108 protein-coding genes and 6 tRNA genes (1 of these 114 running past the window's edge) are annotated in these 108,932 nt (G+C 71.1%); 66 read left to right on the top strand and 48 right to left on the bottom strand.

Annotated features, from left to right (window positions below):
* The 4 genes from pdhA to ACFQMF_RS14585 form a co-directional block, all read right to left on the bottom strand.
* Positions 1-651, bottom strand: the 5' portion of a protein-coding gene (gene pdhA, locus ACFQMF_RS14600) for a pyruvate dehydrogenase (acetyl-transferring) E1 component subunit alpha (RefSeq protein ID WP_256409909.1). 453 nt of this gene lie to the left of the window's left edge; 651 of the gene's 1,104 nt are visible here — the first part of the coding sequence; it begins with the start codon at positions 649-651; its stop codon lies beyond the left edge, outside the window.
* Between the two features lie 312 nt (positions 652-963).
* Positions 964-1,386 carry a DUF8146 domain-containing protein gene (locus ACFQMF_RS14595; protein WP_256409910.1) on the bottom strand — a complete coding sequence of 141 codons (423 nt, stop codon included), beginning with the start codon at positions 1,384-1,386 and terminating at the stop codon, positions 964-966.
* A gap of 125 nt (positions 1,387-1,511) precedes the next feature.
* Positions 1,512-2,162: an RPA family protein gene (locus tag ACFQMF_RS14590; protein ID WP_256409911.1), complete on the bottom strand. Its 651-nt coding sequence runs from the start codon at positions 2,160-2,162 to the stop codon at positions 1,512-1,514.
* 1 nt (position 2,163) lies between these two features.
* Positions 2,164-3,090, bottom strand: a complete 927-nt coding sequence (locus ACFQMF_RS14585; RefSeq protein ID WP_256409912.1) for a replication factor A — start codon at positions 3,088-3,090, stop codon at positions 2,164-2,166.
* Between the two features lie 766 nt (positions 3,091-3,856).
* On the opposite strand from ACFQMF_RS14585, the gene ACFQMF_RS14580 reads away from it, so the two are divergent.
* From ACFQMF_RS14580 to ACFQMF_RS14565, 4 genes are all read left to right on the top strand, one after another.
* Positions 3,857-4,159 carry a DUF7091 family protein gene (locus tag ACFQMF_RS14580; protein ID WP_256409913.1) on the top strand — a complete coding sequence of 101 codons (303 nt, stop codon included), beginning with the start codon at positions 3,857-3,859 and terminating at the stop codon, positions 4,157-4,159.
* An 86-nt stretch (positions 4,160-4,245) separates the two neighbouring features.
* A complete protein-coding gene (locus ACFQMF_RS14575) occupies positions 4,246-5,463 on the top strand; it encodes a hypothetical protein (RefSeq protein ID WP_256409914.1) in 1,218 nt (405 codons plus the stop codon).
* A gap of 126 nt (positions 5,464-5,589) precedes the next feature.
* Entirely contained in the window at positions 5,590-7,524 is a 1,935-nt protein-coding gene (locus ACFQMF_RS14570; RefSeq protein ID WP_256409915.1) for an ABC transporter substrate-binding protein, read from the top strand.
* Entirely contained in the window at positions 7,521-8,372 is an 852-nt protein-coding gene (locus tag ACFQMF_RS14565; RefSeq protein WP_256409916.1) for a phosphatase PAP2 family protein, read from the top strand. The genes ACFQMF_RS14570 and ACFQMF_RS14565 overlap by 4 nt, the downstream gene beginning before the upstream one ends.
* 1 nt (position 8,373) lies before the next feature.
* On the opposite strand, the gene ACFQMF_RS14560 is transcribed toward ACFQMF_RS14565, so the two are convergent.
* Complete coding sequence (locus ACFQMF_RS14560; RefSeq protein ID WP_256409917.1) at positions 8,374-9,045, bottom strand: DsbA family oxidoreductase; 672 nt, start codon at positions 9,043-9,045, stop codon at positions 8,374-8,376.
* Positions 9,046-9,130: 85 nt separating this feature from the next.
* Between ACFQMF_RS14560 and ACFQMF_RS14555 the strand changes: the two genes are divergently transcribed.
* A complete protein-coding gene (locus tag ACFQMF_RS14555) occupies positions 9,131-10,015 on the top strand; it encodes a hydroxymethylpyrimidine/phosphomethylpyrimidine kinase family protein (protein WP_256409918.1) in 885 nt (294 codons plus the stop codon).
* Positions 10,016-10,034: 19 nt separating this feature from the next.
* Here ACFQMF_RS14555 and ACFQMF_RS14550 read toward each other — a convergent pair whose 3' ends face one another.
* The 8 genes from ACFQMF_RS14550 to ACFQMF_RS14515 all read right to left on the bottom strand — a co-directional run bounded on the left by ACFQMF_RS14550 (position 10,035) and on the right by ACFQMF_RS14515 (position 17,955).
* Positions 10,035-10,847 carry a ZIP family metal transporter gene (locus ACFQMF_RS14550; RefSeq protein WP_256409919.1) on the bottom strand — a complete coding sequence of 271 codons (813 nt, stop codon included), beginning with the start codon at positions 10,845-10,847 and terminating at the stop codon, positions 10,035-10,037.
* A gap of 74 nt (positions 10,848-10,921) precedes the next feature.
* Positions 10,922-11,068 (bottom strand): hypothetical protein, encoded by a 147-nt coding sequence (locus ACFQMF_RS14545; RefSeq protein ID WP_256409920.1) that lies wholly within the window; start codon positions 11,066-11,068, stop codon positions 10,922-10,924.
* Positions 11,065-11,871 carry a hypothetical protein gene (locus ACFQMF_RS14540; RefSeq protein ID WP_256409921.1) on the bottom strand — a complete coding sequence of 269 codons (807 nt, stop codon included), beginning with the start codon at positions 11,869-11,871 and terminating at the stop codon, positions 11,065-11,067. Before ACFQMF_RS14540 ends, ACFQMF_RS14545 begins: the two co-directional genes overlap by 4 nt.
* Positions 11,871-12,896 carry a signal peptidase I gene (locus ACFQMF_RS14535; RefSeq protein ID WP_256409922.1) on the bottom strand — a complete coding sequence of 342 codons (1,026 nt, stop codon included), beginning with the start codon at positions 12,894-12,896 and terminating at the stop codon, positions 11,871-11,873. Before ACFQMF_RS14535 ends, ACFQMF_RS14540 begins: the two co-directional genes overlap by 1 nt.
* Positions 12,896-14,341: a DUF7467 domain-containing protein gene (locus ACFQMF_RS14530; protein WP_321169234.1), complete on the bottom strand. Its 1,446-nt coding sequence runs from the start codon at positions 14,339-14,341 to the stop codon at positions 12,896-12,898. Before ACFQMF_RS14530 ends, ACFQMF_RS14535 begins: the two co-directional genes overlap by 1 nt.
* A complete protein-coding gene (locus ACFQMF_RS14525; protein WP_256409923.1) occupies positions 14,338-15,087 on the bottom strand; it encodes a hypothetical protein in 750 nt (249 codons plus the stop codon). The genes ACFQMF_RS14530 and ACFQMF_RS14525 overlap by 4 nt, the downstream gene beginning before the upstream one ends.
* A gap of 259 nt (positions 15,088-15,346) precedes the next feature.
* Positions 15,347-16,141, bottom strand: coding sequence for a SipW-dependent-type signal peptide-containing protein (locus ACFQMF_RS14520; protein ID WP_256409924.1), 795 nt, complete (start codon positions 16,139-16,141; stop codon positions 15,347-15,349).
* Positions 16,142-16,305: 164 nt separating this feature from the next.
* Entirely contained in the window at positions 16,306-17,955 is a 1,650-nt protein-coding gene (locus ACFQMF_RS14515; RefSeq protein ID WP_256409925.1) for a SipW-dependent-type signal peptide and vWA domain-containing protein, read from the bottom strand.
* Positions 17,956-18,397: 442 nt separating this feature from the next.
* Between ACFQMF_RS14515 and ACFQMF_RS14510 the strand changes: the two genes are divergently transcribed.
* Positions 18,398-18,958, top strand: a complete 561-nt coding sequence (locus ACFQMF_RS14510; RefSeq protein WP_256409926.1) for a DUF7344 domain-containing protein — start codon at positions 18,398-18,400, stop codon at positions 18,956-18,958.
* A 95-nt stretch (positions 18,959-19,053) separates the two neighbouring features.
* On the opposite strand, the gene ACFQMF_RS14505 is transcribed toward ACFQMF_RS14510, so the two are convergent.
* Positions 19,054-19,917 (bottom strand): DUF3615 domain-containing protein, encoded by an 864-nt coding sequence (locus tag ACFQMF_RS14505; protein ID WP_256409927.1) that lies wholly within the window; start codon positions 19,915-19,917, stop codon positions 19,054-19,056.
* A gap of 390 nt (positions 19,918-20,307) precedes the next feature.
* On the opposite strand from ACFQMF_RS14505, the gene ACFQMF_RS14500 reads away from it, so the two are divergent.
* The 4 genes from ACFQMF_RS14500 to azf all read left to right on the top strand — a co-directional run bounded on the left by ACFQMF_RS14500 (position 20,308) and on the right by azf (position 25,126).
* On the top strand, positions 20,308-20,781 hold the full coding sequence (locus ACFQMF_RS14500) for a DUF7344 domain-containing protein (RefSeq protein WP_256409928.1): 474 nt from the start codon (positions 20,308-20,310) through the stop codon (positions 20,779-20,781).
* 57 nt (positions 20,782-20,838) lie between these two features.
* The gene (mutS, locus tag ACFQMF_RS14495; RefSeq protein ID WP_256409929.1) at positions 20,839-23,628 is read left to right on the top strand and encodes a DNA mismatch repair protein MutS; all 2,790 of its coding nucleotides are present in this window, start codon (positions 20,839-20,841) and stop codon (positions 23,626-23,628) included.
* Positions 23,629-23,714: 86 nt separating this feature from the next.
* Entirely contained in the window at positions 23,715-24,065 is a 351-nt protein-coding gene (locus ACFQMF_RS14490; protein WP_092567268.1) for a cell division protein SepF, read from the top strand.
* Between the two features lie 170 nt (positions 24,066-24,235).
* Complete coding sequence (gene azf, locus ACFQMF_RS14485) at positions 24,236-25,126, top strand: NAD-dependent glucose-6-phosphate dehydrogenase Azf (RefSeq protein ID WP_256409930.1); 891 nt, start codon at positions 24,236-24,238, stop codon at positions 25,124-25,126.
* A gap of 7 nt (positions 25,127-25,133) precedes the next feature.
* Here the strand turns inward: azf and ACFQMF_RS14480 are convergent, their stop codons facing one another.
* Together ACFQMF_RS14480 and ACFQMF_RS14475 are read right to left on the bottom strand one after the other, a co-directional pair.
* Positions 25,134-25,835: a DUF309 domain-containing protein gene (locus tag ACFQMF_RS14480; RefSeq protein ID WP_256409931.1), complete on the bottom strand. Its 702-nt coding sequence runs from the start codon at positions 25,833-25,835 to the stop codon at positions 25,134-25,136.
* A 55-nt stretch (positions 25,836-25,890) separates the two neighbouring features.
* Positions 25,891-26,172, bottom strand: a complete 282-nt coding sequence (locus ACFQMF_RS14475) for a hypothetical protein (RefSeq protein WP_256409932.1) — start codon at positions 26,170-26,172, stop codon at positions 25,891-25,893.
* Positions 26,173-26,504: 332 nt separating this feature from the next.
* Between ACFQMF_RS14475 and ACFQMF_RS14470 the strand changes: the two genes are divergently transcribed.
* A complete protein-coding gene (locus tag ACFQMF_RS14470; protein ID WP_256410011.1) occupies positions 26,505-28,346 on the top strand; it encodes a cation:proton antiporter in 1,842 nt (613 codons plus the stop codon).
* Positions 28,347-28,555: 209 nt separating this feature from the next.
* Here ACFQMF_RS14470 and ACFQMF_RS14465 read toward each other — a convergent pair.
* Positions 28,556-28,628 (bottom strand) — tRNA-Arg (locus tag ACFQMF_RS14465).
* A 290-nt stretch (positions 28,629-28,918) separates the two neighbouring features.
* Here ACFQMF_RS14465 and ACFQMF_RS14460 point away from each other — a divergent pair.
* The 3 genes from ACFQMF_RS14460 (at position 28,919) to ACFQMF_RS14450 (ending at position 32,000) form a co-directional block, all read left to right on the top strand.
* Positions 28,919-30,421, top strand: a complete 1,503-nt coding sequence (locus tag ACFQMF_RS14460) for a single-stranded DNA binding protein (protein WP_256409933.1) — start codon at positions 28,919-28,921, stop codon at positions 30,419-30,421.
* 142 nt (positions 30,422-30,563) lie between these two features.
* Positions 30,564-30,995 (top strand): histone, encoded by a 432-nt coding sequence (locus ACFQMF_RS14455; RefSeq protein ID WP_094522281.1) that lies wholly within the window; start codon positions 30,564-30,566, stop codon positions 30,993-30,995.
* Positions 30,996-32,000 (top strand): histone deacetylase family protein, encoded by a 1,005-nt coding sequence (locus ACFQMF_RS14450; protein WP_256409934.1) that lies wholly within the window; start codon positions 30,996-30,998, stop codon positions 31,998-32,000.
* A gap of 321 nt (positions 32,001-32,321) precedes the next feature.
* On the opposite strand, the gene ACFQMF_RS14445 is transcribed toward ACFQMF_RS14450, so the two are convergent.
* Positions 32,322-32,394 (bottom strand) — tRNA-Asp (locus tag ACFQMF_RS14445).
* Between the two features lie 30 nt (positions 32,395-32,424).
* Positions 32,425-32,497: transfer RNA gene (locus ACFQMF_RS14440), tRNA-Asp, on the bottom strand.
* 260 nt (positions 32,498-32,757) lie between these two features.
* Between ACFQMF_RS14440 and ACFQMF_RS14435 the strand changes: the two genes are divergently transcribed.
* The 8 genes from ACFQMF_RS14435 (at position 32,758) to ACFQMF_RS14400 (ending at position 42,202) form a co-directional block, all read left to right on the top strand.
* A complete protein-coding gene (locus ACFQMF_RS14435) occupies positions 32,758-32,985 on the top strand; it encodes a DNA-directed RNA polymerase subunit H (protein WP_092567274.1) in 228 nt (75 codons plus the stop codon).
* Complete coding sequence (locus ACFQMF_RS14430; protein ID WP_256409935.1) at positions 32,982-34,547, top strand: DNA-directed RNA polymerase subunit B''; 1,566 nt, start codon at positions 32,982-32,984, stop codon at positions 34,545-34,547. Before ACFQMF_RS14435 ends, ACFQMF_RS14430 begins: the two co-directional genes overlap by 4 nt.
* A gap of 2 nt (positions 34,548-34,549) precedes the next feature.
* The gene (rpoB, locus tag ACFQMF_RS14425) at positions 34,550-36,379 is read left to right on the top strand and encodes a DNA-directed RNA polymerase subunit B (protein ID WP_256409936.1); all 1,830 of its coding nucleotides are present in this window, start codon (positions 34,550-34,552) and stop codon (positions 36,377-36,379) included.
* Positions 36,380-36,385: 6 nt separating this feature from the next.
* Positions 36,386-39,307 carry a DNA-directed RNA polymerase subunit A' gene (locus tag ACFQMF_RS14420; protein WP_256409937.1) on the top strand — a complete coding sequence of 974 codons (2,922 nt, stop codon included), beginning with the start codon at positions 36,386-36,388 and terminating at the stop codon, positions 39,305-39,307.
* A complete protein-coding gene (gene rpoA2 / locus ACFQMF_RS14415; RefSeq protein ID WP_256409938.1) occupies positions 39,300-40,514 on the top strand; it encodes a DNA-directed RNA polymerase subunit A'' in 1,215 nt (404 codons plus the stop codon). Before ACFQMF_RS14420 ends, rpoA2 begins: the two co-directional genes overlap by 8 nt.
* A complete protein-coding gene (locus ACFQMF_RS14410; RefSeq protein WP_256409939.1) occupies positions 40,514-40,933 on the top strand; it encodes a NusA-like transcription termination signal-binding factor in 420 nt (139 codons plus the stop codon). Before rpoA2 ends, ACFQMF_RS14410 begins: the two co-directional genes overlap by 1 nt.
* A gap of 190 nt (positions 40,934-41,123) precedes the next feature.
* The gene (locus ACFQMF_RS14405; protein WP_004048726.1) at positions 41,124-41,552 is read left to right on the top strand and encodes a 30S ribosomal protein S12; all 429 of its coding nucleotides are present in this window, start codon (positions 41,124-41,126) and stop codon (positions 41,550-41,552) included.
* The gene (locus ACFQMF_RS14400) at positions 41,549-42,202 is read left to right on the top strand and encodes a 30S ribosomal protein S7 (protein ID WP_256409940.1); all 654 of its coding nucleotides are present in this window, start codon (positions 41,549-41,551) and stop codon (positions 42,200-42,202) included. The genes ACFQMF_RS14405 and ACFQMF_RS14400 overlap by 4 nt, the downstream gene beginning before the upstream one ends.
* A 683-nt stretch (positions 42,203-42,885) precedes the next feature.
* On the opposite strand, the gene ACFQMF_RS14395 is transcribed toward ACFQMF_RS14400, so the two are convergent.
* Complete coding sequence (locus ACFQMF_RS14395; protein ID WP_256409941.1) at positions 42,886-44,871, bottom strand: aconitate hydratase; 1,986 nt, start codon at positions 44,869-44,871, stop codon at positions 42,886-42,888.
* Between the two features lie 266 nt (positions 44,872-45,137).
* Between ACFQMF_RS14395 and ACFQMF_RS14390 the strand changes: the two genes are divergently transcribed.
* The gene (locus ACFQMF_RS14390) at positions 45,138-45,611 is read left to right on the top strand and encodes a deoxyuridine 5'-triphosphate nucleotidohydrolase (protein ID WP_256409942.1); all 474 of its coding nucleotides are present in this window, start codon (positions 45,138-45,140) and stop codon (positions 45,609-45,611) included.
* A 217-nt stretch (positions 45,612-45,828) separates the two neighbouring features.
* Here the strand turns inward: ACFQMF_RS14390 and ACFQMF_RS14385 are convergent, their stop codons facing one another.
* The 3 genes from ACFQMF_RS14385 to ACFQMF_RS14375 all read right to left on the bottom strand — a co-directional run bounded on the left by ACFQMF_RS14385 (position 45,829) and on the right by ACFQMF_RS14375 (position 48,747).
* The gene (locus tag ACFQMF_RS14385) at positions 45,829-47,205 is read right to left on the bottom strand and encodes an LLM class flavin-dependent oxidoreductase (protein WP_256409943.1); all 1,377 of its coding nucleotides are present in this window, start codon (positions 47,203-47,205) and stop codon (positions 45,829-45,831) included.
* A 100-nt stretch (positions 47,206-47,305) separates the two neighbouring features.
* Complete coding sequence (locus ACFQMF_RS14380; protein WP_256409944.1) at positions 47,306-47,713, bottom strand: CBS domain-containing protein; 408 nt, start codon at positions 47,711-47,713, stop codon at positions 47,306-47,308.
* A 77-nt stretch (positions 47,714-47,790) separates the two neighbouring features.
* Positions 47,791-48,747, bottom strand: coding sequence for a DUF5787 family protein (locus ACFQMF_RS14375; protein WP_256409945.1), 957 nt, complete (start codon positions 48,745-48,747; stop codon positions 47,791-47,793).
* Between the two features lie 164 nt (positions 48,748-48,911).
* Here ACFQMF_RS14375 and ACFQMF_RS14370 point away from each other — a divergent pair, with 164 nt between their 5' ends.
* The 3 genes from ACFQMF_RS14370 to ACFQMF_RS14360 all read left to right on the top strand — a co-directional run bounded on the left by ACFQMF_RS14370 (position 48,912) and on the right by ACFQMF_RS14360 (position 50,879).
* The gene (locus tag ACFQMF_RS14370) at positions 48,912-49,295 is read left to right on the top strand and encodes a hypothetical protein (protein ID WP_256409946.1); all 384 of its coding nucleotides are present in this window, start codon (positions 48,912-48,914) and stop codon (positions 49,293-49,295) included.
* Positions 49,292-49,942, top strand: coding sequence for an NUDIX hydrolase (locus ACFQMF_RS14365; RefSeq protein WP_379792147.1), 651 nt, complete (start codon positions 49,292-49,294; stop codon positions 49,940-49,942). Before ACFQMF_RS14370 ends, ACFQMF_RS14365 begins: the two co-directional genes overlap by 4 nt.
* 103 nt (positions 49,943-50,045) lie before the next feature.
* Positions 50,046-50,879, top strand: coding sequence for an NAD+ synthase (locus ACFQMF_RS14360; protein ID WP_256409947.1), 834 nt, complete (start codon positions 50,046-50,048; stop codon positions 50,877-50,879).
* Positions 50,880-50,925: 46 nt separating this feature from the next.
* On the opposite strand, the gene ACFQMF_RS14355 is transcribed toward ACFQMF_RS14360, so the two are convergent.
* A complete protein-coding gene (locus tag ACFQMF_RS14355; protein WP_170938266.1) occupies positions 50,926-51,075 on the bottom strand; it encodes a DUF7563 family protein in 150 nt (49 codons plus the stop codon).
* A gap of 198 nt (positions 51,076-51,273) precedes the next feature.
* Complete coding sequence (locus ACFQMF_RS14350; RefSeq protein WP_256409948.1) at positions 51,274-52,395, bottom strand: anthranilate phosphoribosyltransferase; 1,122 nt, start codon at positions 52,393-52,395, stop codon at positions 51,274-51,276.
* A gap of 288 nt (positions 52,396-52,683) precedes the next feature.
* Here ACFQMF_RS14350 and ACFQMF_RS14345 point away from each other — a divergent pair, with 288 nt between their 5' ends.
* On the top strand, positions 52,684-52,842 hold the full coding sequence (locus tag ACFQMF_RS14345) for a DUF7317 family protein (RefSeq protein WP_256409949.1): 159 nt from the start codon (positions 52,684-52,686) through the stop codon (positions 52,840-52,842).
* 47 nt (positions 52,843-52,889) lie between these two features.
* Here ACFQMF_RS14345 and ACFQMF_RS14340 read toward each other — a convergent pair whose 3' ends face one another.
* Together ACFQMF_RS14340 and ACFQMF_RS14335 are read right to left on the bottom strand one after the other, a co-directional pair.
* Positions 52,890-54,026, bottom strand: coding sequence for a GldG family protein (locus ACFQMF_RS14340; RefSeq protein ID WP_256409950.1), 1,137 nt, complete (start codon positions 54,024-54,026; stop codon positions 52,890-52,892).
* On the bottom strand, positions 54,023-55,105 hold the full coding sequence (locus ACFQMF_RS14335) for a S49 family peptidase (RefSeq protein WP_256409951.1): 1,083 nt from the start codon (positions 55,103-55,105) through the stop codon (positions 54,023-54,025). The genes ACFQMF_RS14340 and ACFQMF_RS14335 overlap by 4 nt, the downstream gene beginning before the upstream one ends.
* Before the next feature lie 85 nt (positions 55,106-55,190).
* Between ACFQMF_RS14335 and ahbB the strand changes: the two genes are divergently transcribed.
* From ahbB to ACFQMF_RS14310, 5 genes are all read left to right on the top strand, one after another.
* The gene (gene ahbB / locus ACFQMF_RS14330; RefSeq protein WP_256409952.1) at positions 55,191-56,309 is read left to right on the top strand and encodes a siroheme decarboxylase subunit beta; all 1,119 of its coding nucleotides are present in this window, start codon (positions 55,191-55,193) and stop codon (positions 56,307-56,309) included.
* Between the two features lie 81 nt (positions 56,310-56,390).
* Entirely contained in the window at positions 56,391-57,197 is an 807-nt protein-coding gene (locus ACFQMF_RS14325; protein WP_256409953.1) for an aldo/keto reductase, read from the top strand.
* Between the two features lie 102 nt (positions 57,198-57,299).
* Entirely contained in the window at positions 57,300-57,458 is a 159-nt protein-coding gene (locus ACFQMF_RS14320; RefSeq protein ID WP_256409954.1) for a hypothetical protein, read from the top strand.
* Between the two features lie 172 nt (positions 57,459-57,630).
* Entirely contained in the window at positions 57,631-58,038 is a 408-nt protein-coding gene (locus ACFQMF_RS14315; protein WP_256409955.1) for a DUF5790 family protein, read from the top strand.
* A 119-nt stretch (positions 58,039-58,157) separates the two neighbouring features.
* Positions 58,158-58,367 (top strand): hypothetical protein, encoded by a 210-nt coding sequence (locus ACFQMF_RS14310; RefSeq protein ID WP_256409956.1) that lies wholly within the window; start codon positions 58,158-58,160, stop codon positions 58,365-58,367.
* Between the two features lie 17 nt (positions 58,368-58,384).
* On the opposite strand, the gene ACFQMF_RS14305 is transcribed toward ACFQMF_RS14310, so the two are convergent.
* On the bottom strand, positions 58,385-59,158 hold the full coding sequence (locus ACFQMF_RS14305) for a creatininase family protein (protein ID WP_256409957.1): 774 nt from the start codon (positions 59,156-59,158) through the stop codon (positions 58,385-58,387).
* Between the two features lie 146 nt (positions 59,159-59,304).
* Between ACFQMF_RS14305 and ACFQMF_RS14300 the strand changes: the two genes are divergently transcribed.
* Positions 59,305-59,637 carry a DUF5789 family protein gene (locus tag ACFQMF_RS14300; protein ID WP_256409958.1) on the top strand — a complete coding sequence of 111 codons (333 nt, stop codon included), beginning with the start codon at positions 59,305-59,307 and terminating at the stop codon, positions 59,635-59,637.
* A gap of 37 nt (positions 59,638-59,674) precedes the next feature.
* On the opposite strand, the gene ACFQMF_RS14295 is transcribed toward ACFQMF_RS14300, so the two are convergent.
* Positions 59,675-61,621 (bottom strand): ABC transporter ATP-binding protein, encoded by a 1,947-nt coding sequence (locus ACFQMF_RS14295; protein ID WP_256409959.1) that lies wholly within the window; start codon positions 61,619-61,621, stop codon positions 59,675-59,677.
* 109 nt (positions 61,622-61,730) lie between these two features.
* Positions 61,731-62,108 carry a DUF7538 family protein gene (locus ACFQMF_RS14290; RefSeq protein ID WP_256409960.1) on the bottom strand — a complete coding sequence of 126 codons (378 nt, stop codon included), beginning with the start codon at positions 62,106-62,108 and terminating at the stop codon, positions 61,731-61,733.
* A 172-nt stretch (positions 62,109-62,280) separates the two neighbouring features.
* Here ACFQMF_RS14290 and rnz point away from each other — a divergent pair, with 172 nt between their 5' ends.
* The 3 genes from rnz to ACFQMF_RS14275 all read left to right on the top strand — a co-directional run bounded on the left by rnz (position 62,281) and on the right by ACFQMF_RS14275 (position 64,580).
* Positions 62,281-63,213 carry a ribonuclease Z gene (rnz, locus tag ACFQMF_RS14285; protein WP_256409961.1) on the top strand — a complete coding sequence of 311 codons (933 nt, stop codon included), beginning with the start codon at positions 62,281-62,283 and terminating at the stop codon, positions 63,211-63,213.
* A 72-nt stretch (positions 63,214-63,285) separates the two neighbouring features.
* Positions 63,286-63,705 (top strand): HIT family protein, encoded by a 420-nt coding sequence (locus tag ACFQMF_RS14280; RefSeq protein WP_256409962.1) that lies wholly within the window; start codon positions 63,286-63,288, stop codon positions 63,703-63,705.
* A 50-nt stretch (positions 63,706-63,755) separates the two neighbouring features.
* Positions 63,756-64,580, top strand: a complete 825-nt coding sequence (locus ACFQMF_RS14275; protein ID WP_256409963.1) for a P-loop NTPase family protein — start codon at positions 63,756-63,758, stop codon at positions 64,578-64,580.
* Positions 64,581-64,621: 41 nt separating this feature from the next.
* On the opposite strand, the gene ACFQMF_RS14270 is transcribed toward ACFQMF_RS14275, so the two are convergent.
* Positions 64,622-65,146, bottom strand: a complete 525-nt coding sequence (locus ACFQMF_RS14270) for a DUF7858 family protein (RefSeq protein ID WP_256409964.1) — start codon at positions 65,144-65,146, stop codon at positions 64,622-64,624.
* A 163-nt stretch (positions 65,147-65,309) separates the two neighbouring features.
* Between ACFQMF_RS14270 and ACFQMF_RS14265 the strand changes: the two genes are divergently transcribed.
* The gene (locus ACFQMF_RS14265) at positions 65,310-66,290 is read left to right on the top strand and encodes a transcription initiation factor IIB (RefSeq protein WP_256409965.1); all 981 of its coding nucleotides are present in this window, start codon (positions 65,310-65,312) and stop codon (positions 66,288-66,290) included.
* 51 nt (positions 66,291-66,341) lie between these two features.
* On the opposite strand, the gene ACFQMF_RS14260 is transcribed toward ACFQMF_RS14265, so the two are convergent.
* Both ACFQMF_RS14260 and ACFQMF_RS14255 read right to left on the bottom strand, forming a co-directional pair.
* The gene (locus ACFQMF_RS14260) at positions 66,342-67,331 is read right to left on the bottom strand and encodes an arsenic resistance protein (protein ID WP_256409966.1); all 990 of its coding nucleotides are present in this window, start codon (positions 67,329-67,331) and stop codon (positions 66,342-66,344) included.
* Between the two features lie 349 nt (positions 67,332-67,680).
* Positions 67,681-68,523 carry an HFX_2341 family transcriptional regulator domain-containing protein gene (locus ACFQMF_RS14255; protein ID WP_256409967.1) on the bottom strand — a complete coding sequence of 281 codons (843 nt, stop codon included), beginning with the start codon at positions 68,521-68,523 and terminating at the stop codon, positions 67,681-67,683.
* A gap of 133 nt (positions 68,524-68,656) precedes the next feature.
* On the opposite strand from ACFQMF_RS14255, the gene ACFQMF_RS14250 reads away from it, so the two are divergent.
* On the top strand, positions 68,657-70,288 hold the full coding sequence (locus tag ACFQMF_RS14250; RefSeq protein WP_256409968.1) for a GTPBP1 family GTP-binding protein: 1,632 nt from the start codon (positions 68,657-68,659) through the stop codon (positions 70,286-70,288).
* 35 nt (positions 70,289-70,323) lie between these two features.
* Here the strand turns inward: ACFQMF_RS14250 and ACFQMF_RS14245 are convergent, their stop codons facing one another.
* Both ACFQMF_RS14245 and ACFQMF_RS14240 read right to left on the bottom strand, forming a co-directional pair.
* Complete coding sequence (locus ACFQMF_RS14245; RefSeq protein ID WP_256409969.1) at positions 70,324-70,668, bottom strand: dihydroneopterin aldolase family protein; 345 nt, start codon at positions 70,666-70,668, stop codon at positions 70,324-70,326.
* Between the two features lie 77 nt (positions 70,669-70,745).
* Positions 70,746-71,549: a PHP domain-containing protein gene (locus ACFQMF_RS14240; protein WP_256409970.1), complete on the bottom strand. Its 804-nt coding sequence runs from the start codon at positions 71,547-71,549 to the stop codon at positions 70,746-70,748.
* Between the two features lie 105 nt (positions 71,550-71,654).
* On the opposite strand from ACFQMF_RS14240, the gene ACFQMF_RS14235 reads away from it, so the two are divergent.
* The 11 genes from ACFQMF_RS14235 (at position 71,655) to ACFQMF_RS14185 (ending at position 81,934) form a co-directional block, all read left to right on the top strand.
* On the top strand, positions 71,655-72,986 hold the full coding sequence (locus tag ACFQMF_RS14235; RefSeq protein ID WP_256409971.1) for an amidohydrolase: 1,332 nt from the start codon (positions 71,655-71,657) through the stop codon (positions 72,984-72,986).
* Between the two features lie 95 nt (positions 72,987-73,081).
* Positions 73,082-73,717, top strand: a complete 636-nt coding sequence (locus tag ACFQMF_RS14230; RefSeq protein ID WP_256409972.1) for a LysE family translocator — start codon at positions 73,082-73,084, stop codon at positions 73,715-73,717.
* Positions 73,718-74,009: 292 nt separating this feature from the next.
* Positions 74,010-75,410 carry a DNA primase gene (locus ACFQMF_RS14225; protein WP_256409973.1) on the top strand — a complete coding sequence of 467 codons (1,401 nt, stop codon included), beginning with the start codon at positions 74,010-74,012 and terminating at the stop codon, positions 75,408-75,410.
* Between the two features lie 116 nt (positions 75,411-75,526).
* Complete coding sequence (locus ACFQMF_RS14220) at positions 75,527-76,816, top strand: adenosylhomocysteinase (RefSeq protein WP_256409974.1); 1,290 nt, start codon at positions 75,527-75,529, stop codon at positions 76,814-76,816.
* Positions 76,817-76,912: 96 nt separating this feature from the next.
* Positions 76,913-77,062: a hypothetical protein gene (locus ACFQMF_RS14215; protein WP_256409975.1), complete on the top strand. Its 150-nt coding sequence runs from the start codon at positions 76,913-76,915 to the stop codon at positions 77,060-77,062.
* A gap of 50 nt (positions 77,063-77,112) precedes the next feature.
* Positions 77,113-77,892, top strand: coding sequence for an endonuclease NucS (nucS, locus tag ACFQMF_RS14210; protein WP_256409976.1), 780 nt, complete (start codon positions 77,113-77,115; stop codon positions 77,890-77,892).
* A gap of 120 nt (positions 77,893-78,012) precedes the next feature.
* A complete protein-coding gene (locus tag ACFQMF_RS14205; RefSeq protein WP_256409977.1) occupies positions 78,013-78,543 on the top strand; it encodes a 50S ribosomal protein L16 in 531 nt (176 codons plus the stop codon).
* A gap of 112 nt (positions 78,544-78,655) precedes the next feature.
* The gene (locus ACFQMF_RS14200; protein WP_256409979.1) at positions 78,656-80,710 is read left to right on the top strand and encodes a DEAD/DEAH box helicase; all 2,055 of its coding nucleotides are present in this window, start codon (positions 78,656-78,658) and stop codon (positions 80,708-80,710) included.
* Between the two features lie 89 nt (positions 80,711-80,799).
* Positions 80,800-80,870 (top strand) — tRNA-Pro (locus ACFQMF_RS14195).
* Positions 80,871-80,999: 129 nt separating this feature from the next.
* Positions 81,000-81,073, top strand: a tRNA-Phe gene (locus ACFQMF_RS14190).
* A 330-nt stretch (positions 81,074-81,403) separates the two neighbouring features.
* Positions 81,404-81,934 carry a DoxX family protein gene (locus ACFQMF_RS14185; protein ID WP_256409980.1) on the top strand — a complete coding sequence of 177 codons (531 nt, stop codon included), beginning with the start codon at positions 81,404-81,406 and terminating at the stop codon, positions 81,932-81,934.
* Here the strand turns inward: ACFQMF_RS14185 and ACFQMF_RS14180 are convergent.
* On the bottom strand, positions 81,931-82,266 hold the full coding sequence (locus ACFQMF_RS14180; protein WP_256409981.1) for a zinc ribbon domain-containing protein: 336 nt from the start codon (positions 82,264-82,266) through the stop codon (positions 81,931-81,933). The genes ACFQMF_RS14185 and ACFQMF_RS14180 overlap by 4 nt on opposite strands.
* 91 nt (positions 82,267-82,357) lie before the next feature.
* Here ACFQMF_RS14180 and ACFQMF_RS14175 point away from each other — a divergent pair, with 91 nt between their 5' ends.
* Positions 82,358-82,897 carry a hypothetical protein gene (locus ACFQMF_RS14175; protein ID WP_256409982.1) on the top strand — a complete coding sequence of 180 codons (540 nt, stop codon included), beginning with the start codon at positions 82,358-82,360 and terminating at the stop codon, positions 82,895-82,897.
* A gap of 176 nt (positions 82,898-83,073) precedes the next feature.
* Positions 83,074-83,268: a cold-shock protein gene (locus tag ACFQMF_RS14170; protein ID WP_004048101.1), complete on the top strand. Its 195-nt coding sequence runs from the start codon at positions 83,074-83,076 to the stop codon at positions 83,266-83,268.
* A 273-nt stretch (positions 83,269-83,541) separates the two neighbouring features.
* Here the strand turns inward: ACFQMF_RS14170 and ACFQMF_RS14165 are convergent, their stop codons facing one another.
* Entirely contained in the window at positions 83,542-83,856 is a 315-nt protein-coding gene (locus tag ACFQMF_RS14165) for a 2Fe-2S iron-sulfur cluster-binding protein (RefSeq protein ID WP_256409983.1), read from the bottom strand.
* A gap of 198 nt (positions 83,857-84,054) precedes the next feature.
* On the opposite strand from ACFQMF_RS14165, the gene ACFQMF_RS14160 reads away from it, so the two are divergent.
* Positions 84,055-85,224 (top strand): DUF7093 family protein, encoded by a 1,170-nt coding sequence (locus ACFQMF_RS14160; RefSeq protein ID WP_256409985.1) that lies wholly within the window; start codon positions 84,055-84,057, stop codon positions 85,222-85,224.
* A gap of 78 nt (positions 85,225-85,302) precedes the next feature.
* On the top strand, positions 85,303-85,686 hold the full coding sequence (locus ACFQMF_RS14155) for a DUF5611 family protein (RefSeq protein WP_256409986.1): 384 nt from the start codon (positions 85,303-85,305) through the stop codon (positions 85,684-85,686).
* 58 nt (positions 85,687-85,744) lie between these two features.
* Here the strand turns inward: ACFQMF_RS14155 and ACFQMF_RS14150 are convergent, their stop codons facing one another.
* The gene (locus ACFQMF_RS14150) at positions 85,745-86,338 is read right to left on the bottom strand and encodes a histidine phosphatase family protein (RefSeq protein ID WP_256409987.1); all 594 of its coding nucleotides are present in this window, start codon (positions 86,336-86,338) and stop codon (positions 85,745-85,747) included.
* Positions 86,339-86,453: 115 nt separating this feature from the next.
* Between ACFQMF_RS14150 and ACFQMF_RS14145 the strand changes: the two genes are divergently transcribed.
* The 3 genes from ACFQMF_RS14145 (at position 86,454) to ACFQMF_RS14135 (ending at position 88,876) form a co-directional block, all read left to right on the top strand.
* Positions 86,454-87,305, top strand: coding sequence for a hypothetical protein (locus ACFQMF_RS14145; RefSeq protein WP_256409988.1), 852 nt, complete (start codon positions 86,454-86,456; stop codon positions 87,303-87,305).
* A 57-nt stretch (positions 87,306-87,362) separates the two neighbouring features.
* A complete protein-coding gene (locus ACFQMF_RS14140) occupies positions 87,363-87,821 on the top strand; it encodes a universal stress protein (protein WP_256409989.1) in 459 nt (152 codons plus the stop codon).
* A 74-nt stretch (positions 87,822-87,895) separates the two neighbouring features.
* Positions 87,896-88,876, top strand: coding sequence for an ROK family protein (locus tag ACFQMF_RS14135; RefSeq protein WP_256409991.1), 981 nt, complete (start codon positions 87,896-87,898; stop codon positions 88,874-88,876).
* Between the two features lie 22 nt (positions 88,877-88,898).
* Here the strand turns inward: ACFQMF_RS14135 and ACFQMF_RS14130 are convergent, their stop codons facing one another.
* A complete protein-coding gene (locus tag ACFQMF_RS14130) occupies positions 88,899-89,909 on the bottom strand; it encodes a PrsW family intramembrane metalloprotease (protein WP_256409993.1) in 1,011 nt (336 codons plus the stop codon).
* Positions 89,910-90,045: 136 nt separating this feature from the next.
* Here ACFQMF_RS14130 and ACFQMF_RS14125 point away from each other — a divergent pair, with 136 nt between their 5' ends.
* From ACFQMF_RS14125 to ACFQMF_RS14115, 3 genes are all read left to right on the top strand, one after another.
* The gene (locus ACFQMF_RS14125) at positions 90,046-90,222 is read left to right on the top strand and encodes a hypothetical protein (RefSeq protein ID WP_256409994.1); all 177 of its coding nucleotides are present in this window, start codon (positions 90,046-90,048) and stop codon (positions 90,220-90,222) included.
* Positions 90,219-91,703, top strand: a complete 1,485-nt coding sequence (locus ACFQMF_RS14120) for a DUF402 domain-containing protein (protein ID WP_256409995.1) — start codon at positions 90,219-90,221, stop codon at positions 91,701-91,703. Before ACFQMF_RS14125 ends, ACFQMF_RS14120 begins: the two co-directional genes overlap by 4 nt.
* A 280-nt stretch (positions 91,704-91,983) precedes the next feature.
* A complete protein-coding gene (locus ACFQMF_RS14115; RefSeq protein WP_303654825.1) occupies positions 91,984-93,072 on the top strand; it encodes a glutamate-cysteine ligase family protein in 1,089 nt (362 codons plus the stop codon).
* Between the two features lie 27 nt (positions 93,073-93,099).
* Here the strand turns inward: ACFQMF_RS14115 and ACFQMF_RS14110 are convergent, their stop codons facing one another.
* The 3 genes from ACFQMF_RS14110 to ACFQMF_RS14100 form a co-directional block, all read right to left on the bottom strand.
* Positions 93,100-93,426, bottom strand: coding sequence for a NifU family protein (locus ACFQMF_RS14110; protein ID WP_099255346.1), 327 nt, complete (start codon positions 93,424-93,426; stop codon positions 93,100-93,102).
* 129 nt (positions 93,427-93,555) lie between these two features.
* Complete coding sequence (locus tag ACFQMF_RS14105; RefSeq protein ID WP_256409997.1) at positions 93,556-93,879, bottom strand: hypothetical protein; 324 nt, start codon at positions 93,877-93,879, stop codon at positions 93,556-93,558.
* A gap of 61 nt (positions 93,880-93,940) precedes the next feature.
* On the bottom strand, positions 93,941-94,540 hold the full coding sequence (locus tag ACFQMF_RS14100; protein WP_256409998.1) for a 2Fe-2S iron-sulfur cluster-binding protein: 600 nt from the start codon (positions 94,538-94,540) through the stop codon (positions 93,941-93,943).
* A 135-nt stretch (positions 94,541-94,675) separates the two neighbouring features.
* Between ACFQMF_RS14100 and ACFQMF_RS14095 the strand changes: the two genes are divergently transcribed.
* Positions 94,676-95,158 carry an RNA-binding protein gene (locus tag ACFQMF_RS14095; protein WP_256409999.1) on the top strand — a complete coding sequence of 161 codons (483 nt, stop codon included), beginning with the start codon at positions 94,676-94,678 and terminating at the stop codon, positions 95,156-95,158.
* Between the two features lie 455 nt (positions 95,159-95,613).
* Entirely contained in the window at positions 95,614-96,471 is an 858-nt protein-coding gene (locus tag ACFQMF_RS14090) for an endonuclease/exonuclease/phosphatase family protein (RefSeq protein ID WP_256410000.1), read from the top strand.
* Between the two features lie 29 nt (positions 96,472-96,500).
* Here ACFQMF_RS14090 and ACFQMF_RS14085 read toward each other — a convergent pair whose 3' ends face one another.
* Entirely contained in the window at positions 96,501-97,199 is a 699-nt protein-coding gene (locus tag ACFQMF_RS14085) for a DUF1028 domain-containing protein (RefSeq protein WP_256410001.1), read from the bottom strand.
* A 411-nt stretch (positions 97,200-97,610) separates the two neighbouring features.
* On the opposite strand from ACFQMF_RS14085, the gene ACFQMF_RS14080 reads away from it, so the two are divergent.
* From ACFQMF_RS14080 to ACFQMF_RS14065, 4 genes are read left to right on the top strand one after another with little or no spacing between them, the layout of a single operon-like run.
* Positions 97,611-99,686 (top strand): PrkA family serine protein kinase, encoded by a 2,076-nt coding sequence (locus tag ACFQMF_RS14080; protein ID WP_256410002.1) that lies wholly within the window; start codon positions 97,611-97,613, stop codon positions 99,684-99,686.
* Position 99,687: 1 nt separating this feature from the next.
* On the top strand, positions 99,688-102,111 hold the full coding sequence (locus ACFQMF_RS14075; protein WP_256410003.1) for a PrkA family serine protein kinase: 2,424 nt from the start codon (positions 99,688-99,690) through the stop codon (positions 102,109-102,111).
* Positions 102,102-103,487 (top strand): DUF444 family protein, encoded by a 1,386-nt coding sequence (locus ACFQMF_RS14070; RefSeq protein ID WP_256410004.1) that lies wholly within the window; start codon positions 102,102-102,104, stop codon positions 103,485-103,487. The genes ACFQMF_RS14075 and ACFQMF_RS14070 overlap by 10 nt, the downstream gene beginning before the upstream one ends.
* Positions 103,484-105,562: a SpoVR family protein gene (locus ACFQMF_RS14065; RefSeq protein WP_256410005.1), complete on the top strand. Its 2,079-nt coding sequence runs from the start codon at positions 103,484-103,486 to the stop codon at positions 105,560-105,562. Before ACFQMF_RS14070 ends, ACFQMF_RS14065 begins: the two co-directional genes overlap by 4 nt.
* A gap of 39 nt (positions 105,563-105,601) precedes the next feature.
* Here ACFQMF_RS14065 and ACFQMF_RS14060 read toward each other — a convergent pair whose 3' ends face one another.
* Together ACFQMF_RS14060 and ACFQMF_RS14055 are read right to left on the bottom strand one after the other, a co-directional pair.
* Complete coding sequence (locus tag ACFQMF_RS14060) at positions 105,602-106,300, bottom strand: alpha/beta hydrolase (RefSeq protein ID WP_256410006.1); 699 nt, start codon at positions 106,298-106,300, stop codon at positions 105,602-105,604.
* Entirely contained in the window at positions 106,297-106,911 is a 615-nt protein-coding gene (locus ACFQMF_RS14055; protein ID WP_256410007.1) for a VOC family protein, read from the bottom strand. The genes ACFQMF_RS14060 and ACFQMF_RS14055 overlap by 4 nt, the downstream gene beginning before the upstream one ends.
* A 147-nt stretch (positions 106,912-107,058) precedes the next feature.
* On the opposite strand from ACFQMF_RS14055, the gene ACFQMF_RS14050 reads away from it, so the two are divergent.
* The gene (locus ACFQMF_RS14050) at positions 107,059-107,205 is read left to right on the top strand and encodes a hypothetical protein (RefSeq protein WP_256410008.1); all 147 of its coding nucleotides are present in this window, start codon (positions 107,059-107,061) and stop codon (positions 107,203-107,205) included.
* A 22-nt stretch (positions 107,206-107,227) separates the two neighbouring features.
* Here ACFQMF_RS14050 and ACFQMF_RS14045 read toward each other — a convergent pair whose 3' ends face one another.
* From ACFQMF_RS14045 to ACFQMF_RS14035, 3 genes are all read right to left on the bottom strand, one after another.
* Positions 107,228-107,437 carry a hypothetical protein gene (locus ACFQMF_RS14045; protein WP_256410009.1) on the bottom strand — a complete coding sequence of 70 codons (210 nt, stop codon included), beginning with the start codon at positions 107,435-107,437 and terminating at the stop codon, positions 107,228-107,230.
* Between the two features lie 157 nt (positions 107,438-107,594).
* The gene (locus ACFQMF_RS14040; protein WP_256410013.1) at positions 107,595-108,440 is read right to left on the bottom strand and encodes a hypothetical protein; all 846 of its coding nucleotides are present in this window, start codon (positions 108,438-108,440) and stop codon (positions 107,595-107,597) included.
* A 241-nt stretch (positions 108,441-108,681) separates the two neighbouring features.
* Positions 108,682-108,757: transfer RNA gene (locus ACFQMF_RS14035), tRNA-Cys, on the bottom strand.
* Positions 108,758-108,932: the final 175 nt, after the last annotated feature.

The raw sequence follows: 108,932 nt of genomic DNA, 5'->3' as shown, positions 1-108,932 counted from the left end.
GCCGTCGATCCCGTACGCCTCCGCCTTCTGTGCCAGCGTCGCGCTCCGCGTCTGCCGCTCGCGGGGCACGGAGATGGCCCACTGGTTGTTGTTACAGAAGAAGACGGTCGGCGTGTCGAAGACGCCGGCGAAGTTGACGCCCTCGTGGAAGTCGCCCTCGCTGGTCGCGCCGTCGCCGAAGTAGCAGAGGAACACCTCGTCGGTGCCGCGGAGCTTCGACGCCCACGACGCGCCCGTGGCGTGGGGCACCTGCGAGGCGATGGGGACGGCGACCGGGAAGACGTTGACGCCCTCGGGCGCCTCGTTGCCCGCCTCGTGGCCCATCCAGTAGAGGAGGGTCTGTTTCAGCGGGAGCCCGCGGACCAGCGCCGCGCCGTGCTCGCGGTAGGAGGGGACCATCCAGTCGCCCTCGGCGAGCGCGGTCGCGGAGCCGATCTGCGCGCCCTCCTGTCCCGACAGCGGCGGGTACGTCCCCATCCGCCCCTGTCGCTGGAGGCTCACCGCCCGGCCGTCGAAGTGGCGGGCGAGCCGCATGTGACGGTAGATGTCGACGAGCGCCTCGTCGTCGAGGTCGGGGACGTCGCCGACGACCTCGCCGTCCTCGTCGAGCACGCGAACCGGATCGTCGTACGCCCTGTCGAACACGCTCACGGTCGGACCCACCTGTTCATGTTCGAACAGTCCGCCGCCCGGGTAATATCGTTTTCGTAGGTAGTTTACGATGCTCAGAAATCGGTCGGCGCGCTGAGAATCCGTCCATCAGACCCCGGGAGAATCGGACGTCTCTGAATAACCCGCGCCGAGCCCGGCAATATTTTCGGCGACTCGGCGGTTTCCTCGAACAGTACCGGACAAACCGGACGGTTTCCCGAGGGATCGAAACCGCGGCGGGAGGCGGCACCGCGACTCGACGGGGTCGATCGGAGCGCGGGGAACGGCGGGCGGGACGCGGCCGGACGCCGGTCACCCGAGCCGGAAGGAGGGTTCGTCGGGCTCGCCGCGATCGTCGCGGTCGCCGTCGAGGTCCTCCAAGTGGATCACGTCCTCGTCCTCGTCGTCCAGCTGCTCGCGGAGGTGGTTGATGTACCGCTTGTGCTCCTCGAGCTGCTCGCGGAGGTGGTCCGCTTCGAGCTCCAGTCGCTCGTGCTCGCGGACGAAGCTCTTGGGGACCTCGACGCGCGGGGGGAACACCTCCCCGGTCTCGGTCTCGCTCTGGAGCTCCGCCTCGGGGACGGCGCGGACCTGTCCGTCGTGGGCAACGAGCGTGTCCACGTAGTCCCGGAACACCGCTGACAGCGAGATGTCCCGCTCCTCCGCGATGTCGCGGAGCGCCTCGAACGCGTCCTCGTTGACGCGGAACGAGATCGTCTTGTTCTTGTTGCCCATCACCGATCGGCTCCTCGCGCGAGCCACTTAAGCGTTCGTCAGACGGTGGCACGGAACGAGTGAATACCGGGGATTACGGGCGTGAGACGCCCGAGGAACGCCGCGATCCGAGAGACCGGGGCCCGTCAGGGCTCCGGCGTTCCGGCCGGGTCCGCGGCGTCGCCGAGGTCCTCGTCCGCGGCGTCGCCGGCGAGCTCGTCGCCGTCGCCCTCGTCGAGGTCCTCCAGCGCCGACAGCGCGGCGGCCTTGTACGTCTCGGGGTCGAGGTCGTACTCCTCGCGGGCCATCCGCGCGTACTCGTTCCCCTCGTCGTCGAACGCGGCGACGCGCTCGATCGTCCGCGTGGCCGTCTCGGCGACCCAGCGGTCGCGGGTGGCGGCGTCGACCTCGGTGATCGACTCGGGGCGGACGGAGACCCGGACGGTGCCGTCGTCGGTCTCGTACGTCCGGGGCTTCCCCACGACTGCGACGTACGCCGGGGGCTCCGTGTCCCGGAGCTTGGAAGCGGCTTCCGGCTGGTACTGGCCGGCGTACACGAAGAACGTGCCCGTCGGGTCGACGATGCGGCCGCGCCAGTACTCGCTGTCCTCGCCGACGTCCTCCTTCTCCGTGAGCGTCCCCACGAAGAAGACGCGGTTCGCGGACTCGCCCGTCGGCAGCAGCGCGTAGACGGGGGCGCGCTCGTCGTCGGACTCGGTGAACGTGTAGCCGGCGTCGTTGAACTCGCTCGCGAACGCGCGCCGGGCGACCTCTCGGGTGGGTGCGGATTGACTCATATCAGATCGACCTCGCTTCGATCAGCGCGCTTTCCACGTCGACTTCGCCGGGGTTCTCCATCTCGTCGGCCAGGACGTACCGGCCGAAGGTGGGGCCGGTGACGCGGTAGTACCGCCCGAGCACGTCGTCGGCCATCTCCTCGGCGACGACGGTGGTGTCGAGCGCGTCCATCGCCATGTCCTTGGCCTCCTCTAAGCCCATCCCGGTGAGCTCCTCGGTGGCCTCGCGGTCGAAGATGACCTCGGTGACGGTCTCGCCGTCGTCGAGGACGCCCTTGATCCGCAGGTCGAACTCGCCCTCGACCTGCCCGTGCTCGGAGCAGCGGCCGTTCTGGAGGACGCGCGTGCAGTCGTCCTCGGGGCAGCGCTTGATCAGCCCGGAGCCGGACTGGATGTCCACGAGGGCGCCCTCGACGGTGTCGGCGTTGTCGCCGACCTCGATCTCCTCGTCGACCTCGGTGATACCGGTGGTCCGGTTGAGCTTCACCGAGTAGCTGCCCTCGTACTCGTCGGTGACGACGTTCGAGAGCTCGTACGCCTTCCCCTCCTCCAGCTCGGGGAGGTCGGAGGTCTCGAAGGCGACGAACTTGATCGTCCCCGACTCGTCGCCGAGGAGCCCGACCTGCGAGATCGAGTCGCTGCGGGGCTCCCAGAGGTCGACCAGCTTCACGCGTAGGTCGACCCACTGTTCGTCCTCGTCGATCTCGTCGACCAAGACGGACTCGCTGCCGCCGCGGCCGAGCTCGTCGCGCTCCATCCCGGCGTCTTCGAGGTAGCCGTTGGTGACGCTCCGGCGCGCCTCGTCGAGGGGCACGCGGTACTCGTTGACGAGGTTCTCCAGTCGCTCCTCGACCTCGTCGGCGTTCACGTCGAGGTGGTCCGAGAACTGTTCCGCTATCGCTTCCGCTTCCTGTCGCAGTTCGCTCATGGGGTGTCTCCGCCTCCGGTCGTGTTTCAATGGGAGGCGTACGACGGTTGGTTCCTCACGGTATTAAAAATCCCGTAACCGCGGTGAAAGTGGTCCGTTCGCCGCCCTCACGGACGCTTCCGGCGGTTCTCGGTATTCGACGGCCGGCCGCGTCAGACGCCCGTATGCCACGCGCGGGCGCCGTTTCAAGTGGAACCGTACCACGCGAGTCGTCCGCACGCAACGTTCAGATGTAAATAGAGTCCGGTGGCGTGCGCCTGCGAGCGGCCGGCGGGCCGCGAGCAGACCGCACGAGGGAGTCAGTCGTCCGGAGCGAAGCGAAGGACGACTGACGAGGCTGGGGAGGTATGAGGTGCGGTTGCGTTGCGGGGTGGGACTCAAAGGGGCAGCCGCGAGGCGGGCGCAGGTGACGCAAGTAGCGTGGCGCTGCGCGCCACGGAAAGCCGCCGGACGCGCCGCCGGCGACACCGCAGGGAGCGAACGAAGTGAGCGACCGAGGCGCGCAGCGAGCGTGCGCCCGCCTCGCGGCTGGGGCTTTGGCGGTGTTCACCGCAAGGCGATCGATCGCGTACCGCCGAGCGGCTGGGGCTTTGGCGGTGTTCACCGTCCGTCCGAAATCAACCATTATAAACAATCGACCGGAGATTCGGAGAGATCCACCGCGACGGCGACGGTATATAAATCACTCACGCCGGGCCCGTCAACAGCGAACCGATCATCCGCATATCGCCAACGGACCTATATCCCGCGCGCCGGTACGACTCCCATGGACGACCGACTCGAACGCGTCATCCGCCAAAAGCTCCGCGAGGCGGGCAAGCAGTTCGAGGAGGCGAAGCGGGCGTACGCCGAGGCGAGGGACGACCCCGACGGCGACGCCGCGGGGGCGGACCGGTACGACCTCCCGACCGACGACGACGGGCGCGCCCGGATCGTCTGCCGGCGGCACGCGGAACGGCGGGCGGTCGCCGTCGACGCCGAGGGGCGCCCCTCCTGTTTCGACGCCGGCCACCCCGACTGCGAGGGCTGCGCCGAGGACGTCCGCGACGGGGTCGTCGAGACCTGGTGAGGGCGGATTCGGCGGGCCCCCGTCGAGGAGGGCGGTCCCCCCGGCCACCCGGAAGGCGTTTTTAGACGGGCGTCCTCGGAGCGGTCATGAGGCGAGCGACGGTCGTCGGGCTCCTCCTCGTCGTCGGGGTCGGCCTGGCCCTCTCCGGCGCCCTCGCCGGGCCGCCAGGAGGGCCGCCGGGAGGGCCGTCGCCCGCGGAGGAGCCGGAGGCGGCGACGGTCTCCGAGGGGTCGCTCATCGCGGTCGACGGCGACTACCGGCTGTGGCCGTACACGAGCCGGAGCCGGTCGGTCGAGGGGCGGACGCTCGCGATCAACGTCGTGGTGCACGCCGACGCGGCGGCGACCCGGACGGCGATCGAGCGCGGGACGGCGGCCGACTGGGAGGAGACCGACCGGGCGGAGTCGGCGGCGACCGCCGACGCCGAGCGGGTGCGGGCGCTCGTCGAGCGCGACTGGGCCGACGCCCGCAGCTCGACGCGGTACGGCTACGTCGAGGGGCCCGGGGGCGGGACGTGGCTGACGGAGACGTTCGAGCTCCACGACGGGACGTACCTCGGGGTTCGCGACCACCTCCGGGCGTACGAGTCGCCCGACGGGGCGTACACCGCGATCCAGGCCCACGAGGAGTACTACGACTGGTTCCGGCTGCGTCACACGGTGCCCGGGATCGACGACCCGGCGGTCCGGCTGGAGGACGAGTTCATCCGCGGGGCGGTGGACGCCGAGGTCCGCCGCGAGTACCGCGGGATCGAGGGCGGCTGGAGCGACGGCTGGCTCTCGGTGATCGAGCTGGCGTCGCTCGCGACCGTCGCCGGCGCCCTGCTCCGGCGCCGGACCCGGGCGGCCGCCGTCGACCTCGCGGGACGGAGCCGTCGGGAGGCGGCGCGGCACGCGGGCGCGGCGCTGCTCGGGGCCGCGCTCGGCGCCGTCGTCGTCGGCGTGCGGGCGGCCGGGGTCGGGCTCGAACTCGCGTACCCGGCCCTGCCGCCGAAGGCGATCGCCGGGCCGCTGTACCTCGTCCTCGCGGTCGGGCTGCCGGCGCTCGTCGTCGCCCGGTCGCGCGAGTGCGACCCGACCGCGGTCGCCCTCGCGGTCGTCGTCGGGGTCGGCGCGGGGTTCGTCCTCGACTTCGCCGCGCTCGGGGTCGCGGTGCCGCCCGCGCTCGTCGTCCACCGAGCCGCGCTGCTCGCGGCGCTCGGCGCGGTCGCCGCCGGACGCGCCGCCGGCGACCGCCCCGTCCTCGGCGCGGGGCTCGCCGCGTGGGCGGTCGGGCTGGCGCTCCCGCTCGCGGGCGTGATCTGAGGCGGTCGGTGCCCGAATCGCGGTGATCGCCGCCCGAATCGCGGCCGAGTCCCCCGGTCGCCCGGGCGGCGCGGCGCGAGGACACCACAGAAGGGATATACCTCGGCGCCGAAACGGTACGGAGGAATGAACGGGTGCGTCAGCCGGCGGACGGCGCTCGCGGGGATCGGTCTGGGGGCCCTCAGCGCCGGCTGTCTGGGCCGAACCCGCAACATCGCGGGGCGCGACGGGGCGTCCCAGCTCACGCTGCGGATCGACGCGGCGCCGGCCGACAGCGACCCGAACGCGATCCGGATCGCCAGACACCTCGCCGAGAACCTGAACGCGGTGGGAATCGACGCCCGGATCAACACCCTCGGACGGACGGACCTCTGGCGGAAAGTGTTGATCAACCGGGACTTCGACGTGTACGTCGGTCAGTTCCTGGAACACGAGCCGTTCGACCCGGACGCGATGTACGCGTTCACCCACTCGCGGTTCGTCGCCGAGTCGGGCCGGCAGAACCCGTTCGGGTTCGCCGACCTCAACGGCGTGGACGAGCGGCTCGAACGCCAGCGGCGGGCTGAGGGCGACGCGCGGGCCGACGCCGTGGCCGCCCTCCAGCGCTCGCTGTGCGAGCTCCAGCCGTTCACGGTCGTCGCGTTCCCGGACCCGCTCACCGCGGTCCGCGGGGACCGGTTCGCGGGGTGGACGAACCGGCGGCCGGTCTCCGTGGCCGGACTGCTCGGGCTAGAGCGTGAGGAGGCGGTCGACGGCGCGGAGTCCGGGGACGCGACCGACGACGGCACCGGCGAGAACACGACCGACGACGGTGCGATCATCAGCGACGCGACCGGAGATGACACGGAGGCCGAGATCGCGCTCGGCGGCGACGCAGCGCGCGGAGACGACGGCGCCGTCCTCCGGCTGGTGACGACCGACGCCAACGTCACGGAGAACTGGAACCCGATCGCGGCCGAGTACCGGCGGGAGGGGACGTTCACCGCGCTGCTGTACGACCGACTCGCGCTGGCGGACGGCGACGAGGTCGTCCCGTGGCTCTGCTCGGGGTGGGAGCGCGACGACGGGACCGTGACCGTCAGGCTGCGCGACGCGCGGTGGCACGACGGCGAGCCGGTGACCGCCGGGGACGTGGCGTTCACCTACGAGTTCCTCCGGGACACCTCGATGGGGGCGCTGGAGACGGCGGTGCCGACGCCCCGGTTCCGCGGCCGGAGCTCGGTCGTCCGGGCCGCGAGGGCGGTCGACGACAAGACGGTGGAGCTCTCGGTCGGCGACGTCAACGACGCGGTCGCGGCGCGCGCGCTCCGGGTGCCGATCCTGCCGGAGCACGTCTGGGCGGACCGGACCGACCCCGCGACGATCGCCGGCTTCGAGTTCGACGTGGCGACCACCGAGGCGGTGGTGACGAACAACGAGGACCCGGTCGGCAGCGGGCCGATGCGCTTCGTCGAGGCGACGCCCGAGGAGTCAGTCGCCTTCGAGCGGAACCCGGACCACTTCCTCGCCCGCGCGGGCGACGGGGAGTCGGGGGCGGATCCGGCCGCCGGGATCCCGGAGCGGTTCCGCGGGAAGCCGGCGTTCGACCGGCTGGAGGTCGCGGTGATATCGTCCGACATCGCCGCGGTGCAGGCCGTCGGCGACGGCCTCGCGGACGCGACCGTGTCGAACCTCGGCCCGGACGCCGTGCCGCGGATCGGGCGGGAGGCCGACGCGCGGCTCGTGACCGGACGGGCGGGCGGCTTCTACCACGTCGGGTACAACGCCCGGCGTGCGCCGCTGTCGAACCCGCGGTTCAGGGCCGTCCTCGCGTCGCTGATCGACAAGCGCGCCCTCGTCGACGACGCGTTCGACGGGTACGCGCGGCCGGCGGCGTCGCCGCTGGCGACCTCGCCCGAGTGGGTGCCGAGCGACCTCTCGTGGGACGGTCGGGAGGCGGACCCGGTGTACCCGTTCGTCGGCGACGACGGGTCGCTCGACGTCGAGGCGGCCAGGGAGCGGTTCCGCGACGCGGGGTATCGGTTCGACGGCGAGGGCCGGCTCCTCTCGAGGGGCAAATGAGCTGGCTGCCGTCGGTGATCGGGTCCGTCGCGCTGTGGACCGGCGGGGCGCTGCTCCTCGCGGCCGCGACGGTCATCGGTCCGGACCGACTGCGCGGCCTCCGGGGCGACCTCGGCCGGCGGCTGTGGCGCTCGCGCCGCGCGCTCGCCGCGCTGGGAGTCGTGCTGGTCGCGAGCGCGGTCGGCCGGAGCTCGCTCCACGTCGTCTCGCGGCTGTGGGGGCTCCAGCTGACGGGCCTGATCTACGCGATCGAGGGCGAGTTCGTCGGCCGGCTGCAGGCGACGCTCGTCGCCCCCGAGCTGACGGCGTACTTCTCCGCGATATACGTGTACGGCTACGCGTTCCTGCTGTCGTTCCCGTTCCTCGCGTACCTCGCGCTCCCGCGGACGGTGGCGCTGCGGCGGCTGCTCGTCGCGTACACGTTCAACTACGCGATCGGGCTCGCGATCTACACGGTCGTGTTCGCGCACGGGCCGCGGAACCTGAACGTCGCGACGTCGCTGCTGTTCACCCACAACCCCGAATTCACCGCGCTCACGAGCGAGATAAACAAGCCGACGAACGTCTTCCCCTCGCTTCACACGTCGCTGTCGGTGACCGTCGCGGCGTTCGCCCTCCTGACGCGCGAGGAGTACCCGCGGTGGACGCCGCTCGCCCTGTGGATCTCGACGTCGGTGGTGATCGCGACGATGTACCTCGGGATCCACTGGCTCATCGACGTGATCGGCGGAATCGCCCTCGCGCTCGGCGCCGTTTCCCTCTCGTACCGGATCGTCGAGCCGGACGACGAGGCGGGGGACGGCCCGGGCGATAAAACCGACGGCGACGAGGTCGCCGGCGACGCCTAGCTCAGGCCCCCTCGACGAGGCGTTCGAGCTGCTCCGGCGGCACCGCGCCGCGGGCCGCGTGGCCGTCGTACGCGAACGTCGGGACCCCGGTGATACCGCGCTGCCGCGCCGCGTCGAACATCGCCGTCACGCGCTCGCGGAGGTCGTCGTCGCCGAGCGCGGCGTCGACGACGTCGGCGTCGAGCCCCTCGACGTCCCCCGCGACGTCGACGAGCACCTCGCGGTCGCCGATGTCGCGCCCCTCCCGCCACAGCGCCGCGAACACCGCGTCGTCGAAGGCGGGCCACGCCTCGGGCGCGGTCTCTTTCACGTGCACGGAGACGAGCTGGGCGGGCAGCGAGTCGACGTCCGTCGCGATCTCCTGGGCCATCTCGACATCGTACTGCTCCTGGAGCCGGCGGACGTTCTCCTTGGCCTGCGCGTAGTACTCCTCCCCCTTCCCGTCGTCGGCCTCGTGGTCGATGCTGCCGTCGGGGTTGCGCTTGCCCGCCCGGAGGTCGAACGGGTGCCAGTCGACCGCGAGCGGCTCGTCGCGCGTCGCCTGGTACTCGGCGAGCGACCGCCGGCCGAGGTAGCAGAACGGGCAGACGTAGTCGGAGTAGACGGTGATCGATTCCGTCGCGTCGCCGGCCGACTCGCCGCCGGCAGCGTCGTCGGAGTGAGCGTTCGACATACCTCCGGTTCGACGGCGAGCGGCAAAGGCCGTTCGGCGGCGGCGATCGCCACGACTTAGTACAACCGAGTGGTATTACCAGAGTATGACACGCGAGCGCGAGCCCGTCTCTCCGCCCGTCGCACTGACGATCGCCGGCAGCGACAGCGGCGGCGGGGCGGGGGTCCAGGCGGACCTGAAGGCGATGACGGCCCACGGCGTCTTCGGGACCGCGGTCGTGACGGCGACGACGGCGCAGAACACCCGCGGCGTCGAGGACGTCCACGCCGTCCCGGCCGATCACGTGGCGAGCCAGTACGACGCCGTGATCGAGGACTTCGACGTCGGCGCGGTCAAGACCGGAATGCTCGCCACGGCGCCGATCGTCGAGACCGCGGCCGGGCTGCTCGCCCGCTGTCCGGCCCCCGTCGTCGTCGACCCGGTGATGGTCGCCGCGAGCGGCGACCGGCTGCTCTCGCCCGCGGCCGAGGACGCCTACGAGGGGCTGATCGAGCGCGCGACGCTCGTCACCCCCAACGCCGACGAGGCGGCGGTCCTCGTCGACGACCCGGTCGAGACGCCCGCGGACGCCGCGGCGGCGGGCCGGGAGCTCGTCGCCCGCGGCGCCGGCGCGGCCCTCGTGAAGGGCGGTCACCTCGACGAGGACGGCGAGACCGTCGTCGACACGCTCGTGATCGGAGACGCGGGCGGAGACGAGCGCGGCGACGCCGACGCGGCCGAGGCCGACGCCGCGGGAGGGACCGAACCGACCGTCGTCCGCTTCGAGAATCCCCGCGTGGCGACCGACGCGACGCACGGCTCCGGCTGCGCGCTGTCGAGCGCGATCGCGGCGCGGCTGGCGCGGGGCGAACCCCTGCGCGAGGCGGTCGGGAGCGCTGTCGGCGAGATGGGGTCCGCGATCCGCCGCGGCTACGACGTCGGCGAGGGACCCGGGGCGGTGAACCCGACCGCGTTCGACGGCGGGATGTGAGGGGGGAACCGAGACGCGGTCAGACGAACGCGAGCGGCGTCATCAGCGCGGCGCCGGCCGCGATCCCGGCCGCGAGCACGGGCTTCCCGCCGCGGGGGAGGTCGGCGCCGGCCGCCAGCGCCTCCGGGACGAACTCGGTCGCGACGAGGTAGATCATCGCGCCGGCCGCGAACCCGAAGCCGTACGGGAGGAACTCGCGGGCGTACCGGACGAACGCGAAGGCGATCACCGCGCCAACCGGCTGCGGGAGGCTGGAGAACACCGCCCACCAGACCATCTTCCACCGGGAGACGCCCATCGTCCGCAGCGGGATCGAGATGGCCGTTCCCTCGGGGACGTTGTGGATCGAGATCGCGACCGTCATGAACGCGGCGAGCAGCGGGACGGTGAACCCGAACAGCTCGGTCCCGCCCGCCAGCCCGAGGTCGGCGAAGGAGACGCCGACGGCGACGCCCTCGGGGAAGCTGTGAACGGTCAGCACGCCGAGGATCAGGACGAGCTTCCTGAAGTCCGCCTCCTCGTACTCCCGCGGGTCGATGTCGGCGTCCAACAGCACGTCGTGCGCGACGACGACGAGGACGACGCCCGCCGCCAGGCCGACCCCGATCTCGACGGGCGTCCCCTCGGCGAGCCCCTCCCCAACGAGTCCGAACAGCGACGCCGAGAGCATGATCCCGGAGGAGAACCCCCACAGCGCCACGTTCCCGCGGTCACTGATCGTGTCGAAGAGGAAGAACGGGAGCGCTCCCACGCCGGTCGCGAGCGCCGTGATCAGCCCGGCGACGAAGACGAAGGCGAACGCGTCGAGGGCGACGGCGTCGAGGCCGAGCATACATTCGTCGTTCGCGGAGCGCGGCGATAAACACGACGGGCGGAACCACCGATCGGGAACGGGAAGCGGCCGCCCTAACTGAGTCCGCGGACGAGACCGAAGAGGACCCCGAGGAGGAACAGCGCGAAAAGCAGCAGGAGGACCGTGAGCTTCGTCCCGGGAGACAGCGAGCGGTCGTTGGCCTGCTCCGGAGGGGACGGCGGTCGAATGGACAGCGTCACGGGATCGTCACCGCGGCGAGCGAATCCGTCGACTCGCCCGGCTGGGCAGCGGGGGCGTCCGACCGATCGTCGTCGTCGGGCCCGTCAGAGGAGGGGTCGTCCTCGACGTCACCGCCGTCGGCGGGAGCGGTGTCGCCGACCGCACTGTCGTCGCCGTCGGCGTCATCGCCGTCAGGGGAATCGTCGTCGGGAGCGTCCGACGGCGAGGGCGCGGGTTCCGGGGTCGGCGCCGACTCCGGCTCCGAATCGGGGTCGGTCGGTTCCGGACTGGAGTCGGTCGGCTCCGAATCGGTATCGGTGGATTCGCCGTCCGATGATTCCGAGTCCGACGATCCCGCGTCTGCCGGGTCCAAACCTGTCGGTTCCGGCTCGGAGTCGGGCGATCCGGAGTCGTTCCCGTCGGCGTTTTTGCCGGGCGAGTCGGACTCGGGGTCTGCCGAGTCGGGGTCGTCGCCGGGGGACTTCGATTCGGTACCGACGGCCGTCTCGTCGCCGACCGGGTCCGAGCCGTTCGGGCCCGGATCCGACCCGTTCGCCGACGGGTCGGCGGTGGGCGATTGCACCGCGTCCGGACCGAATCCGTCGGTTTCCGGCGGGATCCCGGTGAGACCGATCTCTCCGAGTTCCCCGGTCGTCGAGTTCTCCGGTTCGAACTCCTGCGCCTCAAACTCCTGCGCCTCGAACGTCACCGTCACGTCGGCCTCGGACGAGAGCACCGCGAGGGTGTACCCGCCGCCGAACGCGACGCTCCACACCAGCAGCGCGGCGACGAGCGCGACGGCGACGCCGCGGGGGGCCGCCATCACTCCGCCTCCCCGGCGCCGTCGGTCTGCGCCGGGCCGACCGCCGAGCCGTTCGGCGCCGGCGAGGGCGACCCCTCCGCGGGATCGTCGGCCGCCACCGTCTCGCCGTCGGGTGACGCGGGGGCCGTCGGCGGTTCCGCGGTCGCGCGGTCGAGCACGCCGCTCGCCGGGACCCAGGTCGCGAGTCCGCCGAGCAGGACCGTCGTCGCGGCGACCGCGACGGCGATCGTCGCGGCCGTCCGGAGCTCGATCGCGACGTAGATCGCGTAGGGCGCGAAGACGGCGAGCACCCCGACGGCGCCGCCGACCGCGTCGACCGACACGCCGCCGGCGTCGGTCGCCGACGTCGCCTCGGCCTGTGCCGGCGGTTCGGTCGCTGTCTCGGGGGGGATCGCCGGCTCCCACTCGGCGGTCGGCGTCGCATCGGCGGACGAGTCCAAGTCGACGGACGCGTCCGTCTCCGCGACCGAATCCGCGTCGGCGACGGTCGCCGCGTCCGGGGCGCCGCCGTTTCGCGAGCGGGCGACCGACAGCAGCTCGGACGCCGCGAGCAGCCCGAACGGGAGCACGACGAGGGCGACGAACCCCGCCGGCGTGCCGGCGAACTGGATCACGTACCCGATGTACGGGATCGTGAGGACCACGACGCCGACGAGGTTCGACCCGGGAACGAGCCCGGGGTCGGGCCCCTCGTTGGCGTCGCCCATCGTCTCGAAGGCGAGGGCGCCGCCCTCGTCGACGACGTCGATCACGCGGTGCGTCACGGGCACCTCGCTCGTGCCGCGCACGAACGTGATCACGTCGCCGGCGGCGACCGCGGCCGGGTCGCGCTCGGCGACGATGACCACGTCGCCCGGCGCGATGGCGGGCGTCATGCTCGCGGTGAGCACGACGAAGCTCTCGTCGGCGCCGACGGCCTCGGGGGCCGCGAACACCGCGAACGGGGCCACGAGGGCGATCAGCAGGACGATCCCGAGTACGTTCGCCGCGCGTTTCGCCCGTGGTGATGTGAGTATGGTTGTCATCAGTTCGCCTCCGAGCCGCACAGCGGCTCGCCGTCCGTCGTCGTTCCGGCGACGATCTCGAAGTCGCCGTACGCGTCGCCGACCGCGAGCGGCTGCGAGCAGCTCACGTGGATCGCGACGGTCTCGCCGCCGACGCCGATCTCGACCTCCGGGCCGAGCCTGTCGGCCCCCCGACCGGGGCGGTCGACGTCCTTCCCGTCGAGGGTGAAGACGTCCCCCTGTGAGACGGTCCCGGCGAACAGCTCGCCGCTCGTGTTCCCCTTCGTCGAGACGACCGAGACGGTCGCGTCGTCGGCGCCGAGGTAGCGGACGTCGAGGGTCGCGAGGGAGACGCCGGTCCCCTGGTCACAGACGGCGCACTCGGGGCCGGGCTCGGGCTCGTCGTCCGGCGTGTCGCCGCCGTCACCGCCGGTGCCGGTCCCGCAGACCTTCTCGTCGTCTGTCGTCGTCACCTCGACGACCTCGAAGTCGCCGTAGACGTCGCCGGGACCGAGAGGCACCGAACAGCTGGTGTGGATATTGGTCTCGGTACGCTCGTTCCGCGACGCGCCGCCGCCGGAGTCGAGGTAGATGTTCGGCCCGATCCAGCCTGGCGTGTTCGTCCTGGAATCCGCACCGTCGAGGGCGAACTCCTCGTTCGGCCGGACCGTGGCGTCGAATATCGTCGTCGGGGGGTTGTTGCCGTTCCCCCGTCCGTTCCCGCCTCCGCCGCCGCCGGCGGCCCGGACGACGAGCGGGTCGATGGTCTCGTCGCCGAGGTATTTGAGCCTGAGCCCGCCGATTTTGACCTCGTTTTCGTCCGCGCAGGGGACACACCGATTCTCGTCGCAGACGCGGGCGGCGAAGGGGTTCGCCGCCTCCGCGTCCGCTTCGGTGGTGTGGCGGCACTGCTCGGCGTACAGCCGGAACGTCAGATCGGCGGTCTGGCCGCCGACGTCCGTCGCGCCGGCCGGGAGCCGCCAGTAGACCGCCACGCGGATCGCGTCCTCGGGGTCGAGACAGCCGTCGTCGATCCGCTCGCCGTCGAACAGGTCGTCCCGAACGGCGGCGAGAGGTCTGTACCTCCCGGTCACCGACGTTCCGTCGACGCGAACGTCGACTTCGAGCTCGCGCGCGAGACCGTTGTTCGCCACGCACTCCGTCGCGAGCCAGACCCGAACCGGGTTCGTCCGAGCGCCGATTTCGAACGTCTCGTCGCCCGAGTCGCCGCGGTCGATGTCCGACACGTCGACGGCGACGGTGCCGTTCGTGAGCTCGCCGTTCACCAGGAGCTCGACCGTGCCGGCGCCGAGGCCGTTGTTCGGGAAGGTCTCGCGGTCTGAGAGATACGCTCCGGTACCGAGGCCGCTCGCCATCCCGACCGCGCCGACGCCGCCGATACCGGCGAGCAGGCGGCGGCGGCTCAGGCCGCTCGGACGCCCCGCTCCGTCGTCTCCGTGAGTCATGCGGACCCCCCGGCGTTCATTTCGAACGGATTCCCCTCAGAACCGCACTCGTCCGCGATGAACTCCACGAGAAAGTCCACCGTGCCGCCCTGGCCGGCGTTGCCGCCCTCGGCGGTAAACTCCCACTCGAAGGTCAGACAGCGTTGCTCGCCGGGGCCGAGGCATCCGTCGCCGAGGAGCCCCGGTCGTAGCTCGACGCCGTCGGCGAGGGCGGACCCGTCGATGTCCGCGAGCGTCCCGTCGGCGATCGTCGGTCCGACGCCCGCGAACTCGCCCTCGGCGCCGCCGCAGCTACCGATCCCGAAGATCCCCGTGTCTTGCCGGACCGTGAGTGAGATGCGCTCCGCGAGCGCAACGCTCGCGGGGTCAGAAGTACTGAGATCGGGCTTGATCCGCAACCACACGCGGGCGGTGTCATCTGGATCTTCGAGCCGGAGGCCGACGCTCGCGGTCCCGTAATCGTGCGGCAGCGCGTTGGCGACATCAATGAGCCGGATTCCGGCAATTTCGACATCGTCCACCGCACCGACCGGGGTCGAGTCGACTGCGGTCCCGTTCTCCGTGCGCCGCCAGCCGACAAGCAGATTCAGCGGCGTGTCCGTCTGGGCGTACGTGTACGCCGAATACTCGTCCCAGTTGCCAGTCCCCGTCCGCCGTCCGGAGGCGGCCCCGAGGGCGGCGAAGCCGACGGCTCCGGCGCCCGCGAGTGCCTCCCGCCGCGTAAGTCCTGATTCCTTCTGTGTCATTGTCTGTCGTCGCGGCTCCGAACGGCCGTGTCGTCGATGACTGTCTAACGCTGCTCCCCGACCTATATATGCGCTCCCTACCGGCAGTAACAATCGCCGTCGCCATCCGGTATGTGTCCCGTACCGAGCGGTACGACACCCCTCCGGTACGACATCCCCCTCGGGGTGAAGGCCCGCCCTACCGACCGGGAGAGACCCCCTTTCGGGGTCTCATGATCTTATGACTGCCGGTCGTCGACCTCCGCCTCACATCACCGCCTCACTGAGCCGTGCTGTTGCCCTCGGGGACGGTCAGGAAGGGGCTGTCCGGTGACTCGTTGTGTCGCTCCTGTTCCGCGTGGAACGAGAAGTCGAACGTCACGGCGTCGGTCTGGATCTCGTTTTCGACCGACGTCGGAACGTTCCAGTCGATACAGAGGCACGGCCCGGCCTGTTCGCCGAACTCGGAGCTGGCTGGGTACGCCCCCGAGTCCGTCCCGGCGTCCAGCAGGAAGCCGGACTCCAGCTCGGCTGCGAGGTCGCCGAGGGTGTAGTCCTCGGGGTTGTTGAGCGTCCGAATCGTCTCGAAGGACTCTGTTTCGTCATCGAACTCGCAGTAAGACACGGTGACAAGGATCGCCTCACTGAGGTCGCCCTCGCCCGCGCCGTCGTTCGGCGAGCCGACGGTTCCCGCGTCCGCGGGATCCGTGTCGTCGACTTCCGCTTCGGGTTCTGTCAGCCCGTTCTCGTAGTCGGTGAGGCCGTTCTCGGTGCCAACCCACAGCCACGCCGGGTTGTCGACGATCTGCGGACAGAACACCAGCCGCCCGGAGTCGCCGGGCTTGACATCGTCGATGACGTACTCGTACCCGGTGGGGTTCCCGTTGATCGTCCCGGAATCGCCGCCGGACCCCGCGCTGCCCTGCTCGTAGCTCGTCTGGTATTCGACCGCGAGGTCAAGTTGCCCGGCGGTGAGTGTGTTGTTCTCGAACGTTTCGCTGTCGTTGAAGTACGCCGTGGTGCCCAAGCCCGCGCCCGCCGAGGCCACGCCGACTGCGCCGAGTCCGACCAGCATCTTACGCCGCGATAGTCCGATTGTGTCGTCGTTCATGGTTGTGTATCCCTTATTGGGAACTCCCGGCGGGGGTCGCGAACCGCCCTGTTGGCCGCCCGAGGGCGCCGAAACGGGATGGACGAGCGAACGGCTCGTCTGGGTCGTTCAGTGGGCTATTCGAGCACCTACTCGGCGACCTCACAGACGCCGAACGGGTTCTCGTTGTGGCGGGCCTGCTCGGCGCCGAATCCGATATCGAACACGATCGAGTCGGTCTGGATCTCGTTGCCCACCTCCTCGGGGTCGATCGACCACTTGAAGCCGAAGTAGTACGTGGAGCACGCGCTGAACGGCGTCGCGTTCACGTCGGGACAGCTGACCGTCGGTCGGGTCTTGTCCGTGTCGTTCCCTCCCTGTCCCGCGGCGTCTGGCTCGTTGAGCGTCAGGAGCGGCTCGGCGTCGAGCAGCAGTCCGTCGCCCCCGAGGAACTCGCTGAGCTTCCCCTCGAACAGGCAGACCTCGCCCGCCTTGTGGAGAGCAATATGCTGGAACGTGCCGGCCACGTTGTTCGGTACCGTGCCGAAGCTGAGCTTCTCGCGCGGGCCCGCGGTGCCGTTCGCGTCGGAGGCCATCTCGCGGAGCAGCTCCCGCGCTTCGAGGATCGTGTCCTCGCTCGTGGCGTCGCCCGGAATCGGAACGAGGTCGTACTGGACGGTGTACACCGTCACGCCATCGTCTTTCGCCGCTTGTGCCTCGTCTTCGGCTGCTTGGACAGGGTCAGACCCTCCGCTCGTCGCAACGCCGTCACCGAGGATCACCATACACTTGCCCTCGGCGTCGCCGCCGTCGAGAACGTCGCGAGCCTCGCTAATGCCGTCGGCCATGTTCGTCCCCTCCCGATTCGAGGAGTCCTCGTCGAAATTCGGGCTGTCCGGGAGTCCTTCGAGGTAGTCCCGAGCCCCGTCGTAGTCAGTCCCGAGCGGGACATCGACCCGGCCGTTGTTGCCGAACGTGACTACGGAGATGTTGATCGGTTCCGGCGCGTTCTCGCTGGCCGCTTCCAGTTGGTCCACGAGACTGACGGCCCCGTCGACCGCGTCCTGGAGCTTCTGCGGGTCGTACTGATCCGTCGAGCCCTGGAGCGACGGGTCGGTCTCAACCATCGAGTACGAGCGGTCGAAGACGATGACTGTGTCGTGGTCGCCCATCAGCCCCTCGAAGGCGTTGTCGCCGTCGTCGTACCAGAACTTCACGTCAATGGAGTCGGCGAGCTCGCCCTGGTCTTCCCCCGCGGTACCGTCGATCTCCATCTCGGGCTCAGTCCGGCCGTTCTCCTTGTTCTCGATCAGATCGCCGCCGACCCGCAGGTAACCGGGGTTGTCAAACAGGTGCGCGCTGAACGTCACTTCGCCGTGGTCGCCGGGCTTGACGTCGTCGAGCTCGATCAGCGGGCCCGCGAAGTCGTCCGGCAGGTCCGCGAAGTACTCGCCCTTGTACTCGTCCGTGGCCGCGCGGATGTCGTACTCGTCGTTGTCGATGACCCAGTCCGAGAGGTACTCGCCGAAGTCCGGGATTATATCTTGGTCGTTGTCACCGTTCGAGTCCGGGTACGCGCTGATCTGTTCGAGGCCGTTCGGGCCCGTGTATGTCTGTTGCCAGTCGAGCAGGAGGTCGAACTGCCCGGCGGTGAGCGTGTTGTCCTCAAACGTTTCGCTGTCGTTGAAGTACGCCGTGGTACCGAGTCCCGCGCCCGCGGACGCGACGCCGACCGCGCCGAGGCCGGCGAGGACCTTGCGCCGCGAGAGTCCGATTGTGTCGTCTGTGTCTTGGCTCATGCTTTCTCTCCCGACCCGCCCCCGTCCGCTGCGGTCAGCCGAATCGGTTACTCCCCTCTCCGTGAGGTACCCACCTAGTTACGCGCAGCCACGTCACCGTCGAACGAGGGGTTCGATTCGGTGGAACGATCGGTTCACGCGGTCAAACGCCGCGTTCGACCGGCGGTCCGGGGCCCCTACTTCGGGCAAAAACGGCGGCAAGAACGCCGTACTTCGGTCGAAGTGACCGGTATGGTTCCCGTGTCGCCTCCGGGACGGCGACGGTCGCGGGCGAGGCGGGACCGAGCCGCTCGTCCCGGTGCGGGCTATCGGTTTCCCGACCTCGAATCCGGGGCGGCGAGCTCGTCGAACGCGAGGGTAGCCGGCGCATACATATGCCCCGAGCGGAAGATGTAGCGTCAACGACCGGTCTCCGTGCCGTGCGGAGTTCGGATCCGCGATCATGAAACTCAGAACAGACGTCCTCCCGGCGGAACAGGTGTATTCCATCCTCGCGAACGAGCGTCGTCGGCGCGCCATCCAGCAGATCAGAGACGTCGGCGGGACGGTGACCGTCCACGAGCTGTCGGCGCTGGTGGCGAGTCACGAGAGCGGCGAGAGCCCGCCGCCGAAGCGGTGCCGCGAGAGCGTGTACACGTCGCTCGTGCAGACGCACCTCCCGAAGCTGGAGGAGCTCGGCGTCGTCGAGTACGACCGGGGGACGCAGACGATCGAGCTGTCGCGGCACGCGCGAGACGTCTCGCTGTACACCGAGATCGTCGCCACGGGCGGGGTGACGTGGTCGGAGCTGTACCGCGCGCTCGGCGTCGTCTCGCTAACCGTCCTCCTCGCGGCGCTGCTCGGTGCCCCGCTCGTCTCCGCGGCCGATCCGGTCCTGTTGACGAGCCTCGCGCTCGGGCTGTTCGCCGCCGCGAGCGCCTACCAGCTCTGGCTCAACCGCTTCTCCGTGCTCCGGCAGTTCCGGATCGGACGCGACGGCCTGCTCTCGCGGCGGCGGAGCTGAGACGAACGCCGACGTCTGCGATCCGTCGGGTTAGTTGATAAACAAGCCACCAGTGATTCGGAGGGCTTCACCACGAAACGACCGGTCGCGGCGTGTTATTCGGCCGCGAGCGACGGCGGCAGGTCCATCTCGAACAGTCGGGCGTCGCAGGCGGTACAGCGGCCGGCGATCACGTCGCGGGTCGTACAGCAGGACTCGACGACGCGCTCTTCGAGCCGCACGGCCCCCTCGCAGACGGGACACGCCTCGGCGAACAGCCGAAGCGCGCCGAGCACGCCGCTCCGCGCCGCGAGGGGGAGCGACGGCCAGTCGTCGAGCCGCTCGGTCAGCGCGCGGTCGGCGGCGACGTCGGCGAGGAACGCCGCGCGCGACTCCCAGTGGCCGATGCGTTCGTCGTCGGCGAACGCGAACCCGGTCCCGCCGCGCCAGTCGAGCGAGAGCGACTCGGCGTCGACGCCGGTGAGCGACGCGAGCGCCGCCAGTTCGGCGTCGCCGCCGGCGTCGATGCGCGTCTCGCGGAGGGCGGCGTCCCACGCGGCCGCGAACCACGGGGCGAACTCGAGGTCGGCGCCGTCGGGCGTCTCGACGAGCACGTCCGCCGACAGCAGGTACGACTCCGCGTCGACCTCGGCCGGCGGCGCGGGCTCGGTCCCCTTCCCGAACAGCCGGAGGACGCGCTCGGGGAGGTAGCGCTTCGTGAGTTCGGGCGTCCCCGGGACGAGGTAGCCGCGGAGCCAGATCGCGGCGAGCGCGGCCCCGAACCCGGCAGCGCCGAGGGCCGGGCCGGCGACGGCGGCCGCCGCCGTCGCTCCGGCCGCCGCGATCGCGACGTTGACTCCGGTACACGGGAGACAGCGGTTCTCGCCGGTGTACTCCGGACGGCGGAAGCGGTCGAGGGGGCGGCGGTCGGCCTGCCCCGCGTCCGGGTCCGAGACGGTCGTGTCGTGTGTGATCGTCATGACGCGGTCTTGGCGCGGAGCGGTCGTATGTATGCAGCGCCTACCGGCCGCGTTCCGGCCCGAGACGAGCGCTCGCCGCGAGTTCGCGGGCGGTGCCACGCGGACGGGGAGACGGGGCGCTTCGGTCCGCCTCGTTTCGCGATGAAATTAACTATATCTGGTAATTGTACCGAGACGTCCTCTATCAAAGCACGATAATAGACGCCTCAGACGATCAAATACGTTTTGTATGAAATAATAGACATACTTAAAGTGACAAGTTATATGTGCTTCGGTGTCAATTGGCAATCGGAGCGGATCCGCGGCAGAGAGCCATGACACCCCAACTTGCCGGCACGACGGAGAGAGAGCGACGACGGGGACGGACCAACGCGGGACGAGATATTCACGATGCTGAGCAACCAGCGGCGACGGAACGTGATAACCTACCTGAAAGAGCGCGGGGACGACGCCCGCGTGAGGGACATCGCCGAACAGCTGGCGGCGTGGGAGAACGACCGCGAGATCAACGAGGTCACGTACAAACAGCGGAAGCGCGTCTACACCGCGCTCCACCAGTCGCACCTGCCGAAGCTGGCGGAGGGCGGGTTCATCGACTACGAGCCGAACAGGGGGATCGTCTCGCTGACCGAGGAGAGCCGAGAGCTGGAGGTGTACCTCGAAGTCGTCTCCGAAAACGAGATCCTGTGGAGCGAGTACTACCTCGGCCTCGCCGTCGTCTGCGGGCTGCTCGGCGGCGCGGCGTGGATCGGGACGGTCCCGTTCGCGGGCGTCTCCGGCTACGCGTACGCGGTCCTCTTCGCGGTGCTGTTCGGCGTCTCCGGGGCGGTGCACCGCACGGTGACGCGCCGGAACCGGGTGTAGGCGCTCGGGACGCGACACCCGCAGGGTTTTAGCCGCCCACGGCGGGAGTACGGACATATGCCAACGGGGATCGTCGGGGAGTTCCTCGATCTCAAGGCGGAGACGGACGCGGACGTCCTCGCGATGCAGTGCGGCGACTTCTACGAGTTCTTCGCGGACGACGCGGAGCTGGTCGCCGACGAGCTCGACCTCTCGATCTCGCAGAAGTCCTCGCACGGCTCGTCGCACCCGATGGCGGGCGTCCCGCTCTCGGAGCTGACCCCCTACGTGAAGGCGCTCGTCGAGCGCGGCTACCGGGTCGCCGTCGCGGACCAGTACGAGACCGACGACGGCCACGCCCGCGAGATCACCCGCGTCGTTACGCCCGGGACCCTCCTCGAAACCGCCGACGACGACGCGCGGTACCTCGCGGCGGTGGTTCGCGAGGAGGACGAGACAGACGGCCCCTACGGCCTGGCGCTCGCGGACGTCACCACGGGCCGGTTCCTCGTCACCGAGGTCGACGACGAGAGCGACCTCCGGGCGGAGCTGTACCGGTTCGACCCCGCGGAGGTGCTCCCGGGGCCCCGCGTCCGCAACGACGACCGGCTGCTCGGCGCGGTCCGCGAGGACCTCTCCGGGTCGGTCTCGCTGTTCGACGCGGAGGCGTTCGCGCCGGGGCGGGCGAGACACGCCGTTCGGGAACAGTTCGGGCGGGAGACCGCCGACAGCGTCGGGATCGACTCCGACCTCGCGCTGCGCGCGGCCGGCGCGGTCCTCGGCTACGTCGAGGAGACGGGCGCGGGCGTGCTCGCGTCGATGACCCGGCTCACGGCGTACGGCGACGGCGACCACGTCGACGTCGACGCGACGACCCAGCGCAACCTCGAGCTCACGGAGACGATGCGCGGCGAGGGGGAGGGGTCGCTGTTCGAGACGGTCGACCACACCGTCACCGCGGCCGGCGGCCGGCTGCTCCGCGAGTGGCTCACGCGGCCGCGACGGGACCGGGCGCGGCTCGACCGCCGGCTCGACGCCGTGGAGGCGCTGGCGTCGGCGGCGCTCGCGCGCGACCGCCTCCGAGAGACGCTCGGAGCGGCGTACGACCTCGAACGGCTCGCCTCGCGGGCGACGAGCGGGAGCGCTGGCGCACGCGAACTCCTCTCGGTGCGCGACACCCTCGCGCTGGTGCCGGAACTCGTCGACGCCGTCGAGGGGACCCCGCTCGCGGACTCGCCGGTCGCCGAGGTGCTGGACGGCCTCGACCGGGAGCGCGCGAGCGCGCTCCGGGGCGAGCTCGCCGACGCGCTCGCCGAGGACCCGCCGAAGGCGAAGACGCAGGGGGGGTTGCTGAAGCCGGGGTACGACGACGAGCTCGACGAGCTGATCGAGAGCCACGAGGAGGCGGCCGAGTGGCTCGACACGCTCGCGGAGCGGGAGAAGCGGCGCCACGGGCTCAGCCACGTCACGGTCGACCGCAACAAGACGGACGGCTACTACATCCAGGTCGGAAAGTCGGTCGCCGACCGGGTGCCGGACCACTACCGCGAGATCAAGACGCTGAAGAACTCGAAGCGGTTCGTCACCGACGAGCTCGAAGAGCGCGAGCGGGAGGTCCTCCGGCTGGAGGAGGCCCGCGGCGAGCTGGAGTACGAGCTGTTCGAGGAACTCCGCGAGCGGGTCGCCGACGACGCCGCGCTGCTCCAGGACGTGGGGCGGGCGGTCGCCGAGGTCGACGCGCTCGCGTCGCTCGCGACTCACGCCGCCGGCAACGACTGGACGCGCCCGGAGCTGACCGACGAGCGCAGACTCGACGTCGAGGCCGGTCGCCACCCCGTCGTCGAGCGGACGACCGACTTCGTGCCGAACGACCTCCGGCTCGACGGGGAGCGCGGCTTCCTCATCGTCACCGGCCCGAACATGAGCGGGAAGTCGACGTACATGCGGCAGGCCGCCCTGATCCAACTGCTCGCGCAGGCGGGGTCGTTCGTGCCCGCCCGGGCCGCCGAGGTCGGGCTCGTCGACGGGATCTACACCCGCGTCGGCGCGCTCGACGAGCTGGCGCAGGGCCGGTCGACGTTCATGGTCGAGATGCAGGAGCTGTCGAACATCCTCCACTCGGCGACCGCGGACTCGCTCGTCATCCTCGACGAGGTCGGCCGCGGCACCGCGACCTACGACGGGATCTCCATCGCGTGGGCCGCGACCGAGTACCTCCACAACGAGGTGCGCGCCCGCACCCTCTTCGCGACGCACTACCACGAGCTGACGGCGCTGGCGGACCACCTCCCGCGCGTGGCGAACGTCCACGTCGCCGTCGACGAGCGCGACGGCGAGGTGACGTTCCTCCGGACCGTCCGCGACGGCCCGACGAACCGGTCGTACGGGGTCCACGTCGCCGACCTCGCGGGCGTCCCCGACCCGGTCGTCTCCCGCGCCGACGCGGTGCTCGACCGGCTCCGCGAGGAGAAGGCGATCGAGGCGAAGGGGTCCCGGACCGGGAGCGAGAGGGCCGGAAGCGGGGGCCCGGGAGACGGGAGCGGCGGTCCGGGAGACGGCGGCACGAAACAGGTCGTCTTCGACCTCTCGTCCGGGTCGTTCGCGGGCGAGGGTGACGCCGGGCCGGCCGGGGCGTCTGGGTCCGCCGAAGCGGGCGCCGACGGCTCCCCCCCTGAAGAGGGTCGAAACGGGGCGGTTCGGGAGTCGGCGTCGGGCGGCGCGGCGGAGGCCGCCGAGGCCGACCGCCTCGATCCGGAGACCCGCGCCGTGATCGACGAGCTGAGCGACGTCGACGTCGCGGAGACCGCGCCGGTGGAGCTGCTCGCGCGAGTGCAGGAGTGGCAGGATCGGCTCGACGACGGGGACTGAGACGCGGGACGCGGGGCGCGGGACACGGAGCGCGCCCGGGTGCGTCTGACGTAAGAACTAATGTCCGACCTCGACGTGTGGTGTGTATGGGCATCATGAGCAAGATCCTCGGCGGGGGCGGCAACCGCTCCGTCGACGACTACGTCGAGCTCGACATCGACGACTTCGCCGAGGCGCACGCCGAGACGGGGATGCAGGTACACATCGCGGAGATCGGCGACCAGAGCGACGTCATCCCGATCAAAGACGCCGTCTACGACGGCGACTTCGTCATCGCCGACATCACCCGGCACTCCACGTCGGACCGGACGATCGAACACATCATCGACGAGCTGCGACAGGTCGCCCAGGAGGTCGACGGCGACATCGTCCAGAAGGGCGACGACCAGATCGTCGTGACGCCGACGGGCGTCTCGGTCTCGCGGGAAAAGCTGTAGCCGGGACCCGTCCCGTCCTCGGGGTCACCGTGTTCTCGGGCTCACCGTGTCCTCGGGACCCCCTCGCCTGCGCGCCGATTGTACGACGTTCGCCCGTCCGTCCGCCGTGACCGTCGGGTACGGGGTCGAACCGTGTGTTATATGCCCGTCTCCCGCCCACGTACGACCGAATGGACGAGCCGGTCCTGCTGACGGGCGCCGGCGGACGGGTGGGCCAGGCCATCCTCCGGGGCATCGGCGACGACTACGACTGGCGGCTCCTCGACAGGGAGCCGCTCCCGGCCGCGAAGGTGCCCGACGGGGTCACCGACGCCGACCGGTACGTCGCGGACATCACCGACGAGCGGGCGGTCCGGGAGGCGATGCGGGACGTCGGCGCCGTGATCCACCTCGCCGGCGACCCGCGGAAGACGGCGCCGTGGGACTCCGTGCTCCGCAACAACATCGACGGGACGCAGGTGGTGATGCGCGCGGCCGCCGAGGCCGGCGTCGAGCGGTTCGCGTTCGCCTCCTCGAACCACGCGGTCGGCGGCTACGAGACCGACGACCGGACCCCCGACCTGTACCGCCCGGACGACGGCTACCGCCTGGACGGCACCGAGCTCCCCCGGCCCGGGAACCTCTACGGCGTCTCGAAGGCGGCCGGCGAGGCGCTCGGCCGGCTGTACCACGACGAGCACGGGATGAGCGTCGTCTGCGTCCGCATCGGGAACCTCACGAAGGACCACCCGCCCCGCGAGTACGAGCGCGGGCAGGCGATGTGGCTCTCGCACCGCGACTGCGCGCACCTGTTCGACCGGTGTCTCCGGGCCGACTACGGCTACGAGATCGTCTACGGCATCTCCGACAACGACCGGCGCTACTACTCCCTCGAACGCGCCCGCGAGGCGCTCGGCTACGACCCCGCCGACAACTCCGCCGACTACACCTTCGAGGGCGAGCCGAAGGAGGGGGCCGCGACGGGCGGCGGGGAGGGGGATTCCGACCGGACCGCCGCCGACGAACCCCCCGCGGAGCCGAACTTCCCCTCGGACCCCGACACCCCGACCGACGGCGCCTGACGGGGGGTTAGAAGAGGTCGTCGACGTCGCGCCGCTTTCGCTCCGCCAGTTCCACGTGGTCCGCGAGCCGCGCGGCCACCTGCGGGCGGGCGTCGGGCTCGCGGAGGAACGCGAAGAGGAGCTCCGCGAACCGCGTCCGGCCGGTGCCGCGCTCCTCGCGCGCCAGCGCCGCCGCCGCCTCGAACGTCGCCGGGTCGCCGCGGTCGACCGCCTCGGCGAGCGCGGGCGCCGCGAGCAGCGCGGCCGAGAGCGTCAGGTCGTCGAACCCCGGCGCCGCGCCGCCGATCCGGATCGGCGGGGGGGCGACGCGTTCGACCGTTTCGGGGTCGGCCGCGAGCCGTCGGCACCACTCCCGGACGGTCGCGACGTCGACGCCGTGGGCCCCGCCGTCGGCGTCAGAAGGCGTCTCCTCGGCGAATCCGGACAGGTACCGCGCGCCGTTTCCGGCGCAGCCGGCCGCGCCGGACCAGTTGCCCTCGGTCGCGTGGCGGGTGGCCGCCGCGGCCGCGATCAGCCCGTGGAGCAGGCGCTCGTCGTCGCCCTCGTCGAGCGGGAGCCACGCCGCCTCCCACGGGTCGTGGGCCGCGAGGACGTGCCCCTCGTTGAACAGGGCGGCGCCGGCGGCGAGGGCGGCCGAGACGGAGGGGGGGCCATCGGCGTCCTCCGCGTCGTCGGCGGCGTCGCGGACGCCCGAGTCGCGGTCGGTCATGCGCGGGTGTCGACGACGGCGACGTAAAAAGGGCGAGACACGCGTCCGGGTCGGCTCACCGCTCCCCGGGACCTACCGCCGAGTCGCCGCCGGGAACCGGCAGCGCCCGGTCGACGACGGCCGGGTAGCGGCGCCAGAGGGTCGCGCCGGCGACGACGCCGACGGAGAGGGCCAGTACGAACGCGGCCGCGACCGGGAGAGAAGCGGCCGCGACGGTCGCGACCGGCAGCGTCGCGAGGACGGCCAGCGCGCGCGGCGACGGCGGCGCGGCGGGGCGGGGACCCGCGTACGGGTCGAGGTGTGCGGTGCGTCCGTGGCGGGGTCGGTCTCGTGTCATCGTTGGAGGGGAAGCGGCGCGAGGCCCTCGCGCCGCGGTCGGCGGCCGTGCGGCGGGGACCGTGTCGGGTCCGAAAGGCGTCATCGGCCGTGAGAGCGTCTGAGGACGGGAGGGGACGCCCGATACGGGGGTTCGCTCGGGCGCGTCCTCACGCAGGGGAGGAACCGAGGTAATAGTTTCCCGAGTGTGCGGATCAATGGCGTGATTCGGCGCTCCGAGGGGATGTCCGCGGATCACCGCCGGCGGAGCGGCGCGGCCGGGCGGCCCGGTCTCGCGCCACCAGTACACTAAGGAGGGCGGCGCGCGTACGAACCGTAGACGTGTCCAGCCTGTTGCCGGTCATCGCGGCGATCCTCGTGTCGGGGCTCGTCGTCCAGCTGGTCGCTCACCGGCTGAAGGTGCCGAGCGTCATCTTCTACCTCCTCATCGGCGTCGCGCTGGGACCGGAGGCGTTGGGGCTCGTGACGCTCGAAACGTTCGGGAGCGGGCTCGAAATCGTCGTCGGGATCAGCGTCGCCATCATCGTCTTCGAGGGGGCGTTCGCCCTGCGGGTCGACCGGATCCGCGGCGCCTCCACGGTGTCGCTGCGGCTGGTGACGGTCAGCGCGCTCGTGATGTTCCTCGGGACGGCGGCCGCGGTCAGGCTCTTCGAGGGCGCCAGCTGGGAGATCGCGCTGCTCATCGGCGCGCTGCTCGTGGCGACCGGGCCGACCGTCATCACGCCGATACTCAACGTCGTCCGGGTCCGGGACCACGTCGCCACCGCGTTGGAGACCGAGGGGATCGTCAACGACGTGACGGCCGCGATCGTCGCCGTGGTGATCTTCGAGACGCTGCTGCTCGACGACCTCGGGGTCCCCGCGACCGTGTTCTCGTTCGTCGAGCGGCTCGGCGTCGGCGTGCTCGCGGGCGTGCTCGCGACGGTGGTGATCTACTACCTGCTGGAGAGCGACCTGGTCCCCGAGCGCGACGTGCAGGCGTCGCAGTTCCTCGTGTTGGCGGCGGCGGTCGGGGCGTTCGCGGCCGCCGAGGCCGTCGCCGCCGAGGCGGGCATCGCGGCGGCGGCGACGAGCGGGATCCTGCTCGGCAACCTCGACATCGAGAACAGGGAGGAGATCGAGCGGTTCGCGGAGAACACGACGCTGGTCGTCCTCTCGTTCGTGTTCATCTCGCTGGCCGCGCTGATCGACGTCGAGGCGGTCCTGCAGCTCGGCCTCGGCGCCGTCGCGCTCGTCCTCGTGATCATGCTCGTGCTCCGCCCGCTCGGGGCCCTGATCGCCACCGCCGGCGTCGAGCGGTTCACGCGCCCGGAGCGGCTGTTCATCGCGAGCGTGGGGCCGCGCGGGATCATCCCGGCGAGCGTGGCCACGCTGTTCGCCATCGAGCTGGAGCTCGCGGGGAACGTGGCGGCGGGCGAACTGCTGGTCGGGACGGTGTTCGCCGTCATCTTCGCGACGGTCGCGATCGAGGCGGGGCTGGCGCGGCAGATCGGCGACGCCCTCGGAGTGTCACCAATGCGCACGATAATCATCGGCGGCGGCCGGGTCGGCCGGGCGCTCGCCACACGACTGGAGCGGCGGGGCGAGTACGTCGTCGTCGTCGAGACCGACGACGAAGCGATCGAGCGGGCGCGCTCGGAGGGGTTCACCGTCCACGACGGCGACGGCAGCGACACCGAGACGCTGCGCGACGCGGGCGTCGAGGACGCGAAGCGCGTGATCGCGGTGACGGGCGACGACGACATCAACCTCCTCGCGTGCCAGCTCGCGATCACGAAGTTCGACGTCGATGCCGTGTACGCGCGGGTGAACGAGTCGGACAACCTCGACGCCTTCGAGAGCATCGGCGTGAAGGGGATCGACTCGCCGACGGCGACGGCGGTGGCCATCGACGACGAGATCGAGCGGCCGGCGATCACCCACTGGATGAACGAGCTCGGCGACAGCCACGACGTGCAGGAGGTGGAGGTGACCGCGGAGGAGCTCGCCGGGAAGACGATCCGCGACCTCAACGCGCAGATCCCCGACGGCACCTTCGTCGCCGTCGTCAGCCGGGACGGGGAGAACCACGTCCCGTCGGCGGACAGCGTGCTGGAGTACGGCGACCACGTCACCTTCATCGGCGACTCGGACGCGGTCAGGCGCGCGATGGAGCGGTTCCACCCGCACGACTGAGCGCGGTCGCTCACAGCCGTCGGCGTATGCACGACTCGCGGTGCTCACCGTGTTCGCCACGTGGTGCGTCTGAAAGCGTCCCGATCGTCACGTGTTGTGTCCGAAAACGTCCTGACGGAGTCCTGCGCGAGCGAAGCGAGCGCAGGGCACGTCAGGACGCGAACGCCGAAGCAGGCGCTCCGCGACGCGGAGCGCCTGCGAGAAGTGAGCGTCCTGACGGAGATTTGAACTCCGGTCCCTGGCTCCGCAAGCCAAGAGGATAGTCCACTACCCTACCAGGACTCAAGCAGACGTACCGCGGTGGAACTTAAGACGGTTACGGTCCGGAGGCCGCGTGGCGGAGGGTCGCACGCGACGCGGCGGGCGAGAGGCGACCGCGCGCGAATTGCACACCTTTTGTATCGAGGGGACCGATGAACGGATATGACTGAACCTCGATCCGCGGCGTCGCCGCCGCGGAGCCGACGAGCGACCGCGCCTCGGGCCGGCCCAGCGGCGGGCGCGCGTTCGGCCGCGGAACCCCGGCAAGGACAACGCTTATCCGCGGACTCGACAACCGAGGAGGTACGCGTATGGGAGCCATAGAGGACGTCTACGAGGACCTCGACACCGACGTCGAGTTCGAGGAGTTCGAGGCGGCGGTCGAGGACAAGGTCGAGCAGATGGGCGGGCTCGCCGACGAGGAGACGGCCGCGATGCTGATCGCCCACGAGCTGCGCGACGAGGAGGCCGACACGATCGCCGACATCGAGCCGGGGATGAACGAGGTGAAGTTCCTCGGGAAGGTGACCTCCATCGGCGAGGTCAAGACGTTCGAGCGCGACGACGAGGAGGCCGAGGAGGGGCGCGTCTGCAACGTCGACGTCGCGGACGCGTCCGGCTCGGTGCGCGTCGCGCTCTGGGACGACATGGCCGCGGCGGCCGACGAGGAGCTGGAGGTCGGCCAGGTGCTCCGCGTCATGGGCCGCCCGAAGGAGGGGTACAGCGGGCTGGAGGTGAGCGCCGACAAGGTCGAGCCGGACGAGGACGCCGAGGTCGACGTGCAGGTGCTCGACACCTACCGCGTCGAGGACCTCTCGCTCGGCGCCGCCGACGTCGACCTCGTCGGCCAGGTGCTCGACACCGACTCGATCCGGACGTTCGACCGCGACGACGGCAGCGAGGGGCGCGTGGCCAACCTCACCGTCGGCGACGAGACCGGTCGCGTGCGCGTCACCCTCTGGGACGACAAGGCCGACCTCACCGAGGAGTTCGAGCCCGGCGAGGTCGTCGAGGTCGGGGACGGCTACGTCCGCGAGCGCGACGGCGACCTGGAGCTCCACGTCGGCGACCGCGGCACCGTCGAGCGCGTCGACGAGGACGTGGAGTACGTCCCGGAGACGACCGACATCGCCGACCTGGAGATCGGGGAGACGGTCGACATCGGCGGGGGCGTCATCGAGACGGACCCGAAGCGCACCTTCGACCGCGACGACGGCAGCGGGGGACAGGTCCGGAACGTCCGCGTCAAGGACGACACCGGCGAGATCCGCGTCGCGCTGTGGGGCGACAAGGCGGACCGCGAGATCGAGCTGGCCGACCGCGTCGTCTTCACCGACGTCGAGATCCAGGACGGGTGGCAGGACGACCTGGAGGCGTCCGCGAACTGGCGCTCGACGGTCACCGTCCTCGACGAGGGCGCGGAGACGGCGAGCGGGGCCGCCGGCGGCGCGGCGGGAGCGAGCGGCGGGAGCGGCGACGGGGGCGACGAGCGCGGCGGGGAGAACGCCGGGCTCGGAGCCTTCGCGGAGGACGGACAGAAGGCGGCCGCCGAGGCCGTCGCGGGCGAGACCGGCGACGGCGGAAGCGGCGGCGAGAGCGCCGGATCCGGCGGGGCCGCGGCCGCGACGGCGGAACGGTCGGCCGAGGACGTCGAGTTCACGGGCACCGTCGTGCAGACCGGCGACCCCGTCGTGTTGGACGACGGCCAGCGGACGAAGAGCGTCGAGACCGACGCCGGCCTCCGGCTCGGCGAGGAGGTGACCGTGCGGGGCGCGGAACGCGACGGGACGATCCACGCGGACGACGTGTTCTGATCGCCGAGAGGCGGCTCCGGACTCCCGCTCGTCGGGTCCGGGATGCGGGAAGCGACGCGTCGAGTCGCCGCGACGCCAGCGCTCGGGCGCGGAGACGGCGGTAACGGAAAGCGTTATACCGTGCACGGACGCGACTGTGTGTATGAGTGTCGAGTTGCCGTTCGCGCCGGTGGACGGGATCATCCGGCGGAACGCCGGGGAGCTCCGCGTCAGCGCCGACGCCGCCGAGGAGCTGGCGCGCCGCATCCAGTCGCACGGCGCGGAGCTGGCGATCGACGCTGCCGAGCGGGCGACCGAGGACGGGCGAAAGACGCTGATGGCGTCGGACTTCGGCGTCGAACAGGTGATCGCTCGCGAGGACCTCACCCTCCCGGTCGCGCCCATCGACCGGATCGCGCGGCTCCGGATCGACGACCGCTACCGGGTCGGCGTCGACGCGCGGATCGCGCTGGCCGACATCTTGGAGGACTACGCCGACAACGTCGCGAGCGCGGCCGCGACGCTCGCGCGACACGCCGACCGACGGACCGTACAGGCCGAGGACATCGAGACGTACTTCGCGCTGTTCGAGTAGATGCGGTTCGGCTACAGCGAGCGGTGTCTCGCGCACGACACGGGGGAACGACACCCGGAGAACCCGGACCGACTGCGCGCGATCCGCCGCGGGCTCACCAAGCGCCACGGCGTCGAGTACGTCGAGGCGGACCCGGCGGCCCGCGAGGAGGTCGTCGCCGTCCACGACGCGGCGTACGTGGACGAGCTCGAGGCGTTCGTCGACGACGGCGGCGGGAGCTGGGACCCCGACACCGTCGCGAGCGAGGGGACCTGGGACGCCGCGCTCACGGCCGCCGGCCTCGCGCAGTGGGCGGCCCGATCGGCGCTCGACGGGGCCGACGGCCGGAACACGCCGTTCGCGCTCGGCCGCCCGCCCGGACACCACGCGGTGCCCGACGACGCGATGGGGTTCTGCTTCTTCAACAACGCCGCCGTCGCGGCCCAGACCGCCCTCGACGAGGGCGCCGCGGATCGGGTCGCGATCTTCGACTGGGACGTGCACCACGGGAACGGCACCCAGGACGTGTTCTACGACCGCGGCGACGTGCTCTACTCGTCGATCCACGAGGACGGGCTCTACCCGGACACCGGCGACCTCGAAGAGATCGGCCGCGACGACGGCGAGGGGACCACGGTGAACCTCCCGCTCGGCGCCGGCGCCGGGGACGCCGACTACCGCTACGCCATCGACGAGGCGATCGGACCGGCGATCGACCGGTTCGACCCCGATCTGCTGATCGTCTCGGCGGGGTTCGACGCCCACCGCCACGACCCGATCTCGCGGATGCGCGTCTCGTCGGAGGGGTACGCGATGATGACCGATCGGATCCGGTCGGTCGCCGACGACGCCGGCGCGGTCGAGGCCTACGTGCTGGAGGGCGGCTACGGGCTCGACACCCTCGCCGAGGGCGTCTCGATGGTCCACGAGACGTACGACGGCCGAACCCCGGTCACGGACGACGAGGAGCCGGACGCGAAGACGGAGTCGCTGGTGGCGGAGCTGCGGGAGCTGCTCGACCTGTAGGCGGCCGGTCGCCCGACGAACGGCTCGCTTCGCTCGCCGTGTCGTTCGTCGGAAACGCCCGGAGCGGGATGTGAACCACGGTCGTTCCGCTCGTGTCACTCGCTTCACTCCCTGATTCAAATCCCTTCGTCTGCGTTCGTCGACGCCGGACTCGCTCGTCGCTCCGCTCCTCGCTCGTAATCGGCGTCGACAGAAGCGCCCGGAGCGGGATTTGAACCCGGAGGACTTCGCTCACTGCGTTCGCTCGTCCTCAGATTCAAATCCTTTTGCGACCGTTTTCGACGAACGGCTCGCTCCGCTCGCCGTGTTGTTCGTCGAAAACGCCCGGAGCGGGATTTGAACCCGCGTCACGACCGTGACAGGGTCGTATGATGGGCCACTACACCATCCGGGCAAACAGCGACAGAAGCCCCGAAACGGGGGACGCCCGGAGCGGGATTTGAACCCGCGTCACGACCGTGACAGGGTCGTATGATGGGCCACTACACCATCCGGGCTTGTCGCACTCGTTCGTACCCCTGTCTGGCAAATAAGGCTTGTCATCGCCGGCGACGGTGGGGACGGATACCAGGGACGAGACGGCCGGCGACGGGCCGATCGCGGCGGTAGCCTTTTGTATGATAACCGCGTGAGTGAGAGTATCGTACGCCCGTCGTCGTGAGCCGCGCGCGGCGGCGCCGGTTGGCAAGTCTTATGCCGCTGGCCCATATAGCGATCTGTAGTATCTCGTGATAGCTTCTCTCAATAACCACCACCCATGGTAGACGTAAGCCAACACGAACTCGTTCCGGACCACGTCCTCCTCGACGACGACGAGGTCGACGAGGTCCTGGCCGAGTACGACGTGAAGCGGACGAACCTACCGAAGATCAAACGCACGGATCCCGCGCTCCCCGACGAGGCCGAGGTCGGCGACGTGGTGAAGATCGTTCGAAACTCTCGCACGACGGAGGAGGCCGTCGTGTACCGACTAGTCGTCTCATGAACAGGCAAGACCGACGCGTGGTCTCACGCGAGTACTTCTCGGACGAACGGCTCGCCGAACACCACTTCCGCTCGTTCAACAACTTCCTGGACCGCGGCATGCAGGAGGTCGTCGACGAGAAGGAGACGATCGAGACCGACATCGGCGACAAGGAGGGCCAAGAGCCCGTCTACGTCGAACTCGGCGACGTGCGGATGGTCACCCCCCGCGTCCGCGAGGCCGACGGCTCCGAGGAGCTGCTGTATCCCCAAGAGGCGCGGCTCCGGAACATCACCTACTCGGCGCCCGTCTTCATGGAGATGTCAATCGTGCGCGGCGGCGAGGACGAGCCCGAGCAGGTCGTCGACACGACCGAGACGAAGGTCGGTCGGATGCCGATCATGGTCGGCTCGGACAAGTGCAACATGGCCGGCTTCTCCGACGAGGAACTCATCGACATCGGCGAGGACCCCGTCGACCCCGGCGGCTACTTCATCGTCAACGGCTCCGAGCGCGTGCTGATGACCTCGGAGGACCTGGCGCCGAACAAGATCCTCGCGGAGTACGACTCGAAGTACGGCGACGAGATCCAGGTCGCCAAGACGTTCTCCCAGCGCCGCGGCTACCGCGCGCTGGTCCTCTGTGAGCGCAACCGCGAGGGGCTCCTCGAAGTGTCGTTCCCGTCCGTCTCGGGCTCGATCGACTTCGTGACCCTCGTCCGCGCGCTCGGGCTGGAGTCGGACGAGGAGATCGTCCACCGCGTCTCGGACGACCCCGAGATCGTGAAGTTCATGCTGGAGAATCTGGAGGAGGCCGACGTGCAGACGACCGAGGAGGCCATCGAGACCCTCGGCGAGCGCGTCGCCTCCGGCCAGGGGAAGAACTACCAGCTCAAGCGGGCGAACTACGTCATCGACCGCTACCTCCTCCCGCACCTCCACGAGGAGGGCGTCGAGGAGGAGGACGTGCGGATCAACAAGGCGTACTACCTCTGCCGGATGGCCGAGGCGTGCTTCGAGCTCGCCTTGGACCGCCGCGAGTCCGACGACAAGGACCACTACGCCAACAAGCGCCTGAAGGTCTCCGGCGACCTGATGCGCGACCTGTTCCGGACCGCCCTGAACAAGCTGGCGCGCGACGTGAAGTACCAGCTGGAGCGCGCGAACATGCGGAACCGGCAGCTCACCGTCAACACGGTCGTCCGCTCGGACGTGCTGACCGAGCGGCTCGAACACCCGATCGCGACGGGCAACTGGGTGGGCGGCCGCTCGGGCGTCTCCCAGCTCGTCGACCGGACGGACTACATGGGCGTGCTCTCGCACCTGCGGCGCCTGCGCTCGCCGCTGTCGCGGTCGCAGCCGCACTTCGAGGCGCGGGACCTCCACGCGACCCAGTGGGGTCGCATCTGTCCCTCCGAGACGCCGGAGGGGCCGAACTGCGGGCTCGTGAAGAACTTCGCGCAGTCGATGGAGCTGTCGCAGACGGTCGAGGACGAACAGGGGCTGAAACGAGAACTGGCGTCGATGGGTGTCGAGGGGATCCCCGGCATCGAGGGCGTCGAACGACAGACGGCGGACGACTGATCATGGCACAGGCAGAACGCGAAGCGAAGGTGTACGTCAACGGGAGCCTCGTCGGGACCCATCCGGACCCCGAGGCGCTCGCCGAACAGATCCGCGAGGCGCGCCGCCGGGGCGACGTCTCGGACATGGTGAACGTCTCGGTCAAAGACCGGACCCAAGAAGTGATCGTCAACGCGGACGCGGGGCGCGCCCGCCGGCCGCTGATCGTCGTCGAGAACGGCGAGCCCCTGCTGGGCGACGAGGAGGTCGAGGCGCTCGAACGCGGCGACATCGAGTTCGAGGACCTCATCGACCGCGGCTACGTCGAGTTCATCGACGCCGAGGAGGAGGAGGACATCCTCGTCGCCGTCGACGAGGAGGACGTGACCGAGGACCACACGCACCTCGAGATCGACCCGCAGCTCGTGTTCGGTATCGGCGCGGGGATGATCCCGTACCCCGAGCACAACGCGAGCCCCCGGATCACGATGGGCGCGGGGATGATGAAGCAGTCGCTCGGACTCCCCTCGGCCAACTACCGGATCCGGCCGGACACGCGTCAGCACCTGCTGCACTACCCGCAGCTGGCGATGGTGAAGACGCAGACCTCCGACCAGATCAGCTTCGACAAGCGGCCGGCGGCGCAGAACTTCGTCGTCGCCGTGATGTCCTACGAGGGGTTCAACATCGAGGACGCGCTGGTGATGAACCAGGGCTCCGTCGACCGCGCGCTCACCCGCTCGCACTTCTTCCGGACGTACGAGGGCGAGGAGCGCCGGTACCCCGGCGGCCAGGAGGACCGCTTCGAGATCCCCGAACAGGACGTGCGCGGCGCGCGCGGTGAAGACGCGTACACGCACCTCGACGAGGACGGCCTCGTCAACCCCGAGACGAAGGTGGACGAGTCCTCGGTCCTGCTCGGCAAGACCAGTCCGCCGCGCTTCCTCGAAGAGCCCGACGACATGGGCGGGCTCTCCCCGCAGAAGCGCCGCGAGACCTCGGTGACGATGCGCTCGGGCGAGTCGGGCGTCGTCGACACGGTGACGCTGATGGAGGGCGAGGACGGCTCCAAGCTCTCGAAGGTGAAGGTGCGCGACCAGCGCGTCCCCGAGCTGGGCGACAAGTTCGCGTCCCGACACGGCCAGAAGGGCGTCGTCGGCCACCTCGCCCCGCAGGAGGACATGCCGTTTACCGAGGAGGGGGTCGTCCCCGACCTCGTGATGAACCCGCACGCGCTCCCGTCCCGGATGACGGTCGGCCACGTGCTGGAGATGCTCGGCGGCAAGGTCGGCTCGCTGCGCGGCTCCCGGGTCGACGGGACGCCGTTCCAGGGCGAGGACGAGGAGGAGCTCCGCGAGGGGCTCGAAGAGCACGGGTTCAAGTCCTCCGGCAAGGAGGTCATGTACTCCGGCGTCACCGGCGAGAAGATCGACGCCGAGATCTTCGTCGGGACGATCTTCTACCACAAGCTGTACCACATGGTGTCGAACAAGCTCCACGCCCGCTCGCGCGGGCCGGTCCAGGTGCTCACGCGCCAGCCGACCGAGGGGCGCGCCCGCGAGGGCGGCCTGCGCGTCGGGGAGATGGAGCGCGACACGATCATCGGCCACGGCGCGTCGATGGTGCTCAACGAGCGGCTGCTGGAGTCCTCGGACGCCGAGACGGTCCACGTCTCCGCGGAGACCGGGCTCGTTGCCGTCGAGGACCGCGAGCAGCGCCGCGTGTACGACCCGGTGACGGGCGACGAGGACGACATCCACGAGCTGGAGGTCAGCTACGCGTTCAAGCTGCTGCTCGACGAGATGATCGCCCTGGGAATCCGACCGAAACTCGAACTGGAGGACGCGATTTAGATGTCAATGCAAACACCGAAAGTGCTCGGCGGGATCGACTTCGGCCTCATGGACCCGGAGACGTACCGGGACATGTCGGCGACGAAGGTGATCACGGCCGACACGTACGACGACGACGGCTACCCGATCGATATGGGGCTGATGGACCCGCGGCTGGGCGTCATCGACCCCGGGCTTGAGTGTCGGACCTGCGGCTCGCACTCCGGCTCCTGTAACGGCCACTTCGGCCACATCGAGCTGGCCGCGCCGGTCATCCACGTGGGCTTCACCAAGCTCATCCGGCGGCTGCTGCGCTCGACGTGCCGCGAGTGCGGCCGGCTCGCCCTGGACGACGCGCAGCGCGACGAGTTCCGCGACCGATACGAGCGCGCGAAGGAGCTCGGCGACGACGAGCACGACGTGCTGAAGGCCGCCGTCCGGCAGGCCCGGAAGGCGTCGACCTGCCCGTTCTGCGGCGAGCCGCAGGCGGACATCAAACACGAGAAGCCGACCACCTACTACGAGGTCCAGGACGTGCTCTCGGGCGACTACTCCGAGCGCATCGCGGCCGCGATGCAGCCCGACGAGGAGGCGGACGATCCGGGCACGTCGCCCCAGGAGCTCGCCGAGAAGACCGACATCGCCCTCGACCGGGTCAACGAGATCATGGCCGGCGAGTTCCGCCCGCGCAAGGAGGACCGCCGCGCCATCGAGACGGCGCTCGACGTCGACCTCACGGAGGAGGACATGAACAAGCTGATGCCCTCGGACATCCGCGACTGGTTCGAGGACATCCCGGACGAGGACCTGGAGGTCCTCGGCATCGACGCGGAGGACTCCCGACCGGAGTGGATGATCCTGACGGTCCTCCCCGTTCCGCCGGTCACCACCCGCCCGTCGATCACGCTCGACAACGGCCAGCGCTCCGAGGACGACCTCACGCACAAGCTGGTCGACATCATCCGGATCAACCAGCGGTTCATGGAGAACCGCGAGGCGGGCGCCCCGCAGCTGATCATCGAGGACCTCTGGGAGCTGCTCCAGTACCACGTCACCACGTTCGTCGACAACGAGATCAGCGGGACGCCGCCGGCGCGCCACCGCTCCGGCCGCCCCCTCAAGACCCTCAGCCAGCGGCTGAAGGGCAAGGAGGGTCGCTTCCGCGGCTCGCTGTCCGGGAAGCGGGTGAACTTCTCCGCCCGGACCGTCATCTCGCCCGACCCGACGCTCTCGCTGAACGAGGTCGGCGTGCCGGACCGCGTCGCCAAGGAGATGACCCAGACGCTCAACGTCACCGAGCGCAACGTCGAGGAGGCGCGGCAGTACGTCCGGAACGGCCCCGAAGCCCACCCCGGCGCCAACTACGTGCGCCGCCCCGACGGTCGCCGGCTGAAGGTGACCGAGAAGAACTGCGAGGAGCTGGCCGAGAAGGTCGAGGCCGAGTGGGAGGTGAACCGCCACCTCGTCGACGGCGACATCGTGATCTTCAACCGGCAGCCCTCGCTCCACCGGATGTCCATCATGGCCCACGAGGTCGTGGTGATGCCGTACAAGACGTTCCGGCTCAACACCGTCGTCTGTCCGCCGTACAACGCCGACTTCGACGGCGACGAGATGAACATGCACGCGCTCCAGAACGAGGAGGCCCGCGCCGAGGCGCGCGTCCTCATGCGCGTCCAGGAGCAGATCCTCTCGCCGCGGTTCGGCGGGAACATCATCGGCGCGATCCAGGACCACATCTCCGGCACCTACCTGCTCACGCACTCGAACCCCGAGTTCACCGAGACGCAGGCGCTCGACCTGCTCCGGGCGACCCGGGTGGACGAGCTGCCCGAGCCCGACGGGGTCGACGACGACGGCCGCGACTACTGGACCGGCCGGACGCTGTTCTCCGAGCTGCTGCCCGACGACCTCACGCTGCACTTCTCGTCGTCGACCGGCGACGACGTCGTCATCGAGAACGGCCAGCTGGTCGAGGGGACGATCGACGAGGACGCCGTCGGGGCGTTCGGCGGCGAGGTCGTCGACACCCTCACCAAGGAGTACGGCGAGACGCGCTCGCGCGTGTTCATCAACGAGATCGCGGCGCTGGCGATGCGCGCGATCATGCACTTCGGCTTCTCGATCGGGATCGACGACGAGTCGATCCCGCCGGAGGCCGAAGAGCAGGTCGACGACGCCATCGAGAGCGCCTACGACCGCGTCCAGGAGCTCATCTCGACGTACGAGGCCGGCGAGCTGGAATCGCTGCCGGGCCGCGGCGTCGACGAGACGCTGGAGATGAAGATCATGCAGACGCTCGGGAAGGCCCGCGACTCGGCCGGGGAGATCGCCGACCAGCACTTCGGCGACGACAACCCGGCGGTCGTGATGGCCCGCTCTGGCGCGCGTGGCTCGATGCTGAACCTCACGCAGATGGCCGGCTCCGTCGGCCAGCAGGCGGTCCGCGGCGAGCGGATCAACCGCGGCTACGAGGACCGGACGCTCTCGCACTACAAGGAGAACGACCTCTCCGCGGAGGCGCACGGCTTCGTGGAGAACTCCTACCGCGGCGGACTCACGCCCGAGGAGTTCTTCTTCCACGCGATGGGCGGCCGCGAGGGGCTCGTCGACACGGCGGTCCGGACCTCGAAGTCCGGCTACCTCCAGCGCCGCCTCATCAACGCGCTCTCCGAGCTGGAGGCGCAGTACGACGGCACGGTCCGGGACACCTCGGGTCGGATCGTCCAGTTCGAGTTCGGCGAGGACGGCACCTCGCCGGTGAAGGTCTCGTCCGGGGAGGGCGACGGGATCGACGTCGACGACATCGTCGACCGCGTCGTCGACTCGGAGTTCGAGTCCGACGACGAGAAGGAGCGGTTCCTCGGCGAGCGCACGCCGCCGACGAACCTCTCGGAGCACTCCGGACCGGGGCTGAACAAGGCCGCGGGGGTGGAGTCGGATGACTGAGTACGACCACGTCACCGACGACATGGAGGCGGTCGTGGAGGCGACCGAACTCCCCGCCCGCCTCAAGGAGGAGGTGTACGAGGCGCTCGAACGGAAGGCCGAGGAGACCGGTGAGATCACGGTCGAGCAGGCCACCGAGGTCGCGACGGGCGTCGAGAATCGATACGTCGAGACGCGGGTGGACCCCTTGGACCCCGTGGGGACCGTTTCTGCACAATCGATCGGTGAGCCCGGTACGCAGATGACAATGAACACCTTCCATTACGCCGGGGTTGCGGAAATTGACGTCACCCAGGGGCTCCCCAGGCTCATCGAGCTGGTGGACGCCCGGAAGACGCCGGACACGCCGATGATGACCGTCCACCTGGAGGGCGAGTACGCGACGGACCGCGAGAAGGCCCACGAGGTCGTCTGGTCCATCGAGGCGACGCGCATCCTCGCGCTCGGCGACGTGTCGACGAACGTCGCCGACATGCTGGTGCGGATCGACCTGAACGACGACACCCTCCTCGAACGGTGGCCGACCCACTCGGACCCCTCGGAAGTGGCCGGTATCATCGCCGAGACCATCGAGGACTCGCTGGGCGTCGACGCCCGGCAGTCGGGGACCGTCGTCGAGTTCGGCCCGAGCGAGCCGAGCTACCGCGAGCTGCTCCAGCTCGTCGAGCGGCTCCGCGACATCGTCTTCAAGGGGATCGAGGAGATCGAGCGCGTCGTCATCCGGAAGGAGGAGATCGACGGCGAGGAGGAGTTCGTCCTCTACACCGAGGGGTCGGCGTTCGGCGACACCCTCGACATCGAGGGCGTCGACGCCTCGCGGACGACGTGTAACAACATCCACGAGATCTACCGCAACCTCGGGGTCGAGGCGGCCCGCGAGACGATCATCGACGAGACGAAGAACACGCTCGAAGAGCAGGGGCTCGACGACGTGAACGTCCGCCACCTCATGCTGGTGGCCGACATCATGACGAACAACGGCGAGATCGACTCGATCGGTCGCCACGGTATCTCCGGGAACAAGGACTCCGTGCTCGCGCGCGCGGCGTTCGAGGTGACCGTCAACCACCTGCTCGACGCCGCGATCCACGGCGAGTACGACGAGCTCGACGGCGTCATCGAGAACGTCATCGCCGGGAAGCCGATCTCGCTCGGCACCGGCGACGTCGACCTCCGGATGGGGTCGCGGGTCGTGGGCGACGACTGATGCACGTCGAGCTCTCCGACGAGGCGCGGCGCTACATCGGTCGCTTCGACGAGCTGACTGGGGTCGCGCCGAAGGACTGCCTCGTGGAGGGCGACCGGCTCGTGTTCCTCGTCCCGGCCGGCGAGATGGCCGCCGCGATCGGGCAGGCCGGCGAGACCGTCGAGGAGGCGGAGCGGCGGCTCGGGAAGTCCGTCGAGCTGGTCGAGGACGCGGACACGCCGGAGGCGTTCGTCGCGAGCGCGCTCGCGCCCGCGGCGGTCAACGCCGTGACGATCTCCGAGCAGAACGACCGGGTGGCGTACGTCGAGGTGCCGGAGCCGGACCGCGGCGTCGCCATCGGCGCCGACGGCGCCAACATCGAGACCGCACGGATCCTGGCGAAGCGGCACCACGACATCGACGACGTACAGCTGACCTGAGCGTCGGCGACGAACGACGGACGCTCGCCACCGTTGAGCCGATAAGCCGTCGCGAGCGCCCGTCGTTTCGGCACCCTGATTTCGCAAAACTCCCTCAGATCGTTCGAGCGGTGCCTCTCGGCCGTTCTGAGGGCGTTTCTCCGCGTCGAAAGACGACGCTTAAGTAGCTCCGTTGGGAAGTGGGAGTACGATGGCGAACGGCAAATACGCGGCCCGTAAGCTCAAACAGGACCGGCAGAAGCGCCGCTGGTCCGACTCCGAGTACGCTCGGCGAGAGCGCGGGCTCAAGAAGAAGTCCGACCCCCTCGAGGGCGCCCCGCAGGCCCGCGGGATCGTCTTGGAGAAGGTCGGGATCGAAGCAAAGCAGCCGAACTCGGCGATCCGAAAGTGCGTCCGCGTCCAGCTCATCAAGAACGGGAAGCAGGTCACCGCGTTCTGTCCCGGTGACGGCGCCATCTCGTTCATCGACGAGCACGACGAGGTCACGATCGCCGGGATCGGCGGGGCCAAGGGTCGCGCGATGGGCGACCTCTCCGGCGTCAACTACAAGGTCGAGAAGGTCAACGGCGTCTCCATGATCGAACTCGTTCGCGGCAACGCGGAGAAGCCCGTCAGATGAGCGGCGAGGAGACCGAGGCGCCGTCCGACGGGGACGTCGCCGCCGACGAGCCGGAGCCGGACGCGCCCGCGAGCAGCGAGGCCGCCAACGAGAACGCCAAGCTGTTCGGCGTCTGGGACGTCACCGAGATCGCCTACGAGGACCCCTCGACGAAGCGCTACATGACCGTGACGCCCATCGCGCACACGATGGGCCGTCACGCGTCCAAGCAGTTCAAGAAGAGCGAGATCTCGCTGGTCGAGCGGCTGATCAACCGCCTGATGCAGACCGACGAGAACACGGGGAAGAAACAGCAGGCGACGCGGATCGTCCGCGACGCCTTCGACATCGTCCACGAGCGGACCGAGGAGAACCCGGTCCAGGTCCTCGTCCGGGCGGTCGAGAACGCCGCGCCCCGCGAGGAGACCGTCCGCCTGAAGTACGGCGGCATCTCCGTCCCGAAGGCGGTCGACGTCGCGCCCCAGCGCCGCGTCGACCAGGCGCTGCTGTTCATCTCCGACGGCGTCGCCAACGCGACGTACAAGTCGACGACCTCCGCCGCCGAGGCGCTCGCCAACGAGCTCGTCACGGCCGCGGACTACGACGCCGACCGCTCCTACTCCATCGCGCAGAAGGAGGAGCGCGAGCGCGTCGCCGCCGCGGCCCGCTAACGCCGGTTCGGAGTTCGGACCGACGGGACGCGTTTCGCGGATTTTCCGTTTCGATCCGACGCGGAGAGCGGCGGCGCTATATCGGCACGGGCGCGTGTCGTGACCGGAAAAGTCGCGATCGACAGCGGGAGTGGGTATAGTACGTTGTGAGAGAGATCGTTTATAAGTCAGAACGTGGTGTTGCTGTTGGTGGTTTATACGTGATCGACGCTGCTGCGGAGAAGACCCCCAAAGCCCCAGCCGCGCTCGGCGAACCCCAGCGACGAAAGGACCGCAAGGAGGGAGCGTTAGCGACCGACTGAGGACCGCAGCGAGCTGTGGGAGTCGAGCGCGGCTGCCCCTTTGAATCCCACCCCCCGCAACCGCACGGCAGCCTCACGCCTCCCCAGCCTCGCGGTTCGCGCTCTGTGAGCGCTCACCGCGTCCCTCGCACCGTCGGCTCGCGGCCCTTCGGGCCGCTCGCCGGGGCGCGCCACCGCCACGTCTATTTATAAGTGATCGTCGCCGTCGCTCACGGCTATTTAAATACCGAACCGGCACCGCCGATCTGCAACACTCACTCCCGCCATCGCCCACGGCCGACAGCATCAACGTTGCATCGATCGGATGGCCGCCGCTACGAGGGCGACCACGTCGAAAAATGTGAATTCGGATGTCCGAACCGCGGGTCTTCAAGGGCGCGCTCAGTCGTCGGCCGGCGCCGCGCCGGAGCCGCCGTCCGAGTGCTGCTGTTTGACCCACGAGAGCTTGCCGCCGGCCGCGAGGATGTCGCGCTCGCGCTCGGAGGCGTCGAGGTCGGCGGTGAACTCCCACTCGCCGTTAACGCTCACGGTGAACTCTTCCTGCCCGGAGCGGACGCCCGCGGGCACGTCGTCGACGATCGCGAGGTCGTCGCCCTGCTCGATCTTCTCGTACGTCTCCGCGTCGATCGCGAGCGGGACGATCCCGAAGTTGAAGAGGTTCGCCTTGTGGATGCGGGCGAAGCTCTGCGCGAAGACGGCCTCGATGCCGAGGTACATCGGACAGAGGGCGGCGTGCTCGCGCGAGGAGCCCTGCCCGTAGTTCTCGCCGGCCACGAGGACGCCGCCGTCGGCGTCGAGGGCGCGCTGCGCGAACGTGTCGTCGACGCGAGAGAGCGTGAACTCGGAGAGCTTCTCGATGTTCGAGCGGAACTTCAGGATGTCCGCCGTCGCCGGGATGATGTGGTCGGTGGTGATGTTGTCCTCCATCTTGAGGAGGGCCTCGCCGCCGTCCACGTCGATGTCGTCTTTCAGCGGCACGTCGCCGATGTTCGGCCCCTTGACGAGGCCGTCGTCGATCGCCTCGTCGGGCGAGATGATGTCGGAGTCGTCGCGACCCATCCCGGGGCCGTACTTGTCGCCCATCTCCAGCCCGGGCGCCTCGAGGTCGCCGAGGTCGTCCGCGAGGTCGCGGGGGTCGACGATCTCGCCGGTGATGGCCGCCGCGGTGGCGACCTCGGGCGAGCAGAGGAAGACGGAGTCGTCCTCAATGCCGGAGCGACCCTCGAAGTTGCGGTTGAAGGTGCGCAGGGAGACGGAGTCGGAGGCGGGCACGTGGCCGATACCGATGCACGCGCCGCAGGTCGCCTCGGAGAAGTTGACGCCGGCCGCCATCATCTCCGCGGTCCAGCCCTCGCGGGCCAGCATCTCGGAGGCCTGCTTAGAGCCGGGCGCGACGATCATCTCGGTGCTCTTGGCGACCTCGCGGCCCTCCAGCATCTTCGCGCTGGGGAGGATGTCCTCGTAGGCGCCGTTGGTACAGGAGCCGATGATGACCTGCTCGACGTCGGTGCCCTCGTACTCGCTGACGGGGGCGACGTTGTCGGGCATCGAGGGCGCGGCCACGAGCGGTTCGAGGTCGGAGAGGTCGACCTCGATCGTCTCGGCGTACTCCGCGTCGTCGTCGGGCTGGAGGTCGACGTACTCCTCCTCGCGGTCCTGGCGCGCGAGCCAGTCCTTCGTCTTCTCGTCGGTCGCGAAGATCGAGGAGGTGGCGCCGAGCTCGGTGCCGAGGTTCGTGATCGTCGTCCGCTCGGGGATCGAGAGGTTCTCGGCGCCGGGACCGGTGTACTCGAAGATCTTGCCGACGCCGCCCTTGACGGTCAGCTCGCCGAGGAGGTGGAGCGCGACGTCCTTCGCGGTCGCCCACTCGGGGAGCTCGCCCTCGAGGTGAACGTTGACGACTTCCGGCATCTCGACGTAGTAGGGGCCGCCGCCCATCGCGACGGCGATGTCGAGGCCGCCCGCGCCGATCGCGAGCTGGCCGAGCCCGCCGGGGGTCGGCGTGTGCGAGTCGGAGCCGAGGAGGGTCTTCCCCGGCGCGGCGAAGTTCTCCTTGTGGACCTGGTGGCAGATACCGTTGCCGGGACGAGAGAAGTAGGCGCCGTACGTGCCGGCCGCGGAGCGGAGGAAGCGGTGGTCGTCGGTGTTCTTGAAGTCGAACTGGTACGTCTGGTGGTCGCAGTACTGCGCGGCGAGCTCCGTCTGGACCTCGTCGAGGTCCAGCGCCTCGAACTGGAGCCACACCATCGTCCCCGTGGTGTCCTGCGTCAGCACTTGGTCGATCTCGATGCCGATCTCCTCGCCGGGCGTCAGCTCGCCCTCGACGAGATGGTCATCGAGGATCTTCTCCGTAATCGTTTGTCCCATATCATCCGCACGTGGCCCTCCCGTGGATATAAAACCCGCGAGTTTCCCGAAAGATCGACCGTGTTAGACCCGCCGAACCGGCAGTTCTTGGGGGATTGTCGGCGGGGTACCGCCCCTCGTGTGAGGGGTAGACGTAACGAGAGTATAAGGCTCATAAAGGCCGTTACCGGCCGAATTGACCGGATTCACGACGCGAAGGCGAACGGGCCGCTCGCCCCCCGGCGGCGTGCGACACCGTTTAGGCTCGCCCGCGGGTTCGGTCGAGCATGTTCGACTCGGGAGCGACGGTCGCGGCGGCGCTCGAAGCCGGCGACGCCGACCTCGACGGCGCGCAGCGACAGCCGAACGGCGTCGACCTGACGGTCGGCGAGGTCTTCGAGCAGACGACTCCCGGGCGGATCGGCCGGGACGGCAAGCGCGTCGGCGAGCGCGAGCCGGTACCGACCGAGGACGGCGCGTACCGGCTGGAGCCCGGGACGTACGTGGTCCGGTACGGCGAACCGGTGCGGATCCCGGACGGGCGGATCGGGTTCGTGCTCCCGCGGTCGACGCTGTTGCGGAACTCCTGTACCCTCGACACCGCGGTCTGGGACGCCGGCTACGAGGGCGTCGGCGAGGGGCGCCTCGACGCCGGCCACGCGATCGAGATCGAGCCGGGAGCGCGGATCGCGCAGCTGGTGCTCGCCGAGGCCGACCACGACGGGACGTACGAGGGCGCGTACCAAGAGGAGAACCTCTGAGCGCGTCGCTCGTCGGCGTGAAAGGAACGAACGCCGCGCCCGTGCCGGAAAAAGTGGCGCGGGCGCGGCGTTCAGTAGGTCCCCGCTGACGCTTCGGCCCTCCAAGCGAAGCGTCACGTGATGGAAGCGGTGGAACGCACTTAAGCGTAGCGGGGGCGGCAGCGCTGTCGGATTCAGAGTCGATGAAGTCGGGTCGAGATCAACCGACGCGACCGCGCTACTGCTTCGCCGGGTGGTCCTCGCGGAGCCGGGACTGCCCCGGACCGAGCAGTCGCTCGCGGAGGGTGCCGTCGCCGCGAGGGGCGTCGCCGGCGTCGGCTGGATCGGGAACGAGCCCGCGCTCGCGCAGCTCCGGCACCACGAGGTCGACGAAGTCCGTCAGCGAGTCGGGGCGGACGACCTCCTTCACGTTGAACCCGTGGACGCCGACCTCCTCGTGCCAGTACGCCAGCTCGTCGGCGATCAGTTCGGGGGTTCCGACGACCTTCGGCGAGGTGGTGCCGAGCCCGCAGAACTCCGCGACCTCGCGGACGGTCCACTCGCGGTCCGGCTGCGCCTTCGTGAACGCGTTCATCGTCCCCTGGATCGCGTCCGTCTCGATGTGCTCGACCTTCTGGTCGGGATCGAGCGCCGAGAGGTCCATGTCGAGGAAGCCGGAGAGGAGCGCGAGCGTCGCCTCGACGTCGACGTGACGCTTGTACTCCTCGTACTTCGCCTCCGCGAGCGCCTGGGTCTCGCCGACGACGGGGACGAAGCCGATGAAGAACTTCAGGCTCTCGGGGTCGCGACCGTGGTCCGCGGCGCGCGACTTCACGTCGGTCATGTACTCGCGCACGCCCTCCTCGGTCGGCTGGCTGGCGAAGACGGCCTCGGCGTTCGCGGCCGCGAACTCCCGCCCGCGGTCGGAGGAGCCGGCCTGGTAGACGACGGGGGTCCGCTGCGGCGAGGGCTCGCAGCCGTGGGGGCCGGGCACCGAGAAGTGCTCGCCCTCGTGGTCGATCGCCGACACCTTCTCGGGGTCGGTGTACCGGCCCGCCTCGCGGTCGATCTCGACCGCGTCGTCGTCCCACGACTCCTCCCACAGCTCGTAGCAGACGTCGAGGAACTCGTCGGCGCGGTCGTAGCGCGTCTCCTTGTCCATCCGCTCGTCGAGCCCGAGGTTCTCGGCCGCCGACTGCAGGTAGGAGGTGACGACGTTGATCGCGACCCGGCCGTCGGTGAGGTGGTCGAGCGTGGAGAACTCCCGCGCGAGCTGGTACGGGTGGGTGTACGTCGTCGAGCGCGTCACGGCGAATCCGAGGTCGTCGGTCACCTCCGCCATCGCCGGGACGACGAGCTGCGGGTCGCTCGCGGGCGTCTGGACCGCCTTCTCCACCGCGGTGTGGCGGTCGTCGCCGTAGACGTCGTAGATCCCGCGCACGTCGGCGAAGAACACCGCGTCGAAGCCGCCGCGCTCGGCGGTCCGCGCGACCTCGGTCCAGTACTCCCGGTCGGTGTACTCCGGCGAGCGGTCGCCGGGATAGGTCCACGACCCCGGCGAGACGTGCTCGACGGAGGCCATGGTGAAGAGGTTGAGATGCAGGCGGTCGGACATGGGGCCACGTACGCGGGGGCCGCGTAATACCCCACAGAAAGGGGCGTCACTTGTCGGGGTCGGGGACGCGCCCGGCGGCGACGGGGATTCCGGCGAACGCCTACGGCGACGTCGTCTCCGGCGATGAGACGTACGCGGCGAAGTCGGAGGTCGTGATGATGCCGATCGGCGTGTCGCCGTCGACGACGGGCACGTGGTGGAAGCCGTGTTCGACCATGAGCGCGGCGACCGCGGAGACGGAGTCCTGCGCGCCGGCCGTGATCGGGTCGCGCGTCATGTACCGCTCGACGGTCGTCTCCGCCTTGGGCTGGCTCTTCGCGACGATGTCGACGAAGTCGGTCGTGGTGAGGATGCCGACCAGGGCGCCGTCGTCGTCGACGACCAGCGCCGAGCTGACGTCGTTGTCCAGCAGCACGGCGGCCGCGTCCTCGACCAGCGTGTCGGGCGTTACCGTGTGGAGATCGCTCGTCATCAGGCGCGCGACGAACACGTCGTCGATGTCGTCCATGGCCGAGAATCCGTCGCTCGGGGTATAAGGATTCCCACGCGGCGCGGCGGCGGACCCGGGTCGACGCGGGGGGAGCCTCACAGGAACCGCGAGAGCCCCGACTGCCGGCGCGGGCCGTCGCCGTCGGGGTCGGCCGTCCACGCGGTCCGCTCGTCGCGGAGCCCGTCGCGGTCGACCGCCGGCGGGTCGGCGGGGTCGTACGCCTCACACCCCGCGCCGCAGTCGCGCCCCGGGTCCACCACGCGGTCGAAGCGCTCGCAGTACGGCCGGCCGTCCGCGGTGCCGGCGGCGTGGGCGCACTCCGGCGGGGCGGGGCGCCATCCCTTCCCGTAGGCGCGCTCCGCGATCCGGCGCCGCTTGCGGGCCAGCGCGTCCGGCCCGACGAGGGACACGTCGGTGCGGAGCGACCGCTCCTCGCGGATCTCGACCCCGGGGGCGTCGGGGTCGAGCGGGGAGGGCTCCCGGACCACCTCGCGCTCGCCCGTCTCGGGGTCGAACCGCCAGACGCCGACCGGATCGGGAATCCGGTTGAGGTGCGCGCGGGTGACGTACGAGGCGGTAGCGAGAACCGCCTCGTCGAACAGCCCGAGGGCGGCGTCGTACCGCAGCTGGGCCGCCAGGTCGCCCGGCGTCCCGAGGTCGGGCTTGTTCTCGACCGCGGTCAGCGAGCCGACCCAGTCGTCCGGGTAACGGGCGGTCGCGCGCACGACCGGGCGCCCGTCGCGGCGCTCGCGTTCGAGGTAGCCGACCTCGACCGCGCGCTCGACGACCGCGGCCGCCCGGTCGGGCGGGAGGTCGAACGCCTCGGCGACGGGGACCGCCTCGCCGGGACCGACCGCCGCCTCGATCGCGGGGTCCGGGATCCGCTCGGGCGCGATCGCCGCCCGGCGGTCGAACCCCGGCCCGGGCTCCAGCACGCAGACGTCGACGATCCGGCCGCCGGGGTTCGTGACCCCCGCGCCGAGCTGGCGGGCGACGACCCGGTCGGGCGATTCGAGCGCGGCGCACAGGGCCAGCTCGAACCGGAACTCCATGTGGGCGGGGAGGGGCGCCGACGAGTAAAGCGCGTCGGCGCGGTGGGGCGTCTCGGCGCGAGGGCGCGACGGCGTCGGCGGGGAGAGCGGCGGCGCCGCCGGGGGGAGCGCGACCGCGCCGCCGCGGTCGAAACCGGTATTCCCCGCCGGCGTCAACGCCGACCATGCGCCGGGTCACCCGGAACCTCCTCGTCGCCATCGCCCTGGTCGCCGTCGCCCTGCTCGCGCTGGGCGCCCTCCCGAGCTACCTCGGGAGCGGCGACCCCTACTACCTGACCGCCGAGCCGATCGAGACGGACGAGTCGGCGATAGACGTGAACAACGTCTCCGAGCGTCGGTACCCGTTCCTGACGAGCGCGCTCGCGAGCGACGACGGCCGATCGGACCCGTACCTGGCCGACTCGTACGGGATCAAGGAGTGGTTCACCCACACGCCGTTCGACGAGGTGGACGCGCTGACGCGACAGCTTCCCGAGGCCGCGACCGACGACGGGGTCCGCGTGCGGTACGAGGGCGCCGTGTACCGCGTGGAGGTGGTCCAGCCGTGAGCGACGACGACGGGCGATCGAGCGGCGAGGGCGACGCGGCCCGTCGCGACGACGCCCCGGCCGCCGACCTGCGCGACCTCCCGGCCTTTTCCGACGGGCGCAACCACTCGCTGCCGGGCGAGCCGGAGTGGCCGGTCAGGGAGGTCGCCGTCGAGTACGACCCCGGCTGGTTCGTCGGGGGGTACGACCGCGTCGAGCAGCCGGACGGGTCCGAGAAGAACTACTACTGGGCGGAGCTGCCGCCCGCGACGGTCGTGATCGCGGTCGCCGACGACCGGGTGCTGTTCGTCGAGCAGTACCGGCCGACGGTCCGGAACACCCAGCTGGAGCTGCCCGCCGGGATCGTCGAGCGCGGCGAGTCGTACACCGCGGCGGGGGCGCGAGAGCTCGCCGAGGAGACCGGCTTCGCGCCCTCGTCGACGTCGCTGCTCCAGGAGGTGTGGTGCTCGACGGGCGTGCTCCGGCACAGGCGCGGCTACGTGTTCGCCGAGGGGCTCGACCCGGTCGACGTCGACCACGACAGCAACGAGTTCCTCGTCCCGCGGACGGTCCCGGTCGACGAGGCGCTCTCGGTCGCCCGCGAGCCGCCGACGAACGACGCGACGCTGGAGGGGCTGCTGCTCGCCGAACACGAGGGGGTACTGTAGGCGGGCGACCCCGGCGGCCGGGCCGGCGACGCGAAATCCGACGAACGTCCAGTTCGCCCGGACGAAGCGGAGGTATTAGTCGTCTCGGCCCCTGTCTCCGTTCATGAGCCAGACCTCGGAGCAGTCGGTGTTGCTGTCGGACGACCCGCCCCTCGACCTCCGGCTCTCGGAGTCGGAGCTGGAGGCGACCCGCGAGCGCATCGTCTCGTTCATCGCGGACGTCGTGGACGACGCGGGCGCGGAGGGCGCCGTGCTCGGCCTCTCGGGCGGGATCGACTCGACGCTGACCGCGCACCTCGCCGTGGAGGCGCTCGGCGAGGACGGCCTGCACGGGCTCACGATGCCCTCGGCGGTCAACGACGCGGACGTGATGAGCGACGCCGAGCGCGTCGCCCGCGACCTCGGGATCGAATACGACGTGATCGAGATCCAGCCGATCGCGGAGTCGTTCTTCGACGCCGTCCCCGAGGCCGCCGAGGACCGGACGGCCGCGGGCAACGTCTACGTCCGGACCCGCGCCGTGCTGAACTACTTCGTCGCCAACGCGGAGAATCGGGTCGTCCTCGGGACAGGGAACCGCGCCGAGGCGATGACCGGCTACTACACGAAGTACGGCGACCAGGCGGTCGACTGCAACCCGATCGGCAACCTCTACAAACAGCAGGTGCGCCAGCTGGCCGCGCACGTCGGCGTCCCGCGGGACCTCGTGATGCAGGAGCCGACCGCGGGGATGTGGGAGGGCCAGACCGACGCCGAGGAGCTGGGCCTCGACTACGACGTCGTCGACGCGATCGTAGCGGTCCACGTCGACGGCGGCCTCTCCCGGGCGGCGACGGTCCGCGAGCTCGACGTGCCCGCGGAGGCGGTCGACCGCGTCGTCGACCTCCACGAGCGCAGCGCCCACAAGCGGTCGATGCCGCCGGCCCCGGAGCCGTAGGAGCGTCAGCGGGGATGAGGAGAGTTTCGAGGACGGAGCCGACCGGTCAGGCGTCGTGCGCGCGCTGTTTCGTGACCTCCGCGATACCGGCGTTGGCCGAGCAGTTCGGGCACGCGTGGATCCGGCCGCGCGCGTCCGAGAACACGCGGGCGAACCGGTCCGAGACGTGCGCGTCGCAGTGTTCACACGTGGGCATGGCAGGGGCTCCCCTCGTGTGAGGTGGCGTCGTGTATCATGGTTCTCGTGCGCGTGAGAGTTGGTCACGAACGCCTAAGTGAGCTTTCCGAACTCCGTCCGAAATTACCCCAAAATCCAGGGGACCCAGAAAACGGTCGCCGCGCGTCGGGACCGAGGCGCACGGCCCCGGTCGCGCTCCCGGTCCACGCCGAACCCGTCAGAACGCCCGCAGCGCTTCGAGCACGTCCAGCGCGGAGCCGTCGTCGATGGCCTCGCGGGCCGCCGTCAGCCCGTCCTCGATCGAGTCGGCGTCCTCGCGGGCGTAGATCCGGAGGGCGGCGTTGACCGCGACCGCGTCGGCGAAGGCGCCGTCGCGCTCGCCGGCCAGGACCGCCTCGGTGATGGCGGCCGACTCCGCGGCCACGTCGTCGACCGCGAGGTCCGCCTCCTCCAAGTCCATCCCGTAGTCGGCGGTCTCGATCTCGAAGTCGTCGAAGGACGCGCCGTCGCTGCCGGCCTCGGCGTCGCCCTCGCCGTCTCCGGCGCCGTCGCTCCCGCCGGCCGCGTCCCACTCGGCGACCTTGGTGTAGCCGGGACGCACGTCGTCGTACCCCTCCATGCCCTGGAACATCAGGACGCGGTCGAGGTCGTGGAACTCGCTCGCGACGAACGTGTCGACCACCTTCTTCGCGAACGCGAGGTGGTAGAAGGAGCCGAGGTGCGTCGAGGCGCCGGCGGGGTTCGCCAGCGTCTCGATCGTGTTGACGAACGTCCGGACGCCCATCATGTCGCGGCGGTCGAACAGGTCGTCGATCGCGGGGTTGAACGCGGGTTGGTAGTAGAAGCCGAAGCCCGTCTCGTCGACCATGTCGGCCGAGTCGGCGGGCGTCAGTTCGGTGCGGACGCCGAGCTCGTCGAGGACGTGCTTGTACGCGTCCTGCTTCTGGGTCGGGACCCGGTCGCCGGAGTGGACGACGACCGGGGTGCCCGCGGCGGCCGCGACCGCGCCCGCCGCGACGCCGAGGATCGCGGACCGTCCCTTCCCGTCGTAGTTGGCACCGCAGTCGACGGGGTCGGCGTCGGGCTCGGCGTACTCGACGCGCTCGCACATCACGTCGACGTACGCGCCGAGCTCCTCGGCCGTGTTCCGCTTCCAGCGGTTCGCGAGCCAGAACGCCCCGAGCGTCGTCGGGTCGGGCTCGCCCGCGAGGATCCGCTTGAACGCCTCGGTCGCCTGCGCGCGCGTCAGGTCGTCGGCCGACTTGTGGCCGGAGCCGCAGACCTCGGTCATCAGCCGCTTGAGGGGCCAGTCGCCGAACTCCTGGGTCGCCTGAGCCATACGCCCCGTTCGGGTCCTCGAACGAAAAGTCCCTCGCTCGGCTCCCGTGCGGTGGGAACGACCCGGGCGGACCGGCGCCGATCGGAACGCGCGCGAGCCGCGGGACCCGTCGACCGGACGCCTCGTGCCGGCTCCGTGCCATTCGTTCGCACACAAAAACAGATCGGTCGCGTAGTTTCTGACGTGTTTAATTCAGTTTTGTCCAGTATTTGTTCTCAGAAGAACTGTGTTAGAGTGCAAAAAGCGTTAGAACTATATGTGCGTCCATCTATTGGAGAATCGTACCCGATGACGTCCAAATCCGTCGCGACCGCGCTCACGCTGTATCGCTCCCGCACCCTGACGCTCGAACAGGCCGCCACCGTCGGCGGCTGCTCGGCGGCGCAGTTGGAGGAGAGCGCCCGGGCGTTCGCGCCCGCCTCGGGCCGGGCCCCCGCGGACGACTGACGGCGGTCGGCGGTCGTCACGACGCGCTCGCCTCGACGGGCCGGACGCTACGTCGCGAGGCGAGCGTCCGTCGCCGTCTCGTTTCCGCCGCTCGTCGCGTTGCCGCCCGCGGAACCGCCGTTCCCCGCCCCGGCGTCGTCGGTCGCGTCGTTCCGGTCCCCGGTCACGAGGAACTCCACCACGCCGGCGAGGAACTCGTCGTTGTCGCCGACGTTGTAGCGGTCCGCGGCGATGAACCGAGCGTCGCCGACCGCGAGGACGTTCCCGTCCCGCAGCGCGACCGTGTGCTCGCGCTGCGCGTCGCTGTCGGCCGTCCGGGCGGTCGGGCTCGTCACCAGTATCGGTTCGGCGTCGTCGGTCGAACGCACCTCGGTCGGGGTGTACAGGACGACGTCCTCGGCGTCGGCGATCGACCCGTTCCCGTCGGTCAGCGAGGCGCCCTCCGGCGGGCGCACGAGCACGTGGCGGTAGTTCCCGTCGTTGCGCTCCTGGTCGTACACGTACCGCGTGTCGAAGTAGAGGTCGAAGCGCCCGCCGAGCTCGCTCAGCTCGCTCTCCTGCTCGGAGAGGGACGAACCGAGCACGCCCGCGGAGACCTCGAATCGGTTCGGGTTGCCGAATATCACGACGCGTCCCCCCTCGTCGGCGAACGTCTCGATCGCGTCGAGCTCGCGCTCCGAGTAGGCGGTCTCCGGGTCGACGATCACGAGTCCGTCGGCCCCGTCGAGCGAGTCCGCGAGGCCCTCGGACGGGTACTCCACGTCGTGGTTGGCCGCCGATATCGCCTCCGCCAACGGTCCCAGTCGGCTTCGACTGTCGGGCCCGGCGTCGACCACGACCGTCCCGCCGGCCGGGACGACGGGGGGTTCGGGCTCGATCGACCCCGTGGACGGCAGCCCCGTGGTGACCGTCCGATCGGGGTCTAACGCCCGGAACTCCGGCTCCGGCGCCGTATCGACGAACAGCGTCGGGACGACGGCGGCCGCGACCGCGATCGCGGCGGCGACGGCGACGGTGACGAGCAGCCCCCTCGCGACGGTGCCGCGCCGCCCCGCGAGGAGGCCGCCGTCGCCGGACGCCGCCTCGGACCCGTCGCCGGAGGTTCCGGGGTCGTCGCCTCCGGACGTTCCGGGATCGCCCGCCTCGGGCCCCTCCGAGTCGTTCTCGTCCGGCGTTTCGGTCACGGGCTCACCTCCGGGACGCCGCCGAGGCGCTCGGCGTCGGGGAAGTCCTCATTGGTCGCGTTTCCGGCGTCGACGGCGGCGCCGAGGTCAGTCCGGTCGGTCCGTCGCTCGGCTCCGCCGGGAGGCACCGCGGCGGAACCCCGCGAGTCGAGCCGCACCAGCGTCTCGTCGCGCGCCTCGACGGCGCCGGGGTGAGCCATCAGGACCGTCGGGAACGACCCCCGACGCGTCGCGTCCGCGGTTCGGATCGGTTCGAACCGCTTCTCGTCCGCGTTCCCGGCGTGGTACGTGGCCCTGAGCGCGTAGGTGGCGGTCCACTCACCCTCGCCGACGTCGGTCGGCGTGATGACCTCGACCGCGGGGCGGTCGAGCCCGGCGCGGTCGGCCGCCGCCGCGACCGCGGTCCGCCGGTCGCCTATCGCGTCCGCCATGCCGTTGTCGACGGCGGTCGACCCGCCGAAGATCGTCGCCGCGGCGACCTCGTTCTCCGTGAGTTCGAGCCGGTCGCCGCGGTGCTCCGCGACCGACCCGACGAAGGCGTTCCGCGACGTTTCGAGGGTGGTGAAGAACTCGCGCTCCCCGAACCCCTCGACCTTGTCTGGGCCGGTCGCCCCGAGCACGGCGTTGGGCTCGACGTCGGGCGGGACGGTCCCGAGCACGCCGACGCTCCCCACGAACGAGCTCGGCTTCACGTACACCTCGTCGGCGGGAGCGATCGCGAAGTAGGCCCCGGAGGCCGCGACGCCGTCGACCGTCGCGACCACCGGCACGGACTCGCGTAACCGCAGCGTCTGCATGTACATCGACTCGCTGGCCGCGGCCGACCCGCCGCCGCTGTTGGCGACGATCACGACCGCGTCGGCCTCGGCGCGGGCCTCGGCGAGCATGGCCCGGTACTCGGTCGCCTGTTCCCCGTCGATCGTCCCCTGGATCGGAACGACCGCGACCGTCCCGTCCGGACCCGTCGCCGTGTCCACGGCCGCGGGCGCGAGCGCCGCCCCGAGCAGCACGCCGAGGACCACGAACAGGACGTAGCTGTCGACGGCCCACGAGAGCGCGGACCGCGTACGCTCGAACATCGTGTGATATGCACACGCACAGCATGATAAGTGCCGCGCCGGGCGTCCCGAAACGCGTAGGTACGCGCGTCACGTAGCGGTCTCAATGAGTCTGGACGCCGACTGGCGGGCCGACCTCGACGCGGTCGACGCGGCCCTCATCGACGAGTACCAGAGCGGCTTCCCCGTCGCGGAGCGCCCCTTCGAGCGGGTCGCCCGCGAGGTCGCGGCCGAGACGGGGAGCGAGGTCGACGCCGAGGAGGTCCTCGACCGCGTCCGCGGGCTCCGCGAGCGCGGGGTGTTCCGGCGGTTCGGGGCCGTCCTCAACCCCCCGGTCATCGGCTCGTCGACGCTTGCGGCCGTGCGCGCGCCGGAGGACCGGTTCGACGAGGTCGCCGAGGTGATCAACGGCTACCGGCAGGTGAACCACAACTACCGGCGCGACCACGAGTGGAACCAGTGGTTCGTCGTCACCGCGGGCTCCCGCGAGACGCGCGACGCGATCCTCGCGGAGATCGAGGAGCGCACCGGCTGCGAGGTGCTCGCGCTCCCGATGCTCACGGACTACTACATCGACCTGGAGTTCCCCGTGGTCAACGGCGACCGATTCGCGCGGGAGTCGGGCGAGGCGCGAAGCGCCTCGAACTCCGCGAGCGGGGAGCGGAGCGACCCGCGAGCCCCCGACCACACCGCGGTCTCCGCCACCCGCATCTCGGAGAGCGCCCGCGGCGACCTCGCCGCGCTGGAGGCCGACCTCCTCCTGGCGATCCAAGACGGCTTCCCGCTGTCTTCGACCCCCTACGCCGACGTGGCGAGCGAGGTCGGGGCGCCCGTCGACGACGTCCTCGCGGCGGTCGAGCGCCTGCTCGCCGACGGCTGTATCAAGCGGATCGGCTGCGTCGTCAACCACGTCGTCACGGGGTTCACGAACAACTGCATGGTGGTCTGGGACGTGCCCGACGACGAGCTCGACGCGCGCGGCGAGGCGGTCGGGAGCCTCCCGTACGTCACCCTCTGTTACCACCGGCCGCGCCGGCCCGATCAGGGGTGGGAGTACAACCTGTTCACCATGATCCACGGGCGGGAGGCCGAGGCGGTCGACGCGAAGATCGACGAGCTGGCGGCCGAGCACCTCCCCTTCGCCCACGAGCGGCTCTACTCGACGGAGACGCTGAAACAGACCGGCGCGCGCTACGAGGACCTCGTCGCCGACGGCGACGGCTGAGGGGACCGGAAGAAGTGGGAGAGCGTCGGAGGAAGCCGAAGAGACCGGTACGTTCACGGGGGTCGCGACCCCCGGATCGGTATGTCCGACGCGTTCGACCGGCTCGGGTACGGGACGTACGAGCTGCGGCACGGCGAGGAGTGCGTCTCGGGGGTCAGACGCGCGATCGAGACGGGGTACCGGCACATCGACACCGCGCAGGGGTACGACAACGAGGCGTCGGTGTCGGCGGCGATCGACGCGACCGACGTCGACCGCGAGGAGCTGTTCGTCGCGACGAAGCTCTCGACGGACAACCTCTCGTACGACGACGCGGTCGCGACCGCGCGGGTGAGCCGCGACCGCCTCGGCGTCGACTCGATCGACCTCCTCTACGTCCACTGGCCGATACACACCTACGACCCCGCGGAGACGCTGCCCGCCCTCGACGCCCTCGTCGACGAGGGCGTCGCCGACCGGATCGGGCTCTCGAACTTCCGGCCCGACCAGCTGGCGGAGGCCGTCGACCGCCTCGACCACGACGTGTTCGCCCATCAGGTCGAGTGTCACCCGCTGCTCGGACAGGAGGAGTTACGCGAGCTCGCGGTCGAGCGCGGCCACTGGCTCGTCGCGTACTCGCCGATCGCGCGCAACCGCGTCGCCGACGTGGACGTCCTGCGGGAGGTCGCCGCGAAACACGACGCGAGCCCGGCGCAGGTGAGCCTGGCGTGGCTGCTCTCGAAGGAGCGCGTCGCGCCGATCCCGAAGGCCGCGAGCGTCGGTCACATCGAGGAGAACTGGGCCGCGCGCGACCTCGACCTCGACCCCGAGGACGTCGAGCGGATCGACGCGATCGACCGGCGCGAGCGCGTCGTCGACGTCGAGGGGGCGTCGTGGAACCGGGCGTGACCGGGGCCCGGTCCGGGCGGATATATAGCCGTTCGGAACCGAACCGGCCGGTACGTCCGCCTCATAGTCGGTTTTAGGGGGCGTCCCGCCGATCTCCCGAGCGTGATCGATCCCGACGATCCGTCGCGACGGCCGGCGCTGATCGCCGCCACGCCCAGCGCCGAGCGGGTCGCCGAGTGGGTCCGGACGCTCGCGCTGCTGGCCGGCGTGCTCGGGGCGCTGATCGCGCTGTTGACGCTGGAGTCCCTCGTCCGGCTGTGAGCGAGGCCGCGGTCGGCCTCCGCGTCGCCGCCGGCGAGCCCGGGGCGCGACCGGCGCCGGGCGAAACTGAACGCCGTTGGGCGCCGGACCGGAGGCGTGACGTCCCGTCCGGCGCGGTTTCACTTCCGCTTTCGGGCGCGTTTTTAAACCCCGTCGGGACGAGATGTCGGATATGAGCCAGTCCACGTTCGACGACGACGACCTGTTCGGGGAGGCGGCCGCGGAGACGCGCGCGGAGGTCGAAGAGCACCTCGCGGCCGCCCGGGCCGAGCTCCCCGACCCGGACGACGTGTGGGAGACGGACGCGGACAACGTGCTCGGCGCCCTCAACGGGCTGAAGTCGGCCCTCGACGTCGGCGACGCGGTCGACTCCGTCCGGTCGGCGAAGAAGGCGTACGTGCTCGGCGAGCGCGCCGACGCCTTCGAGGACGCCGACGACCTGAAGGCGGAGATCGAGGAGCTGGAGTCGCTCGTCGGCGACATCGAGAGCGCCGCCGAGGCGGTCGGCTCGCTCACCGGCACGGTCCCCGCGATCCGCGGGGCCCTGCAGGACGCGGCCGAGGCGGGCGACGACGAGTAGTCGGCGTCTCGGTCGCGACGGAGGGAGCGACGTTCCGACGGGTGATCCGAGCGGCGCGCCGAGCGCGGGGGCTGCCGGGGTACCAACGTCGCTTTAGTCGTAGGGGGATTACTCGCCGTATGGACTGTCCCGTCTGCGGAACCGCGGTCGTGGCGTTCAGCGAACTGCCGGACGAGCTGCGGGAGCGCCTGGAGGCGGACCCGGGGCGACAGCGGCAGTCGGTCGAGCACCGGCGGGAGAAACACACCGCGTGTCCCGACTGCGCGTTGGAGATACACGGGTGCGGCCAGCCCTACGCGATCCCCGAGGACGCGACGCCGGCGCGCTGAGGGTTCCCGATGGCTTTTTAAGTAGACTCCCGGTCGACGACCGCCCTCGCGAGCTCCGCGAGCGCGTCGCTCGCGAGCCCCAAGAGCGCCTCGCCGCGCGCCGCGTCGCCGGCGGCCGGATCGCCGACGGCGCCGTTCTCGGTGAACTCGTCCGAGTCGTGCGCGAGGTTGACGCCCGAGACCCACTCGCCCCACCGGTCGGCGGCCCCCTCGCTCGCGGCCGCGACGCGGTCCTCGCGGACGAGGTCGGGGTTGGTCGCGCGTAACAGCGCCGTCTCCAGCGGACCGGCGTGGCCCATGTCGCCCGCGTGCTCGCCGACCGCCTCGAACCAGGTGAACGCGACCGCGTAGCCGTCGTGGGCGTCGTCGCGGGAGAACCGGCGGGCGACCTCCGCGAGCGCCTCGACGTTGCCGCCGTGCCCGTTGACGAACACGACCCGGTCGATCCCGTGGCGCGTCAGCGACGCGGCCGCCTCGCGGACGTACGCCCGGAAGGCGTCGGGCGAGACCCACATCGTCCCGTCGAAGGCGCGGTGCTCCTCGGCGACGCCGACCGGGATCGGCGGGGCGACCGCGACCGCGCTCGGGGTCTCTTCGGCCCCGTTGCCGTCGGCGGTCGCATCCCCCTCCTCATACGCCGCCGCGCCCGCTTCCGCGACCGCGACGGCGTTGAGCGTGTCGGTCCCGAGGGGCGCGTGGGGGCCGTGCTGTTCGGTGCTGCCGACGGGGACGAACGCGACGTCGACATCGGCGTCGCGCACGTCGGTCCAGGTGGCGTCCGCGAGTCGCATACCGACCCCACGGTGGGGCGGGCCGTATAGCCGACGGTCTCCGGGCGGGAGCGGGGCGGTCAGCCCGCCAGACTCGGTCCCGACCGAACCGAAGGGGGAGCGGATCGGCCCGGGGAGTTATTCCGCTCGCCGACGACGCGCCACGCATGAGCAACGAGAACGAGGATCACGGTCGAACGGCGGGGGTGACGTTCGGGCCGCTGAAGCGGGCGCTCCGCGAGCACCGGTACCCGGTGTCGGTCGGGGAGCTGGTGGAGCAGTACGGCGGCTTCGAGCTGGAGACCGACGGCGGGGGCGAGCGGCTCGAAACGGTGCTGGAGCGGTGCGAGCGGACGCGGTTCCACGAGCCGCGGCAGGTGCGCGACGCGGTCCTCGACGCGCTGGGCGAGGAGACCGGAGACGGCGCGGCGACAGAGGGAGCCGGAGGGGAGGAGCGCGGGGACGGCGCCGCGGACGGCTGGAGCCGGCTGTCGACGTGAGCGGTCCGGGGAACCCGAACGGACCGGCCCGCGCGCCTCAGTCGTCGTCTGACTCCGCGTCCTCGATCAGGCGCGCGGTGCGCTCCTGGGCGCGGTCGATGAACTCCTGCGGGAGCTCGTCGATCTCGCCGGCCTGGACGCCCCAGAGGTGGGCGTACAGCCCGCCGTTCTCCAGCAGTTCGGCGTGGGTCCCGCGCTCGACGACCTCGCCGCCCTCCAACACGAGGATCGCGTCGGCGTCCTTAATCGTGGAGAGCCGGTGGGCGATCGCGAACGTCGTCCGGTCGGCCGTGAGCCGGTCGAGCGAGCGCTGGATCAGCATCTCCGTCTCGGTGTCGACGTCGGAGGTCGCCTCGTCGAGGACGAGGATGTCGGGGTCTTTCAGCACCGCGCGCGCGATGGTGACCCGCTGGCGCTGGCCGCCGGAGAGCTTCACGCCGCGCTCGCCGACCATCGTGTCGTAGCCGTCCGGGAGGTTCTCGATGAACTCGTGGGCCTCGGCGGCCCTGGCGGCCTCGCGGACCTCCTCGTCGGTCGCGTCGAAGGTGCCGTACGTGATGTTCTCGCGGACGGTGCCGTAGAACAGGTACGACGACTGGCCGACGTAGCCGATCGACCGGCGGAGCGACTTCAGGGTCACGTCGCGCACGTCCTGCCCGTCGATCTCGATCGACCCCTCGTCGACGTCGTACATCCGGAGCAGCAGCTTGAGGACGGTCGACTTCCCGGCGCCGGTCGGGCCGACGAGGGCGAGCGTCTCGCCGCCCTCGACCGCGAAGTCGACGTCGGAGACGATCGTCTCCTCGTCGTAGCCGAAGCTCACGTCGTCGTAGACGACTTCGCCCTCGTCGACGACGAGGTCCTCGGCGTCGGGCTCCTCGGCGAGCCGGGAGGGCTCATCCATCAGCCCGAAGATCCGCGCGGAGGAGGCGCGGGCGCGCTGGTACATGTTGATTATCTGTCCGAACTGCGCCATCGGCCAGATGAACCGCTGGGTGTAGAGGATGAAGACGACGAAGTTCCCGACGGTGAGCGTCCCGGTGAACGGGCCCGGCGGCGTCTCCCGGAACACCCAGAGCCCGCCGACGACGAACGTGAGCACGAAGCCGATGCCGGCGAGCACGCGGAGCGCCGGGAAGAACTTGATCCGGGTCCGGATCGCGTCCCAGTTGGCGTCGAAGTAGTCCATCGAGACGTCGTCGACGCGGTCGGACTCGTACGGCTCCGTGTTCGACGACTTGATCACCTGGATGCCGCCGAGGTTGTTCTCCAGCCGCGAGTTCATCTTCCCGACCGACGAGCGCACCTCGGCGTACTTCGGCTGGATGGTCCTGATGAACAGGTAGGTGAACCCGGCGATGATCGGGACGGGGAGGAGCGCGACGAGGGCGAGCTGCCAGTTGATCCACACGAGCAGGAACCCGATCCCGAGCACCATCACCGACAGGCGAAACAGGGAGTTCATCCCGTCGTTGAGGAACCGTTCGAGCCGGTTCACGTCGTTCGAGAGGATCGACATCATCTCGCCCGTCTGCTTGTCGGAGAAGAACTCCATGTTCAGCCGCTGCATCTTGTCGTAGGTGTCGGTCCGGACGTCGTGCTGGATGTTCTGCGCGAAGCCGTTGAACCCCCAGTTGCGGACCCAGTGGAACGCGGCCCCGAGCCCGAACGCGCCGCCGATGACGGCGACGGTGAACCAGAACTGCGCCGCCTGGCCGGTCGGGAGCCACGCCTCGGGGAGGAGGACGAGCGGGATCTGCTCGCTGAAGACCGCGTCCTCGTAGAACACGGCGTCGATGGCGATCCCTAACATTAGCGGCGGGAGCAGGTCGAGGAGGCGCGCGAAGACGCTGGCGACGACCCCGACCGACACGTGCGGGAGGTAGTCGCGACCGTACGCGAGGAACAGGCGTTTCATCGGGTTCTCGATCTTGTCCCGCTGTTCCTCGAAGGGGTCGTCCTCCTCCCACTCGGCGCTACTCATTACCGGATCCTATCGGACCGGGCGGCAAATGGGTTTCCTTCGGCCCGGAATACACCGGCGGAAATCGCCGGTATCGGGCGTCGAAACCGGCGATCGGGCGAGATCGGGGTCAGACCGTGCGGCGCTCCGCGTCGGGGTCGACCCCGGCGGCGTCGAGGTCCTCGCGGATGCGTCGTCGGAGGGGATCGGGGATCTCCTCGCGGGGGACGGGGGCGGCCGTGGCGGCGGTCGCGTCCGAGTCGCCGTCGGTGGTCGCCTCTCCGTCGTCGGGGGAGGCGTCCGGATCGTCCCCGGCGGTCCCGTCTGGGTCGGCCCCGGCTGTCGCGTCCGGGTCGCCGGCGGGGACCGTCCAGTAGAGGACGCGCTCCGGCCCCGCGTAGAACTCCACCGCGAACCGGTCGCCCCCGCCGTCGTAGTGGACGCGCGCCGCGTCGCCCTCGGCGCGCCACCCCTCTCGTCCGACCAGCGCGGCGATCGAGTCGTGCACGGTCGGTTCTGGGCCGGCGGACACATGTCGGTGTCGCCGGCGGACCGCGGCGGCCGGGGGTCGCTAGTCGCGGGCGCGCTCCGTCGCCCCGTCGCCGCGGCCGGCCCGTCAGGACCGCCGACTCCCCACCGTCATCGACACCGGTTTACAACCGCCGCACCGACGAACGGGCATGTCCCTTCGCGTCACGTTCCTCGGCACGGGCGGCGCCGTCCCGACCACCGAGCGCGCGCCGAGCGCGCTGTTCGTCAACCGCGAGGGCGATCGCCTCCTCTTCGACTGCGGCGAGGGGACGCAGCGCGGCATGATGCGGCACGGCACCGGGTTCGGGATCGACCGGCTGTTCGTCTCGCACCTCCACGGCGACCACGTCCTCGGGATCCCCGGACTGGTCCAGACGCTCGGCTTCAACGACCGGACCGAGCCCCTGACGGTCCACTGCCCGCCGGGGACCGAGGGCGACCTCCGCGACCTCGTGCACGCGGTCGGCCACGACCCCGCGTTCGAGGTCCGGATCGAGCCCGTCGCCCCGGGCGAGGTCGCGCTCGACGCCGACGGCTACGAGGTCCGCGCGTTCGAGACGGAGCACCGGACGGTCTCGCAGGGGTACGTCCTCGACGAGGACGACCGGCCCGGGCGGTTCGACCGCCCGAAGGCGGAGGAGCTCGGCGTCCCCGTCGGCCCGAAGTTCGGCCGGCTCCACGAGGGCGAGCCGGTCGAGGCCGAGGACGGGACGGTCGTCGAGCCGGACCAGGTCGTCGGCCCGCCGCGGCCCGGGCGGACGCTCGTCTACACCGCCGACACGCGCCCCCGAGAGCGGACCGTCGAGGTCGCCGAGGCGGCCGACCTGCTCGTCCACGACGCGACCTTCGCCGACGACATGGCCGACCGCGCCCGCGACACGGCCCACTCGACCGGCCGCGAGGCCGGGGAGGTCGCCGCGCGGGCGAACGCGAAGCGGCTGGCCTTGGTGCACGTCTCCTCGCGGTACGCGGCCGACGCCTCGCCGATCCGCCGGGAGGCGCGGGAGGCGTTCGGCGGCGAGGTGCTGCTCCCGGACGACGGCGACCGCGTCGACGTGCCGTTCCCCGACGCGGACGGGTAGGGCGAGGCGGGGCTCGGACCGACCGCTCCCCTCCGGGAAACCTTGATGCGTCGCGCCGCCGATCCCTCGCGTATGTCCGACGACTGTATCTTCTGTTCGATCGTCGCCGGGGACATCCCGGCGCGGACCGTCCACGAGACCGACGACGTGCTGGCGTTCCTCGACGCCAACCCGCTCGCGCGCGGCCACACCCTCGTCATCCCGAAGTCGCACGCGCAGCACCTCGGCGACCTCGACGAGGACCTCGCGAGCGACCTGTTCGCGGCCGTGGCGGAGCTCACCCCCCGTATCCGGTCGACCGTCGGCGCCGACGGCGCCAACGTCGGGATCAACGACGGCGAAGCGGCCGGCCAGGAGGTCCCGCACGTCCACGTCCACGTCATTCCGCGGTTCGAGGGCGACGGCGGCGCCCCCCTCCACGCGGTCGGCGGCGAGCAGCCCGACCTCACCGACGACGAGCTGGACGCGGTGGCCGAGGCGATCGCGGAGTAGGCGGGCGGCGTGCAACAGCGTTAACAGCGGACCGCCGAGTAGCCGAGCGCATGCAGGCGAGGACCCTCGCGCTCGTCGGGGCGACCGGCGGCGCGGGAACGACGCGAACCGCGGTCGAACTGGCGGCGCTCGGCGCGCGCGACGGCCGCGACGTGGCCGTGGTCGACGCAGCGTTCACGACGCAGGGGCTCTCCGAGTACGTCTCGGGGCGGATCGGCACCGACCTCACGGCGCTGCTCACCGACGAGACCGACGCGTCGCTGTCGGCGGCGACGTACCCGATCGATGTCGGCGGCGGCGCCGGAGGCGATCGGGGGGACGAGAGCGGGAGCGGCGACGGAAGCGCTCCCGAGGACGCGACCGGGCTCCCGGGGCGCGCCGACGCGGTGCCGGCCCGGGCGCCGTTCGAGCGCGTGGCGCGCGCCGAGACGGCAGAGGCCGGGCGGAAGCTGGAGCGGCGGATCGACGAGGCGGCGACCGCCTACGACGCCGTCGTCGTCGACACCGCCCCCGTCGGGTCGAACGCGGCGGTCGCGGCGGTCGCGGCGGCCGACCGCGTCGAGGCGGTGACGCCCGCGACGGCGCACGGGCGGGACGCGCTCCAGCGGCTCCGCGGCCGCGTGGCCGACGTCGGCGGGAGCGTCGACGGGACGGTCGCGGTGGCCCGCGCGGGGGAGAACGACGCCGAGCGCGACGGCGGCGGCGCCGACAGTCGGCTCCCCGCGGTCGACCCCGGGGTCGGCGACGCCCCCGCGGCGGCGAGCGGGACCGGGGCGTACGTCGAGGCGCTGGCGGGGACGTACGAGCGCGCCTTCGACGCGGCGCTCGGGATCGAGTTCGAGGAGTCGGGGCTAGTCGATCGGATCCGCTCTTGAGGGGCAAGACGGGGTCGGAGAGGGAACGATCGGGTCGCGACTCAGCGCAGTCCGTCGGGCGAGCCCAGCGCGCCGCCGGGGGTGTCGCCGTCGCCGCGGAGCCCGTCGCCGAGCGGGGCCGCGCCCGCGACGTGGGCGTCGACGGCGTCGGCGACCGCGGGGACCGGGTCGTGGGTCTCGACGTACGTCGCCAGCGCGAAGTCCGCCTCGTCGCCCCCGGCGAGCGCGACCGCCTCGCTCCGGGCGGTCCGGCCGTCGAGCCAGTCGCGGACGACGCTCCGGCGGCTCGGGGCGAGCGGGCAGACCCCCTCGACGCCGCAGCGGTGGAGCGCCTTCGCGCCCGTCATCGGCGTCACGCCGGCCTCGCGGGCGGCGTCGCCGACGCTCCGCCCGGCCGTGTACGCGTCGACCAGCGTCGCGGTCGCGGCCGGGGTACACGGCAGGTCGTCGGCGTGGTCCGCGAGGCGGTCGACGAGCGGCGTCTCCGTGTCGTCGGCGACGGCGACGCCGCGCTCGCGCTGGCTCGCGGTCACCTCCAGCCCGTCCGCGATCTCCGACAGCGTCATGCGAACGCATGGCTCGCTCATCGGGTTAAAACCACGGTACCCCAGCGCGACGAGAGCCGAAATCACCGACCGGTTACCGGTCGGTTTGGACGCCGCGATCCGGGCGGTCGCCGCCGAATTCTCCCGGGTTTAAGTAAGGGATCGGGCCCGAGTTCGACGTGTGATGAGCCGAGCACGCTCGACCCGCGCCCGTTCGCACCGCACCGAGACGACCGACCGCGCCGAGGAGGCGACCGCGACCGCAGACGAGGAGTCGACGAGCGCTGCGACCGCCGAGGAGGCGACGACGGCCGTCGACGAGTGCCCGGAGTGCGGCGGCCGGACGCGGGTCGATTCGGCCGAGCGCGTCTGCGACGACTGCGGGCTCGTCGTCGAGGCCGACCGGATCGACCACGGCCCGGAGTGGCGCTCGTTCGACGACGACGACTCCGATCCCAAGCGCACCGGCGCCCCGCTGACGCGCTCCCGGCACGACCGCGGGCTCTCGACGGAGATCGGTCGGTCGACCCGCGTGAAGGGGCGCAAGCGCCGGCGGCTGGCCCGGATGCGGACCCAGCACAACCGCGCGCAGATCTCGACCAAGCGCGACCGCAACAAGGTGTACGCGTACACCGAGATCCGGCGGCTGACGGGCGTGCTGGAACTCCCCGACAGCGTCCGGGACACGGCCTGCGCGCTGTTCGACTCCGCGCAGGGGGAGAGCCTGCTGCGCGGCCGCTCGCTGGAGGGGTTCGCGGTCGCCTGCGTCTACGTCGCCTGCCGCACCGCGGACGTGGCCCGAACCGTCGGCGAGGTCTGCGCCGAGGCGAAGGCGACCGAGGACGAGCACCGGGCCGCGTTCGACGCGATGAACCGCGAGCTCGGGCTCCCGATCGGACCGACCGGCCCGGCGGAGTACCTCCCGCGGTTCGCGAGCGACCTCGGCTGCGCGGCCGAGGTGGAGCGCCGCGCCGGCGAGCTCGCGGAGCGCGCCGTGAGCGAGGGGATCGCGAACGGCCGCAACCCGGTCGGCGTCGCCGCCGCCTGCCTGTACACGGCGGCGCGCGAGCTCGGGACCGACTGCACGCAGCAGGAGGCGGCCGACGTCGCCGACGTGACGCCCGTGACGGTGCGGCGGACGTACGTGGACCTGACCGGGGAGTGAAGCGGGAGCGCGGGGCGGACGGGTGGGGCGGCCCGCCGCGCGGTAGCGTCGCTATCGACCGTTCGAGGACGCATCGAGGCGAGCCGTCCACCGCTCCCGCACCGCGAGGTGCGCCTGCGCGATGACCCCGAGGAGCGGGAGCTCCAGCAGCGGCCCGATGACGAGCGCGAGCGGGATCAGCGGATCGTTCGGGAAGGCGACGACCGCGATGGCGAGCGCGGTCGGGGAGTTCCGCGAGAGGATGGTGTTGTTGAAACAGACCATCTCGGCGTACGAGAAGGAGAGCAGGCGGCCGGCGAGAAGCCCGACGACGAGGTTGACCGCGTAGAACAGCGCGACCGGAATCGCCATCAGCGCCAGCAGCCGCGGGTTCTCGACGATCGCGTCCCCCTGCGACGCGAACATCGCCCCGATGGCCAGTGCGAGGAAGCCGATCTGTATCGGACTCAGGCGGGGCAGGAACCGCTCGCGAAACCACGCCGTCCCCTTCGTTCGGGTGAGGGCCCACCGGGCGGCGGCGCCGACCGAGAGCGGGCCGACGAGGACGAGGAGGACGCTCTCGGCCAGCAGCGCGAGCGGCAGGTCGACGAGCGTCCCCGCGAACGCGTAGAGGTACACCGGGAGCAACACGAGCTGGAGGACGAGGTTGTACGGCAGCACGGAGGCCGCGAGCGGCACGTCGCCGTCGGCGACGTCGGTGAACACGAGGTACCAGTCCGTACACGGCGTCACCAGGAGCATGACGAGCCCGATCCAGAGCGCGGGCTGGGTACGGAGGAAGAGGGCGCCGAGCCCGACCGCGAGCAGGGGGCTCCAGACGAAGTTGACCAGCAGGCTCGACCCGACCACGCGGCGGTTGCCGAACGCCTCCCGCAGGCGGGAGAGCGGAATCCCGACGAACGCGGCGAACAGCATGACCATCAGGAACGGGACGATGAGCCGGTCCGCGACGGGAGCGACCCCGTCGACCTGCCCGGCGGCGAGGCCGAGCGCGACGGCCGCGAAGACGAGCGCCGACTGGTACTTCTCGACGAGGTCCATCGTCCCGATGCATCGCCCGAGCCGTGCTAAGGCTGTGGGTCGGCCTCGGAGAGAAGGGAGAGGCGACGGCGGGGCCGTCGCTTCGTGACGACCCGTCCGGCGGACGGGGCGGCGTCAGCGGGGAGTCACCGCCGGCCGGGAGACGGCGACGGCCGGTCGCCGCGACCGGCCGACGGCGACCGACAGCGGACAGGCGGTGTGGAGGGCAGGGAGGGCGCCCCGACCGCCCGGCGGGCGCCACGCATCTAGGTCGAAGAGCGAGAGGTGATTCTACGTTAGCCGTTAACAGTACGGATAAACCGAACAGCACGTTCGAATCGGACAGGTTGCGCCATGCGTGTCGACTAGGTTACCCGCCGAGCTTGTGCTGGAACGCGAAGAAGACGCGGCGGCCGGTGTCGGTGAGCCGGACCGTGTCCGAGCGCCCGACGTCCTCCAGCTCGACGTAGCCGCGGTCGCGCAGCGGCGCGAGCACGTGCGTCTCCAGCGCGCGGTACTTCGCGGTCCGGCTCTCGCCGGCCTCGCGGAGGAACGACAGGCCGCGCTCGCGGGCCCACTCGATCAGGTTCCACTTGTCCGTCGTCAGGTGGTCGTCGTCGCGCTCGTGGAGCCACCCGAGGATCGCGACCTGATCGGTCGTCGGGGCGTCCATGGGGTAGAGCGGGAGGTCGACCGTCGCCGCGACGCCCGCCGTGAGCGGCTCCTCGCGCACGTCGTGACGGTGGGTTTCGGGCTCGACGCTGTAGGGGCGCGCGCCGACGATCATACAGGCGATGGCGACGCCGACCGCAGCGACCCGCGGCCCGGTCGAGACGTTGGCGAACAGCCGGTCGCCGTCGGGCTCGCCGGCCCCGTGCCTCGCGGCGATCGTGGTCGTGACGCCGAGCACGTCGTACACGTCCGCGAGCGCGACCGGAACCGCTCGCACCGAGGCGAACTCGGCGGCCTCCGCCCACGCGTCCCGCTGGTAGTCGGTGAGCCCGTCGACGTCGACCCGGCCGCCGTCCGGGCCCGCGGCCGCCGCCTCGAAGTCGACGGTACCGCGGGCGGCGTCGCGGTCGGGCGCGTCGGCCAGCAGGTAGACGACGTCGGCGCCGTGGTCGCGGAGGGGCTCGACGATGCGGTCGCGCTCGTGGCCGAGCGGCGCGACGTGAACGCGGCGTTCGGAGACGCGGGGGACCGTCGTGTCCATATCACCGTTGTCCGCGGCGGTCGATTAAAACGTGCGCCGCTCGGGAGCGCTCCCGGGCGGTCGGTACCGATCGCGTGACGTGGGGACTCACGGCACGAAAACCGTTAAGCCCGGCTGTCGCCTACGAGGACGCATGAGCGCTGACCGGTCCGCCCTCCGGCGGGCCATCGAGCGCGGCGAGCGCGACGGGGGCGCGATCGAGTTCAAGGAGCGACTGACACGCGAGGTCCACCTGGCGGAGGGGCGGATGGAGTCGCTCGTGGCGCAGCTCCGGCACCGCGTGCTCTCCGGCGACGGCGAGGCGACGTACGTCCTCGGCGTCACCGACGACGGCGGTCTGGCCGGGATCGCCCCCGACGCCTTCTCCGAGACGATGGACGTCCTCTCGCTGCTGGCCGACGAGGCCGACGCTCACATCGCCGACGTGGAGACCTGGAGCGCCGGCGTCGGCGACGACGCGACCGACGCCGGGCTCGTCGGGCTCGCCACCCTGCGCGACGGCGGGATGTTCGAGACGGACGACGACCACCTCGTGGTCGGGACGGCGGGCCACGTCGACCACGGGAAGTCGACGCTCGTCGGCACGCTCGTCACCGGCCGGGCCGACGACGGGCAGGGCGGCACCCGGGGCTTCCTCGACGTCCAGCCCCACGAGGTCGAGCGGGGGCTCTCCGCCGACCTCTCGTACGCCGTCTACGGCTTCGAGGAGGGAGGCGACGAGCCGGTCCGGATGGACAACCCGCACCGCAAGTCCGACCGCGCGCGGATCGTCGAGGAGGCCGACCGGCTGGTCTCGTTCGTCGACACGGTCGGCCACGAGCCCTGGCTCCGGACGACGATCCGGGGGCTCGTCGGCCAGAAGCTCGACTACGGGCTCCTCGTCGTCGCCGCCGACGACGGGCCGACGAAGACGACGCGCGAGCACCTCGGCATCCTGCTGGCGACCGAGCTGCCAACGGTCGTCGCGATCACGAAGGCGGACGCCGTGAGCGACGAGCGGCTGGCCGCGGTCGAGCGGGAGACCGAGTCGATGCTGCGCGACGCCGGGCAGACCCCGCTGCTCGTCGACCGCCATGGGATCGACGCGGCGGTCGCGGAGGTCGGCGACGGCGTCGTCCCGCTCCTCCGGACCAGCGCGGTGACGAAGGAGGGGCTCGGGACGCTCGACCGGCTGTTCGAGACGCTCCCCAAGCGCGCGACCCCGGAGCGCGAGGAGTTCCGGCTGTACGTCGACCGGAGCTACAAGGTGACCGGCGTCGGCGCGGTCGCGTCCGGCACGGTCAACTCCGGCACCGTGGAGGCCGGCGACGAGCTCCTGCTCGGCCCGATGGCCGACGACTCCTTCCGCGAGGTGGAGGCCCGGTCGATCGAGATGCACTACCACCGGGTCGACAAGGCGACCGCCGGCCGGATCGTCGGGATCGCGCTGAAGGGCGTCGACGAGGAGGAGATCGAGCGCGGGATGGCCCTCGTGCCCCGCGAGAGCGACCCGGAACCGGTCCGCGAGTTCGAGGCCGAGGTGATGGTGCTGAACCACCCGACCAGGATCCAGGAGGGGTACGAGCCGGTCGTCCACGTGGAGACCGTCTCCGAGGCGGCCGTCTTCGCGCCCGAGGGCGGGCGGCTCCTCCCCGGCGACACCGGACGGACGCGGATCCGGTTCAAGTTCCGGCCGTACCTGATCGAGGAGGGCCAGCGGTTCGTCTTCCGCGAGGGGTCGAGCAAGGGCGTCGGGACGATCCGGGACGTCGACCCGGCGGAGTGAGTCGGTCGGCGAGGAGCGGGTGACGACCGGGCGGTTCAGTCGTCGGCCACGGAGACGACCTCCATCAGCGGGTAGCCGTCGCGCATCGCCATCCGGGTGCGGACGGCGACGCCCTCGCGTTCGATCCGCATCTCGACGTCCATCAGCGAGCCGGTGAGCTCGGTGTAGCCGTTCTCGTGGTCGATCGCGTCGGCGACGCGGTCGTCGCGGATCTCGACGGTCACCGACTCGCAGAACGGCTGGTTCTCGATCGACTCGGCCATCGCGGCCTCCAGGCTCCGCGCGCTCGACGGGCTGACGGGCGTCCCGGCGAACTGGTGATACAGGGAGCCGAACTTGATCCCGGCCTCGAAACACGCCTCCTGGGCGTCGGTTGCCATGCGCGCACTCGGGCGGGAGCGACCTAAGGGGCTTCGGAGGGGGCCGACGCTACCGGCGGCGCGAGGGGAGGACCGAGCTACTCGGCGGCGCGGGGAGATCCCCCGAGGAGCGCCTCGGCGGGGAGCGGCTCGATCCCCGTCTCGTCGAGGTACCGCTCCAGCCGCGGGACCCGGTCGGCGAAGTCCTCGGGGTCGTGCGAGTCGGTGCCGACGACGAACCGGACGCCGCGGTCGCGGAAGGCGTCGACGAGCGGGTCGGTCGGGTGGAACAGGTCGAACTCGCCGCGGTCGCCGGCGCGGCCGGCGTTGACCTCCGGGACGGTTCGGGAATCCGCGCAGGCGGCCGCGACCCGCTCCCGGTGGGCGGCGGTCGTGAGCCCGCGGAGCGCCGGGTGGTTCTCGACGAGGTCGGCGTGCGCGAGCACGTCGAACAGCTCCGACTCGACGAGCGAGACGACCGCGTCGTAGTAGTCGTCGACGAACGCCCGGCGCTCGGCGTCGCTCGCGTCGTCGAACGACTCGAACGGGAACACCTGCCTGCCGGCGACGTAGTGGACGCTGCCGACCGCGTAGTCGAAGTCGGCGTCGGCGAGGAACGCCGCGATCGCCGGCTCCAGCTCCGGCTCGTAGTCCATCTCCACCGCGTCGTAGAGGGTCAGGTCGGTGCGGTCGGCGGCGATCGCGAGCGCCTCGCGGCGGCGCTCGTACGTGCGGTCGAAGTTGCGGTTCCACAGCAGGCGCTCGTCGCGCCACGCCTCGCTCAGGCTGCAGTGGTCGGCGAACCCGACCGCGTCGAGCCCCGCCGCCTCGGCCGCGTCGACCATGAGCGGGATCCCCGACCCGTCGGAGTAGGACGTGTGCGCGTGGACGTCGACGGTCACTCGTGAACGGAGGGGCCGGAGCGGCCTAAGCCCGTCGCGAGGGGCGGCGGAGGGCCGGGGAGCCGGAACCGAAGCCGTTTGGTTCGGGGGGCGGAATCCCTCCGTATGAACGCGCTACGCGTCGCCGGGGGGCGCGTCCTCCGCCCGGACGGCTCCGTGACCGACGCCGACGTGACGATCGACCGCGACGCGGGGCGGATCCTCGCGGTAGGGGAGGCGACCGCCGACGGCGAAGCGGGGGGACGCGTCGAGGACGTCCCCGACGCCGACGAGACGCTCGACGCCGCGGGGTCGCTCGTGATCCCCGGCCTCGTCAACGCGCACACCCACGTCGCCATGACGCTGCTCCGCGGGTACGCCGACGACAAGCCGCTGGACGCGTGGCTGCGAGAGGACATCTGGCCGGCCGAGGCCGAACTGACGCCCGACGACGTCGAGGCCGGCGCCGCGCTCGGCGCGCTGGAGATGGTCCGATCCGGGACGACCGCGTTCGCGGACATGTACTTCGCGATGGACCGGGTCGCCGACGTCGTCGACCGCGCCGGCCTGCGCGTGCGGCTCGGCCACGGCGTCGTGACGGTCGGGAAAGGGGAGGCCGACGCCCGCGCCGACGTCGAGGAGAGCCTCGCGGTCGCCCGCGAGCTCGACGGCGCCGCCGACGGCCGGATCCGGACCGCCTTCATGCCGCACTCGCTGACGACCGTCGGCGAGGAGCTCCTGCGCGAGGGGGTCGCCGCGGCCCGCGAGGCGGGCGTGCCGGTGCACCTCCACGCGAACGAGACGGTCGACGAGGTCGAGCCGATCGTCGACGAGCGCGGCGAGCGACCGATCGCGTACGCCGCCGACCTCGACGCGCTCGGCCCGGACGACTTCTTCGCGCACGGCGTCCACGTCGACGGCTCCGAGATTGAGCGCCTCGCGGCCGCCGGGACCGCGGTCGTCCACTGCCCGGCCTCGAACATGAAGCTCGCCAGCGGGATGGCGCCGGTCCAGCGCCTCCGCGAGGCGGGGGTCACGGTCGCGCTCGGCACCGACGGGGCGGCCTCGAATAACGACCTGGACGTCTTCGACGAGATGCGTGACGCCGCGATGATCGGGAAGCTCGCCGCGGACGACGCCGCGGCGGTCCCGGCCGAGGCGGTCGTCGAGATGGCGACCGCGGCGGGCGCGGACGCCCTCGGCCTCCCCGGCGGCCGGATCGAGCCGGGCGCGGCCGCGGACCTGGCCGTCGTCGACCTCGACGCCCCGCACCTCACGCCGGTCCACGACCCAGTCTCCCACCTCGCGTACGCGGCGCGCGGGAGCGACGTGCGGCACACGGTCTGTGACGGAGAGGTACTCATGCACGACCGCGAGGTGCTGACGCTCGACGCCGAGCGGGTGCGGGAGCGCGCCGCGAGCGCCGCGAGCGACCTCGTCGAGCGCGTCGACGGCTGAGCGCGAGGCCCCGTGGCGGCGGAATCTCGCCGAGACGAACCGGAGAGTCGAGGCGGACGGACAGAGTTAATCGGTCGCCGACCGACGGGTCGGTCGTGATCGACCTGCCCGTCGTGGTCGCGTTCGTTCCGGCGGTGATGGCGGTCGTCGTCTCGCCGGGCCCGGACTCGATATACACGGTCACGCGGAGCCTCAGCGAGGGGCGCGCGGCCGGCGTCGCCGCGGCGGTCGGGACCGCCACCGGCGTGCTGGTGCACGCGGGCGCCGCGGTCCTCGGGCTGTCCGCGCTGCTCCGGACGACCGCGGAGGCGTACGTCCTCATGAAGTACGTCGGCGCCGCCTACCTAGTTTATCTCGGCGTGCGGCTGCTCGGGGACGACGAGACGTTCGAGATCGACGAGCCGGTGGAGTCCGGGGACGGCTCGCTCGTCGACTCGTACCGGAAGGCGCTCACGATCAACGTCACCAACCCGCAGGTGGCCGTCTTCGTCCTCGCCTTCTTCCCGCAGTTCGTCCCGGCGACCGCGGACGCCGCCCTCCAGCTGTCCGTCCTCGGACTGGTGTACGCGGGGCTCAGCCTCGCGTACCTCGCCGCGGTGGCGCTGTTCGCCGACCGGGTCCGGCACCTGCTGCTGGAGTCGGCGACGGGGCGGCGGGCCGTCCGCTACGCGAGCGGGAGCGTCCTGATCGGGTTCGGGCTGAAGCTCGCTCTCGAGGAGGGTCGGATCTAGCGAGCGGCGAGGGTCGGACTCCGCGGGAGGTGGGACGGTGGGAATCCCGCAGGATGTGAGACGGACGCGAACCCCGCGGGATGTGAGACGGAGGTGACGGCCGTCGCGCGCGAGCCGCGCCCGAGCGCCGATCCGGACCGGACCGCCGCTCGATTCGGGGCGGGATCGGGGGTTCGACCCGCGAAACACCAAATGCGCCGCACAGGCCCGTTAACCCGGATAAAATCCGGATTAAACCGAGTTAAGCGAACTCCCGTTTTATCCGGTAACGGCGGTACGACCCGAGTGGACAATGAGAGGACGCACGACAGCACTCCTACTGGTCGCGGTCGTCGCGCTCGGCGCGATGACCGGCGTCGCCGCCGCCGACGGTCACCTCGAAGTGGCCGTCGACGACGCCGACGGGGAACCGACGGTCACGGTGACCGAGAACGACACCGCGGTCGAGAACGCCACCGTGGTCGTGAGCGCGGTCGACGCGGAGAACGAGTCGTACGCGGGGACGGGCGAGTACGAGACGGACGCGAACGGCACCGTCGAGCTCCCCGCTCCCGAGGAAGACGTGACCGTCGAGGTCACGGCCGCCGCCGACGGTGAGACCGCGTCGACGACGGTCGACCTCGAAGCGCCGGACGGCCTCGAACTCGACGTCGAGGACACCGAGGGCGAGCCGGTCGTCACGGTCACCGAGAACGACACCGCGGTCGAGAACGCCTCGGTGAACGTCACGACCGCCGACGGCCAGGACGTCACCTACGTCGGCGAGGGCGACTACGAGACCGACGAGAACGGCACCGTCGAACTCCCCGCCGCCGAGGAGGACGTGACGGTGAACGTCACGGCGACGGTCGGGAACGACTCCGTCTCGACCGCCGTCGACGTCGAGGCCCCCGAGGGGCTCGAACTCGACGTCGAGGACACCGACGGCGAGCCGGTCGTCACGGTCACCGACGACGACGAGCCCGCGGAGAACGCCTCGGTGAACGTCACGACCGCCGACGGACAGAACGTCACCTACGTCGGCGAGGGCGACTACGAGACCGACGCGGACGGCACCGTCGAGCTCCCCGCCGCCGAGGAGGACGTCACCGTCGACGTGACCGCGGAGTACGAGAACGACTCCGCCTCGACCACGGTCGACCTGACGACCGGCGAGGACGCCGAGGTGCGCAGGCCGTTCGGCCTGCAGGTCCGAGAGTTCATCGCGAACCTGGACGACCGCGAGGGCGGCATCGGCGCCGCGGTCTCGGACTTCGTGACGGAGAACAACCCGGGGAACGCGCCGGACCAGGCGGGCGGCCCGGGCGAGGCGGACGACGAGGACGCGGGCGATGATGATGGAGACGCGGACGACGAGAACGAGAGCGACGCTCCCGGGAACGGGAACGCGCCCGACCACGCCGGCGGCGACGGCGAGCGCGGACCGCCGGACCACGCCGGTGACGACGACGCGGACGACGACGAAGTCGAAGAGGATGAGACCGAGGAAGACGACGTTGACGATGACGATGCGGACGAAGACGAGGCCGAGGAGGACGACGCGGAAGAGAACGAGGCCGATGAAGACGACGCTGACGACGATGAGGCCGAAGACGACGACGCGGACGACGATGACGACGAAGACGACGCGGACGACGCGGACGACGGCGAGCGCGGACCGCCGGACCACGCTGGCGGTCCGGGCGGGAACTGACTGCGCGACCCGACGGCCCGGGGGATCCGGGCGGTGACCGACGGCTGGAACGGCTTTTTTCCCGGATCGAGTCCGGTGTCGGCAGGGTTTAGTGCGCCGTGAGCGAACCGGTGGGTATGAGCGAAGCCGCGTATCCGCCGGTGTCACAGCACCTCTCGGACGTCGAATCGGCCCGAGAGGAGGGGCGCCGGAAGATGGACTGGGCGCTCCAGCACATGCCGATCCTGAACGCCCTCCGCGAGGAGTTCGCCGACGAGCGGCCGCTCGCCGGCGAGACGGTCGCGATGGCGATGCACGTCGAGGCGAAGACGGCGAACCTCGTCGAGCTGCTCGCCGACGGCGGCGCCGAGGTCGCGATCACCGGCTGTAACCCGCTGTCGACCCACGACGACGTGTCTGCCGCGCTCGACGCCCACGAGTCGATCACCTCCTACGCGGTCCGCGGCGTCGACGACGACGCCTACTACGACGCGATGCACGCCTGCGTCGCCCACGAGCCCACCATCACCGTCGACGACGGGATGGACATGGTGAAGCTCGTCCACGAGGAGTACCCCGGCCTGATCGACTCCATCGTCGGCGGCGCCGAGGAGACGACCACCGGCGTCGACCGCCTGCGCGCGATGGACGCCGACGGCGAGCTTCACTACCCCGTCTTCGCCGTGAACGACACGCCGATGAAGCAGCTGTTCGACAACGTCCACGGCACGGGCGAGTCGTCGCTCGCGACCATCGCGATGACGACGAACCTCTCGTGGGCCGGGAAGGACGTCGTCGTCGGCGGCTACGGGCAGTGCGGGAAGGGCGTCGCGAAGAAGGCCTCGGGCCAGAACGCGAACGTCGTCGTCTGCGAGGTCGACCCCCGGAAGGCGCTGGAGGCGCACATGGAGGGGTACGAGGTGCTCCCGATGAAGGAGGCCGCGAAGAAGGGCGACGTGTTCGTCACGACGACCGGCAACCGCGACGTGATCACCCGCGAGCACTTCGAGGAGATGAGCGACGGCGTCCTCCTCGCGAACGCCGGCCACTTCGACGTGGAGGTGAACCTCGACGACCTCGACGACCTCGCGGTCGACCGCTACGAGGTCCGCGACGGCGTCGAGGGGTTCGAGATGGCGGACGGCCGCGTCCTGAACGTCATCGCGGAGGGGCGGCTCGTCAACCTCGCCGCGCCGATCGCCCTCGGCCACCCGGTCGAGGTGATGGACCAGAGCTTCGGCGTCCAGGCGGTCGTCGTCCGCGAGCTCGCCGAGAGCGGCGACGCGTACGACGCCGGCGTCCACGACGTGCCCGACGAGCTCGACCGCGAGGTCGCGGACATCAAGCTCGCGGCCGAGGGCGTCGAGTACGACGAGCTCAGCGACGAGCAGCGCGAGTACATGGACAGCTGGGAGCACGGGACCTAATCGGCGAGTCGTGGCGGGCCGGTCTGACTCGGCGGAACCGATTCCCCGACCGCACCGGTCCGACCCGCTTTTGTGCCGCGCGACCGTACCGACTCCATGAACCTGACCGCGGTGTTACACGCCGGATTCGGCGTCTCGGTGTTGGCCGGAATCATCGTCTCCGACACGACGCTTCGGATCGCCGCCTTCGCGCTCGGGGTCGTCCTCTTCGTCGCCGGTATCGTCGTGTCGCGGCGGGGCGACTGAGGGGGAAAGGCCGCGCGCCCTTTTTGAGTCGCGACCGCCTACGGGGGTTAGTGACAGTCACGAGCGTCCACGACCCGAGCCACCGCGAGGCGCTCTGGGAGCTGGAAGACGCCTTCGAGCGCGGCGACCTCGTCAGCCTGTTCGGGCGCTGCACCGTCGCCTACGAGGGCCGCGCCGCCTCCGACCTCGGCCCCGGCGACCGGCTGCTCGTGTTGAAGCCCGACGGCGCCGCCCTCGTCCACACCGACGAGGGGCGCCAGCCGGTCAACTGGCAGCCGCCGGGGTCGGAGCACCGCGCCGCGGTCCGCGAGGGGCGACTCCGGGTCGTGTCGACGCGGACGAACCCCGCGGAGACGCTGACGGTCCGCTTCTCCGACGTCCACCAGCTCTCCGGAATGGCCGTGACGGGCGGCCGCGACCTCGCGCTCCACGGCAGCGAGGAGGACCTCCGGACTCGAATCCTGGAGCGCCCCGAGCTCGTCGAGCCGGGGTTCGAGCCGAAGGCGACCGAGCGCCCCTCCGGCGCCGGCCCGATGGACGTGTTCGGCGTCGACGCCGACGGCACCCCGGTCGTCGTCGAGCTGAAACGGCGGCGCGTCGGGCCCGACGCCGTCGGCCAGCTCGCCCGGTACGTGCGGGCGCTCCGCGAGGAGTTGGGGGCGACGGAATCGGCGGGGGACGACGGCGACGGCGTCGGCGGCGGCGACGGCGAGACCGAGCCCGCCGTCCGCGGGGTGCTCGTCGCGCCCTCGGTCACGGACCGGGCCGCCGAGCGGCTCGCGGACCGCGGGTTCGACCACGTCGCGCTCGAACCGACGCCCGAGGAGTGAGGCGGGAGCGCGGGAGGGAGCGGCCGAGAGCCGACCCGCCGGCGCCCGAATCGCGGGCGGGCGGCGTCGCGGTATCGAAGGGTTTATCGCCGCAGCACGGGCTACATCGGACAAGTAGCCATGTCTGACAAACCCGCCTCCATGTATCGGACGATCGACAAGCCGTCGTACACCCGCCGCGAGTACATCACGGGCATCCCGGGCTCGAAGATCGCCCAGCACAACATGGGCGACCTCTCCGCGGAGCCGGACGACTACCCCGTCCAGATCAGCCTCCGCGTCGAGGAGGAGCTGCAGGTCCGACACGGCTCGCTGGAGAGCGCGCGCCTCTCGGCGAACCGCCACCTGATCAAGGAGCTCGGCGAGGGCAACTACAAGATGACCCTCCGCAAGTTCCCCCACCAGGTCATCCGGGAGAACAAGCAGGCGACCGGCGCCGGCGCGGACCGCGTCTCCGACGGGATGCGCCAGGCGTTCGGCAAGCCGGTCGGGACGGCCGCCCGCCTGAACGCGGACGACATCGTCTTCACCGCCTACTGCGACGTCGAGCAGGCGCCCGCGGTGAAGGAGGCGTTCCGCCGCGCGTACAACAAGCTCTCGCCGCCGTGCCGGATCACGGTCGACCGCGGCGAGAAGCTCCTCGTCTCGTAGTCGGGCCGCCCCTTTTCGAGGCGTGGTTCTCGCAGCCGTGAGCCGCGCGGCCGCGAGACCGTCGCGCGGCGAGCCGAACTCCTGAAATACCTTCCTCCCGTACCGAACGACAGTGTCACAGCAGTTGGCCGAGGTCGAGACGCTGTTCCTCCACGAGGCGCGGAGCGACTACACCGTGGTCGCGAACCGAGACGGGAAGCGGGTGCTCCGCGGGCGGCTCGAACTCAAGGAGACCTCCGCGGGCCCGCGCCCGGGGAAGTTCCGGGTGATCCGCGACGGCGAGGACCACCCCCGCCAGCCGGACGAGTTCGTCGACCTCGCCCGCGCGGCCGAGCGGATCCGCATCTCGGAGCAGACCTCGCCGGAGAACCGGACGCGGCTGCAGGCGATGCTCGACGGCTACCAGCTGGAGGCGACGGCGGTCCGGACCTGCCGGCGCTGCGCGAACGACGGGCGGTACGGCCCGATCACGAGCGAGAGCGCGGTCGAGCACAACGACGAGCTGATCTGCCGCGACTGCGCCCGCAGGGAGCTGGAGCGGGAGCTCTCGTACAAGGGGGAGTTCACGGGCGCCGCCGAGGAGCGCCTCGAAGAGCTGCTGTACGAGTCCGGCGACCTCGACCGGATCGTCAACCTCCTGCAGGGCGGGCTCGACCCCGACCTCACCAAGTACGACGAGGTCTCCGCCAACGTCGACGACGTGAGCCCCGTCCGGACCGAGGACCTCGACCTGCATCCGGACCTCTCCGCCCACCTCCAGGGGCGCTTCGAGGAGCTACTTCCGGTCCAGAGCCTCTCCGTGCGGAACGGCCTCCTGGAGGGCGACGACCAGCTCGTCGTGAGCGCGACGGCGACGGGGAAGACGCTCGTCGGCGAGCTGACCGGGATCGACCGGGCGCTGAAGGGGGAGGGGAAGCTCCTCTTCCTCGTGCCCCTGGTCGCGCTCGCCAACCAGAAGCACGAGGACTTCGAGGACCGCTACGGCGACCTCCTGAACGTCTCGATCCGGGTCGGCTCCTCGCGGGTGAACGACGACGGCAACCGTTTCGACCCGAACGCCGACGTGATCGTCGGGACCTACGAGGGGATCGACCACGCGCTCCGGACCGGGAAGGACCTCGGCGACGTCGGCACCGTCGTCATCGACGAGGTCCACACCCTGAAGGAGGGCGAGCGGGGCCACCGGCTCGACGGGCTCATCTCGCGGCTGAAGTACTACAGCGAGGATCGGATGGAGACGCACGAGGGGTACGGCGGCACGCAGTTCGTCTACCTCTCCGCGACCGTCGGAAACCCGGAGTGGCTCGCCAAGAAGCTCCGGGCGACCCTCATCGAGTACGAGGAGCGGCCCGTCCCCATCGAGCGCCACGTCACCTTCGCAGACAGTCGGGAAAAGGCCGACATCGCCGACAAGCTCGTGAAGCGGGAGTTCGACACGAAGTCGTCGAAGGGGTACCGCGGCCAGACGATCGTCTTCACGAACTCCCGGCGGCGCTGCCACGAGATCAGCCGAAAACTGAGATACGACTCCGCGCCGTACCACGCCGGCCTCGACTACAAGCGCCGGAAGAAAGTCGAGCGCCAGTTCGGGAACCAGGACCTCTCCGCGGTCGTCACCACCGCGGCGCTCGCGGCCGGCGTCGACTTCCCCGCCTCGCAGGTGATCTTCGACTCGCTGGCGATGGGGATCGAGTGGCTCTCGGTCCAGGAGTTCTCGCAGATGCTCGGCCGCGCCGGGCGGCCCGACTACCACGACCGCGGGCGCGTCTACCTCCTCGTCGAGCCCGACGGCGTCTACCACAACTCCATGGACCGCACCGAGGACGAGGTCGCGTTCACCCTGCTCAAGGGGGAGATGGAGGACGTCGCGACCCACTACGACGAGGCGGCCGCCGTCGAGGAGACGCTGGCGAACGTCGTCGTCGCCGGCAAGAAGGCCAAGCGGCTCAACGACCGGATGATCGGCGAGGTGCCGACGAAGCACGCGGTCGGGAAGCTGCTGGAGTGGGAGTTCATCGACGGCTTCGAGCCGACGCCGCTGGGCCGCGGGGTCACGCGGCACTTCCTCGCGCCCGACGAGGCGTTCTTCGTCCTCGACGCGGTCCGGAAGGGGACGGACCCGTACCAGATCGTCGCCGACCTCGAACTGCGCGACGACGAGGAGTGAGGGGAGGCCGTCGCGGGGGCGGCCGAGTTGGGTTCGGAGCGCCGCCGCAACGAAACGCTTTACCGGCCGATACGGGTACGTATGGACGCGGGACCGTGGGTTAGTGGTATACTCCGGGCCTTGGGTGCCCGTGACCCCGGTTCGAATCCGGGCGGTCCCACTTTCGCGGCGCGAGCAGCAGGTGCCCCGGGTGGCGTTCGAAACGAGGCGGCGAGAGCGGGATCGCTCTCGATCCGCCTGCCGCCTTTCGAAATCCTTTTGTCTCGATTCGGCGTTGGTTCGAGTGCGAGCCGCCTTAGCTCAGACTGGGAGAGCACTCGACTGAAGATCGAGCTGTCCCCCGTTCAAATCGGGGAGGCGGCATATTCTGAATCCGCGAGCGACAGCGAGCGGATGAAGAAACGACACCGAGCCGATTTGAGCACGGAAGTCGCAGCGCGCGAACGGAGAGAGTGCGACCGTCTTCCGGAGTTCAAATCGGGGAGGCGGCATTTTCCTGCGACCAACGGGAGCAGTGAAAATGCTCCTGACCCGATTTGTGCAGACGAGTCGCGAGCCCGAGCGGGGCGAGGGCGAGCGTCTCGGCGAGTTCAAATCGGGGAGGCGGCATATTCCGAATCCGCGAGCGTAGCGAGCGGCGAGAGCTTCGAAGCCGGGCGAATACTCATTAGCCGCCCGTCGTTACCTACGCGAATGAGCGACGAGACGGAGTCCGACGCCGACTCGGCCGGCCCGCTCGCGCGGCGAAAGCGCTCGCTCCGCCGCGTGATGGGCGCGGTCTACGTGGTCGCGGGCGTGAGCCACTTCCTCGCGCCGGAGTCGTTCGCGCGGGCGGTTCCGCCCGAGTTCCCGCGGCCGCGGGCGCTCGTCTACCTCTCGGGGGTCGCCGAGGTGCTCCTCGGACTCGGGATGCAGTTCGACCGCACGCGACGCGCGTCGGCGTGGGGGATCGTGGCGCTGCTGGTCGCCGTCTTTCCGGCGAACGTCTACATGGCGACCGACGACGTCGCGGCCGAGTTCGTTCCCAGCCGATTCGCGGAGGTCGCCCGCGCGGCGGCGTGGGCGCGGCTTCCGCTTCAGGCCATGCTAGTGCTGTGGGCGTGGTGGCATTCGCTTCCGGATCCGGGAGCCGGAGACGGTGTCGACGGCGACGTAGGACCCGGAGCGGAAACGGGGACCAAGACGGCGGCGAGGACCGGGACGGAGACGAGGACGGCGGGCTAGGTGGCGGGACCGAGCGGCGCCGCACAGCGGCGGCAGTAGTCGAAGCCGGACTCGTTGTCCGCCCCGCACTGCGGGCACGTCGCGGTGGGGGCGTCCGGGTCGCCCGAGTCGCTCGGATCGGTCGTCCTCCCGTACTCGTCTTCGGGGCCGGCCGGGGGTCCCGGGTCGTACTCCTCGTCTTCCGGGTACGTCTCCGCCTCCCCGGCGCGGCGGCGCCGGCGGAGGTCGCGTCCCTCGCGGACGATGCCGCGCAGCACGTGGAGTCCGGCCCCCAGCGCGACGAACAGCAGTACCCCCGTGACGGCGAGGTAGATCGAACTGGCGTCGACCATGCGAACCCTACGGACCGGAGGCTTAGGTATTGTGGGGTGATCGCACGGGACGCGGTCGGGGCGCCCGCGGGACCCGCGCGGAGCGACGCTTATGTTCGTCCGCTGCGATCGGCCCGTCGTGTTCAGGTCCCTTCGCGAGAACGGCCCGGCGCTGCTCGTCCCGGCCGCCTGGATCGTCGCCGCCGCGACGGTCCTCGGCGTCGTCTCGACGCGCGCCCTGCTCGTCGCGCACGTCGTCATGAGCGCCCTGCTCGTCGCGTTCGTCGCCGCCTCGTGGCGCGACATGGCGACCGGCGTGCTCCGCGCGTGGAAGGTCGTCATCGTGGCGGGGACGCCCGTGACGCTCGCGGGCGTCGGGGGGTTCCTCGCGCTCGGCGCCCCCGCGATCCCGCCGGATGCCCTGCTCGCGGCCTCGCTGTACGGCTGGGCGCTCCTCCCCGCGGCCGGCTTCGCGTACACCGGGCGGCGCGTCGAGGCGGGCGCACGGATCTACGACGTCGGCGTCGCCTGCTGCGTCGCCGGCGCGGTCGGCGTCGCGCTGGCGCCCTCGGCGACGTGGACCGCGGTCGCGCTCGCGGTCGTCGGCGTCGGCCAGACGGCCGGCATCCTGGACGCCGCGCTCCGGTACTGACGCGCGGGCCCGCGAGCGCGGAACCGACGGAACGGTCGGTGTGAGCCGCCGGGAGCGGGCGGACGGTCACCGATCGACCCGATAACCGCCCACAACGAGAACGATCGGTCGCCGTCCGCCGTGGTAACTGTACACTCGCAATCCTTATCCCCCGACGGGGCGTCCGTTGGGATGCAATGGCGACCGGAAAGGTTGATTTCTTCAACGACACTGGCGGCTACGGATTTATCGAGACTGACGACGCTGACGACGACGTGTTCTTCCACATGGAAGACGTCGAAGGGCCGGACCTCGAAGAGGGCCAGGAGCTCGAGTTCGACATCGAGTCCTCGCCCAAGGGGCCCCGCGCGTCCAACGTCGTTCGGCAGTAAGCCGATCCGATACGGTGGGTCGGTCCGGCTGACGCCGAACGCGACTCTGACACGCGACAACGAGACTTCTGCCCGCCCCCGGACTCACGTCCGACGCGGGTTCTTATCACGACACCGAGCGTCGCTGCCGCCGATCGGTCACGGTCCGCGACGGGCGGTCCGGTCCGTGACGGGCAGTCCGATCCGTGACGGCCGGGCGACGGCGCGACGACGACGACCGACGGGTCCGGACGCGCGTCGGTCGAGAAGAGAAGAGCGGCCGCGACGGCCGGCTCAGATGTGCTGCCCGAAGAGCCCGTCTCCCTTCGTCACCTCGACGTCGCCCTCGACCCTCGTCTGACAGGCGAGGCGGACGTCGTGGCTCGGGTGGTGCGGCGGGAACCAGAGGCGGAGCGTCTCCTTCTTGCTCGGCTCGCTCACCTCGCCGTCGACCTGGACCGCACAGGAGCCGCACGACCCCGCGCCCCGGCAGTTGAGCTGCTTCATCTTGCCGTTGTACACGGAGAGGCCGGCCTCCGCGAGGACGTCGCGTAACACGGCGCCCTCCTCGCACTCGATCTCCTCGCCCCGGTAGGATACGGTTGGCATGTCGGTGAGAGGTACAGGGCCGATCCACAAAGAGGCTGTGTCCGCGGCGCGGGCCGACCGGGGCCGAGCGTGTCGGGGGGAACCGGGAGCGTCGCCGTCGCTCGGCGCGTCGGCCGCGTCGTCCCCGAAACGGTCGTGTGCCAGGCGTCAGACGCCGGACGGGGCGTTTTTTACCTTCGGCACCGCAGACCTGACGTAATGGGACTCAGGTGTCTGCTCGGGCACGACTTCAGCGAGCCCGAACTACGGCGCGAGCGCGAGGAGGACGGGAACGAGGTCGTCACGACCGTCACCGAGGTGAAGACCTGCGCTCGCTGCGGTGAGACGCAGGTCGTGAGCGAGAACACTGAGGTCACGACGATGGCGCAGCTGGCCGACGAGGCCGCCGCGGGCGCCGAGGCGGCGGGGCCCGAGTCGCCGGGCGCGGGGCCGGACGGCGACGGCGACGACCGCACCGCGACCGACGACGTCGGACCCGACGCCCCGTCGACGGGCGCCGGAACGGCGGACGCCGGATCGACGGATACCGGATCGACGGACCCGGAGGCCGTCGCGGCGTCGGCGGACGCGGGCGCCGACGCGGACGCCGACGACGCCGTGATCATCGACGACGAGCCCGCGGCACCGGCCGGCGACGGGACCGGAGGCGAGGTCGCGAGCGGCGGGCCCGCGGGCGCGGCCGGCGGGGACGGCGCCGCGGCGGACGAGACGGGCGACGGGACCGCACCGGACGGGGACGAGGGCGCGGAGGTCCTCGAATCCGAGGCGGCGGAGGACGCGGGGTCGCTCGGGGGCGGCGAGGAGTACGCGGAGTACCCCGAGGTCGAGACCGCGGAGTCGCCGGCGACCGACGAGGGCGACGCGGCGGCGGACGACGGCGTGATCCTCGACGAGGAGGCCGAGGCGGCGACCGACCGCGAGCGCGGGGCGTGGCCCGAGGTCGACGAGGCGGACGGCTCGGAGGCGACGACCCCGTGGCCCGAGCAGCGCGGCGAGGACGAGGGGTTCAGCGCGGAGGTCGGCGAGGGCGGCGCCGGCGACGTCGAGTTCGGCGGCGGCCTCACTCCGGAGGCGGCCGAGCCGGCGGCGGACGACGGGGACGCGGAGTACGTCGAGGCGCCGGACCGGGACGCCGACGAGGTCGACGGGACCGTCGAATCGCGGGACGACACGGCGGAGTCGGCCGACGTGGGGACGGAGATCACCCGCGCCGAGAGCCCCGACCTCTCGACGTCGACCGCGGAGGCGACGACGGAGTACCACTGCCCCGAGTGCGGAATGAGCCGGGACGCCGACGGCAACTCCATGCGCGCGGGCGACATCTGTCCCGAGTGCAAGCGCGGGTACGTCACGGAACGCCCGGTCTGATCGGTCGAGGGGGTCGCTCAGCCGGCTGGAGACCCCGTGACGAAACTGGTTTACGCCCCCCTGTCGAACGGTCGCGGCATGAAGGAGTACAAGATGCGCCGCGGCGAGCATCTGGACGATCGCATGCCCGACCTGAAGGGCTCTATCGAGGAGTACTTCGGCGAGGTCTCCGGGACCGAGGAGTGGCAGGGCCACGAGCTGTACGTCGTCGAGGACCCCGACAACCCCGTCTTCGAGCGCATCGTGGCGGGCGCCGCGGAGTACGGCAGCAAGAAGGACAAGCTCGCGGTCCACTTCGAGGAGCGTCCCGCCGAGGACGTCATCGCCGAGGGGAACGCCGACGCCGCCGCCGACGCCGTCGACGCGAAGAACGAGTTCCTCCTGGAGGCGACCGGGCGCGACGCGAAGTCCCGTCGCGACTCACTGAAGCGCGAGGTCGAGGACGACGCGCCCGACTACTGAGCCGGACACCGGCCGTCGACCGCGACGCCGCCCGCCGAACCGCCGCCGCCCGCCGACGCTACTTGTACGACCGGTCGTTCGCGCGGACGACCGCGCCGCCCCCGTCGACCTCGGTCACCGAACAGTTGTCCGCCGAGAGCTCCGTGAGCGACCGGACGACCGGGAGGTCGCGGCGCTCGCCGACGACGAGCCGGATCGGGTTCACGTGCGTGACGGCGACGACGGTCCCCTCGCGGGCCCGGAGGTCGGCGGCCGCGTCGAGGACGCGGTCGCGGACGGCGAGCCAGCTCTCCCCGCTCTCGGGGGCGCGCTCGGCCGCCGCCCGCCCGCTCTCCAGCAGGTCGAAGTCGGGGAAGCGCTCGAAGAAGTCGCCCGACGGGAGCCCCTGAAAGACGCCGAAGTCGCGCTCGCGGAGCCGGGGATCAGTCTCGAGCTCGACCCCGGCCGCCGCGGCGATCGGCTCGGCGGTCTCGACGGTCCGCGCGAGGTCGGAGGCGACGACCGCGTCGATCGCGTGACGGCCCGCGAGGTCGTCGGCGACCGCTTCGGCCTCCTCCCGTCCACGGTCGGAGAGCCCGACCGGCGCCCACCCCTGGATCCGGGCCGCCTCGTTCCACTCGGTCGTCCCGTGTCTGACGAACAGCGTGCTCACGGTCGAGCCTCGGGAGCGGGCGGCAAGGAGGTTTCGCCGGGTCGGAGGCGACGGGAGGCGGAGACGGCTTCGGTCGACGACAGGCTATTGACGGCCGGCCCGGTAGGGGAACCGAATGCGACAGGACCCGATCCCGGCCGCGCTCGCCGACCGGCTGTCGGTCGCGGCCCGTCGCCTGCGGGCGGCCCGGCGGAGCGCGCTCGACCGCGTCGCCGTCGAGGAGACCGAGTGGGAGTACGCGGGCCGGACCTGGTCGTGGCCGGCGGGCGAGGCGCGGACCTACTTCCGCGAGCTCGCGCCGGGCGAACGCGAGGTCCTCGACGAGCTGACCGCGGCGCTCGGGGAGCGTCGCTCGTCGGACGGGCCCGGACCGGGAGCGGAATCGGGGGCCGAGGTCGTCGGAGTCGGCACGGGCAGGGTGGCCGTCGCGATTCCCGGGGCCGTCGGTGAGGGGCCGGGAGCGACCGACGGCGGGCGACCGGACGCGACCGGCGGCGACCCCCTCGTCGCGAAGCTGGCGCGGTACGGCCCCTCGGCGGAGATGGGCGACGGCCGCCCGCAGAACCGCCGGGAGCGCCGGATCTGGTCGGCGGTCGAGTCGCACCCGTTCCTCCCCGTCCTCGACGGCGACGCCGACGGCGACTGGATCGCCATGCCGCGCGCCGACGTTCCCCCGGACGAGGCGGTCCGAGAGGCCGCGCTCGACGGCGTACGGACGGCCCTGGCGCCACACCGCGACCGCTTCCACTTCGATGAGCTGAAGCCGGAGAACGTCGGCGCGTACCGCGACCGGTACTGGATCGTCGACTACGGGCGCCCGGTCGGCGAGCCGCTGTTCGCCGAGCCGCCGGACGCGTCCGCCGGGGATGCCGACGGGACCGCCGATATCGCCGATACTACCGACACCGCCGACACGCCGGGAGGAGGCGCCGGGAAGGACCGTCAGGATCGATCGAGTGAAAATTAATTCAGAATTGAGTTAAAACTTCGACAGAGTTAAGCGGACGGGCGGCGAAGGGGAAGTATGAGCATCGAAACAGTGCTACTGGCGGTCGGAACCGAAGACGAGAAGCGAACCGAGCAGATCGCGAGGGAGGCGATCGCGGTCGCCGAGCCCACGGGCGCGGAGGTCGTGTTGACCCACGTGTTCGACGACGATGAGTTCGACGGGGTCCGGACGAAGCTGGGCGTCGACCCGGCGAGCGAGGGGTCGACGCCGGACGCGGTCGCCGAGCGACACACGACGACGCGGGCGGTCGCGCGGGCGCTCGACGAGGCGGGCGTCGCGTACTCCGTCCGCGGCGCGGTCGGCGACCACGCCGACGAGGTCGTCGCGGCGGCCTCGGCCGTCGGGGCCGACCGCGTGGTCGTCGGGGGGCGGCGCCGGTCGCCGACCGGGAAGGCCGTCTTCGGCAGCGTCGCGCAGGAGGTCATCCTCTCGGCGCCGTGCCCGGTGACCTTCGTGCGGGAAGTCGCCGCCTGAGCGCGGGCGGGGTTCGAGGCGAACCGCTCGGGGAAGCGTCCCGCTTAAGTGATGCCGGTCCGCGACTCTAGCCGATGTACTACGTTGGCGTCGACCTCGGGGCGACGAACGTCCGGGCGGTCGTCGGCGACGAGACGGCGGCGATCCTCGGTTCCGACACGCGGGGGACCCCTCGCGGGCCGAACGGAATCGCCGTGACCGAGGCCGTGCTGGGCGTCGTCCGCGGCGCGTGCGCCGCCGCCGGGATCGACCCGGCCGAGGTCGCCGCGGCCGGGATCGGCTCGATCGGCCCCCTCGACCTCGCGGCCGGGGTCGTCCAGGGACCGGCGAACCTCCCGGACACCGTCGAGCGGATCCCGCTCGTCGGGCCCGTCTCGCAGCTCCTCGACACCGACGAGGTCCACCTCCATAACGACACCATCGCGGGCGTCATCGGCGAGCGGTTCCACTCCGAGCGCAACCCCGACGATATGGTGTACCTCACCATCTCCTCGGGGATCGGCGCCGGGGTGGCCGTCGACGGCAACGTGCTCTCGGGGTGGGACGGCAACGCCGGCGAGGTCGGCCACATGACCGTCGACCCGCACGGGTTCATGACCTGCGGGTGCGGCCACGACGGCCACTGGGAGGGGTACTGCTCGGGCAACAACATCCCGAGCTACGCCCGCGAGCTCCACGCGGAGGACCCCGTCGAGACGTCGCTCCCGATCGAGGACCCGGAGTTCTCCGCGGTCGACGTGTTCGAGGCGGCCGGCGAGGACGTCTTCGCCGACCACGTGATCGACCAGGTGGCCCACTGGAACGCGATGGGCGTCGCCAACGTGATCCACGCGTACGCCCCGCTCGTGGTGAGCGTCGGCGGCGCGGTCGCGCTCAACAACCCCGAGCGGGTGCTCGACCCGATCCGCGAGAAGCTCGCCGACATGGTGTTCATCAACGTCCCGGAGGTCCGGCTCACCGAGCTCGGCGACGAGGTCGTCGTGAAGGGGGCGCTCGCGAGCGCGCTCACCGGCGGCACGGGCGACCGGTCGCGGGTGGAGTCGCCGCCGGGGTGAGCGGGGCGAGACCCGCTCCGGGTCAGTCCTCGAACTCCGTAAGCTCCGGCTCCACGCTCGGGTCGACCGCGTCCCGCGTCTCTAGGTACGCGTCCCGGTAGCGCCAGATCTTCCGGAGGAGGACGTAGCCGAACGCGCCCTGAAAGAGGAGGACGAAGAGGAACAGCGCCGGGAGCCGCGGGATGGGGGTGAGCGCCGGGATCACCGAGGTGACCGGGCCGACCAGGGTGTTGTACAGGCCGTGGATCGCGGCGGCGATGACGAGCCCCTTCACGACGATCGGGCCGCGGTGCTCGGGGTTGAACTTCGCGAGGCCGAGGTAGTAGCCCGCGAACGCCGAGTAGACGACGTGACCGGGGCCCGCGAGCGCCCGCAGCGCCGCGATCCCGTCGCCCGCGCCGAGGACGGCGACGCCGATCGTCAGCTCCGACATCTCGACGGTCCGGGCGATGTAGACGAGGTTCTCGATGACGGCGAAGCCGAGCCCGGCGATCGCCCCGTACACCGCGCCGTCGACGACGGCGTTGAACCGGTCGTCGGTGTACGCGTACAGCCGCACCGCGAGCAGCTTCACCGTCTCCTCGACGGGACCGACGACGAGGAAGAAGAAGAGGACGAGCCCCGGGAAGCCGAGCGGGGAGAAGAGCGGCTGGAGGCGGCCGTTGAGCACCGCGGCGAACGTCGCCGTGAGGATCGAGAGCAGGAACGTCGCCACCAGCAGGGAGAGCGGTTCCGCGGTCGTGACGTCGGAGACGTACACGTACGCGGCGAGGCCGAAGGCGGGGATCGCTGAGAGCCCGACGAGCATCGCGACCGCGGGGTCGAAGACGAGCCCGAGGCCGAACGAGCCGAGGATGGCGAGCAGGCCGAGGAAGGCGACGAACACGACCAGCCCCTTCGCGGAGCGGGTGATGAGCCAGTGCAGCGCGACCGAGAGCCCGTCGAGGGAGGTGCGCTCCTCCCACGTGGCGATGTCGTAGAGGTCGCGGTCGTCGTCGGCGCGGGACTCGACCGGGTCCGACCGGGATGGCATACGCCCCGGTTCGGACCGGGGTGACTTAAGCCGTGGCCGGACGGGTCCGGTCGAGGGCCGGTCGATCCGCGTCTCCGAGCGAGACGGGCCGGCGCCGAGCCGGTGGAATTGAAACCGCGGCGCCCGAAGGGAGGGTATGCGCTTCGATTCACGGACCCGGCGGACCCTCCGCGAGGCGGGGCTCGACGCCGACGCGACCGCCGACCTCGACCTGTTCAGCCACGGGAGCGAACGGCCCGTCCTCGCCGGGCGCTCGCTCGGGGAGACGGTCCGCGACCGGGTTCGCCTCGCGGGCGGCCCGGAGGGGCTGTGACCGCCGCCGTCCGCGTCCGAGGCATCTACGCCACGGCGCTGACGCGGCTCGCGCTCGACGCGGGCCACGAGGTCGTCGACGCCTCGCCGCCGATCCGGCGGCGCTTCGACGCGGCGTTCGGGGACGCGCCGCCGGACGTCCGGATCGGGACGACCGGCGACCGGCAGGGCGTCGGCGTTCACGGAGACGCCGAGGCGGTGGCCGCGCTGCGGGACCGGCTGGCGGGGGTCGGTCGCGACGCGCTCGCGTGGGACGACCCGACGCCGCCCGGGACCGTGCTCGACGGCGAGGTGACCGAGACGCTCGGCGGCGGGGCGGTGGTGGCGCTCCGCGTCGGCGGCGAAGGGGACGACCCGGGAAGCGACGAGGGGGCGAGCGACGGGAGCGTCGAGGGGTACCTCCCGTACGGGAGCGTCGACGACCGCGTCGAGACCGGCGACCCGGTCCGGGTCCGCGTCGACGCGTCCGCGGCGCCGTGGACCGACCGACGCCCCGAGCTCGACGGGTCGCTGCGCGCGGGCGGCGCCCTCGTCGCGCTCGAACCGGGGTCCGGCACCCGCGTCGACGTCCGGGACGACGAGGCCGCCCGGGAGCTGTCGGGGATGCTCAACCTGCTCGGGCTGGAGCCGCCGGACGGGTGGCGGGCGGCCTGGAAGCCGCCCGCGGTCGACGCCGGGACGGAGGCGCTGGAGGCGGGGCTGGAGCGCGCCGTCGCGGCCGCCGAAGATCTCGACGACGCGGTGGACGCGGCCGGGGGGATCGGCGTCCTCGGCGACCGCGGGCGCCTCCGCGACGAGCCGGTGGCGTCGCCGAACGCGGGCGCCTGGGTGTGGTTCGGCCGCGAGAGCCGGTTCGCGCTCGACGACCGGCGGCGGGAGGCGACCGCGACGATGCCGGGCCACCACCGGGTGAAGGCGGGGTCGGCCGACGCCTCGGCCGGCGTCGACCTCGCGGAGGCGCTCTGCGAGCCCGACCCGGACGCCGCGTTCCCGTTCGGCGTCGTGACGGACGCGTTCGGCCCGCGCGAGGGCGACGCGCTCCGGATCGACCACGGGAAGCCCGACGGTCGGGTAATAACGCTCGGCGAGGGCACCGTCACCGAGGTCGACCCCGACGGCGCCGTCACCGTCGAGCGCGAGATGACCGGCGGCGGCAGCTACGACGGCCTCGGGACGCCGCGGGAGGCGGGCGACGTCGCCGAGACGAGCCTGAAGGAGGGCCGGTGGTGGTACCCGACCACCTACCGCGGCCGCGACGGGACGGTCCGCGGGACCTACGTCAACGTCTGTACCCCGGTCGAGGTGTTCCCGGACGCCGCCCGCTACGTGGACCTCCACGTCGACGTGGTGAAGCGCCCGGACGGGACCGTCGAGCGCGTCGACGACGACGAACTGCGGGACGCGACGGCGGCCGGCGACGTGCCGGAGCCGCTGGCCGAGAAGGCGCGGAGCGTCGCGTCCGCGCTGGAGAACGCGCTGTAGCCGAGGGCGACGCGCGAGCCGCGCGGAACGAGAGCACTCGACGGTCGGTCGGTTATACGAGAGAAATAGCTCGTATCTCCCGCGATTCGATCCGTCTATTACGGCATATAAGGTTCTCCAGATTAATTTCACACAATCGTTATTACTACCGCATGGCACGGAGAATCATGATCGTGAATAGCACGCACGACGGTGCGAACGTCAACCGCCGGCCCGACCCGCCGGCCGTCGGACCGTGACCGGTGGCGCCGCCGAGGGCGCGACGTCCGAGACCGGACCGATGCGGCGGAGCGTCGAGGTGGAGTACTGGGTGGTCGACGAGCGCGGTCGGCTGACCGGTCCGGGCGGGCTCGTCGACGCGTCGCCGGGCGTCGAGCGCGAGTTCGTCGAACCGCTGTTGGAGATTAAGACGACGCCGTGCGAGTCGACGGCGGAGCTCCGCGAGGAGCTGTTCGGTCGGCTCGGCCGGGTCATAGAGCGTGCCGAGGAGCTCGGGAAGGGACTCGTGCCGCTCGCGACGCCGCTCCGCGACGGCGACGTCGCCGACCTCGGGAGCGAGCGGGCGCGGATCCAGGACCGCGTCGTCGGGGACCGGTTCGAGTACGTCCGGCACTGCGCCGGGACCCACGTCCACGTCGAGCAGCTACCGGGGCGCGAGGTCGACCAGCTCAACGCGCTCACGGCGCTCGACCCGTCGCTGGCGCTCGTCAACTCCTCGCCGTACTTCGGGCACGAGCCGCTCGGGGCGGGCGCGCGGTCGCTGCTGTACCGGCGGATGGCGTACGAGCGGCTCCCGCGGCAGGGCGAGCTGTGGCCGTACGCCGACGACACCGAGGAGTGGGCGACGCGGCTGGAGCGTCGGTACGAGTCGTTCGTCACCGAGGCGGTCGTGGCCGGCTGCGACCGGGATGCCGTCGAGGCCTGTTTCACCCCGGAGAGCGCGGCGTGGACCCCGGTGAAGCTCCGAGGGGAGTTCGGGACGGTCGAGTGGCGCTCGGCGGACGCCGCGCTCCCGAGCCAGGTCGTCCGGCTGGCCGACGACCTCGTCGGGGTCGTCGAGCGGCTCGGAGACGCCGAACTCCGCGTCGGCGACGAGCCGCACGGCGTCACGGACGAGGCCGTCGTCCTCCCGCCGTTCGAGACGGTGCGCGAGCGCGTCGAGGACGCCGTTCGCGACGGTCTCGACTCGGACGCGGTCCGGTCGTACCTCGAACGGATGGGGATCGATCCGGGACCGTACGAGCCGCTGTCGGCCGAACTGCGAGGGGAGGGACCGCTCACCGAGGACGGGGCGAGGGACGTGCGCCTCGACTACGCGGAGCGGCTCGCGCGCGACGTGCGCCGACGGCGACCGGTCCGGAGCGACTGAGCGCCGGGCGGGCGGACGGCCGGAAGGTCAGAAGTGGTTCGCGGACTCCGTCTCGTGTTTCAGCTCCCCGCCGCGGCCGCCCTCGACCGTGGAGGCGCCCTGGTCGCCGGAGGAGGCGGTCCGCACCGTCACGTTCTCCACCTCGTCGAAGTCCATGATCAGGTCGCGGCGGATGTTGTCGGCCGTGATGTTCGAGATCCCGCAGCCCGAACAGGTGCCGCCGAGCTCGACGACGACCTCGCCGCTCTCGGGGTCCGCCTCGCGCACGACGCTCGTCCCGCCGTGCATCTGGATGATCGGCATCTGTCCGACCATCCACTCTTCGACTCGGTCCGCGAGGCTCTCGTCGCTCATTGTCGACCGTTGGCACCCGAGCCTATGGAAGCTTGCGGTTTCCGAGGCGACCCGAGGAAAGAAAGGAACTGTGTCACCGTCGATCCCGCGGGATGGAAGGATCGGAACTGGTTTCGGTTACGCCGACGGTCACTCGTCGGGGTCGTCCGCCCGCTCCGACTCGCTCGGGAGCCGGGTCGGATCCGCGGGGTCGTCGCCGTGCACGGTGTCGTCGCGTTCGAGCAGGTAGAGGAGCGGCCCGAGCGCGGCCAACACGAGCACGCCGGGGAGCGGCGCGTCCGGGACGAGCAGGGCGGTGGTCAGGGCGGCGCCGGAGGTGACGACGAGGAGGGCGGCCCACAGCGACGGGGAGCCGAAGTCGACGCCGACGCGGGCGGCGTCGCGGTAGACGAGCGCGGCCGCGCCCGCGACGAGGAGCGCGGCGCCGCCGCCGAGGACCGTGGTGACTGCCATACCGACCGTTCGGCCGAGACGCGAAAAAGGGTGTCGCGAGCGGGCGGCCAGGATGGAACGACTACGGCGCCTCGCCCGTCTCGATGCTGAAGGAGTCGCGCGGGTACGCGACGCAGGTCAGCGTGTAACCGTCGTCGAGCTCGGCCTCCTCTAACATCTGCTGGTTGTCGTGCTCGACGAAGTCCTCGGAGGGGCCGTCCGTGATGTGACCGGCACAGGAGACGCACTGGCCCTGCCGGCAGGCGTACGGGAGGTCCCACCCCTCGTCTTCGCCCTGTTCGAGGATCGGCTCGTCGTTCGAGAGCTCGACCGTCTTCCCCTGCTTGACGAACTCGACGTCGAAGTACTCGACCTCCTCCACGTCGGCGGGGCCGGCGCTGACGGCGCTGCCGTCCTCCAGTTCGCCCTCCTCGCCCTCGGCGCCGCCGGCGGGGATGGCGCCGCCGCCGCCCCCGCCGCCGACCGCGCGGTTCCCCGGCTCGGGGAAGTCGGTCTCGGGGACCGCGGACGCGCGGCGTTCGAGCACTTCGTCCGAGATGTCGGTCGTGGGCTCCCACCCCGTCCCCTTCAGGCTGGTAACGAGGACGACGGTCAGCGTCGCGATCACCCCGAGAACGATCGCCGGCGCGTTCGCGACGTTCGCAATGAGCGGGTTGAGCATACGAGCAGATATGGAGAGGTGGCTTAAGGCCGTTTTGATCGGTCCGATCGCACGAGAACCGCGGGGCGCGGCGTCCGAGTCCGCGCCGCGCCGCGGAACGGACCATTTATCGGCCGAGCGGTCGACGTGGCGCCCATGGAAGTGAAATCGCGGCACCACCTCCGGAGCGACGACATCGCGGCGATCCGCGAGGCGGTCGCCGACCACCTCGGCATCGACGTCGACGGCGAGACGTTCGAGCTCGTCGAGTTCGTCGACGCGGGCTACGAGCTCGTCCTGGTCGACGGCGACCCCGCGGTCTTCTACGTCGACGACGACGAGCCGTTCCTCACCGTGCGGGGCGCGAACGACTACGAGCCGGAGACCGGGGTCGTCACGGTCGACGCGGGGGCGATCTCCTTCGTCTCCGACGGCGCCGACGTGATGCGGCCCGGCATCGTCGAGGCCGACGCGGCGATACGCGATGGCGACCTCGTCGTCGTCGCCGAGGAGTCGCACGGGAAGGTGCTCGCGGTCGGCCGCGCGATGGTCGACGGCGACGACATGGTCGGGGACAGCGGGAAGGTCGTCGAATCCATCCACCACGTCGGTGACGAGCTGTACGAGTTCTCGGCGTAGACGACCTGGAGCGAGAGTGGTTTATACGCAGAGTGACCGCTACGGTAGCCGTTTACCGTCGAAAGACTGCGGTGGCGCGTGCCTGCGAGCGGCCGACAGGCCGCGAGTCAGCACGCGCGAGGGAGTCGGTGGTCCGGAGCGAAGCGAAGGACCGCCGACGAGGCTGGGGAGGCGTGAGGCGCGGTTGCTGTGCGGTCGGGGGGGACTCAAAGGGGCAGCCGGGAGGACGGCGTAGGTGACGCAAGCACCGCAGGGAGCGAACGAAGTGAGCGACTGAGGAGCGCAGCGAGCGTACGCCGTCCTCCCGGCTGGGGCTTTGGCAGTGTTCACCGCACCAGCGATAGCGACGACATACAGCCGAGCGGCTGGGGCTTTGGCAGTGTTCACCACTGGCCCGGAACCATTTCACTATCGCTCCGCGTCTTTTAATCGCCTCGCCCGTGACCCCCACGGTAATGACCGCGATTCGGGTGCTGAGCTACAACGTCCGCTACGCCAACCGGGGCGATCACCACGACGCCTGGCACGACCGCCGCGACGCGGTCGCGCGGCTCGTCCGGTTCCACCGCCCGGACGTCGCCGCCTTCCAGGAGCCGCTCCCGGGACAGCGCGAGGACCTCCGGGAGCGGCTCCCGGCGTACAAGTTCGTCGGGCGCGGGCGGGAGGCCGACGGCGAGGGCGAGGGGTGCCCGATCGGGGTCCGAGCCGACCGGTGGGCGATCGCCGACGGCGACACGTTCTGGCTCTCCGAGACGCCGGACCGGCAGTCGGTCGGCTGGGACGCCGCCCACCCGCGGATCGCGACGTGGGCGCGGGTCCGCGCCGCGGACGGCGACGCCGAGTTCCTCCTCGTCAACACGCACTTCGACCACGTCAGCGCTGACGCGCGGCGCGAGTCGGCGCGGCTGATCCGCGAGCGGCTCCCGGAGCTGGCCGACGGGGGCGCGGGACTCGGCGGCGGCGAACCCGCCGGGTCACCGCCGGTCGCGCTCGTCGGCGACCTCAACTGCACGCCGGGGTCGGACCCGCACCGGATCCTCCTCGGGGACGGTCCGGATGCGGACTCCGGAGGCCGTGAGAAGGGGGGAGGCGACGGACTCGCGCTCCGCGACGCCGCCGCGGTCGCCGACCTCCGGCACGGCCCGGAGACGAGCCTCACCGACTTCGCGCGGCTGATCGACGGCCGCCGGATCGACCACGCGCTCGTCTCGCCGGCGTTCGACGTGGCGGCGTTCGCGACCCTGGCCGACCGCGACGACCGGGGACGGTACCCATCCGACCACCTTCCAATCTTGGCGCGGCTGTCGCTGTAAGGGGGCGGTGGATCCCCCGGAGCGAAGGGCTACTCGTCCCCGCCCGCGTCCATCTCGTCGGCGTACTTCTCCAGCACCGCCTCGTAGCCGCGCTTCGCCGTCTCGTACGTCTCGCGGAGGTCGGCGACCGGGGTCTCGCTCGCGTCGACGCGGAGGTCGTCGTAGTACGGGTCGTCGGCCTCCTCGGTGTTCCGGACCAGCAGGGCCGCGGACTGCACGTCGAGGTCCTCGCGCCTGTCGCCGCCGGCGGCGTGGCCCGCCGCGAGCGCGTCGATCAGCCGCTCCGCGAGCGGGGCGTCGCCGTGGGCGGCCGACTCGTAGGCGGCCGCGGCGTCGTCGATCACGTCCTCGCCCGTCAGGAGGTTGCCGGCGACGGTGTAGTTCTCGCCCTCGACGTGGCCGTACCAGTCGCGGCACTCGTCGCCGGAGAACGCGAAGGTCCCGTCGGCGTCGACGCCGTGGAGCTGACGCTCCGGCTTCCCCTCGTCGGCGTTCAACAGGGCCTCCAGCGCGTCGTCGACCGCGAGCCCGTCGCCGAGGTACTCGATCCCCTTCCGCCCGAGCTCGACGTTGACGAGCGACTGCGTCGCGACCGCGCCGTCCGCCGACGCGAACGGACACAGGGCGCCGACCCCCGGCAGCCGGGTGGTCACCGCCACGCCGTACCGGACCCGATCGCCGCCGTCGTCGTCGGTGTACCGCTCGCGGACGCAGATGCTGAACGTCACACCGGCCGTGGGTCGGCGACCGGCAAAAGGCTCCGCCTCGGGGGCGACGTTTCCGGTTCCGGACGGCGGTGCGCCGGAGCCGGTCCGACGAGCCCGTACGCCCCGGTTTTATGACCGCTCCGGGGCGGTTCCGGGCGATTTACGCGAGAGAAAAACCGCAGATCGCGGCGGGATCCGCGGTCGCGTGGCACGTGTGAACCGGCGACACACTTATGACTGAGAATCCCTCCCATACATATAGCCTCGGTTACGGGCGAAACGGCGACCCGCGGCGGGTCCCCCTCGACGACAGCGGCGTTCGCGGCTCGACGAGCCGTCGTTCCGGCACGGAGAGCCGCGCCGCCGCTCGGCGCGCGTCCGAACGCGCGGTCCGGTCGCGAGGCCCCTCGCCCGTCCGAGAGACGTGATACGATGACAGACCGACACACGCTCGAACGGCTCAGCGAGGAGTACCGGACGAACGTCCCGGACGACCTCCGGGAACCCCGCTCGTTCGACTGGTACCTCGACGCGCTGTACGAGGAGCCGCGCATCGCGCGGAACGCCCACCAGCGCGTCGCCGACATGTTCGACCACTACGGCACCCGATACGACGAGGAACGCGGCGTCGTGGAGTACGCGCTCGCCGCGGACGACCCGCTCCACGACGGCGAGAACGTCTTCTACGGCCGCGAGGTCCACGAGTCGATCCACGAGTTCGTCAACAAGGTGAAGTCCGGCGCCCGCGGGCTCGGCCCCGAGAAGCGGATCAAGCTCCTCCTCGGCCCCGTCGGCTCCGGGAAGTCGCACTTCGACTGGCTCACGCGCCGCTACTTCGAGGCGTACACCCGCGAGGAGGCCGGCCGGATGTACACCTTCCGCTGGGTCGACCTCTGCTCCGTGATCGACGACCAGGACCCGGCCGACGACGCGGTGCGCTCGCCGATGAACCAGGACCCGCTCGTGCTCCTCCCGCGCCCGCAGCGCGAGGAAGTCATCGAGGACCTCAACGAGCGGCTCGACGCCCCCTACAGCCTCCGGAACGACCAGCACCCGGACCCGGCCTCGGAGTTCTACCTGAACGAGCTGCTCGCGCACTACGACGACGACCTGCAGCGCGTCCTCGACGAGCACGTCGAGGTCGTCCGCCTCGTCGCCGACGAGAACCGCCGGGAGTGCATCGAGACCTTCGAACCGAAGGACAAGAAGAACCAGGACGAGACGGAGCTCACCGGCGACGTCAACTACGCGAAGCTCGCCGTCTACGGCGAGTCCGACCCGCGCGCGTTCGACTACGCCGGCGCGTTCTGTAACGCGAACCGCGGCCTCTTCTCCGGCGAGGAGCTGCTCAAGCTCCAGCGCGAGTTCCTCTACGACTTCCTGCACGCCTCCCAGGAGTCGACGATCAAGCCGAAGAACAACCCCCGGATCGACATCGACCAGGTGATCGTCGGCCGGACGAACATGCCGGAGTACCGCGAGAAGACCGGCGACGAGAAGATGGAGGCGTTCAACGACCGCACCAAGCGGATCGACTACCCCTACGTGCTGGAGTACGAGAGCGAGGCGAAGATCTACGAGAAGATGCTCGACAACGCGGACGTGCCGAACGTCCACGTCGAGCCGCACGCGCTGGAGATGGCCGGCCTCTTCGGCGTGCTCACCCGGTTGGAGGAGCCGACAGACGAGACGGTGAGCCTCCTCGACAAGGCGAAGGTGTACAACGGGGAGTTGGAGGACGAGGAGATCGACCGCCGGAAGCTCCGGGAGGACGCCGCCGAGCAGGCCGACGTGAGCGAGGGGATGGACGGCGTCTCCGCGCGGTTCATCGGCGACGAGATCGCCGAGGCGATCATGGACGCCACCCACCGCGAGCGCGGCTACCTCTCGCCGCTGTCCGTCTTCGACCACTTCGAGGCGAACCTCGGCGGGCACGGCTCCATCGCCGCCGAGGACCTCGACCGCTACGAGCGCCTCTTAGAGACCGTCCGCGAGGAGTACCGCGAGCGCGCGATCGAGGACGTGCGGCACGCGCTGGCGTACGACGTCGACGAGCTCCGGCGGCAGGGCGAGAAGTACATGGACCACGTGATGGCGTACATCGACGACGACACCGTCGACGACGAGCTCACCGGACGCGAGACGGAGCCCGACGAGACGTTCATGCGCGCGGTCGAGGAGCAGTTGGACGTCCCCTCGGACCGGAAGGACGACTTCCGGCAGGAGGTGTCGAACTGGGTGTCGCGGCGCGCCCGCGAGGGGCGCGACTTCGACCCCCAGGAGAACGACCGCCTCCGGCGCGCGCTGGAGCGCAAGCTGTGGGAGGACAAGAAGCACAACATCAACTTCTCCGCGCTGGTCTCGGCGACCGACCTCGACGACGAGGAGCGCAGCGCCTGGGTCGACGCCCTCGTCGACCGGGGCTACTCCGAGGACGGCGCGGCCGAGGTGTTAGAGTACGCGGGCGCCGCCGTCGCCCGCTCGGAGATCGAGGACGGCGGGGACTGAGATGAGCGAGTCCGACCGACCCGACGGCGAGGGGTTCGTCCGAGCGGCCGACGAGACCCTCCGCGGCGCGTACGACCCGCCGATGAGCCTCGACGAGTACGTCGACCGCGTCCTGGAGAACCCCGTCGCGGCCGCCTCCGGCGCGCGCTACGTCCTCGCGGCGATCGAGTCCGAGGGCACCCGCGAGGTCCGCGAGCGCGGCGAGCGGCTGGAGCGGTACCGCTTCTTCGACGACCCGTTCAACGACGGCGAGCACGCCGTCCTCGGCAACACCGCCGCGCTCAACGCGTTCGTCGACGACCTCCGGGCCGCCGCCGCGGGCCGCGGCAACGACGAGAGCATCGTCTGGATCGACGGCCCCACCGCGACCGGGAAGTCGGAGTTCAAGCGGTGCCTGGTGAACGGGCTCCGGGAGTTCTCGAAGACGGAGGCCGGGCGCCGCTACACCGTCGAGTGGAACGTCACCGGCGCCGCCGGGGGGATCGGCGGCCCGGGGAGCGGCCTCTCGTACGGGGACGGCGGCGACGCCTCCGCGTGGTACCGCAGCCCGGTGCAGGCGCATCCCCTCTCCGTGTTCCCGGAGGCCGTCCGAGAGTCGATCGCCGACGCCGTCGACGACGACGCCTACCCGATCGCGGCCGACGTCGACCTCGACCCCTTCAGCCGCGAGGCGTACGACCACCTGGAGTCGGCGTACCGCGACGAGGGGCGCCGGGACCTCTTCTCCGCGATCACCGACCGCGACCACCTCCGCGTGACGAGCTACGTCGTCGACGTGGGGGAGGGGATCGGGGTGCTCCACGCCGAGGACGACGGCACCCCGAAGGAGCGCCTCGTCGGCTCGTGGATGGGCGGCATGCTCCGCGAGCTCGACTCGCGCGGCCGGAAGAACCCGCAGGCGTTCAGCTACGACGGCGTGCTCTCGCAGGGGAACGGCGTCGCCACCGTCGTCGAGGACGCCAGCCAGCACGCCGACCTGCTCCGGCGGCTGCTCAACGTCCCCGACGAGCGCCGCGTGAAGCTCGACAAGGGGATCGGGATGGACCTCGACACCCAGCTCATCGTCATCTCGAACCCCGACCTCGACGCCGAGCTCGACCGCCACGCCGACCGCGAGGGCGCCGACCCCCTGAAGGCGCTGAAGCGCCGGCTCACCCGGCACGAGTTCCGCTACCTGACGAACCGGCGGCTGGAGGCGGAGCTGCTGCGCCGCGAGGTCGGCGGGGTCCGGGGCGTGCCGACCGTCGACGGAGTGGACGAAGCGGCCGAGTCGGAGACGGGGGAGAGCGGGGGCGACGGTCCCGCCCGCGACCCGGCCGACGAGCCCGGCGCCGCGGCCCTCGCGGTCGACGTCCGCGACGAGGACGGGACGGTCACGGAGCGCGAGCTCGCGCCCCACGCGGTCGGCGCGGCGGCGCTGTACGCGGTCGTCACCCGGCTCGACACCGAGGACCTGCCGCCCGATATCGGACTCATCGAGAAGGCGGAGCTGTACGAGACCGGCGAGCTCCGGCGGGAGGGCGACGACGAGACGGTCACGGTCGACGACGTCGAGTTCGGCGACGGCGACGGTCGGAACGGGATCCCGGTGACGTACACCCGCGACGTCGTCGCCGACCTGCTCGGGAGCGACGCCGACCGGAGCCACCCGGAGCTCCCGGTCGAGCGCGTCGTCACGCCGACCGACGTGCTCGACGCGATGGCCGAGGGGCTCTCGGCGGCGCCGCTGTTCTCCCGCTCGGAGGTCGCGGAGTTCGAGAGCCGGAAGGCCCCGGTCGCCGAGCGGGTCCGGGAGCGCCAGCGCGCCGACGTGATCGACGCCGCCCTCGCGGAGGCGACCGTCTCGGAGGAGACGGTGGCCGAGTACGTCGAGCACGTGTACGCCTGGGACGCCGACGAGCCGGTGGAGACGGAGCGCGGTCCCGAGGAGCCGGACGCGCTCGCGATGAAGGTGTTCGAGACGGAGACGCTGGGGCGGTTCGACGAGGACGACTACTACGGCACCGACCCGACGCGGGCGGTCGCCGAGTTCCGCCGCGACCGCGTGATCCGGGCGCTCACCCGGTACGCGTGGCGGAACCGCGGCGACGAGTTCAGCGTCGACGACGTGGAGCTCCGGGAGATCCCCGAGCTGCGCGAGGTGCTCGACGCGAACGACCTGGCCGACCTGAAGCGGCGCTTCCCGGAGCTGGACCCGGCCGAGTGGGCCGACCCGCCGGCCGACACCGAGACGGAGCGCGTGAAGGCGGCGACGGTCGAGCGGCTCGTCGACCGCGGGTACAGCCCCGCGTCGGCCGAGCTGACCAGCCGCGCCGTGATGCGCGGCGCCCGCGACGAGTGGGCCGACCTCGCCGCCGACGGCGGCGACGAGGGGCGGCGCGGCGGCCGCGACGGCGGGAACGGGGGTGGCGTCTCGTGGGACTGACCGACGACCGCGAGCGCTTCCGCGAGGTCGGCGAGCAGCGCCGCGAGGACCTCTCGGAGTTCATCAGCCACGGCGACCTCGGGCGCTCCGGCCCCGATCAGGTCAAGATCCCGGTGAAGATCGTCGACCTCCCGGAGTTCGAGTACGACCAGCGGGAAGCCGGCGGCGTCGGACAGGGACAGGGCGGCCAGCCGCAGCCCGGCCAGCCGGTCGACCCCGATCCCGACGGCGACGGCGACGAGGAGGGCGACCCCGGCGAGGAGGGCGGCGAGCACGAGTACTACGAGATGGACCCCGAGGAGTTCGCGCGCGAGCTCGACGAGGAGCTCGGGCTCGACCTCGAACCGAAGGGGAAGCGCGTGGTCGAGGAGGTGGAGGGCGACTTCACCGACACCGCGCGCGCCGGGCCGCGCGGGACGCTCGACGTCGACGAGTTCTTCAAGCGCGGGCTGAAGCGCTACCTCGCGACCGACTTCGACGAGGCGTACGTCCGCGAGGGGCTGTTCGTCGCCGGCACCGATGTGGACGACGTGTTCGCGTGGGCGCGTGACCGGGGCGTCCCCGTCTCCCGCGCGTGGATCGCCGACGCCGCGGCCACCCTCGCCGAGGAGCGCGGCGAGCCGGTCGAGGCGCTCGACCGCTGGGAGAGCTTCGAGGCGCTCGACGACGAGGTGGACCGCGAGCCGGTGAGCCACCGGATCCGGCGGGAGGGGCTCGACAGCGTCCCGTTCCGGCGGGAGGACGAGCGGTTCCGCCACCCGGAGGTGATCGAGAAGCGCGAGCGCAACGTCGTCGTGGTGAACGTGCGCGACGCCTCCGGCTCGATGCGCGAGACGAAACGGGAGCTCGTCGAGCGCGTCTTCACCCCGATGGACTGGTACCTGACGGGGAAGTACGACGCCGCGGAGTTCCGGTACGTGGTCCACGACGCGGAGGCGTGGGAGGTCGACCGCGAGGAGTTCTTCGGGATCCAGTCCGGCGGCGGGACCCGGATCTCCAGCGCCTACGAGCTCGTCGAGGAGATCTTAGAGGAGTACCCGTACAGCGAGTGGAACCGCTACGTCTTCGCGGCCGGGGACTCTGAGAACTCCGGCAGCGACACGACCGACTCGGTGATCCCGCTGATGGAGTCGATCGACGCCAACCTCCACGCGTACGTGGAGACCCAGCCCGGCGGCGCCGCGCCGAACGCGCGCCACGCGGACGAGGTGGAGGAGGCGCTCGGCGACGCCGACGACGTCGCGGTCGCGCGCGTGTCGGACCCGGACGACGTCACCGACGCCATCTACGAGATCCTCAGCACGGAGGCGGACCGCGACGACGCGGCCGTCGGCGAGGCGGCGAGCGGGCGCGCCGACGGGGGTGACCGGCGATGAGGGACGAGCGCGTCGAGGCGAAACGGGAGGCGGAGTCGCTCGACGAGCCCGCCGCGGAGGCCCGCGAACTCGCGGAGCGGCTCGGGCTGGAGCCGTACCCGGTCCGGTACTGGGTCGTCGACCACGACGAGATGAACGAGCTGATCGCCTACGGCGGCTTCCAGCGGCGGTACCCCCACTGGCGGTGGGGGATGAACTACGAGCGCCAGCGCAAGAAGGACCGCCACGGGCTCGGGAAGGCGTTCGAGATCGTCAACAACGACGACCCGAGCCACGCGTTCCTCCAGGAGTCGAACTCGACCGCCGACCAGAAGGCCGTCATCACCCACGTGGAGGCCCACGCCGACTTCTTCGCGAACAACCGGTGGTTCGGGCTGTACGCCGACCGCGGCGAGGGCGGGCCGAACGCCGCGGCGCGGCTGGAGCGCAACGCGGACCGGATCGCGTCGATCGCCGACCGCCCCGACGTCGACCGCGACGAGGTCGAGCGCCTCATCGACGCCGTGAGCGCGCTGGAGGACACCATCGACCAGCACAGCCCGGTCGACGCCGCGCGGTCGGTCGAGGAGCCGGGCGTCTCGGAGGACGTGAGCGATCCCGACGACGACCCGCTGGCGGCGGTCGAAGAGCGGATCGCGGAGCTCGACCTCTCCGAGGAGGTGCGCCGCGACGTGTTCGACGACGAGTGGCTCGACGAACACGGCGAGGGGGTCGAGCCGGAGGAGCCGCGCCCGGACGTGCTCGCGTTCCTGCGCGACCACGGGAAGCGGTACGACGCCGAGAGCGGGAAGGCCGTCGACCGCGAGCCGTGGGAGACGACCGTCATCGACGCGCTCCGCGAGGAGGCGTACTACTTCGCCGGTCAGAAGCAGACGAAGGTGATGAACGAGGGGTGGGCCACCTACTGGGAGTCGGTGATGATGGGCGGCGAGGGGTTCGCCGGCCCCGACGAGTTCCTCACGTACGCGGACCACATGGCCCGGGTGCTCGGCTCGCCCGGGCTCAACCCCTACAAGCTCGGCTTCGAGCTGTGGACGCACGTGGAGCTGCGCGCCGCCCGCCGCGACGTGATCGACAGGCTGCTCCGCGTCGAGGGCGTGACGCCGGAGAACTTCCACTCGCGGATCGACCTCGACGAGGTCGCCGAGGCGCTCGAACCCCACCCCGCGATCGCCGGCGCCGGCCCCGCGACGCTCGACGAGCTGGCCGAGCTCGCCGCCGACGGCGACCCGCGGGTCGACGCCGAGGCGGTCGACCGGGCGCTCTCGGCCCGGAGCGATGAGGCGGACGGCGACGACGCCGAGACCGGTCCCGACGGGGGCCCGGACGTCGAGCGGTACCCGTGGAAGCTGCTGACGCGCGAGGGGCTCGCGGAGCGTCACTACGTCCTCGCGCGGCCGGAGCACCGGGGGGCCCTCCGCAACGTCTCGCGGGAGACGCTCGACGAGCGCGCCCGGTACATGTTCGACGTCGACCGGTACGCGACCGTCGACGAGGCGCTCGCGGACGTCGACCGCGCGGCCGGCTGGGACCGGATGGTAGAGGTACGCGCGAGCCACAACGACGTGACGTTCATCGACGCGTTCCTCACCGACGAGTTCGTCCGCGAGGGGAACTACTTCACCTACGAGTACAGCCGGGCGGCCGAGGAGCACCGCGTCGCCAGCGTCGACGCCGACGACGTCCGGCGGAAGCTCCTCTTGCAGTTCACGAACTTCGGCAAGCCGACGGTCGTCGTGCTCGACGGCAACTACCGGAACCGGGGCGAGCTCCTGCTCGGCCACCGGTTCAACGGGGTCGCGCTCGACGAGGAGTCGGCGAAGGAGACGCTGAAACGCGTCTTCGAGCTGTGGGGCCGCCCCGTGAACCTCGCGACGATCCGCGTCGAGTACTCCGACGAGGCGATCCGCCGGGCGAAGCGCCGGGGCGCCGAGCCGGAGGGCGAGGAGGTCGGCGTGCGCTTCCAGTACGACGGCGGCGAGGTGACCGAACACGACCTCGACCCGGAGATCCGCGAGCGGATCGAGGCCGACGAGGTCGACTACGACACCAAGCCGGACGACTGGCTGGCGTGAGAAGCGGTCGGTCGCGCCCCGATACGAGCGGGCGCGACCCTACGACAGCGCCGCGACGAGGTCGGCGACCGCGTCCGTCTCCTCCTCGTTGATGCCGTGGCCCATTCCCTCGTAGATCCGCTCGTCGACGTCGGCGCCGAGCGCCTCCAACACCGCGGTGGTCTCGCGGACGCGCTCCTCCGGGATGTGCGGGTCGACGTCGCTACACCCGAGGAACGCCGGCGTCCCGTCGAGCGCCTCGGCCGGGTCGCCGTCGACCGCGGCCGCGGCGTCGGAGCGGTAGTCGTCGACGGCGATCGACTCGCCGATCAGGCCGCCGCTCAGGACCGCGAGCCCGCCGTAGCGGGTCGGGTTCCGCGCGACGAACTCGCTCGCGAGGCAGGCGCCCTGCGAGAAGCCGCCGACGAGGACGTGCTCGGTCGGGACTCCTGCCTCCGTCGCCGTCTCGACCGCGCGGCCGACGGCGCGGAGCCCGGAGCTCCGGCCGGGTTCGTTCTCCGCGACGGGCGCGAGGAAGGAGTTCGGGTACCAGGTGTTGGCGGCCGCCTGAGGAGCGAGTAGGGCGACATCGCCGTCGCCGGCGACCTCCTCGCCGAAGCCGACGATGCCGCGCGCGGTCGCGCCGCGACCGTGGACGAGGACGACCGCGGCGTCGGCCGCCTCGACCGGCGTTCCGGCCGTCACCAGCGCCTCGTCGGCGTGGGGGTCGTCGCCCGCGTGCGGGGCGCGCCCGCTCATACGCCGACGCCCGCGTCCGCGTCCGGCAGGTCGTGCTTCTTCACCGGGAGCCCGAGCTCTTCGAGGGCGCCCTCCATGTGGCGGTCCTGGGCGAAGTCGGCGCCGTCCTCCTCGCGGAGGCGCTGGGCGGTCGCGAGCACCTCGCCCTTGCGGTCGTCCGGGATCTCGTACTTGTCGGCCGAGAGCTCGATGACGAGCCCGTTGTTGTCCTGCGTGTAGATCGAGTGGAAGATCCCCCGGTCGAACACGTTGTACCCCTTGCCGGCCTCCGCTAACGCCGCCATGATGTCCTCGTACTCGTCGGGCTCGACGCTGAAACAGAGGTGGTGGACCGCGCCGGTGCCGGCGCGCTGGCCGCGGGCCGAGGGACGGTCGTCGCTCACGAAGAACGTCAGGATGCGACCGTCGCCGGTGTCGAAGAACAGGTGCGTCTGCGACGGGTCGTCGAGGTTCGGCTGCCGGAGGACGAGGGGCATCCCGAGCAGGTCGCGGTAGAAGGCGATCGTGTCGGCCTCGTTGCTCCCCCAGACCGTGATGTGGTCGGTGCCGCTGGTGTGGAACGGTGCGTCCGGAAGCTCCGTCGTGACCGGAGCCGGGCTCTCGTCGCTCATACCGGTCGTACGTGACGAGTACGTATAAAAACGAAAGGGACCCCCGGGTGATCGACTGACATCGGTGTTATCGGCTCGGGAGGGTCGCGTCGGCGGCCGGCGCCGACGAAGCGGTCGATTTACCTCACCGACGGCGGATCGACGGGCATGGAGACACTGTTTCACGCCGGACTCGAACATCCGAACACGCTCTGGATCGCCGTCAGCGCGGTCGTCGCCTTCGCTCTCGGGGTCGGGGTCGGCGCCGCCCGACTGGGACTCGGATCCGCGCTCCGCGACGCGGTCGACGACTGAGCGACACGGAGAGCGAAGCGAGTCAGGAGCGCCGCCAGACCGGCGGCGCGACGCCGAGCGCCCGGACGGCGCAGGGGTAGCCGATCGCGACGGCGACGACGACCCCCGCCGAGGGGAGAAGCCCGGGCGCGCCGACGACGCGCTCGACGAGCGACAGCGCCGCGACCATCAGCAGGAACATCGCGGCCCAGTGCGGGGCGAGCTGTCGCACCGTTCCTCGCGTCGAACTCACGTCTCGCACAACGAGCGCGACACGTATAGGCTGTCGCCCGCGGTCCCGGTCCGCGACGGGGATCGTCTCGCGGGAGAAGGCGGGACGGACGGCGAGGCGGGAGGACGGAGACCGAACGGCTCCATCAAAAACGGGTCCGACCGACTGGGCGGCGAGATCAGTACCGCGAGGGGATGAACGCCGCGCCGAGCAGGAGCAGCGAGGAGAGCAGAGCGAGGACGAGCACGCGCGTCAGCCCGCTGTTGTACTGCTGGAACTGGTCGATCTGCGAGACCTGCGCCTCGTACCCCTCGATGTCGCTCGACAGCTGCATCGTCGAGGCGTCGGAGAAGTGCGCGATGAACTCCGTCTCGCCGACCGTGACCCGGGAGTGTTGCTCTATCTCGATGCTCTCGGTCTCCGTCGCCTCCCAGAAGACCACCGCCTGCTCCGCCGTGACGTCGTCGACGGTCACGGTGTTGCCGCCGTACTCGAAGGCGTCGCCCGCGGCGTACGACCGCTCTTCGGGAGCCGGGAAGTACTCGCCCGCCGGGACGAGCGTCGACTCGCCGTCCTCGGTGACGACGACGTACTCGCCGTCGTCGCGCTCGACGGTCTCGTTGTCGGCCTGTGGGTCGTTTTCGAGGATTGCCTGCCGGTCGAGCACCTCGACGAGCGTGAACTCGCTCGGATCCTCGCCCGAGATCGTCACGCGCCACTCCCGGTCGCCGACCTCGACGGTCGACTCGTTCGCCCAGGCCTCGGACTGTTCCACCGTCATCTCGCGCTCGATCGTGGCGACGATGGACGTCGAGGCGCCGCCGCCACCGTGACCGCCGCCACCACCCTCCTCGACCTCGGCGATCTCGGCGACGACGTACTCCTCGCCGTCGACCTCGATCGTGTCACCCTGTGAGACCTCGAAGTCGGGGTTCTCGAAGCCGACCTCCGGGGTGTCGGCCGTCGCGGTGAGAACGCCCGCTCCGCCCGCGATCAGCACGAAGAGTGCGACGTACACGGCCACAGCGCGTCGTTGCATGGTTTCAGCATGGGTCACCCCGCGTATAACGGTTACTAAGGCGAGCGACCGGGACGACCGAACCGGGCCACCGCTCCGCCTCCGCGCCACGGTGAACGGCGAGCGCGAACGGGAGCGAAACGGAGCGTCCGACCGCACGACGTCGTCCGCGCGGCGCGCGAGTCCACGGAGATCCCGGCGAGTACCACGGCGCGGCGGCCGCTATCGGGACGACTACCAGTAAAAAAGCCAAGGGCCGGATTTGAACCGGCGTTGGGCGGCTCTGCAGGCCGCTGCGTCTGACCAGACTCTGCCACCTTGGCGCTATCGAAGGTACCGCGGTCGAGCGTTTAAGCCTAGCGGTCACGACGGGGCCGCTCGCCGGTGGGCGGTGTGTTTTCGCGGAGAGGCGTCTGGAGGTGCTGGAAAAACGTATGAGGTGGGGCGATCGCCCCGGTATGAATGGGCAGGCGGCGACCCGCGGTTCCCAGAGGATCG

It is taken from the genome of Halorubrum rutilum (assembly GCF_042665015.1).
Classification (GTDB): domain Archaea; phylum Halobacteriota; class Halobacteria; order Halobacteriales; family Haloferacaceae; genus Halorubrum; species Halorubrum rutilum.
The sequence above is the reverse complement of the archived record's forward strand: the minus strand, read 5'-3'. Positions and strand labels throughout refer to the sequence as shown.

Excerpts from the sequence above, each read along its gene's own strand:
- ACFQMF_RS14590 (WP_256409911.1), bottom strand. The coding sequence starts at position 2,162 with ATGAGTCAATCCGCACCCACCCGAGAGGTCGCCCGGCGCGCGTTCGCG.
- ACFQMF_RS14390 (WP_256409942.1), top strand. The coding sequence starts at position 45,138 with ATGTTCGACTCGGGAGCGACGGTCGCGGCGGCGCTCGAAGCCGGCGAC.
- ACFQMF_RS14595 (WP_256409910.1), bottom strand. The coding sequence starts at position 1,386 with ATGGGCAACAAGAACAAGACGATCTCGTTCCGCGTCAACGAGGACGCG.
- ACFQMF_RS14115 (WP_303654825.1), top strand. The coding sequence starts at position 91,984 with ATGCGGCGGAGCGTCGAGGTGGAGTACTGGGTGGTCGACGAGCGCGGT.
- ACFQMF_RS14375 (WP_256409945.1), bottom strand. The coding sequence starts at position 48,747 with ATGGAGTTCCGGTTCGAGCTGGCCCTGTGCGCCGCGCTCGAATCGCCC.
- ACFQMF_RS14215 (WP_256409975.1), top strand. The coding sequence starts at position 76,913 with ATGAACCTGACCGCGGTGTTACACGCCGGATTCGGCGTCTCGGTGTTG.
- ACFQMF_RS14060 (WP_256410006.1), bottom strand. The coding sequence starts at position 106,300 with ATGAGCGGGCGCGCCCCGCACGCGGGCGACGACCCCCACGCCGACGAG.
- ACFQMF_RS14585 (WP_256409912.1), bottom strand. The coding sequence starts at position 3,090 with ATGAGCGAACTGCGACAGGAAGCGGAAGCGATAGCGGAACAGTTCTCG.
- ACFQMF_RS14560 (WP_256409917.1), bottom strand. The coding sequence starts at position 9,045 with ATGTCGAACGCTCACTCCGACGACGCTGCCGGCGGCGAGTCGGCCGGC.
- ACFQMF_RS14505 (WP_256409927.1), bottom strand. The coding sequence starts at position 19,917 with ATGACGATCACACACGACACGACCGTCTCGGACCCGGACGCGGGGCAG.
- ACFQMF_RS14175 (WP_256409982.1), top strand. The coding sequence starts at position 82,358 with ATGTTCGTCCGCTGCGATCGGCCCGTCGTGTTCAGGTCCCTTCGCGAG.
- ACFQMF_RS14090 (WP_256410000.1), top strand. The coding sequence starts at position 95,614 with ATGACCGCGATTCGGGTGCTGAGCTACAACGTCCGCTACGCCAACCGG.
- ACFQMF_RS14080 (WP_256410002.1), top strand. The coding sequence starts at position 97,611 with ATGACAGACCGACACACGCTCGAACGGCTCAGCGAGGAGTACCGGACG.
- rpoA2 (WP_256409938.1), top strand. The coding sequence starts at position 39,300 with ATGACTGAGTACGACCACGTCACCGACGACATGGAGGCGGTCGTGGAG.
- ACFQMF_RS14580 (WP_256409913.1), top strand. The coding sequence starts at position 3,857 with ATGGACGACCGACTCGAACGCGTCATCCGCCAAAAGCTCCGCGAGGCG.
- ACFQMF_RS14245 (WP_256409969.1), bottom strand. The coding sequence starts at position 70,668 with ATGGCAACCGACGCCCAGGAGGCGTGTTTCGAGGCCGGGATCAAGTTC.
- ACFQMF_RS14295 (WP_256409959.1), bottom strand. The coding sequence starts at position 61,621 with ATGAGTAGCGCCGAGTGGGAGGAGGACGACCCCTTCGAGGAACAGCGG.
- mutS (WP_256409929.1), top strand. The coding sequence starts at position 20,839 with ATGCCAACGGGGATCGTCGGGGAGTTCCTCGATCTCAAGGCGGAGACG.
- ACFQMF_RS14385 (WP_256409943.1), bottom strand. The coding sequence starts at position 47,205 with ATGTCCGACCGCCTGCATCTCAACCTCTTCACCATGGCCTCCGTCGAG.
- ACFQMF_RS14280 (WP_256409962.1), top strand. The coding sequence starts at position 63,286 with ATGTCCGACGACTGTATCTTCTGTTCGATCGTCGCCGGGGACATCCCG.
- ACFQMF_RS14380 (WP_256409944.1), bottom strand. The coding sequence starts at position 47,713 with ATGGACGACATCGACGACGTGTTCGTCGCGCGCCTGATGACGAGCGAT.
- ACFQMF_RS14140 (WP_256409989.1), top strand. The coding sequence starts at position 87,363 with ATGAGCATCGAAACAGTGCTACTGGCGGTCGGAACCGAAGACGAGAAG.
- ACFQMF_RS14550 (WP_256409919.1), bottom strand. The coding sequence starts at position 10,847 with ATGCTCGGCCTCGACGCCGTCGCCCTCGACGCGTTCGCCTTCGTCTTC.
- ACFQMF_RS14055 (WP_256410007.1), bottom strand. The coding sequence starts at position 106,911 with ATGAGCGACGAGAGCCCGGCTCCGGTCACGACGGAGCTTCCGGACGCA.
- ACFQMF_RS14170 (WP_004048101.1), top strand. The coding sequence starts at position 83,074 with ATGGCGACCGGAAAGGTTGATTTCTTCAACGACACTGGCGGCTACGGA.
- ACFQMF_RS14130 (WP_256409993.1), bottom strand. The coding sequence starts at position 89,909 with ATGCCATCCCGGTCGGACCCGGTCGAGTCCCGCGCCGACGACGACCGC.
- ACFQMF_RS14100 (WP_256409998.1), bottom strand. The coding sequence starts at position 94,540 with ATGCTCAACCCGCTCATTGCGAACGTCGCGAACGCGCCGGCGATCGTT.
- ACFQMF_RS14370 (WP_256409946.1), top strand. The coding sequence starts at position 48,912 with ATGCGCCGGGTCACCCGGAACCTCCTCGTCGCCATCGCCCTGGTCGCC.
- ACFQMF_RS14530 (WP_321169234.1), bottom strand. The coding sequence starts at position 14,341 with ATGACTCACGGAGACGACGGAGCGGGGCGTCCGAGCGGCCTGAGCCGC.
- ACFQMF_RS14400 (WP_256409940.1), top strand. The coding sequence starts at position 41,549 with ATGAGCGGCGAGGAGACCGAGGCGCCGTCCGACGGGGACGTCGCCGCC.
- ACFQMF_RS14395 (WP_256409941.1), bottom strand. The coding sequence starts at position 44,871 with ATGGGACAAACGATTACGGAGAAGATCCTCGATGACCATCTCGTCGAG.
- rnz (WP_256409961.1), top strand. The coding sequence starts at position 62,281 with ATGTCCCTTCGCGTCACGTTCCTCGGCACGGGCGGCGCCGTCCCGACC.
- ACFQMF_RS14565 (WP_256409916.1), top strand. The coding sequence starts at position 7,521 with ATGAGCTGGCTGCCGTCGGTGATCGGGTCCGTCGCGCTGTGGACCGGC.
- ACFQMF_RS14355 (WP_170938266.1), bottom strand. The coding sequence starts at position 51,075 with ATGCCCACGTGTGAACACTGCGACGCGCACGTCTCGGACCGGTTCGCC.
- ACFQMF_RS14155 (WP_256409986.1), top strand. The coding sequence starts at position 85,303 with ATGAAGGAGTACAAGATGCGCCGCGGCGAGCATCTGGACGATCGCATG.
- ACFQMF_RS14420 (WP_256409937.1), top strand. The coding sequence starts at position 36,386 with ATGCAAACACCGAAAGTGCTCGGCGGGATCGACTTCGGCCTCATGGAC.
- ACFQMF_RS14270 (WP_256409964.1), bottom strand. The coding sequence starts at position 65,146 with ATGACGCTGTCGGAGATCGCGGACGGGCTGGAGGTGACCGCGAGCCAG.
- ACFQMF_RS14555 (WP_256409918.1), top strand. The coding sequence starts at position 9,131 with ATGACACGCGAGCGCGAGCCCGTCTCTCCGCCCGTCGCACTGACGATC.
- azf (WP_256409930.1), top strand. The coding sequence starts at position 24,236 with ATGGACGAGCCGGTCCTGCTGACGGGCGCCGGCGGACGGGTGGGCCAG.
- ACFQMF_RS14520 (WP_256409924.1), bottom strand. The coding sequence starts at position 16,141 with ATGCTGGTCGGACTCGGCGCAGTCGGCGTGGCCTCGGCGGGCGCGGGC.
- ACFQMF_RS14135 (WP_256409991.1), top strand. The coding sequence starts at position 87,896 with ATGTACTACGTTGGCGTCGACCTCGGGGCGACGAACGTCCGGGCGGTC.
- ACFQMF_RS14165 (WP_256409983.1), bottom strand. The coding sequence starts at position 83,856 with ATGCCAACCGTATCCTACCGGGGCGAGGAGATCGAGTGCGAGGAGGGC.
- ACFQMF_RS14480 (WP_256409931.1), bottom strand. The coding sequence starts at position 25,835 with ATGACCGACCGCGACTCGGGCGTCCGCGACGCCGCCGACGACGCGGAG.
- ACFQMF_RS14075 (WP_256410003.1), top strand. The coding sequence starts at position 99,688 with ATGAGCGAGTCCGACCGACCCGACGGCGAGGGGTTCGTCCGAGCGGCC.
- ACFQMF_RS14260 (WP_256409966.1), bottom strand. The coding sequence starts at position 67,331 with ATGGACCTCGTCGAGAAGTACCAGTCGGCGCTCGTCTTCGCGGCCGTC.
- ACFQMF_RS14300 (WP_256409958.1), top strand. The coding sequence starts at position 59,305 with ATGAGCAACGAGAACGAGGATCACGGTCGAACGGCGGGGGTGACGTTC.
- ACFQMF_RS14235 (WP_256409971.1), top strand. The coding sequence starts at position 71,655 with ATGAACGCGCTACGCGTCGCCGGGGGGCGCGTCCTCCGCCCGGACGGC.
- ACFQMF_RS14490 (WP_092567268.1), top strand. The coding sequence starts at position 23,715 with ATGGGCATCATGAGCAAGATCCTCGGCGGGGGCGGCAACCGCTCCGTC.
- ACFQMF_RS14225 (WP_256409973.1), top strand. The coding sequence starts at position 74,010 with ATGAGAGGACGCACGACAGCACTCCTACTGGTCGCGGTCGTCGCGCTC.
- ACFQMF_RS14435 (WP_092567274.1), top strand. The coding sequence starts at position 32,758 with ATGGTAGACGTAAGCCAACACGAACTCGTTCCGGACCACGTCCTCCTC.
- ACFQMF_RS14405 (WP_004048726.1), top strand. The coding sequence starts at position 41,124 with ATGGCGAACGGCAAATACGCGGCCCGTAAGCTCAAACAGGACCGGCAG.
- ACFQMF_RS14455 (WP_094522281.1), top strand. The coding sequence starts at position 30,564 with ATGAGTGTCGAGTTGCCGTTCGCGCCGGTGGACGGGATCATCCGGCGG.
- ACFQMF_RS14460 (WP_256409933.1), top strand. The coding sequence starts at position 28,919 with ATGGGAGCCATAGAGGACGTCTACGAGGACCTCGACACCGACGTCGAG.
- ACFQMF_RS14570 (WP_256409915.1), top strand. The coding sequence starts at position 5,590 with ATGAACGGGTGCGTCAGCCGGCGGACGGCGCTCGCGGGGATCGGTCTG.
- ACFQMF_RS14065 (WP_256410005.1), top strand. The coding sequence starts at position 103,484 with ATGAGGGACGAGCGCGTCGAGGCGAAACGGGAGGCGGAGTCGCTCGAC.
- ACFQMF_RS14250 (WP_256409968.1), top strand. The coding sequence starts at position 68,657 with ATGAGCGCTGACCGGTCCGCCCTCCGGCGGGCCATCGAGCGCGGCGAG.
- ACFQMF_RS14335 (WP_256409951.1), bottom strand. The coding sequence starts at position 55,105 with ATGTTCGAGCGTACGCGGTCCGCGCTCTCGTGGGCCGTCGACAGCTAC.
- ACFQMF_RS14205 (WP_256409977.1), top strand. The coding sequence starts at position 78,013 with ATGTCTGACAAACCCGCCTCCATGTATCGGACGATCGACAAGCCGTCG.
- ACFQMF_RS14525 (WP_256409923.1), bottom strand. The coding sequence starts at position 15,087 with ATGACACAGAAGGAATCAGGACTTACGCGGCGGGAGGCACTCGCGGGC.
- ACFQMF_RS14305 (WP_256409957.1), bottom strand. The coding sequence starts at position 59,158 with ATGCGACTCGCGGACGCCACCTGGACCGACGTGCGCGACGCCGATGTC.
- ACFQMF_RS14180 (WP_256409981.1), bottom strand. The coding sequence starts at position 82,266 with ATGGTCGACGCCAGTTCGATCTACCTCGCCGTCACGGGGGTACTGCTG.
- ACFQMF_RS14050 (WP_256410008.1), top strand. The coding sequence starts at position 107,059 with ATGGAGACACTGTTTCACGCCGGACTCGAACATCCGAACACGCTCTGG.
- ACFQMF_RS14265 (WP_256409965.1), top strand. The coding sequence starts at position 65,310 with ATGAGCCGAGCACGCTCGACCCGCGCCCGTTCGCACCGCACCGAGACG.
- ACFQMF_RS14540 (WP_256409921.1), bottom strand. The coding sequence starts at position 11,871 with ATGGCGGCCCCCCGCGGCGTCGCCGTCGCGCTCGTCGCCGCGCTGCTG.
- rpoB (WP_256409936.1), top strand. The coding sequence starts at position 34,550 with ATGGCACAGGCAGAACGCGAAGCGAAGGTGTACGTCAACGGGAGCCTC.
- ACFQMF_RS14110 (WP_099255346.1), bottom strand. The coding sequence starts at position 93,426 with ATGAGCGACGAGAGCCTCGCGGACCGAGTCGAAGAGTGGATGGTCGGA.
- ACFQMF_RS14410 (WP_256409939.1), top strand. The coding sequence starts at position 40,514 with ATGCACGTCGAGCTCTCCGACGAGGCGCGGCGCTACATCGGTCGCTTC.
- ACFQMF_RS14360 (WP_256409947.1), top strand. The coding sequence starts at position 50,046 with ATGAGCCAGACCTCGGAGCAGTCGGTGTTGCTGTCGGACGACCCGCCC.
- ACFQMF_RS14450 (WP_256409934.1), top strand. The coding sequence starts at position 30,996 with ATGCGGTTCGGCTACAGCGAGCGGTGTCTCGCGCACGACACGGGGGAA.
- ACFQMF_RS14325 (WP_256409953.1), top strand. The coding sequence starts at position 56,391 with ATGTCCGACGCGTTCGACCGGCTCGGGTACGGGACGTACGAGCTGCGG.
- ACFQMF_RS14220 (WP_256409974.1), top strand. The coding sequence starts at position 75,527 with ATGAGCGAAGCCGCGTATCCGCCGGTGTCACAGCACCTCTCGGACGTC.
- ACFQMF_RS14160 (WP_256409985.1), top strand. The coding sequence starts at position 84,055 with ATGGGACTCAGGTGTCTGCTCGGGCACGACTTCAGCGAGCCCGAACTA.
- ACFQMF_RS14315 (WP_256409955.1), top strand. The coding sequence starts at position 57,631 with ATGAGCCAGTCCACGTTCGACGACGACGACCTGTTCGGGGAGGCGGCC.
- ACFQMF_RS14345 (WP_256409949.1), top strand. The coding sequence starts at position 52,684 with ATGACGTCCAAATCCGTCGCGACCGCGCTCACGCTGTATCGCTCCCGC.
- ACFQMF_RS14500 (WP_256409928.1), top strand. The coding sequence starts at position 20,308 with ATGCTGAGCAACCAGCGGCGACGGAACGTGATAACCTACCTGAAAGAG.
- ACFQMF_RS14185 (WP_256409980.1), top strand. The coding sequence starts at position 81,404 with ATGAGCGACGAGACGGAGTCCGACGCCGACTCGGCCGGCCCGCTCGCG.
- ACFQMF_RS14275 (WP_256409963.1), top strand. The coding sequence starts at position 63,756 with ATGCAGGCGAGGACCCTCGCGCTCGTCGGGGCGACCGGCGGCGCGGGA.
- ACFQMF_RS14095 (WP_256409999.1), top strand. The coding sequence starts at position 94,676 with ATGGAAGTGAAATCGCGGCACCACCTCCGGAGCGACGACATCGCGGCG.
- ACFQMF_RS14535 (WP_256409922.1), bottom strand. The coding sequence starts at position 12,896 with ATGACAACCATACTCACATCACCACGGGCGAAACGCGCGGCGAACGTA.
- ACFQMF_RS14510 (WP_256409926.1), top strand. The coding sequence starts at position 18,398 with ATGAAACTCAGAACAGACGTCCTCCCGGCGGAACAGGTGTATTCCATC.
- ACFQMF_RS14145 (WP_256409988.1), top strand. The coding sequence starts at position 86,454 with ATGCGACAGGACCCGATCCCGGCCGCGCTCGCCGACCGGCTGTCGGTC.
- ACFQMF_RS14310 (WP_256409956.1), top strand. The coding sequence starts at position 58,158 with ATGGACTGTCCCGTCTGCGGAACCGCGGTCGTGGCGTTCAGCGAACTG.
- ahbB (WP_256409952.1), top strand. The coding sequence starts at position 55,191 with ATGAGTCTGGACGCCGACTGGCGGGCCGACCTCGACGCGGTCGACGCG.
- ACFQMF_RS14255 (WP_256409967.1), bottom strand. The coding sequence starts at position 68,523 with ATGGACACGACGGTCCCCCGCGTCTCCGAACGCCGCGTTCACGTCGCG.
- ACFQMF_RS14350 (WP_256409948.1), bottom strand. The coding sequence starts at position 52,395 with ATGGCTCAGGCGACCCAGGAGTTCGGCGACTGGCCCCTCAAGCGGCTG.
- ACFQMF_RS14105 (WP_256409997.1), bottom strand. The coding sequence starts at position 93,879 with ATGGCAGTCACCACGGTCCTCGGCGGCGGCGCCGCGCTCCTCGTCGCG.
- ACFQMF_RS14475 (WP_256409932.1), bottom strand. The coding sequence starts at position 26,172 with ATGACACGAGACCGACCCCGCCACGGACGCACCGCACACCTCGACCCG.
- ACFQMF_RS14125 (WP_256409994.1), top strand. The coding sequence starts at position 90,046 with ATGCGCTTCGATTCACGGACCCGGCGGACCCTCCGCGAGGCGGGGCTC.
- ACFQMF_RS14515 (WP_256409925.1), bottom strand. The coding sequence starts at position 17,955 with ATGAGCCAAGACACAGACGACACAATCGGACTCTCGCGGCGCAAGGTC.
- ACFQMF_RS14575 (WP_256409914.1), top strand. The coding sequence starts at position 4,246 with ATGAGGCGAGCGACGGTCGTCGGGCTCCTCCTCGTCGTCGGGGTCGGC.
- ACFQMF_RS14430 (WP_256409935.1), top strand. The coding sequence starts at position 32,982 with ATGAACAGGCAAGACCGACGCGTGGTCTCACGCGAGTACTTCTCGGAC.